103 protein-coding genes (1 of these 103 running past the window's edge) are annotated in these 112,040 nt (G+C 71.4%); 50 read left to right on the forward strand and 53 right to left on the reverse strand.

The window, feature by feature from the left end; genetic code table 11:
- The 3 genes from RGI145_RS18545 to RGI145_RS18555 form a co-directional block, all read left to right on the forward strand.
- Positions 1-415, forward strand: partial view of a thioredoxin domain-containing protein gene (locus tag RGI145_RS18545; protein ID WP_075799541.1) — the end only. 1,610 nt of this gene lie to the left of the window's left edge; only the last 415 of its 2,025 coding nucleotides appear in the window; its start codon lies beyond the left edge, outside the window; its stop codon occupies positions 413-415.
- A gap of 262 nt (positions 416-677) precedes the next feature.
- On the forward strand, positions 678-1,142 hold the full coding sequence (locus RGI145_RS18550) for a methylated-DNA--[protein]-cysteine S-methyltransferase (protein WP_075799542.1): 465 nt from the start codon (positions 678-680) through the stop codon (positions 1,140-1,142).
- A complete protein-coding gene (locus tag RGI145_RS18555) occupies positions 1,139-2,116 on the forward strand; it encodes a quinone oxidoreductase family protein (RefSeq protein WP_075799543.1) in 978 nt (325 codons plus the stop codon). The genes RGI145_RS18550 and RGI145_RS18555 overlap by 4 nt, the downstream gene beginning before the upstream one ends.
- 44 nt (positions 2,117-2,160) lie before the next feature.
- Here the strand turns inward: RGI145_RS18555 and RGI145_RS18560 are convergent, their stop codons facing one another.
- Together RGI145_RS18560 and RGI145_RS18565 are read right to left on the reverse strand one after the other, a co-directional pair.
- A complete protein-coding gene (locus RGI145_RS18560) occupies positions 2,161-2,727 on the reverse strand; it encodes a NifU family protein (RefSeq protein WP_027282142.1) in 567 nt (188 codons plus the stop codon).
- A gap of 155 nt (positions 2,728-2,882) precedes the next feature.
- Positions 2,883-4,481 carry an ABC transporter substrate-binding protein gene (locus tag RGI145_RS18565; protein ID WP_075799544.1) on the reverse strand — a complete coding sequence of 533 codons (1,599 nt, stop codon included), beginning with the start codon at positions 4,479-4,481 and terminating at the stop codon, positions 2,883-2,885.
- Between the two features lie 238 nt (positions 4,482-4,719).
- Here RGI145_RS18565 and RGI145_RS18570 point away from each other — a divergent pair, with 238 nt between their 5' ends.
- Both RGI145_RS18570 and ssuD read left to right on the forward strand, forming a co-directional pair.
- Positions 4,720-5,673: an aliphatic sulfonate ABC transporter substrate-binding protein gene (locus RGI145_RS18570; RefSeq protein WP_075799545.1), complete on the forward strand. Its 954-nt coding sequence runs from the start codon at positions 4,720-4,722 to the stop codon at positions 5,671-5,673.
- 38 nt (positions 5,674-5,711) lie between these two features.
- The gene (ssuD, locus tag RGI145_RS18575; RefSeq protein WP_075799546.1) at positions 5,712-6,869 is read left to right on the forward strand and encodes an FMNH2-dependent alkanesulfonate monooxygenase; all 1,158 of its coding nucleotides are present in this window, start codon (positions 5,712-5,714) and stop codon (positions 6,867-6,869) included.
- A 241-nt stretch (positions 6,870-7,110) separates the two neighbouring features.
- On the opposite strand, the gene RGI145_RS18580 is transcribed toward ssuD, so the two are convergent.
- Entirely contained in the window at positions 7,111-8,712 is a 1,602-nt protein-coding gene (locus RGI145_RS18580; protein WP_237183131.1) for a bifunctional metallophosphatase/5'-nucleotidase, read from the reverse strand.
- Between the two features lie 212 nt (positions 8,713-8,924).
- On the opposite strand from RGI145_RS18580, the gene RGI145_RS18585 reads away from it, so the two are divergent.
- The 6 genes from RGI145_RS18585 (at position 8,925) to RGI145_RS18610 (ending at position 15,365) form a co-directional block, all read left to right on the forward strand.
- A complete protein-coding gene (locus tag RGI145_RS18585; RefSeq protein WP_027282147.1) occupies positions 8,925-9,836 on the forward strand; it encodes a sulfite exporter TauE/SafE family protein in 912 nt (303 codons plus the stop codon).
- 70 nt (positions 9,837-9,906) lie between these two features.
- Positions 9,907-10,749, forward strand: coding sequence for a TIGR02186 family protein (locus tag RGI145_RS18590; RefSeq protein ID WP_075799547.1), 843 nt, complete (start codon positions 9,907-9,909; stop codon positions 10,747-10,749).
- A 402-nt stretch (positions 10,750-11,151) separates the two neighbouring features.
- A complete protein-coding gene (gene mnmG / locus RGI145_RS18595) occupies positions 11,152-13,026 on the forward strand; it encodes a tRNA uridine-5-carboxymethylaminomethyl(34) synthesis enzyme MnmG (protein WP_075799548.1) in 1,875 nt (624 codons plus the stop codon).
- Complete coding sequence (gene rsmG / locus RGI145_RS18600; RefSeq protein ID WP_075799549.1) at positions 13,023-13,616, forward strand: 16S rRNA (guanine(527)-N(7))-methyltransferase RsmG; 594 nt, start codon at positions 13,023-13,025, stop codon at positions 13,614-13,616. Before mnmG ends, rsmG begins: the two co-directional genes overlap by 4 nt.
- A 76-nt stretch (positions 13,617-13,692) precedes the next feature.
- A complete protein-coding gene (locus RGI145_RS18605; protein ID WP_237183132.1) occupies positions 13,693-14,487 on the forward strand; it encodes a ParA family protein in 795 nt (264 codons plus the stop codon).
- Positions 14,488-14,507: 20 nt separating this feature from the next.
- A complete protein-coding gene (locus RGI145_RS18610) occupies positions 14,508-15,365 on the forward strand; it encodes a ParB/RepB/Spo0J family partition protein (protein WP_075799551.1) in 858 nt (285 codons plus the stop codon).
- A 24-nt stretch (positions 15,366-15,389) separates the two neighbouring features.
- Here the strand turns inward: RGI145_RS18610 and RGI145_RS18615 are convergent, their stop codons facing one another.
- The 4 genes from RGI145_RS18615 to leuS all read right to left on the reverse strand — a co-directional run bounded on the left by RGI145_RS18615 (position 15,390) and on the right by leuS (position 20,100).
- Complete coding sequence (locus tag RGI145_RS18615) at positions 15,390-15,746, reverse strand: hypothetical protein (protein ID WP_075799552.1); 357 nt, start codon at positions 15,744-15,746, stop codon at positions 15,390-15,392.
- A 138-nt stretch (positions 15,747-15,884) separates the two neighbouring features.
- On the reverse strand, positions 15,885-16,919 hold the full coding sequence (holA, locus tag RGI145_RS18620) for a DNA polymerase III subunit delta (RefSeq protein ID WP_075799553.1): 1,035 nt from the start codon (positions 16,917-16,919) through the stop codon (positions 15,885-15,887).
- Positions 16,920-16,957: 38 nt separating this feature from the next.
- Positions 16,958-17,506 (reverse strand): LPS assembly lipoprotein LptE, encoded by a 549-nt coding sequence (locus tag RGI145_RS18625; RefSeq protein WP_156878600.1) that lies wholly within the window; start codon positions 17,504-17,506, stop codon positions 16,958-16,960.
- Positions 17,507-17,517: 11 nt separating this feature from the next.
- Positions 17,518-20,100: a leucine--tRNA ligase gene (leuS, locus tag RGI145_RS18630; RefSeq protein WP_075799555.1), complete on the reverse strand. Its 2,583-nt coding sequence runs from the start codon at positions 20,098-20,100 to the stop codon at positions 17,518-17,520.
- A 291-nt stretch (positions 20,101-20,391) separates the two neighbouring features.
- Between leuS and RGI145_RS18635 the strand changes: the two genes are divergently transcribed.
- The 3 genes from RGI145_RS18635 to RGI145_RS18645 all read left to right on the forward strand — a co-directional run bounded on the left by RGI145_RS18635 (position 20,392) and on the right by RGI145_RS18645 (position 25,074).
- Positions 20,392-22,200, forward strand: a complete 1,809-nt coding sequence (locus tag RGI145_RS18635; protein WP_075799556.1) for a putative bifunctional diguanylate cyclase/phosphodiesterase — start codon at positions 20,392-20,394, stop codon at positions 22,198-22,200.
- 286 nt (positions 22,201-22,486) lie between these two features.
- Positions 22,487-23,458 carry a serine hydrolase domain-containing protein gene (locus RGI145_RS18640; RefSeq protein WP_075800195.1) on the forward strand — a complete coding sequence of 324 codons (972 nt, stop codon included), beginning with the start codon at positions 22,487-22,489 and terminating at the stop codon, positions 23,456-23,458.
- An 11-nt stretch (positions 23,459-23,469) separates the two neighbouring features.
- Positions 23,470-25,074 (forward strand): serine hydrolase domain-containing protein, encoded by a 1,605-nt coding sequence (locus tag RGI145_RS18645; protein ID WP_075799557.1) that lies wholly within the window; start codon positions 23,470-23,472, stop codon positions 25,072-25,074.
- A 95-nt stretch (positions 25,075-25,169) separates the two neighbouring features.
- Here RGI145_RS18645 and phaR read toward each other — a convergent pair whose 3' ends face one another.
- Positions 25,170-25,814, reverse strand: coding sequence for a polyhydroxyalkanoate synthesis repressor PhaR (gene phaR / locus RGI145_RS18650; protein ID WP_208863898.1), 645 nt, complete (start codon positions 25,812-25,814; stop codon positions 25,170-25,172).
- 540 nt (positions 25,815-26,354) lie between these two features.
- Between phaR and RGI145_RS18655 the strand changes: the two genes are divergently transcribed.
- A complete protein-coding gene (locus tag RGI145_RS18655) occupies positions 26,355-27,518 on the forward strand; it encodes an alpha/beta fold hydrolase (RefSeq protein WP_335740088.1) in 1,164 nt (387 codons plus the stop codon).
- A 31-nt stretch (positions 27,519-27,549) separates the two neighbouring features.
- Here RGI145_RS18655 and RGI145_RS18660 read toward each other — a convergent pair whose 3' ends face one another.
- The gene (locus tag RGI145_RS18660; RefSeq protein WP_075799558.1) at positions 27,550-27,828 is read right to left on the reverse strand and encodes a CBU_0592 family membrane protein; all 279 of its coding nucleotides are present in this window, start codon (positions 27,826-27,828) and stop codon (positions 27,550-27,552) included.
- 143 nt (positions 27,829-27,971) lie between these two features.
- Between RGI145_RS18660 and RGI145_RS18665 the strand changes: the two genes are divergently transcribed.
- The 3 genes from RGI145_RS18665 (at position 27,972) to RGI145_RS18675 (ending at position 31,125) form a co-directional block, all read left to right on the forward strand.
- A complete protein-coding gene (locus RGI145_RS18665; RefSeq protein ID WP_075799559.1) occupies positions 27,972-28,961 on the forward strand; it encodes an aldo/keto reductase in 990 nt (329 codons plus the stop codon).
- Between the two features lie 106 nt (positions 28,962-29,067).
- The gene (locus tag RGI145_RS18670) at positions 29,068-29,814 is read left to right on the forward strand and encodes an SDR family oxidoreductase (RefSeq protein WP_335740089.1); all 747 of its coding nucleotides are present in this window, start codon (positions 29,068-29,070) and stop codon (positions 29,812-29,814) included.
- 135 nt (positions 29,815-29,949) lie between these two features.
- Positions 29,950-31,125 carry an acetyl-CoA C-acetyltransferase gene (locus RGI145_RS18675; RefSeq protein WP_075799561.1) on the forward strand — a complete coding sequence of 392 codons (1,176 nt, stop codon included), beginning with the start codon at positions 29,950-29,952 and terminating at the stop codon, positions 31,123-31,125.
- 216 nt (positions 31,126-31,341) lie between these two features.
- Here the strand turns inward: RGI145_RS18675 and RGI145_RS18680 are convergent, their stop codons facing one another.
- The gene (locus tag RGI145_RS18680; protein WP_237183133.1) at positions 31,342-32,166 is read right to left on the reverse strand and encodes a class I SAM-dependent methyltransferase; all 825 of its coding nucleotides are present in this window, start codon (positions 32,164-32,166) and stop codon (positions 31,342-31,344) included.
- A gap of 40 nt (positions 32,167-32,206) precedes the next feature.
- Here RGI145_RS18680 and gloB point away from each other — a divergent pair, with 40 nt between their 5' ends.
- From gloB to RGI145_RS18700, 4 genes are all read left to right on the forward strand, one after another.
- Entirely contained in the window at positions 32,207-32,962 is a 756-nt protein-coding gene (gene gloB, locus RGI145_RS18685; RefSeq protein WP_075799562.1) for a hydroxyacylglutathione hydrolase, read from the forward strand.
- 19 nt (positions 32,963-32,981) lie between these two features.
- Positions 32,982-33,449, forward strand: a complete 468-nt coding sequence (locus RGI145_RS18690) for a cupin domain-containing protein (protein WP_075799563.1) — start codon at positions 32,982-32,984, stop codon at positions 33,447-33,449.
- The gene (locus RGI145_RS18695; protein WP_075799564.1) at positions 33,446-34,054 is read left to right on the forward strand and encodes a class I SAM-dependent methyltransferase; all 609 of its coding nucleotides are present in this window, start codon (positions 33,446-33,448) and stop codon (positions 34,052-34,054) included. The genes RGI145_RS18690 and RGI145_RS18695 overlap by 4 nt, the downstream gene beginning before the upstream one ends.
- Before the next feature lie 111 nt (positions 34,055-34,165).
- Positions 34,166-34,507, forward strand: coding sequence for a phage holin family protein (locus RGI145_RS18700; protein ID WP_075799565.1), 342 nt, complete (start codon positions 34,166-34,168; stop codon positions 34,505-34,507).
- Positions 34,508-34,562: 55 nt separating this feature from the next.
- Here RGI145_RS18700 and RGI145_RS18705 read toward each other — a convergent pair whose 3' ends face one another.
- Both RGI145_RS18705 and phbB read right to left on the reverse strand, forming a co-directional pair.
- Positions 34,563-34,874: a YciI family protein gene (locus RGI145_RS18705; protein ID WP_075799566.1), complete on the reverse strand. Its 312-nt coding sequence runs from the start codon at positions 34,872-34,874 to the stop codon at positions 34,563-34,565.
- Between the two features lie 148 nt (positions 34,875-35,022).
- The gene (gene phbB, locus RGI145_RS18710) at positions 35,023-35,745 is read right to left on the reverse strand and encodes an acetoacetyl-CoA reductase (protein WP_075799567.1); all 723 of its coding nucleotides are present in this window, start codon (positions 35,743-35,745) and stop codon (positions 35,023-35,025) included.
- A 319-nt stretch (positions 35,746-36,064) separates the two neighbouring features.
- Between phbB and RGI145_RS18715 the strand changes: the two genes are divergently transcribed.
- Positions 36,065-36,253 carry a hypothetical protein gene (locus RGI145_RS18715; RefSeq protein WP_075799568.1) on the forward strand — a complete coding sequence of 63 codons (189 nt, stop codon included), beginning with the start codon at positions 36,065-36,067 and terminating at the stop codon, positions 36,251-36,253.
- A gap of 416 nt (positions 36,254-36,669) precedes the next feature.
- Here the strand turns inward: RGI145_RS18715 and RGI145_RS18720 are convergent, their stop codons facing one another.
- Together RGI145_RS18720 and metW are read right to left on the reverse strand one after the other, a co-directional pair.
- Positions 36,670-37,923, reverse strand: a complete 1,254-nt coding sequence (locus RGI145_RS18720; protein ID WP_075799569.1) for a glycoside hydrolase family 71/99 protein — start codon at positions 37,921-37,923, stop codon at positions 36,670-36,672.
- Between the two features lie 95 nt (positions 37,924-38,018).
- Positions 38,019-38,633 (reverse strand): methionine biosynthesis protein MetW, encoded by a 615-nt coding sequence (metW, locus tag RGI145_RS18725; protein ID WP_075800199.1) that lies wholly within the window; start codon positions 38,631-38,633, stop codon positions 38,019-38,021.
- 257 nt (positions 38,634-38,890) lie between these two features.
- Here metW and RGI145_RS25175 point away from each other — a divergent pair, with 257 nt between their 5' ends.
- From RGI145_RS25175 to metX, 5 genes are all read left to right on the forward strand, one after another.
- Positions 38,891-39,172 carry a hypothetical protein gene (locus RGI145_RS25175; RefSeq protein ID WP_156878601.1) on the forward strand — a complete coding sequence of 94 codons (282 nt, stop codon included), beginning with the start codon at positions 38,891-38,893 and terminating at the stop codon, positions 39,170-39,172.
- Positions 39,169-39,807 (forward strand): Maf family protein, encoded by a 639-nt coding sequence (locus RGI145_RS18735; protein ID WP_075799571.1) that lies wholly within the window; start codon positions 39,169-39,171, stop codon positions 39,805-39,807. The genes RGI145_RS25175 and RGI145_RS18735 overlap by 4 nt, the downstream gene beginning before the upstream one ends.
- 122 nt (positions 39,808-39,929) lie before the next feature.
- Entirely contained in the window at positions 39,930-41,594 is a 1,665-nt protein-coding gene (locus RGI145_RS18740) for a Na/Pi cotransporter family protein (RefSeq protein WP_075799572.1), read from the forward strand.
- Positions 41,595-41,754: 160 nt separating this feature from the next.
- A complete protein-coding gene (locus RGI145_RS18745) occupies positions 41,755-42,975 on the forward strand; it encodes a YeeE/YedE family protein (protein WP_075799573.1) in 1,221 nt (406 codons plus the stop codon).
- A gap of 432 nt (positions 42,976-43,407) precedes the next feature.
- Positions 43,408-44,562, forward strand: coding sequence for a homoserine O-acetyltransferase MetX (gene metX / locus RGI145_RS18750; protein ID WP_335740090.1), 1,155 nt, complete (start codon positions 43,408-43,410; stop codon positions 44,560-44,562).
- Between the two features lie 319 nt (positions 44,563-44,881).
- On the opposite strand, the gene RGI145_RS18755 is transcribed toward metX, so the two are convergent.
- On the reverse strand, positions 44,882-45,781 hold the full coding sequence (locus RGI145_RS18755) for a pyruvate, water dikinase regulatory protein (RefSeq protein WP_075800201.1): 900 nt from the start codon (positions 45,779-45,781) through the stop codon (positions 44,882-44,884).
- Between the two features lie 315 nt (positions 45,782-46,096).
- Here RGI145_RS18755 and hemE point away from each other — a divergent pair, with 315 nt between their 5' ends.
- Genes hemE through RGI145_RS18775 form a run of 4 tightly spaced genes read left to right on the forward strand, consistent with a single transcriptional unit; the run spans position 46,097 to position 50,918 of the window.
- Positions 46,097-47,146, forward strand: a complete 1,050-nt coding sequence (gene hemE, locus RGI145_RS18760; protein ID WP_075799574.1) for a uroporphyrinogen decarboxylase — start codon at positions 46,097-46,099, stop codon at positions 47,144-47,146.
- Positions 47,146-48,846, forward strand: coding sequence for a DUF4118 domain-containing protein (locus RGI145_RS18765; protein WP_083670950.1), 1,701 nt, complete (start codon positions 47,146-47,148; stop codon positions 48,844-48,846). The genes hemE and RGI145_RS18765 overlap by 1 nt, the downstream gene beginning before the upstream one ends.
- 13 nt (positions 48,847-48,859) lie before the next feature.
- Positions 48,860-49,918: a trypsin-like peptidase domain-containing protein gene (locus tag RGI145_RS18770; RefSeq protein WP_075799576.1), complete on the forward strand. Its 1,059-nt coding sequence runs from the start codon at positions 48,860-48,862 to the stop codon at positions 49,916-49,918.
- A 7-nt stretch (positions 49,919-49,925) separates the two neighbouring features.
- Positions 49,926-50,918 carry a hydroxyacid dehydrogenase gene (locus tag RGI145_RS18775; protein WP_075799577.1) on the forward strand — a complete coding sequence of 331 codons (993 nt, stop codon included), beginning with the start codon at positions 49,926-49,928 and terminating at the stop codon, positions 50,916-50,918.
- Positions 50,919-51,169: 251 nt separating this feature from the next.
- Here RGI145_RS18775 and efeO read toward each other — a convergent pair whose 3' ends face one another.
- The 4 genes from efeO to RGI145_RS18795 all read right to left on the reverse strand — a co-directional run bounded on the left by efeO (position 51,170) and on the right by RGI145_RS18795 (position 56,497).
- Positions 51,170-52,033 (reverse strand): iron uptake system protein EfeO, encoded by an 864-nt coding sequence (gene efeO, locus RGI145_RS18780; protein WP_075799578.1) that lies wholly within the window; start codon positions 52,031-52,033, stop codon positions 51,170-51,172.
- A 43-nt stretch (positions 52,034-52,076) separates the two neighbouring features.
- The gene (gene efeB, locus RGI145_RS18785) at positions 52,077-53,336 is read right to left on the reverse strand and encodes an iron uptake transporter deferrochelatase/peroxidase subunit (protein ID WP_075799579.1); all 1,260 of its coding nucleotides are present in this window, start codon (positions 53,334-53,336) and stop codon (positions 52,077-52,079) included.
- 34 nt (positions 53,337-53,370) lie between these two features.
- Positions 53,371-55,233, reverse strand: coding sequence for an iron uptake transporter permease EfeU (efeU, locus tag RGI145_RS18790; RefSeq protein ID WP_075799580.1), 1,863 nt, complete (start codon positions 55,231-55,233; stop codon positions 53,371-53,373).
- Positions 55,234-55,420: 187 nt separating this feature from the next.
- Positions 55,421-56,497: a phytanoyl-CoA dioxygenase family protein gene (locus RGI145_RS18795; RefSeq protein WP_156878602.1), complete on the reverse strand. Its 1,077-nt coding sequence runs from the start codon at positions 56,495-56,497 to the stop codon at positions 55,421-55,423.
- A 305-nt stretch (positions 56,498-56,802) separates the two neighbouring features.
- Between RGI145_RS18795 and RGI145_RS18800 the strand changes: the two genes are divergently transcribed.
- The 7 genes from RGI145_RS18800 to RGI145_RS18830 all read left to right on the forward strand — a co-directional run bounded on the left by RGI145_RS18800 (position 56,803) and on the right by RGI145_RS18830 (position 64,380).
- Positions 56,803-57,750, forward strand: a complete 948-nt coding sequence (locus RGI145_RS18800; RefSeq protein ID WP_075799581.1) for an MYG1 family protein — start codon at positions 56,803-56,805, stop codon at positions 57,748-57,750.
- 338 nt (positions 57,751-58,088) lie between these two features.
- The gene (locus RGI145_RS18805) at positions 58,089-59,081 is read left to right on the forward strand and encodes a DNA/RNA non-specific endonuclease (protein ID WP_075799582.1); all 993 of its coding nucleotides are present in this window, start codon (positions 58,089-58,091) and stop codon (positions 59,079-59,081) included.
- 63 nt (positions 59,082-59,144) lie between these two features.
- A complete protein-coding gene (locus tag RGI145_RS18810) occupies positions 59,145-59,402 on the forward strand; it encodes a hypothetical protein (RefSeq protein ID WP_075799583.1) in 258 nt (85 codons plus the stop codon).
- 175 nt (positions 59,403-59,577) lie between these two features.
- Positions 59,578-60,741 (forward strand): ABC transporter substrate-binding protein, encoded by a 1,164-nt coding sequence (locus RGI145_RS18815; RefSeq protein ID WP_075799584.1) that lies wholly within the window; start codon positions 59,578-59,580, stop codon positions 60,739-60,741.
- A gap of 62 nt (positions 60,742-60,803) precedes the next feature.
- Positions 60,804-61,841 (forward strand): branched-chain amino acid ABC transporter permease, encoded by a 1,038-nt coding sequence (locus RGI145_RS18820; protein ID WP_075799585.1) that lies wholly within the window; start codon positions 60,804-60,806, stop codon positions 61,839-61,841.
- Between the two features lie 2 nt (positions 61,842-61,843).
- Positions 61,844-63,631, forward strand: a complete 1,788-nt coding sequence (locus tag RGI145_RS18825; protein WP_075799586.1) for a branched-chain amino acid ABC transporter ATP-binding protein/permease — start codon at positions 61,844-61,846, stop codon at positions 63,629-63,631.
- The gene (locus RGI145_RS18830) at positions 63,628-64,380 is read left to right on the forward strand and encodes an ABC transporter ATP-binding protein (protein WP_075799587.1); all 753 of its coding nucleotides are present in this window, start codon (positions 63,628-63,630) and stop codon (positions 64,378-64,380) included. The genes RGI145_RS18825 and RGI145_RS18830 overlap by 4 nt, the downstream gene beginning before the upstream one ends.
- 346 nt (positions 64,381-64,726) lie before the next feature.
- On the opposite strand, the gene fabI is transcribed toward RGI145_RS18830, so the two are convergent.
- The 6 genes from fabI to RGI145_RS18860 form a co-directional block, all read right to left on the reverse strand.
- On the reverse strand, positions 64,727-65,506 hold the full coding sequence (fabI, locus tag RGI145_RS18835) for an enoyl-ACP reductase FabI (RefSeq protein ID WP_075799588.1): 780 nt from the start codon (positions 65,504-65,506) through the stop codon (positions 64,727-64,729).
- Complete coding sequence (locus RGI145_RS18840) at positions 65,503-66,702, reverse strand: acetate/propionate family kinase (RefSeq protein WP_075799589.1); 1,200 nt, start codon at positions 66,700-66,702, stop codon at positions 65,503-65,505. Before RGI145_RS18840 ends, fabI begins: the two co-directional genes overlap by 4 nt.
- On the reverse strand, positions 66,699-68,105 hold the full coding sequence (locus RGI145_RS18845; RefSeq protein ID WP_075799590.1) for a bifunctional enoyl-CoA hydratase/phosphate acetyltransferase: 1,407 nt from the start codon (positions 68,103-68,105) through the stop codon (positions 66,699-66,701). The genes RGI145_RS18840 and RGI145_RS18845 overlap by 4 nt, the downstream gene beginning before the upstream one ends.
- A 4-nt stretch (positions 68,106-68,109) precedes the next feature.
- Positions 68,110-70,575 carry a DUF3141 domain-containing protein gene (locus tag RGI145_RS18850; protein WP_237183134.1) on the reverse strand — a complete coding sequence of 822 codons (2,466 nt, stop codon included), beginning with the start codon at positions 70,573-70,575 and terminating at the stop codon, positions 68,110-68,112.
- Positions 70,576-70,826: 251 nt separating this feature from the next.
- Positions 70,827-71,411: a septal ring lytic transglycosylase RlpA family protein gene (locus tag RGI145_RS18855; RefSeq protein ID WP_051418071.1), complete on the reverse strand. Its 585-nt coding sequence runs from the start codon at positions 71,409-71,411 to the stop codon at positions 70,827-70,829.
- 273 nt (positions 71,412-71,684) lie between these two features.
- Positions 71,685-72,212 (reverse strand): YbaK/EbsC family protein, encoded by a 528-nt coding sequence (locus RGI145_RS18860; RefSeq protein WP_075799591.1) that lies wholly within the window; start codon positions 72,210-72,212, stop codon positions 71,685-71,687.
- Positions 72,213-72,340: 128 nt separating this feature from the next.
- Here RGI145_RS18860 and hemW point away from each other — a divergent pair, with 128 nt between their 5' ends.
- The gene (gene hemW / locus RGI145_RS18865) at positions 72,341-73,540 is read left to right on the forward strand and encodes a radical SAM family heme chaperone HemW (RefSeq protein WP_075800204.1); all 1,200 of its coding nucleotides are present in this window, start codon (positions 72,341-72,343) and stop codon (positions 73,538-73,540) included.
- Positions 73,541-73,579: 39 nt separating this feature from the next.
- On the opposite strand, the gene RGI145_RS18870 is transcribed toward hemW, so the two are convergent.
- The 8 genes from RGI145_RS18870 to RGI145_RS18900 form a co-directional block, all read right to left on the reverse strand.
- A complete protein-coding gene (locus RGI145_RS18870) occupies positions 73,580-73,972 on the reverse strand; it encodes a GFA family protein (protein WP_075799592.1) in 393 nt (130 codons plus the stop codon).
- A gap of 126 nt (positions 73,973-74,098) precedes the next feature.
- A complete protein-coding gene (ccmI, locus tag RGI145_RS18875) occupies positions 74,099-74,890 on the reverse strand; it encodes a c-type cytochrome biogenesis protein CcmI (RefSeq protein ID WP_075799593.1) in 792 nt (263 codons plus the stop codon).
- A complete protein-coding gene (locus RGI145_RS18880; protein WP_156878603.1) occupies positions 74,887-75,387 on the reverse strand; it encodes a cytochrome c-type biogenesis protein in 501 nt (166 codons plus the stop codon). Before RGI145_RS18880 ends, ccmI begins: the two co-directional genes overlap by 4 nt.
- Complete coding sequence (locus tag RGI145_RS18885; RefSeq protein WP_083670956.1) at positions 75,384-76,037, reverse strand: DsbE family thiol:disulfide interchange protein; 654 nt, start codon at positions 76,035-76,037, stop codon at positions 75,384-75,386. Before RGI145_RS18885 ends, RGI145_RS18880 begins: the two co-directional genes overlap by 4 nt.
- A complete protein-coding gene (locus RGI145_RS18890) occupies positions 76,034-78,004 on the reverse strand; it encodes a heme lyase CcmF/NrfE family subunit (protein ID WP_075799594.1) in 1,971 nt (656 codons plus the stop codon). Before RGI145_RS18890 ends, RGI145_RS18885 begins: the two co-directional genes overlap by 4 nt.
- 387 nt (positions 78,005-78,391) lie before the next feature.
- Positions 78,392-78,904: a cytochrome c maturation protein CcmE gene (gene ccmE, locus RGI145_RS18895; RefSeq protein ID WP_075800207.1), complete on the reverse strand. Its 513-nt coding sequence runs from the start codon at positions 78,902-78,904 to the stop codon at positions 78,392-78,394.
- Positions 78,905-78,906: 2 nt separating this feature from the next.
- On the reverse strand, positions 78,907-79,053 hold the full coding sequence (locus tag RGI145_RS25180; RefSeq protein ID WP_155984529.1) for a hypothetical protein: 147 nt from the start codon (positions 79,051-79,053) through the stop codon (positions 78,907-78,909).
- Positions 79,050-79,856: a heme ABC transporter permease gene (locus tag RGI145_RS18900; protein WP_075799595.1), complete on the reverse strand. Its 807-nt coding sequence runs from the start codon at positions 79,854-79,856 to the stop codon at positions 79,050-79,052. The genes RGI145_RS25180 and RGI145_RS18900 overlap by 4 nt, the downstream gene beginning before the upstream one ends.
- Before the next feature lie 91 nt (positions 79,857-79,947).
- Between RGI145_RS18900 and RGI145_RS18905 the strand changes: the two genes are divergently transcribed.
- Genes RGI145_RS18905 through RGI145_RS18915 form a run of 3 tightly spaced genes read left to right on the forward strand, consistent with a single transcriptional unit; the run spans position 79,948 to position 81,035 of the window.
- Positions 79,948-80,241, forward strand: coding sequence for a YciI family protein (locus RGI145_RS18905; RefSeq protein WP_027281808.1), 294 nt, complete (start codon positions 79,948-79,950; stop codon positions 80,239-80,241).
- A gap of 1 nt (position 80,242) precedes the next feature.
- Positions 80,243-80,674, forward strand: coding sequence for an EVE domain-containing protein (locus RGI145_RS18910; RefSeq protein WP_075799596.1), 432 nt, complete (start codon positions 80,243-80,245; stop codon positions 80,672-80,674).
- Positions 80,675-80,684: 10 nt separating this feature from the next.
- Entirely contained in the window at positions 80,685-81,035 is a 351-nt protein-coding gene (locus RGI145_RS18915; protein WP_075799597.1) for a Rieske (2Fe-2S) protein, read from the forward strand.
- A gap of 485 nt (positions 81,036-81,520) precedes the next feature.
- Here the strand turns inward: RGI145_RS18915 and RGI145_RS18920 are convergent, their stop codons facing one another.
- The 3 genes from RGI145_RS18920 to RGI145_RS18930 form a co-directional block, all read right to left on the reverse strand.
- The gene (locus RGI145_RS18920) at positions 81,521-82,444 is read right to left on the reverse strand and encodes an ABC transporter substrate-binding protein (protein ID WP_075799598.1); all 924 of its coding nucleotides are present in this window, start codon (positions 82,442-82,444) and stop codon (positions 81,521-81,523) included.
- A gap of 67 nt (positions 82,445-82,511) precedes the next feature.
- Positions 82,512-83,552 (reverse strand): ABC transporter permease subunit, encoded by a 1,041-nt coding sequence (locus RGI145_RS18925; protein ID WP_156878604.1) that lies wholly within the window; start codon positions 83,550-83,552, stop codon positions 82,512-82,514.
- A gap of 31 nt (positions 83,553-83,583) precedes the next feature.
- Positions 83,584-85,104: a sugar ABC transporter ATP-binding protein gene (locus tag RGI145_RS18930; RefSeq protein ID WP_075799599.1), complete on the reverse strand. Its 1,521-nt coding sequence runs from the start codon at positions 85,102-85,104 to the stop codon at positions 83,584-83,586.
- A gap of 476 nt (positions 85,105-85,580) precedes the next feature.
- Here RGI145_RS18930 and RGI145_RS18935 point away from each other — a divergent pair, with 476 nt between their 5' ends.
- The 6 genes from RGI145_RS18935 to RGI145_RS18960 all read left to right on the forward strand — a co-directional run bounded on the left by RGI145_RS18935 (position 85,581) and on the right by RGI145_RS18960 (position 92,285).
- A complete protein-coding gene (locus RGI145_RS18935) occupies positions 85,581-86,054 on the forward strand; it encodes a nuclear transport factor 2 family protein (RefSeq protein WP_075799600.1) in 474 nt (157 codons plus the stop codon).
- A 304-nt stretch (positions 86,055-86,358) separates the two neighbouring features.
- Positions 86,359-88,197 (forward strand): ABC transporter ATP-binding protein, encoded by a 1,839-nt coding sequence (locus RGI145_RS18940; RefSeq protein ID WP_156878686.1) that lies wholly within the window; start codon positions 86,359-86,361, stop codon positions 88,195-88,197.
- A 177-nt stretch (positions 88,198-88,374) separates the two neighbouring features.
- Entirely contained in the window at positions 88,375-89,934 is a 1,560-nt protein-coding gene (gene gsiB / locus RGI145_RS18945; protein WP_237183135.1) for a glutathione ABC transporter substrate-binding protein GsiB, read from the forward strand.
- Positions 89,934-90,854 carry a glutathione ABC transporter permease GsiC gene (gsiC, locus tag RGI145_RS18950; RefSeq protein WP_075799601.1) on the forward strand — a complete coding sequence of 307 codons (921 nt, stop codon included), beginning with the start codon at positions 89,934-89,936 and terminating at the stop codon, positions 90,852-90,854. Before gsiB ends, gsiC begins: the two co-directional genes overlap by 1 nt.
- Positions 90,851-91,747 carry an ABC transporter permease subunit gene (locus RGI145_RS18955; protein WP_051418074.1) on the forward strand — a complete coding sequence of 299 codons (897 nt, stop codon included), beginning with the start codon at positions 90,851-90,853 and terminating at the stop codon, positions 91,745-91,747. Before gsiC ends, RGI145_RS18955 begins: the two co-directional genes overlap by 4 nt.
- 250 nt (positions 91,748-91,997) lie before the next feature.
- Positions 91,998-92,285, forward strand: coding sequence for an SWIB/MDM2 domain-containing protein (locus RGI145_RS18960; RefSeq protein ID WP_019463082.1), 288 nt, complete (start codon positions 91,998-92,000; stop codon positions 92,283-92,285).
- A 340-nt stretch (positions 92,286-92,625) separates the two neighbouring features.
- Here the strand turns inward: RGI145_RS18960 and RGI145_RS18965 are convergent, their stop codons facing one another.
- Positions 92,626-96,192: an ABC transporter ATP-binding protein gene (locus RGI145_RS18965; protein ID WP_075799602.1), complete on the reverse strand. Its 3,567-nt coding sequence runs from the start codon at positions 96,190-96,192 to the stop codon at positions 92,626-92,628.
- A 115-nt stretch (positions 96,193-96,307) separates the two neighbouring features.
- On the opposite strand from RGI145_RS18965, the gene RGI145_RS25460 reads away from it, so the two are divergent.
- Complete coding sequence (locus tag RGI145_RS25460; protein ID WP_075799603.1) at positions 96,308-97,219, forward strand: LysR substrate-binding domain-containing protein; 912 nt, start codon at positions 96,308-96,310, stop codon at positions 97,217-97,219.
- A 165-nt stretch (positions 97,220-97,384) separates the two neighbouring features.
- Here RGI145_RS25460 and RGI145_RS18975 read toward each other — a convergent pair whose 3' ends face one another.
- From RGI145_RS18975 to RGI145_RS19050, 16 genes are read right to left on the reverse strand one after another with little or no spacing between them, the layout of a single operon-like run.
- Positions 97,385-97,840 carry a flavodoxin domain-containing protein gene (locus tag RGI145_RS18975; protein ID WP_075799604.1) on the reverse strand — a complete coding sequence of 152 codons (456 nt, stop codon included), beginning with the start codon at positions 97,838-97,840 and terminating at the stop codon, positions 97,385-97,387.
- A 22-nt stretch (positions 97,841-97,862) separates the two neighbouring features.
- Complete coding sequence (locus RGI145_RS18980) at positions 97,863-98,456, reverse strand: pentapeptide repeat-containing protein (RefSeq protein ID WP_075799605.1); 594 nt, start codon at positions 98,454-98,456, stop codon at positions 97,863-97,865.
- On the reverse strand, positions 98,453-99,715 hold the full coding sequence (locus RGI145_RS18985) for an FAD-dependent oxidoreductase (RefSeq protein WP_075799606.1): 1,263 nt from the start codon (positions 99,713-99,715) through the stop codon (positions 98,453-98,455). Before RGI145_RS18985 ends, RGI145_RS18980 begins: the two co-directional genes overlap by 4 nt.
- Before the next feature lies 1 nt (position 99,716).
- Complete coding sequence (locus tag RGI145_RS18990; protein WP_075799607.1) at positions 99,717-101,192, reverse strand: aldehyde dehydrogenase; 1,476 nt, start codon at positions 101,190-101,192, stop codon at positions 99,717-99,719.
- A 14-nt stretch (positions 101,193-101,206) separates the two neighbouring features.
- A complete protein-coding gene (locus tag RGI145_RS18995; RefSeq protein ID WP_075799608.1) occupies positions 101,207-102,028 on the reverse strand; it encodes an aspartate dehydrogenase in 822 nt (273 codons plus the stop codon).
- Positions 102,029-102,030: 2 nt separating this feature from the next.
- Entirely contained in the window at positions 102,031-103,743 is a 1,713-nt protein-coding gene (locus tag RGI145_RS19000; RefSeq protein WP_083670959.1) for a thiamine pyrophosphate-binding protein, read from the reverse strand.
- 11 nt (positions 103,744-103,754) lie between these two features.
- Entirely contained in the window at positions 103,755-104,540 is a 786-nt protein-coding gene (locus tag RGI145_RS19005; protein ID WP_075799609.1) for an SDR family oxidoreductase, read from the reverse strand.
- Positions 104,541-104,545: 5 nt separating this feature from the next.
- Positions 104,546-105,481: a VOC family protein gene (locus RGI145_RS19010; RefSeq protein ID WP_075799610.1), complete on the reverse strand. Its 936-nt coding sequence runs from the start codon at positions 105,479-105,481 to the stop codon at positions 104,546-104,548.
- Entirely contained in the window at positions 105,451-106,275 is an 825-nt protein-coding gene (locus tag RGI145_RS19015; protein ID WP_075799611.1) for an IclR family transcriptional regulator, read from the reverse strand. The genes RGI145_RS19010 and RGI145_RS19015 overlap by 31 nt, the downstream gene beginning before the upstream one ends.
- Positions 106,272-107,060: an alpha/beta fold hydrolase gene (locus RGI145_RS19020; RefSeq protein ID WP_075799612.1), complete on the reverse strand. Its 789-nt coding sequence runs from the start codon at positions 107,058-107,060 to the stop codon at positions 106,272-106,274. Before RGI145_RS19020 ends, RGI145_RS19015 begins: the two co-directional genes overlap by 4 nt.
- Positions 107,057-107,815, reverse strand: a complete 759-nt coding sequence (locus RGI145_RS19025) for an SDR family oxidoreductase (protein ID WP_075799613.1) — start codon at positions 107,813-107,815, stop codon at positions 107,057-107,059. Before RGI145_RS19025 ends, RGI145_RS19020 begins: the two co-directional genes overlap by 4 nt.
- A 4-nt stretch (positions 107,816-107,819) precedes the next feature.
- A complete protein-coding gene (locus tag RGI145_RS19030; RefSeq protein ID WP_075799614.1) occupies positions 107,820-108,869 on the reverse strand; it encodes an aromatic ring-hydroxylating oxygenase subunit alpha in 1,050 nt (349 codons plus the stop codon).
- A gap of 29 nt (positions 108,870-108,898) precedes the next feature.
- Positions 108,899-109,735 (reverse strand): ABC transporter permease, encoded by an 837-nt coding sequence (locus tag RGI145_RS19035; RefSeq protein WP_237183136.1) that lies wholly within the window; start codon positions 109,733-109,735, stop codon positions 108,899-108,901.
- Between the two features lie 2 nt (positions 109,736-109,737).
- Positions 109,738-110,742, reverse strand: coding sequence for an ABC transporter substrate-binding protein (locus RGI145_RS19040; RefSeq protein ID WP_075799615.1), 1,005 nt, complete (start codon positions 110,740-110,742; stop codon positions 109,738-109,740).
- Between the two features lie 23 nt (positions 110,743-110,765).
- On the reverse strand, positions 110,766-111,557 hold the full coding sequence (locus RGI145_RS19045; RefSeq protein ID WP_075799616.1) for an ABC transporter ATP-binding protein: 792 nt from the start codon (positions 111,555-111,557) through the stop codon (positions 110,766-110,768).
- Positions 111,538-111,798, reverse strand: a complete 261-nt coding sequence (locus tag RGI145_RS19050; protein WP_075799617.1) for a recombinase-like helix-turn-helix domain-containing protein — start codon at positions 111,796-111,798, stop codon at positions 111,538-111,540. The genes RGI145_RS19045 and RGI145_RS19050 overlap by 20 nt, the downstream gene beginning before the upstream one ends.
- Between the last annotated feature and the right edge of the window lie 242 nt (positions 111,799-112,040).

Here is a 112,040-nt window from a genome sequence, read left to right on the forward strand (position 1 = left end):
GAACGGCAACGGCATGCTGGCCGAGGTCCAGGCCCGGCTCTTCCACCTGACCGGGGAGGACCGCTGGGCCCGGCGGGCGGAGGCCACCGCCTCGGCCTTCACCGGGCTAGAAGGCGGCGTGACCGCCATGCCGACCCTGCTGGGCGCGGCGGACCTGCTGGTCTCCGGCCGCAGCGTGGTCGTGGCGGGGCCGCCGGGCGCAGTGCAGCCCCTGCTGCGCGCCGCGCTGCGGGCGCCGGACCCGGCCACGGTGGTGCTGCGCGCCCCGGAACCGGAAGCCCTGCCGCCCGGCCACCCCGCCGCCGGCAAGGGCATGGTGGAGGGCGAGGCCGCCGCCTATCTCTGCGCCGCCGGGCGCTGCGGCCTGCCGGTGACGGAGGTGGCGGCGCTGGTCGCGCGGCTGCACCAGGCCTGATCCCCTGCCCGCCGCGCCGGGCCGGGACGGCCCCCGCACCGTCATGCCACCCCTGGGCCGGCCTCGGCCCACCGGCAGGAAGGGCACCCGGCCGGCGCGCCAGGGCCGGGCCTGCCTCGCGGCGACGGACCCGGCAGCGGCCATCCCTGCCCGGGCCACGCGAACGAACCGGCCCGATTCCACCCGCGCGCGGCCCCGCTCCACGGCCATCCCGGCCAGGGAGCTTGACGATCGCGGGCAGGAGAGGGCCAATCCGCCCGACATGCCGCAACTCACGCTTCACTCGCCCCTCGGCGAGCTCACCGTGTCGGAAGAGGACGGCCAGATCGTCGCCCTCGATTGGGGGCGCGGCAGGGACCAGGCCGTGACACCCGTGCTGGCCGAGGCGCGGGAACAGCTCCATGACTGGTTCGACGGCAAGCGGAGCGATTTCCGCCTGCCGCTCTCCCCCTATGGCACGGATTTCCAGAAACGCGTCTGGCAGGCCATGCGGGAGATCCCGCCCGGCCGCACCGCCACCTATGGCGAGATCGCCAAGGCCCTCGGCTCCTCCGCCCGGGCGGTGGGCATGGCCTGCGGCGCCAATCCGATTCCGATCATCATCCCCTGCCACCGTGTGGTCGCCGCCAGCGGCCGGCTCGGCGGCTATTCCGGCGAGGGCGGCGCGGAGACCAAGCGCTACCTCCTCCGTCTCGAAGCCGCCTTCGTTCAGGAACTCCTCCCATGAACCATGCCATCCGCATCCATGAATATGGCGGCCCCGAGAAGATGCTCTGGGAAGAGGTCCCGCTGCCCGCGCCCAAGCCCGGCGAGGCGCTGGTGCGCCACACCGCCGTCGGGCTGAACTATATCGACGTCTATTTCCGCACCGGCCTCTACAAGGCGCCCAGCCTGCCGGCGGTGATCGGCATGGAGGCCGCGGGCGTGGTCGAGGCGGTGGGCGAAGGCGTGACCGAGGTGGCCCCCGGCGACCGCGTCGCCTATGGCACCGGCCCGATCGGCGCCTATTCCGAGGCCCGCGTGGTGCGGGCCGACCTGCTGGTGAAGCTGCCGCCGGCGATCGCGGACGAGACCGCCGCGGCGATGATGCTCCAGGGCATGACGGCGCAATACCTGCTGCACCGGACCTTCCCGGTGAAGGCCGGGCAGACCATCCTGGTCCATGCCGCGGCGGGCGGGGTCGGGCTGATCCTCTGCCAATGGGCCAAGGCCCTGGGCTGCACCGTGATCGGCACGGTCAGCACGCCGGAAAAGGCCGAGCTCGCCCGGGGGCATGGCGCGTCGCACGTGATCCTGCCGGGCGAGGACCTGCCGCAGCGGGTGAAGGAGATCACCGGCGGTGCGATGCTGCCGGTCGTCTATGACAGCGTCGGCAAGGACACCTTCATGGCCTCGCTGGACTGCCTGGCGCCGCTCGGCACCATGGTCACCTACGGCAATGCCTCCGGCCCCGTGCCGCCGGTCGATCCCGGCCTGCTGGCGGCCAAGGGTTCGCTCTTCCTGACGCGGCCGACGCTGGCGACCTACACCGCCAAGCGGGCCGATATGGTGGCCAGCGCGGAAAGCCTCTTCGGCGCGGTGGAAACCGGCAAGGTCGAGATCGTGGTGAACCAGCACTGGCCGCTGCACGACGCGGCAGAGGCGCATCGCGCGCTGGAAGCCCGCCGCACCATGGGAAGCACCGTCTTCATTCCCGGCTGAGCGCCGGACCCGGCCCCCGGGTCAAGGGCCGGGACGGGGGTGGGTCAGGCCTCGACCTGCTCCACCGCCACGACCTCCGGCACATAGTGCCGCAGCATCGTCTCGACGCCGTGCTTCAGCGTGGCGCGGGAGGATGGGCAGCCGGAGCACGCGCCCTGCATGTGCAGGCGCACGATGCCGTCGCGGAAGCCGCGGAACACGATGTCGCCGCCATCGCCGGCCACCGCCGGACGGACGCGGGTGTCCAGCAGTTCCTTGATCTGGGCCACCACCTCGGCATCGGCGGGGTCGGTGTCCTCCTCCTCGATGGCCTCGGCGGGCTCGCCGGCCAGGATCGGGCGGCCGGCCATCAGGTGCTCCATCAGCGCGCCCAGCACCTGCGGGCGCAGGCTCTGCCAGTCGGTGTCCTCGTCCTTGGTGACGGTCACGAAATCGGCGCCGAGGAAGACCCGCGCCACGCCCTCCAGCCGGAAGAGCCGCTCCGCCAGCGGGGAACGGGCCGCCTGCTCCGCATCGGGGAAGTCGGCGGTGCCCCGCGCGCCCATCACATCCTGCCCCGGCAGGAACTTCAGCGTGGCGGGATTGGGGGTGGATTCGGTCTCGATGAACATGGCGGCGGATTCCCTTCGCGCGGCATGTGGTCCCGTCCGCCGCCCGGTGCAACATGGATTCTCCGCGGATCGGATCGGCCATGCAGGGCGGGGGTTGCTTCGCGGCGGCAGGCCCCGGGGCGAGGCTTCGCCTCCCCCGGGCAGCGCCGTCCGGCCTATTTCTTCTCGACGTTCCAGAAGGTCAGCACCGGCCCCGGCACGAAGCCGCTGACATTGCTGCGCCGGGCATAGGGCTGGTCGAACTGGCCGAGCAGCCGGTAGGGCTGCACCTCCGTCAGGCGCCTGTGCAGGGCGACCACCGCCTTCTGCTGCGCCTCCGGCCCGATCGCCTCGACATAGGCGTTGCGCAGCCGCTCGGCCTCCGCGTCGCAGGGCCAGCCGGCCCAGGCGCGGTCGCAGGCCATGTTCGTGCCGATATTGGTGATCGGCGACTGCATGGTGGCGGCGGAGGCGAAGGTGACGAAGAGGTTCCAGCCGCCCTGGTCCGGCGGGTCCTTCTTCGGCTGGCGGGAGGTCACGGTGCCCCAGTCCTGGAACTGCACATCCACGTTCATGCCGCCTTCCTTGAGGTTGGCGGCGGCGACCTCGGCCATGCGGCCGATGGCGGGAATGTCGTTGGTGGTGATCAGCACCACCTTCTCGCCCTTGTAGCCGGCCTCGGCCAGGAGCTGCTTGGCCCGGGCGACGTTCGGCTTGGCATAGGCCTCGGAACCGGCCTCCGTGCCGTTCGGGCTGCCGCAGACGAAATAGCTGCCGCAGGTCTTCCACCACTTCTCGTCGCCCACCCCGGCGGCCAGCGCGTCCTCCTGGTTCACCAGATAGGCCATGGCCAGCCGCGCCCGCGGATCGTTGAAGGGCGGGAAGAGATGGTTGGGCCGCAGCATCGCCTGGTTGGTGGTGTACTTGTCCACCACGATGCCCCGTGCGCCCTGGAGCATCGGCAGCAGGTCCTGCGCCGGCTGCTCCCAGACATCGATCTCGCCTGTCTGGAGCGCCGAGGCCGCCGTGGCCGGGTCGGGCATGATGTGCCACTCGACGCGGTCCACCTTCACCACCCGGCCGCCGGCGAGGCCGTCGGGCGGCTCGGCGCGGGGGACGTAGTCCGGGTTGCGGTCATAGACGACCAGCGCGCCCGGCCGCCAGGCCTCCTTGTTGAAGCGGAAGGGGCCGGAGCCGATGGCGGTGGTGACCGGCGTGGTGGGGTCGGTCTTCGCATCCGCTTCCCGCATGATCGCGGGGATCTGCCCGACCGCCGAGCCCAGCATGAAGGGCACGCTGCCGGTCGGCTTGTTCAGCTTCAGCGTGAAGCTGCGATCGTCCACCACATCCAGCGAGGCGGTGTACTCGCGCAGCTTGGCGCCCGCCGTGTCGCGCGTCATCCAGCGGTTCAGCGAGGCCACCACGTCGCGCGAGGTCACCGGCTGCCCATCGTGGAACTTCAGCCCGTCGCGGAGATGGAAGCTCCAGGTCAGGTTGTCCGCCGAGGTCTCGAACCGGTCCACCATCTGCGGCTTCGGCTGGAGCTGCGAATCCCAGGAGAAGAGCGTCTCGTAGATCATCGTCCCGTGGATGCGGGTGATGAGGATCGAGGCCACCACCGGGTCCAGCGTGCGCAGGTCGGCATGCGGCGCCACGCGCAGCACCTTGTCGGGCGCCGGTTGGCTGCCCCCGGTCTGGGCATGAGTGGGGAATGCCAGGGAAAGGGCCAGGGGCGCTGCGGCCATCAAGGCGGCGGCGCGACGGGAAAGGGTCATCGGCGGAGTCCAGAAGGTTCTTCCAGCGGCACGAGTGCATCACCCGTCCGCCTCCCTGTCCATGACCCCGCAGCCATCCGTCACAAAGCAAGGAGATGTTTATTCTCCCCGCCATCAGAATATTGCACGAACAAACTACGTTCATAAAATTGACCAACGTTCGATCGTCGTGCTTCATCGGCAGCCAAGAAACGGGTGCGACACGATCGCCACCCTGGCCTTCCGATGGGGTTCCGCCATGCCGCCAACACGCCGCCACATGCTTCTGTCGCTGGCCGCCCTCGGCTGCGCCAGCCTGCCGCGCGGCGTCCAGGCCGCGCCGCCCGCCGAATTCCATATCGGCTACCAGAAGATCGGCCTCCTCGTCGTCGCGCGGCAACAGCGCCTGATCGAACAGCGTCTGGCCGAGCCGGCGATCCCCGTCACCTGGTCCGAATTCGCCGCCGGGCCGCCGCTGCTGGAAGCGCTGAACGCCGGCAGCATCGACTTCGGCTATACCGGCGACGCGCCGCCGATCTTCGCGCAATCCGCCGGGGCCGAGCTGGTCTACGTCGCCGCCACCCCGCCCAGCGGCACCGGCGAGGCCATCATCGTCCGGGACGCCTCGCCGATCCGCTCGCTCGCCGACCTGCGCGGCCGCCGCGTCGGCTTCACCCGCGGCTCCAGCGCGCACAACCTGACCGTCGCGGCGCTGGAGAAGGCCGGGCTCGCCTATGGCGACATCACGCCCGTGCTGCTGAGCCCGGCGGATGCCGCCGCCGCCTTCGGGCGCGGCGACATCGACGCCTGGACGATCTGGGACCCCTTCCTGGCCCTGGCACAGGCGCGCGAGACGGTGCGCGTCCTGGCCACGGCGCCGGAGATCGCACCGACCAACTCCTTCCTGCTCGCCCGCCGCGCCTTCGCCGAACGGCATCCGGAGGTGATCGTGCAGGCGTTGGCGGGGCTGCGGCAGGCGGCCGCCTGGGCAGAGGCCAACCGGGACAGGGTCGCCGCCACGCTCTCCGAGATCACGGGCGTCGAGATCGGCGCCCAGACCGTGGCCGCCGCCCGCACCGATTTCGGCATCCTGCCGCTCAGCGACGACATCGTCGCGCACCAGCAGGCCACCGCCGACCGCTTCCTGAAGCTCGGCCTGATCCGCCGCCCCGTGCGGGTGCGCGAGGCCGTCTGGACCCCGCCCCGCACCTGAACCCGTGCCTGAACCGGCCCTTTCGACGAGCATCCCGCATGACCGACACCCCGATCCGCTTCTTCTGGTTCATCCCCACTCATGGCGACGGGCGCTATCTCGGCTCCGAGGACCAGCAGCGCCCGCCCGAGTTCCGCTATTTCCGCGAGGTCGCCCAGGCCGTGGACCGGCTGGGCTACGAGGGTGTGCTGCTGCCCACCGGCCAGAACTGCGAGGACAGCTGGATCACCGCCGCCGGCCTCGCCCCGGCCACGGAGCGGCTGAAGTTCCTCGTCGCCCTGCGCCCCGGCGTCACCACCCCGGCCTTCGCCGCGCGCCAGACCGCGGCGCTGGACCGGCTGACCGACGGGCGCCTGCTGCTCAACGTCGTGGTCGGCGGCAATCCGCGCGAGCTGGCGGCGGATGGCGTCTTCCTGCCGCATGACGAACGCTATGCCCAGGCCGCCGAGTTCCTGCGCATCTGGCGCGGGCTGCTGTCCAGCGAGCGGGTGAACCATGACAGCCGGTACTTCCGCATGGAGGACGGCCATCTGGACCTGACCGCCCTGCAGGAGCCGCATCCGCCGCTCTGGTTCGGCGGCTCCTCCGAGGCCGGGCAGGACCTCGCGGCCGAGCAGGTCGAGACCTATCTCACCTGGGGCGAGCCGGTGGCCCAGGTGGCGGAGAAGGTGGAGGCCGTCCGCCGCCGCGCCGCGCTGCGCGGCCGCCGGGTCCGCTTCGGCATCCGCCTGCACTTCATCGTGCGCGAGACCGAGGAGGAGGCCTGGAAGGCGGCGGAGACGCTGATCTCCCGCGTGTCCGACAAGGCCATCGAGGTGGCGCAGCAGCGCTTCCTGAAGGAGATGGACAGCGTCGGCCAGCGCCGCATGGCCGAACTCCATGGCGGCCGCCGCGACCGCCTCGTGGTGGCGCCCAACCTCTGGGCCGGCGTCGGCCTGATCCGCGGCGGCGCCGGCACAGCCCTGGTCGGCACCCCCGCCCAGGTCGCCCAGCGCCTGCGTGAATACCAGCAGGTCGGCATCGAGACGGTGATCGGCTCCGGCTACCCCCATCTGGAAGAAGCCTACCGCGTCGCCGAACTCCTCTTCCCCGCCCTGGGCATCGAGAACCACCGCCGCCGCCGCAAGCACGCCTCCGTCAGCAGCGAATTCGCCACCGCCGAGGCCGCCGAACACGCCCGCGCCGCGGCGTCCTGAGAGGATCGGGCCTGGGAACCGGGAGGCTCTGCCTCCCGGGCCCTCCGCTCAGGGGCACAGTGTGCCCCCGAGACCCCGCCATGAGCGCTCCGCGAGGAGGGGGATTGGGAAACCGGTCGCTTCTGGTGCAACGGCGGTCGAAGCCCCCTCCTCGCGGAGCGCTCACAGGGTTCCCAGGAACCAACGTCCCTTGGCGGGGTGTCCAGAGGGGCAGCGCCCCTCTGGCCCCGGCCAGATCCTCTCAGCTCCCGCGGGCGAGGCGGCCGTCGATGCCGGGGAGGGGTTTGCCGGCGGAGAGGTAGTCGATCAGGGAATCCTCCATTGGCGCACCGTTGTCGTAGTGTTCCAGGGCCCTGTCGCGGAAGCTGTCGTAGCCGTCGCCGCCCAGGCGCATGAAGTTGTTGGTGACGATGCGATAGGCCTTCTCGGGGTCGTAGGGCTTGCCGCCGATCTCCAGGCTCACGATGCGGTCGCCGGGCGGGCGCTGGATGTTCCAGACCACGCGCATCCCGGCCACCTGCGGGAAGCGGCCGATGCTTTCCGGGGCGCGGGACAGTCCGTTCTCCAGCGCCACCTTGATGTCCGCCCCCTTCAGCGTGGCGGTGGCGAGCGTGTTGTTGAAGGGTAGCATGGCCAGGATGTCGCCCATGGTCACCGTGCCCTCCACCAGCCCGGTGCGCATGCCGCCGCCATTGGTGATGGCGGCATCGGCCTTGGGCATGGCCGCCAGCATGGCATCGGCCATCAGGTTGCCCAGGGCGCATTCGCTGGTGCGGCAGCTCTCGTTGCTCAGCGTCGCCGGCATCGTGGTCACCGGCTTGCGGCGCAGCTCCTCCAGCGGCCTGGCATAGGTGGCGACGATGGCGGCGACCTCGGGATCGGGGGCCACGTCCGTGGTCAGCTCCCGCATCAGCCCGCGATGCGACAGCACCCGGCCCTCGGGCGAAAGATCGAGGTCCAGCCGGCCGAGATAGCGGCTGTAGCAGCCCGCCTGCACGATCCGGACGAGACCCGAGGGCCCCTGCTCCATCACCGGGTCCGGCCCCTCCGCCCCTTCCAACCCATTGGCCAGCAGCGTGTGCGAATGGCCGCCCACGATCAGGTCGATGCCCGCCACGTCGCGCGCCAGCTTGCGGTCGGTTTCCAGGCCGAGATGCGACAGCACCAGCACGGTGGCGGCACCCTGGTTCCGCAATTGCGCCAGCACCCGCTCCATCGCCGCCGCCGGGTCGCCGAAGCGCACCGTCGGGCCGGCGGAGGAGGTAACCGCCGTTTCCTGTGTGGTGAGGCCGACCACCGCCACCTTGCGCCCGCCGGCCTCCAGCATCGTCCAGGGGATCACGCGGTCGCGCAGCACGGGTTCGTCAGCGAGGTCGAGATTGGCCGAGACCACCGGAAAGGGCAGCCGCTCCAGATAACGCGCGAGATTGGCCGGGCCGTTGTCGAACTCGTGGTTCCCCAGGGTCATGGCCTGGACGCCGTTGGCCACCTGCACCGCCGCCTCGGCCGCGCCGCGATGGAGGGTGTAGAACAGCGTGCCGGTGAACTCGTCCCCGGCATCGAGCGTCAGCGGCGCATAGCCATCGGCCGTGGCGGCGGCGCGCGCTTCGCGGATCGCGGTGGCCAGGCGCGCGGCGCCGCCAAAGCAGGTCTTGCCCTCGCGGCAGGCGGCGCCGCCCGCCACGATCGGGTCGTGGTGCGAGTGGAAATCGTTGAAGTGCACGATGGAGACACGCCCCGTGGGCTCCGCCTGCGCGCGCCGGATGGCCGGGAGGGCCAGGGCAGGCAGGACCAGCGAGGCGCCGAGCAGGCGGCGTCGGGACAGGGAGACGATGTCGGGCACCGGGGAAGCCTCCAGGCCGCGAGCCGACGCGGCCGATTTGCCGATCCTTAGCCGAAAACTGGCCACGATTCGAAGGTTGGATCGGCAAGCCACAGGGAACAGGATTCGATCCGGCTCCCTGTCGACGCGTGTCAACCAGACCGCGCTTCTGGGCTATGGGTTCGGGGCGAGGCCCCGGGCGGAAATGATGGTGCGGGGGTACGAGGAATCGGATGCAGGTCTATCTGCCGATCGCCGAGATGTCGGTGGATGCGCTTCTGCTGTTGGGAATCGGCGGCGGCGTCGGCTTCCTGTCGGGACTGTTCGGCGTGGGCGGCGGCTTTCTACTGACGCCGATCCTGATCCTGATCGGCATCCCCTCCTCCGTCGCCGTCGCCTCCGGCGCCAACCAGACGCTGGGCGCCTCCGTCTCCGGCCTGATCGCGCAGTGGCGGCGCGGCAATGTCGATATCCGCATGGGGCTGGTGCTGCTGGCGGGCGGCCTCACCGGCTCCACGCTCGGCACGCAGCTCTTCGTGCTGCTGCGCCGGATGGGCCAGGCCGATCTGGTCGTGTCGCTCTTCTACATCGTCGTGCTGGGCTCGGTCGGTGCGCTGATGGTGCGCGAGAGCGTGCGCGCCATCCTGCGCCGCCGCGCCGGCATCGCGCCGAAGCGGCTGCACCAGCATTCCTGGGCGCATGGCCTGCCGCTCAAGATCCGCTTCCGCAAGTCCCGCCTCTACATGTCCGCCATCCCGCCCTTCGCCGTGGGGGCAGGCATCGGCCTGCTCTCGGCCATCATGGGCGTGGGCGGCGGGTTCATGCTGGTGCCGGCGATGATCTACCTTCTCGGCATCCCGACCTCCGTCACCATCGGCACCTCGCTCTTCCAGGTCACCTTCGTCACCGCCAGCGTGACGCTGCTGCAGGCGTTGCAGACGGGCTCGGTGGATATCGTGCTGACGCTGCTGCTGCTGCTGGGCGGCGTGGCCGGGGCGCAGTTCGGGGCCGCCTGGGGCAACCGGCTGCGGGGCGAGGAAATGCGCGCCCTGCTGGGCTCCCTGGTTCTGACGGTGGCGCTCAGCCTGCTGTGGGAACTGCTGCGAACCCCCGACAGCCTCTATGCCATCGGCCCCGTGCGGTGAGAGCCGCCGGGATGAGGAAGCCAGCCCCGGCGGAAATCCCGGCGACGGACCGGCCGGCAGTGCCCGGGCCGTGAGCTTCCGCGTTCCGGAACACGGCAGGACCCGGCCCAGGCCTGCCGCACGCCGGCTGGCCAGGGCCTTCGCGCTGGCGGCTTTCCTGCTGCCGGGCACCCTCCTGGCCCAGCCGGCAACGCCCCTGCCGCCGCCTCCGCCTCCGCCCCCCTCGCTGCAAGGTTCCCCGGCACTGGTCACCCAGCTCGGCCAGCCCAGCGTGGAGGTCACCACCGCCTTCGCCGGCACCGACGTGCTGGTCTTCGGCGCCACGGAGCGTCCTATCGGTCCCTCGGGCGACAACGTCATCGTGGTGGGACAGGGCCCGGCGCAGTCGCAGGTCGTCCGCCGCCGGACCCGTGTGCTCGGAGCCTGGATCAATGGCCGCTCCGCCCGCTTCGACGACGTGCCCTCCTGGTACGCGCTGACCGGCACGCAACCGCTCCGGAGCCTGCTGGAACAGGATGAGCGCCGCGCCCTGCAACTCGGCCTGAACGCCCTGGCGCGCCGCGCCCAGGGCAGCAGCGACCCGGACTTCCGGCAGGCGCTGGTGGACCGCAAGGCAGCCGCCGATCTCTGGCAGGAGGACAAGGCCCCGGTCGAGGTGTCCGGCGGCCGGCTTTTCCACGCCCGGCTGCCGCTGCCCTCCATCGTGCCGCCCGGGAACTACTTCGTGCAGGTGCTGCTGGTGCGCGAGGGGCGGGTCGTGGCGCGTCAGGAGCTTCCCTTCGAGGTACGGCGCGTCGGCACCGCGGCCGAGATCACGACCGTCTCCCACGAGCAGCCCTTGCTCTATGGCCTGGCCTGCATCGCCCTGGCCGCCTTCGCCGGCTGGATCGGCAGCGTTCTCTTCCGGCGCTGAAACACCGTCTTCCGGTGGTGGGACCCCGGATCGGCGTCGCGCCGTCCCACCCCCCGGGGAGAAAGGCTCCGCCTTCCCCCCAGACCCCCCATCCGCCAGGACGCTGCGCGCCCTGGACCCGGTGAGTTGGCGCCTTCTCGGCCCCGGACCGCGCCGGAGAGCATGGCTCTCCGGCGACTGCCAGCGCCACCCGTGCGGACACGGTGTTCTTCTTCTCGGGAGCCCCACCGATCCACCCGCTACCGGTCATCACCAGCGCCAACTCAAGCCCGGGGTCTGGGGACCGGCTTCGGTCCCCAGCGGAGGGGTCGGGGGAGGCGGCGCCTCCCCCGGGGCCAGCCACAGGCGCAACCCCCACCAAGGAGGATGCACCGGCCCAGCCCCGGCGCTATACGGGCCCGCATGACCGAGAGCTTCTGGGATGTGGTGGTGGTGGGTGGCGGCCATGCCGGCACCGAGGCCGCCGCCGCCGCCGCACGCTGCGGGGCCCGCACGCTGCTGCTGACCCACCGACTGGACCGGCTGGGCGAGATGTCCTGCAACCCCGCGATCGGCGGGGTCGGCAAGGGGCATCTGGTGCGCGAGATCGACGCGCTGGATGGCATCATGGGCCGGGCCGCCGACGCGGCGGGGATCCATTTCAAGCTGCTGAACGCCAGCAAGGGGCCTGCGGTGCGCGGGCCCCGCGCCCAGGCCGACCGCACCCTGTACCGGGCAGCGGTGCAGGCCCTGCTGCGGGAGGTGCCGGGCCTGACCCTGCGCGAAGGCGCGGCGGAGGGGCTGGAGCGCGATGCGTCCGGCGCCGTCTCCGCCGTGCTGCTGGCCGATGGCGAAAGGCTGCGCTGCGGCGCGCTGGTGGTGACGGCCGGGACCTTCCTGCGCGGGGAGATCCATGTCGGGCGGCGGCGCGAAGCCGCCGGGCGCGTCGGCGATGCGCCCTCGGTCGGGCTGGCCCTGGCGCTGGAGGCACTGGGCCTGCCGACCGCGCGGCTGAAGACGGGCACGCCGCCGCGCCTGGACGGGCGGACGATCGACTGGGCCGCGCTGGAGATGCAGCCGGGCGATGCGGTGCCGGAACCGCTGTCCTGGATGACGGAGCGGATCGCCAACCGGCAGGTGGAATGCGGCATCACCGCCACCACGCCGGAAACCCACGCGCTGATCCGCGCCAACCTGCACGAGGCACCGATCCATTCCGGCCAGATCACCGGGCGCGGCCCGCGCTACTGCCCCTCGATCGAGGACAAGGTGGTGCGCTTCGCGGAGCGGGAACGGCACCAGATCTTCCTGGAGCCGGAAGGGCTGGAGGACCCGACCGTCTATCCCAACGGCATCTCCACCAGCCTGCCGGCGGAGATCCAGGCGGCGATGATCGCCACCATCCCCGGGCTGGAGCGGGCGGTGATCCTGCGCCCCGGCTATGCGGTGGAATACGACTTCTTCGATCCGCGCGCCCTGCGCCCGACGCTGGAGGCCAAGGCGGTACCGGGCCTCTTCCTGGCGGGGCAGGTCAACGGCACCACGGGCTATGAGGAAGCGGCCGCACAGGGCCTGCTGGCGGGGCTGAACGCCGCCGCCCGGGCCGGGGGCGGCCGGGAGGACCGCCTGCTGCTCCGCTCCGAGGCCTATCTCGGCGTGCTGGTGGACGACCTGACGACCCAGGGGGTGAGCGAGCCCTACCGCATGCTGACGGCGCGGGCCGAGCATCGCCTTTCCCTCCGGGCCGACAATGCCGGGCTGCGCCTGACGGCGCTCGGCCTGCGCTGGGGCTGCATCGGGGCGGAACGCGCCGCCCGCTTCGCCGAGTTCGGCCGGGCGGTGGAGGCAGCCCTGCAACGCGCCCGGACCGAGAGCGCGACGCCCAGCGCCCTCAACGCCACCGGCATCCCGGTGAACGAGGACGGCAAGCGGCGCACGGTGCTGGAGGTACTCTCCCTCCCCGGCACCGATGCCGGCCTCGCCTTCCCCTGGCTGCGCGATCTCGCCCCGACCGTCCTGGCACAGTTGGAGGCCGAGGCGCTCTATGCCCCCTATCTGCGGCGGCAGGAGGCCGAGATGCGGCTGCTGGAACGGGAAGAGCGCCTGCGCATTCCCGAAGGTCTGGATTTCAGCGTGGTCCCCGGCCTGTCCACCGAGATGCGGCAGCGCCTCGATGTCGCCCGCCCCGCCACGCTGGGCAGCGCCGGTCGCGTGCCGGGCATCACCCCGGCGGGCCTCGCCGCGCTGGCTGGCCATCTGCGGCGCATGGCCGACAGGCCCCGCGGGGTGGCGGCATGACCACGGTTCCACGTGAAACGCGGGAACGGCTGGATGCCTATGCCGCGATGCTGCTGCGCTGGAACGAGCGGATCAACCTGATCGCCCCGCGCGATGCCGCCGAGTTCCGCACCCGGCATATCGAGGATTCGCTCCAGCTCCTCCCCCTCCTCCCCGACAACCAGGCGCCCGGTGCCGATCTCGGCTCGGGCGGTGGGCTGCCGGGCATGGTGCTGGCCCTGGCCGAGCCGGGGCGACTCTGGAACCTCGTGGAGTCGGACAAGCGCAAATCCGCCTTCCTCCAGGCCGTGGCCGGGGAGCTGGGGGCCAGGAACATCACCGTGCATCCGCGCCGGATCGAGGACACCACCCTCCCCCCGCTGGGCGTGCTGACCGCCCGCGCCCTGGCGCCACTCCGCCTGCTGCTGCCCTACGCGGCGCATTTCCTGGCGCCGGAGGGCATTGCCTTGTTTCCGAAGGGCAAAACCGCCGAGGCCGAGTTGACCGAGGCCACCCCCTCATGGTCCATGGCGGTGGAACGGTTCCCCAGCGGGACCGACCCTTCCGCCACTCTTCTCCGCATCTCCGGGATACGACGTGCCGGCCTCTGATACCTCTCCCCGGCGGCGTGGCCCCGGTTCCTTCCGACCGGCCCACCGCCTTGCCCTCGCCAACCAGAAGGGTGGCGTGGGCAAGACCACGACGGCGGTGAACCTCGCCACCGCCCTGGCCTCCACCGAGCGCGTGCTGCTGATCGACCTCGATCCGCAAGGCAATGCCTCCACCGGCCTCGGCAGCCCGCGCGCCCAGCGCGGCGCCGGCACCTATGCGCTGCTCACCGGCCAGAAGACCCTGGCCGAGGTGATCGCCCCGACGCAGATCCCCAACCTCTCCCTCCTCCCCGCCGACGCCGATCTCGCGGCCGCGGAGGTGGAGCTGGTGAACGAGGAAAAGCGCGAGCGCCGCCTCGTCGAGGCGCTCGATGCCGGGGGCGAGGTGCTGAAGGACTACGACCGCATCATCTTCGATTGCCCGCCCTCCCTGGGCCTGGTCACGCTGAACGCGCTGGTCGCCGCGCATTCCGTGCTGGTGCCGCTGCAGGCCGAGTTCTTCGCGCTGGAAGGCGTCTCCCAGATCGCCCGCACGCTGGACCGCGTGCGGCGCGGCCTGAACCCGGGGCTGGAGCTGGAGGGCATCGTCCTGACCATGGTGGACCGGCGCAACAACCTGTCCGAGCTCGTCGGCGCCGATGTGCGCTCCTTCTTCAAGGACAAGGTCTTCGAGACCACCATCCCCCGCAATGTCCGGGTCAGCGAGGCGCCCTCCCACGGGCTGCCGGTGATCCTCTACGATTCCCGCTCGGCGGGCGCGCAGGCCTATATCCGCCTCGCCGCCGAGCTGCTGAAGCGCGAACGCGCCCGCAAGCGCACGGCAGGCCCTGCTCCCGAGGAGGAAAAAGCCGCCGAGAAGGAGACCCCGTGAAGAAGCCTGCCCGTCTCGGCATGGGCCTGTCGGCCCTGCTGGGTGATGCCCCCGTCGCCGTCGCCACCACCGCCTCCCCCAGCGACCACCAGCGCATGCTGCCGATCGAGGCGCTGGAGCCCGGCCCCTTCCAGCCGCGCGGCCCGATGGAGCCGGAGGCCCTCCAGGAACTGGCGGAATCCATCCGGGAGCACGGCATCCTCCAGCCGATCCTGGTGCGGCCGAAGCCCGGCAGCAGCGGCGTCTGGCAGATCATCGGCGGCGAGCGCCGCTGGCGCGCGGCGCAGCTCGCCAAGCAGCACGAGGTGCCGGTCGTCGTCCGCGACTTCGACGACCGCACCGCCATGGCGGCCGGCCTCGTGGAGAACCTGCAGCGCGAGGACCTGAACCCGCTGGAGGAGGCGATCGGCTACCAGCGCCTGCTCGACGATTTCGGCCTGAAGCAGGAAACGCTGGGCCAAGCGGTGGGCAAGAGCCGCAGCCATGTCGCCAACACGCTGCGCCTGCTGAACCTGCCGGACAAGGTGCGCGCCCTGCTCTCCTCCGGCTCGCTCACCGCCGGCCATGCCCGCGCCCTGCTGACCGCCGACGATCCCGTGGCGCTGGCCGAGCAGGTGGTGACCCGGGGGCTGAACGTCCGCCAGACCGAGGCCCTGGCCGCCGCCTCCCCCGCCAAGCCCAATGCCGCGCGCGCGGTGTCCGACCCGGAGACCAAGGCGCTGGAGAAGGATCTGGGCGAGCGCCTCGGCCTGGGCGTGGCCATCCGGCGCTCCGGCAAGGGCGGCAAGCTGGTACTGTCCTGGCGGGATCTCGACCAGCTCGAAACCGTCCTGCGCCTGCTGAAGCCCGGTACGGCGCCGCATCCGGGCGACGCCTGACGCCGGGCGGCTGCCCGCGCGAGATCAGATGAGCGGATGGCGGGGGCGTGGCGAGGCTCCCGCCAACCGCGTCCGGCCCCGGGGCCGGACGCCCTCCGCCTTCCGCGCCGCCAGGGGTTCCGGCAGTCGCGGGCCGCTGGAACGGGTCCGCAGGTCGCGGGCCGCCTGCTCCAGCACATCCCCGAAAAGCTCCAGCACATCGGGATGCAGCTCTTCCAGGAGACGCTGGATGCCTTCGACCACCAGCCAGTCCCGGACCAGCCGGGCCTCTGCCTCCTCGGCGGAAGGCAGGCGAGTGGTTCCCCTGTCGGCCAGGGCCGGAACCGGCCCTTCAGGCTCCAGGGAGGAGATCAGCGAGGGCTGCGGCAGGGCTTCGCGCATGTCTGGCTCCGGGCTCGATGAAGATCATCGAACGTGCGGGGCAGGATGCGGGCCTTCCCCGGGCATGGCTGTATCGGACCGCACAGAAAGGCCTTCTTCCGGCCATCTTTCGGGCCGATCTGGCGGCAGCGGGCTGCGTCAGCGCCGGGCGAGCGCCGCCGCCCTCCGGGCCAGGGCCATCACCGCCTCCCGCGCGACGGCGCGGTCAGGCACCGGCTTTCCGGTGCCGCCGGATTTCACCCGCGCCTCGGCGCGCAGCAGCATCGCGCCCATCTCGGCCAGGGCAGGCGGCCGCCAGATCCGCAGCGCGCGTTCGAAACCGGGCTTGTCGCGAAAGAAGACCGGGGGACGCAGGGCCTGCATGGCCGTGCCGGGGGGCTGCCCCGCCGCCACGGCCAGTGCCGCCAGATGCAGCCTCTGCACATGCCGCAACGCGGCGCGGATCGCCGCCACCGGGTTGAGCCCTTCGGAAAAGGCGCCATCCAGCAGGGCATCGGTGCGGGGCACGTCGCCCGCCGTGGCGTTGAGCAGCGCCTCGCCGATCTCGGCGCTGATCCCCTCGTCCAGGCAGGCGAGGACATCTTCCTCCCCCACCATGCCGCCGGGGCCGACATAGAGGGCGAGCTTCTCCAGGCTGCGCCGCATCAGGCGGCGGTCCTCGCCCAGCCGTTCGCTCAGCCAATCTAGGGCGGAGGGCTCCACCTTCACCCCTTCCTCGCGCAGGATCTCGCCGATGCTGGCGGTCAGCGCCTCGCCGCGCTCGCGCCAGCATTCCACCGCCACCGCCTCGCCCGGCCCTTCGGCCAGGGCCCGCAGGCGGGAGGATCGCGGCAACTCGCCCGCCTCCAGCACCACCAGCGCCTCGCCGCGCCCGGCCAGCACCTCCCGCGCCGCCGGGGCCAGGGCATCCGTGGCATCGCGCACGCGCACGAAGCGCCGCCCGCCGGTCATGGCCAGCGCCGCCGCCTCGCCCGCCAGGGCGCCGCCCCGCTGCGCCTGGTCGCGTGCCAGCTCCGCCACGCGGAAGGGATCGTCACCGCCCACCACGGCCTTCAGCAGCGCATCGGAACGCTCCCGCACTAGGCCAGGATCGTCACCATAGAGCAACACGAGCCGCGCGGCGCCGGGATCGCGCAGGAAAGCGGCGACGCGGCGGGCCTCGATCTTGGGCATGGCGCCGCTCCTTCAGCTCCGCCGACGGAAGGACCGGATCAGGCCTTCCGGCTCGCCGCCTGCGACGACAGGGCGATGGCGACCTTCTCCACGATGTCGCTGGAAATCAGGTCGATCAGCCGGCGCTGCGCCGCCTCGGAGGCGACATCGGCCGCGAAGAACTGGTTGTCCGGCAGGTTCCAGGCATCAGCGCTCGTCTCGGCGCCGCTGGCCACCAGCACCGGCGGCACCGCGGCCGTATAGAGCTGCCAGGGAGCCGTGACGACATAGCGGGAGCGGGTGGCCGCGCCATCCCGGCGGAAGCCCTCCTGCTCCACGCCGATCTGCAGCGCGGCCCTCAGGTCATAGCGCGGCGTCACACCATAGCCGGAGCCCAGCCGGTGCTGCAGCGTCCGGCGCAGGAGCTGCCCGCTGCGCTCGGGGATCAGGGCGACCTGCACGGAGGCCAGTTCCTCCCGCGTGGCACCGGCGGCGGCCGACTGGCCGCCCGGCGCATAGAGCGGACGGAAGCCGCAGCCGCCGAGCAGCCCCGCCACGCCGCCCATCGTCACACCCAGAAGGGCCCGCCTGCTCCAGCGCTCGCGCAAGTCTTTCCCCCTCAAACGACGAAGTTGACGATACGGCCGGGCACGTAGATGCGCTTGCGCACCGGCTTGCCGGCGATGGCGCGCTGCACGTTCTCCTCGGCCTCCGCCGCCGCGACCACCGCGGCTTCCCCGGCCCCCGCCGGCACCTGGATCGTGGCGCGCAGCTTGCCCAGCACCTGCACGGCGATGGTCATGCTCTCCGCCACCAGCAGCGCCGGATCGGCCTCGGGCCAGCCCAGCTCCGCCACCAGCTCCGCCCCACCGGGGCGCAGCATCGACCACAGCTCCTCCGCCAGATGCGGCATGGCCGGGGCGATCAGCCGGGCCAGTGCCTCCAGCCCCTCGCGCCGCGCGGCACCGTCGGCATCCTTCGCCGCTTCCAGCGTGTTGGCGAATTCGTGGATGCGGGCCACGCCGACATTGAAGGCGAAGCTCTGCCAGGAATCGCTCACTGCCGCGATGGTGCGGTGGGTTGCCTGGCGCAGCGTCCGGCCGGCTTCACCCGGCTCGACGCCCGGCGCAGGCAGCTCGCCCACCGCATTGCTCACCAGCCGCCACAGGCGCTGCACGAAGCGGTGCGCGCCGGTGACGCCGCCTTCCGACCATTCCATGTCGCGGTCCGGCGGGTTGTCGGACAGGATGAACCACCGCGCCGTGTCGGCGCCGAAGCGGTCGATGATCGCGCCCGGATCAACCGTGTTGTTCTTCGACTTCGACATCTTCTCGCCGCGGCCGATCGTGACGGCCTCGCCCGTCGCCTTCGCCGCGGCGGTCCCATCGGGGGCGATCTCCACCTCCTCCGGATAGAGCCAGCGCCCGTCTGCGGCGCGGTAGGAAGCGTGCGTCACCATGCCCTGGGTGAACAGCCCGGCGAAGGGCTCGGGCGTGGCCACCTTGCCCATGCCGTGCAGCGCGCGGGTGAAGAAGCGCGAATAGAGCAGGTGCAGGATCGCGTGCTCGATGCCGCCGATATACTGGTCCACCGGCATCCAGTGGTTCACCGCCTCCGCCACCAGCGGCGTCGCCGCGCGCGGCGCGGTGAAGCGGGCGAAGTACCAGGAGCTGTCCACGAAGGTGTCGAAGGTGTCCGTCTCGCGCCGCGCCTTCGCGCCGCATTGCGGACAGCTCACATGCTTCCAGGTCGGATGGTGGTCCAGCGGGTTGCCGGGCTTCGAGAAGTCCACATCCTCCGGCAGCCGCACCGGAAGCTGCTCCGCCGGCACGGGCACGACGCCGCAGGCCTCGCAATGGATCGCCGGGATCGGGCAGCCCCAGTAGCGCTGGCGGGAGACACCCCAGTCGCGCAGGCGCCAGTTCACCACGCCACGGCCGGCGCCCTTCTCCTCCAGCGCATCGATCGCGGCGCGCTTGGCGGCGGTGGTGTCCAGGCCGTCCAGGAAGCCGGAATGGATCATCACGCCATCCTCGGTGAAGGCGGTATCGCCCACCGTGAAGGAAGCGGCGTCCGCGCCCTTCGGCAGCACCACCGGCGTGACGCCCAGCCCGTATTTCCGCGCGAAGTCGAGGTCGCGCTGGTCATGCGCCGGGCAGCCGAAGAGCGAGCCCGTGCCGTATTCCATCAGCACGAAATTCGCGATCCAGACAGGGAAGCTCACACCCTCGATGAAGGGGTGCCGCACCCGGAAGCCCGTGTCGAAGCCGCGCTTCTCCGCCTGCTCGATCGCCGCCTCGGAGGTGCCGGCGGAGCGGCATTCGGCGATGAAGGCGGCAGCCCCCGGATCGCGCGCCGCGGCCGCGGCGGCCAGCGGATGCTCGGCGGCGACCGCCAGGAAGCTCATGCCGAAGAGCGTGTCCGGCCGGGTGGTGAAGACCTCCACCTCCGGAATGCCGTCCACCGGCTCCTCCAGCGCGAAGCGCACGCGCGCCCCCTCGCTGCGGCCGATCCAGTTCGCCTGCATCGTCCGCACGCGCTCGGGCCAGCGCTCCAGCCCGTCCAGCGCCTGCAACAGCTCCGGCGCGAAGCGGGTGATGGACAGGAACCACTGGCTCAGCGACTTCTTCTCGACCGGCGCGCCGGAACGCCAGCCGCGCCCGTCGATCACCTGCTCGTTGGCCAGGACGGTGCCGTCCACCGGGTCCCAGTTGACCCAGCTCTCCTTGCGCTCGACCAGCCCGGCCTTCCAGAAGTCCAGGAACAGCGCCTGCTGCTGGCCATAGTATTCCGGGTCGCAGGTGGCGAACTCGCGGCTCCAGTCCAGGCTCAGCCCCATGCGCTTCAGCTCGGCGCGCATCGCGTCGATATTGGCATAGGTCCACTTCGCCGGATGCACGCCGCGGTCGCGCGCCGCGTTCTCCGCCGGCAGGCCGAAGGCGTCCCAGCCCATCGGGTGCAGCACGGCATGGCCGGTGGCGCGCTTGTGCCGCGCGATCACGTCGCCCAGCGTGTAGTTCCGCACATGCCCCATATGGATCTTGCCCGAGGGGTAGGGGAACATCTCCAGCACATAGGCCTTGGGCTTCGTGCCGTCGGGCACGTCGGGAACGGCGAAGCAGCCGCGTGCCTCCCATTCCGCCTGCCAGCGCGGTTCGGCAGCGGCGAAGTCATAGCGGGCGGGCGTGGAGGCGTCAGTCATCTCGTTCCGGCTGTCTCAGCAGAGGCGCGGCCGGGGTCGCCCGGCCTTTCCGGAAGCCGCCGCCGGGCCGCGAAGCCCCGTGGGAAAGCCTGGAAGAGCCCGGCATCCGGCCGGAAGTGCCGCCAGGATTAAGCCGCCTGGAAGACGGTGGGAAGGGCGAGGATCGGGAAGCAGAGTTAACCTTTCGGATTGCATCCTCTAGGATAGGAAGCGAAAATCGAAACACGTCTCAGTTGTGGAACCTGAATGACCTCTGTCACCGCGTGCCGGACGCAACCGGCATGCACCGGCATGGCGGAAGACGCGGCCGGCCGCCCCGAGGACTCCCAGGTGGCCGGAAGCATCCCGCATGGCACGACGGGGGCCACGGCATCGCCATCGTCCGCCGCCCCATCCTCTGCCCCATCCTCTGGGCCCTCCAACGAGGACCGCGCGGCGGCCCATCGCTTCCGGGCGGTGGTGGACAATGTCGCCGAGGGGATCGTGGTGGCGGATGCGGCCGGCCGGATCACCTACGCCAACCGCAAGATGTTCGACATCCTGGGCTGGACGCCGGAGGATCTGCTGGGCCGCAACGTCGCCATCCTGGTGAACTCCCAGGAGGCGGGCCAGCACCACGGCTACATGACGCGCTACCGCGAAAGCAGGGCGCCGCGCGTCATCGGCATCGGGCGGGAAACCATCGCCCGGCATCGCGACGGGCGGCCGGTGCCGATTCATCTGAGCCTGTCCGACGTGGAGATGGACGGCGGGCAGCACTTCGTCGCGGTGATCCGCGACAACACGGCCCTGCACGCCGCCGCCGCCCGCATCGAGCGCCTCGCCTATGTGGACGAGCTGACGGGGCTGCCCAATCACGGCCGGCTGCGGGAGATGCTGGCCGCGCATCTCGGACGGCCTGGCGCCACCGCCACGCTGCTGCGGCTGCGGATGGAAGGGCTGGACAAGATCGTCGCCGCCACCGGCCGGCAGACCGGGCAGGAGGCCGTGCGCGCCGTAGCCGGGCGGATCACGCCGCTGCTGCCCGGCGATGCCCTGCTGGCGCGGTCGGGGGAGGAAGGCTTCGACATCCTGCTGACCGATCCCGTCGCCCAGTCCCAGGCCGAGGCCCTGGCGTCGCGGATCGGGGAGGCGATGGAAGGCATGGCCCTGGCGCCGGGCGGCACGCCGCTGCCCGCCCTGGCCATCGGCCTGGCCCGGGCGCCGGAGGACGGCCCCTCGGCCGAGGCGCTGCTGGAGGCCGCCACGGTGGCGCTGCTGGAGGCCCGGCCCCAGACGCCGCGGGGAGCCTCCGGCCAGGTCCGGCGCTTCGTCGCGCCGATGCGCGCGGCGACCCGGCACCGCTTCGCCCTGTTCCAGGACCTCCACCGGATGCTCGATGCCGGGCCGGAGGCCGGCCTCTTCGTCGAGATCCAGCCCCGCTACACCGCCGCCGGCAAGGCGCTGACCGGCGGCGAGGCCCTGATGCGCTGGCGACGGGCGGATGGCCGCCTCGTCCCGCCCGGGGAGTTCATCCCGGTGGCCGAGGAGACCGGGATGATCCGCGGCCTGACCGACCGGCTGCTGGAACGGGTCGCCCCGCTGCTGCCGGTGCTTCCGCCCGGGCAGCGGATCGGCATCAACCTGCCGCCCATCTGCCTCGCCAACGGCCATTTCGCGGCGCGGCTGGAGGAAAGGCTGGCGCATTGCCGCAGTTCCGGCGACCGGCTGGTGATCGAGGTGACCGAGGGTGCGCTGGCCGGGGAGCCCGCGCCGCTGGAACGCAACCTGACGGCGCTGCGCCGGATCGGCTGCCGCATCGCCATCGACGATTTCGGCACGGGCTATTCCTCCCTGTCGCGGCTGCGCGACCTGCCGATCGACGAGCTGAAGATCGACCGCTCCTTTGTCCAGGCCGCCGCCACCGGCCCGCGCGGGGCCGATTTCCTGCAGGCCATCGCCGCCATGGGCCTGGCGCTCGGCCTGCATCTGGTGGCCGAAGGGGTGGAGACGGAAGCCGAGCTCGCCATGGTGCGGCAGGTCGGCTGCCACGAGGTCCAGGGTTGGCTCTGGGGCCGTGCCATGCCGGTGGAACGCTTCCTGGCCCTGCCCACGGCATGATCCTGGCGTCGTGCCCGGCGGCTGCCCCCGGAGGCAAGGCTCCGCCTCGCCCCCGGAACCCCCACTCCGCCGGGGACCGGAGCCGGTTGCCGGAGAGCCATGCTCTCCGGCGCGATCCGGCCGCGGCAAGCGCCAACCCACCGGGTCAAGGGCGCGCAGCGTCCTGGCGGATAAGGGGGGCGGGGGGAAAAGGCGGAGCCTTGTCCCCCGGGACAGAGCGACGCCGAACGCAAGGACCCGCCGGCAGGGGCTCGCCTTTCCGCCGATCCGGGGCACCATGGCGGTCATGAACCAGCCCGCTTTCGGTACGCCCTGGCCCAGCCCCGCCGCCGCCGGCTTCGACCCCACCCGCTTCGCCCGCGTGCTGAACCGCGCGCAATCCCTGGGCAGCGAGGGGCTGCTGGTGCTGCGGGAGGGCCGCACCGTCGGCAGCATGGGCAACCCGGCCTGGAAGGCGAATACCCGCTCGATCCGGAAATCCATCCTCTGCGCCCTGATCGGCATGGCGGTGGCGGAAGGACGGATGGACCTGTCGGCGACGCTGGAATCCCTGGGCATCGACGACCGGGAGGGGCTCTCGCCGGTGGAACGCGGCGCCACGGTGTACGACCTGCTCACCGCGCGCTCCGGGGTCATGCATCCGGCCGGCTACGAGAGCGACTGGATGAAGCAGATCAAGCCGCCGCGCCACGCCCATCCGCCCGGCACGCGCTGGACCTACAACAACTGGGACTTCAACGCCCTCGGCACGATCTACGAGCGCACGACCGGCCAGGGCATCCCGGAGGCCTTCGCCGACCGGCTCGCCGGGCCACTGGGGATGCAGGATTTCGCGGCCGGCGACGCCTTCCATGTGCCATCGGCCGAAAGCCTCCACCCGGCCTATCCGATCCGCCTTTCCGCCCGCGACCTCGCCCGCTTCGGCCAGCTTTGGCTGCAGGAAGGGCAATGGGGGGAGGAACAGCTCGTGCCGGCCGACTGGGTGCGGGCCTCCGTGCGGCCCATCTCCAATGCGGGCGATGACGGCGCCTATGGCTGCATGTGGTGGCTCTGCCGCGACGGCATCCACCTGCCCGGCGTGATCCTGCCACGCGATGCCTATTCGGCGCGCGGCTGGGGCGGGCATTTCCTGCTGGTGCTGCCAAGCCTCGCCCTGGTCGTGGTCCATCGCGCGCAGACGGAAACCGAACCCTTCCGCACCGTGAGCAAGCCGGCGATGGGGCTTCTCACCGCCGCGCTGCTCGACTCCCTGGTCTGAGGAAACGCCCCATGGAACTCGATTCGCTGTTGCTGGAACGCCGGGTGGACGCGCTGCTGGCCCCCTGGCGGGATCGTGTGGGGCCCGGCGTGGCGCTGGGCGTGGTCCGCAAGGGGGAGCTGGTGCTGCACCGGGGCGCCGGGCTCGCCAGCATCGAGCACGGCGTGCCGATCGGACCGGGCACCCGCTTCCGCATCGCCTCGGTCAGCAAGCAGTTCACCTGCGCCGCGATCCTGATGCTGCGGGAGGAAGGGAAGCTCTCGCTGGACGACCTGGCGCGGCGGCACCTGCCGGACCTGCCCGATCTCGACCCCGGCATCACCGTCGCGCACCTGATGCACAACACTTCCGGCATCCGCGACATGCTGGAGATCCAGCGCCAGGGCGGCGCCGATCTCGGCACGGCGGTGGACCAGGCCACGCTGCTGGAGGGCATCCGCCGCCAGCGCCGGCTGAACTTCGCGCCCGGGTCGCGCTTCCTCTACAGCAACAGCAACTTCCTGCTGCTCGGCCGCATCGTCGAGCATCTGTCCGGCGAGCCCCTGCCCGCCTTCCTGGAACGGCGGATCCTCGCGCCGCTGGGCATGAGCGACACGCGGATGGTGGAGGACCCCTACGAAGCGGTGCCGCATCTGGCCACCGGCTATCGCCCCGGGGAGGGCGGCGGCTGGGCGCGCGCGCCGCACGGCTTCCGCATCGGCGGGGAGGGCGGGCTGGTGTCCAGCGTCGAGGACCTGGCGCTCTGGGACCGCAACTTCACCACCCGGCGCCTGGGCGCGGACTGGCTGGACGCGCTTTCGGAGCAGACGCCCTTCAACAACGGGCACGAGAACTTCTACGCACGCGGCCTGATCGTGCGCGGCTATCGCGGGGTGCGGACGGTCGGGCATTCCGGCCTCTGGCCCGGCTACCGCACCGAGTTCCTGCGCGTGCCCGGCCACGAGGTGACGGTGATCGCTATCACCAACGACAGCACCGCCGATCCCGGCGCCCTGGCGAAGCGGGTGCTGGACGTGATCCTGGAGGAACGGCCGGGCATCCGCCCGGCGCGGGCCCTGCCCCCGCGCGGCGAGCTGGTGGCGCTGACCGGCCGCTACCTGGACCCGGACAGCACCACCACGCTCGACATCGCGGCAACCGGGGATGGCGGGGCCACGCTGTCGCTGAACGGCCTCGCCGTGAAGGCCGTGGCGGCGCCGGACGGGCGGCTGATGTCGCCCGCCAGCAGCACCGCGCTCTTCATCCGACCGCTGGGGCCGGAGCTGATCGAGGTGGAGCAGGATGCCGGGCATGTCGCGCGCTGGCACCGCGTGGCCCCCGGTGGCGCCCTGCCACCCGGCCTCGCCGGCACCTGGCGCAGCGAGGAGATGGACGCGGTCTGGACCATCGCGCCGGAGGGCGACGGCTTGGCGGTGCGGGTGCGCGGCCCAGTGGTCTCGGCCGGCCCCTGGCGGGTCGAGGCGGTCGAGGGCGATGTGGTGCGCGTGCATGTGCCGGGCACGCTCATGGATGGCTGGCTGGACGTGCGGCTGCTGCGCGACGCGGCCGGGGCGCCCATGGGGCTGGAGGTCCATGGCGGCCGGGCAAAGCGGGTGGCCTATCAGCGACTCGGCTGAAAGCCGGTGCGGGAAGCACGGCGCCGGATGTGGAACGGGGGGAAAGGCCGCGACTTTCCCCCCGGATCAGGGAGCGGTTCCGGCAGGCGGGCGCCTCAGCCCTTCCCCGCCTTGGCCTTGGCCAGTTCCTCCTTCACCGCGGCCAGTTCCTCGCGCAGCAGCTCGACCTCGCTCGGCGGGGCGGAGCCTTCGCGGCGCGTGCCGCTGAAGGGGCTGAAGAGGGTCATGGCGCGTTCCATCATCGCCATGTTCTGCTTGCCCAGCTCCTCGAAGCCGGCGAAGGGCGTGGGGAACGGGGTCAGGCCGCCCATCGCCTCCACGGAACGGCGGATCTGCTCCTGCTGCTGAGCGAAGCCGGTCATCACCGTTTCCAGGTAGCGCGGCACCACGGTCTGCATGTTGCCGCCATAGAGGCCGATCAACTGGCGCAGGAAGGAGGTCGGCAGCATGGCGCTGCCCTTCGATTCCTCCTCGACGATGATCTGCGTCAGCACCGAGCGGGTGATGTCGTCGCCCGACTTGGCATCATAGACGACGAAGTCGCGCCCGGCCCGGACCATCTGGGCGAGGTCCTCCAGGGTGACGTAGGAGCTGCTCTCGGTGTTATAGAGGCGGCGGTTGGCGTATTTCTTCACCACCACCGGCGGCTTGGCCGGCTGGGAAGGCCCCTGGCCCGGCGCCTGACTGGACCCGGTGGCGTCGTCATCCGGCATTTCGCGGAGCCTCGTTGGTTCGACCATGTGGGCACCCTCCCTGTTCTTTGGCCTTCATGCTAGCCCCACTATGCGGCGGCGCGAAAGGGTTGTGCGCAGGAGGATGGATGTCGCACCCCGATGAGGGGGATCGGGAGCATGAGACGCGGACGCTGGAACAGCTGGCCGAGGACTGGATCACCCTGTGGCAGACGGAAATCGCCGGATGGATGACCGACCCGGAGCTGGCGCGGATGCTGGCCGCCTGGATGTCGCAGGGCGCGGCAGGCTGGGCCGGCGTGGCTCCAGGCGGGAATTCCGGCGGGACATCCAACGGCCCTCCCAATGGGCCGATGGGCATGCCCGGCGCGGGATGGCCCACGGGATGGCCCGCAGGGGGCTGGCCCACGGGAGGTTGGCCCATGGGCTGGCCCGCCGCCGGGGCGATGCCGCCTCATGAGCTCGGCCCCTTCGCAGCCTTCTTCCGCGCCCAGCCCCCAGCCGGACCCTCCGGCTTTCCGCCGGGGGCCGCGTCCCCTGCCCCTCCACCTCCTGCTGGCGGGGTGGCGGGCGCAGCTGGCGCTGGCGATGGTTCCGCCGCACTCGTCGAGATCCTCCTGCGACGCGTGGCAGAGCTGGAGCGGCGCCTGGCCGGTCTCGGCCCGGACCCGGCGGGAGGCGCTGCGCCTGCTGGGCGACCTCGACGCGTCCGGGTCAAGCGCCGATGAGCTGCGGGCCGCGGTGGCGCGCCGCATCCTCGACCTCGACTCGGGGCTGATCGGCGGCCTCGCGGCCTATCGCCGGCAGCCGCCGTCCCCGGACCGCCCGGGGCATCCCGTCCTCTGGCAGGAAGGCGCCAGCCGGCTGCTGGACCATGGGTCGCCCGGGGCCACCGGCCCCACCCTGCTCTTCGTGCCCTCCCTGGTGAACCGGGCCTGGGTGCTGGACCTGATGCCCGGGCATTCGATCCTGGCCTGGCTGGCGGAACAGGGCGCGCGCCCCCTGCTGCTGGACTGGGGCTATCCCGGCGATGTGGAGCGGGGGATGGACCTGACCGGCTTCGTCGCCGGGCGGCTGGAACGCGCCCTGGCGGCGGCGCCCGGGCCGGTGGTGCTGGCGGGCTATTGCATGGGCGGGCTGCTGGCCCTGGCGGCGGCGATGCGGCGGCCGGACCGGGTGCGCGCCCTCGCCCTGCTCGCCACGCCCTGGGACTTCCATGCGGGGGATCAGGCGCCCCGCGCGCGCAGCCTCGCCGGCCTGCTGCCGCTGCTGGAGCCGATGCTCGCCACCACGGGCACCCTGCCGGTCGAGGTGATCCAGGCCCTCTTCGCCCAGCTCGATCCGTTCGGCGTGGCGCGCAAGTTCCGCGCCTTCGCCCGGCTGAAGCCGGGTTCCGAGCGGGCGGCGCATTTCGTGGCGCTGGAGGACTGGCTGAACGACGGCGTCCCCCTGCCCGCCCCGGTGGCGCGGGAATGCCTGGGCGGCTGGTACGGGCAGAACACCTCCGCCCGCCTGCAATGGCGCGTGGCGGGCGAGGCCGTCGATCCGGCGCGCTGGCAGGGCCCGGCCTTCGTGGCCATCCCGCACCGCGACCGCATCGTGCCGCCCGACAATGCCCGCGCCCTGGCCGAGGCCCTGCCCGGCGCGGTGCGGCACGACGCGGCGGCGGGGCATATCGGCATGGTCGCCGGGCGCACGGCCGAAACGGCACTGTGGCGGCCGCTGCTGGACTGGGTGCGCGGGCTGGGATGACCGGGCGGCCGCGCGCTGCCTTCGTGCGGGCTCAGGGCCCGATGCGCCGGCTCCGTTCCCGCAACGCCTGGACGATGCCGAGCAGGCTGATCCCGACCCAGAAGAACTCCATCAGCGCCGAGGCGAGGTTGAAGTTCCGCGACAGGGACAGGGCGATCAGCCCCGAACCGCAGAGGTTGATGAGCGGGAAGGCCAGGCCGGTCGCGGCCAGGAGACGGGCCTGGGTCAGGAAGTAGGCCGCCACCACCATCAGCGTCCCGATGGAGCCCACGAGATCCACCAGGGTCAGCCGTTCCAGCAGTTCCGTCATCCCGCCCCGTCATCCACTTCGCAGCCGGCGCGCTCTACAACGGAGCACGGATCGCCGTACAGGCCAGGAGGAAAACCCAGGGGGCAACCCCATCTCCGCTGCGGCGTCCTGCCCCTGGTGCAACCCGTCGAAGGAGGTCTCCCATGCCCGCCCGCCAGCACTATGCCCCGCCCGGCCCCCTCGGCTTCGGCGGCGCGCCCCTGGGCAACATGTTCGAGCGTGTCTCCGATGCCGATGCCACAGCCACGCTCCAGGCCGCCTGGGACTGCGGCATCCGCTACTTCGACACCGCACCGGAATATGGGCCCGGCATTTCCGAGCACCGCTTCGGCGAGTTCCTGCGCAACCACCCGCGCGACGGGTTCGTGCTCTCCACCAAGGTCGGGCGGCTGCTGCGGGCCGATGCCAGCAAGGGCGGGCGGCACGGGCCCTTCGTCGCCGGCCTGCCCTTCCGGGTGGACTACGACTACACCGCCGACGGCACCCGCCGCTCGATCGAGGACAGCCTGCAGCGCCTGGGCCTGGCCCGCATCGATGTGGCCTATATCCATGACTGCGCCGAGGACGCGCATGGCCCCCGCTGGCGCGAGGTCTTCGACACCGCGATGAAGGGCGCCGCCATGGCGCTGACGAAGCTGCGGGAGGAAGGCGTGATCCGCGCCTGGGGCCTGGGGGTGAACCGGGTCGAGCCCTGCGTCCTGGCGCTGGAACAGGCCGATCCGGATGTCTTCCTGCTGGCCGGCCGCTACAGCCTGCTGAACCAGCCGGCACTGGAGGAGCTTTTCCCCCGCTGTGCCGAGCGGGGCGCGCATGTGGTGGTGGGCGGCCCGTACAATTCCGGCCTGATCGCCGGCGGCCGGAACTTCGAGTACCAGGAAGCCTCCGCCGAGAAGGTCGCCGCGCGCGACCGCCTCGCCGCCATCGCGAAGGAGCATGGCGTGGACCTGCGCGCCGCCGCCCTGCAGTTCTGCGCCGCGCCGGAGGTGGTCTGCTCCGTGATCCCCGGCACCAAGAACCCGCAACGGGTGCGGGAGAACGTGGAACTGATGCGCCAGCCCATCCCGGCCGGTTTCTGGCAGGCGCTGAAGCAGGACGGGATCCTGCCCGAGGCGGCGCCCGTGCCGGGGGGATAGGGGACGGGTTTTCCCGCGCCTGCGATCACGCGCTAACCTCTCCTCCCTGAACAGGATCGAAGGCGGGGCTGGCGTGGATCTCGGGCTCAAGGACAAACGGGCGATCGTGTGCGGCGCAAGCCGCGGCATGGGCCGGGCCATCGCCCTGGCCCTGGCGCGGGAGGGCATGGTGCTGACCATCGCCGCCCGCACCCCGGACACCATCCAGGCGGCCGCCGCCGCCATCGCGGCGGAAACCGGTGCCCGCGTCACCCCCGTCGCGGCGGACCTGACCACCGAGGCCGGGCGGGCCGCCGTGCTGGCGGCCTGCCCGGAGCCGGATGTGCTGGTGAACAACGGCGACGGCATGCCGCCCGGCGACTTCCGCGACTGGGACCGCGACACCTGGATGCGGGCGCTGGACATGATGATGCTCTCGCCGATCCAGATGATCCGCGGCGTGGTGGACGGCATGATGGCGCGCGGCTTCGGGCGGATCGTGAACCTCGCCTCCCGCAGTGTGAAGTCGCCGCATGCGGAGCTGGGCCTGTCCAACGGCGCGCGGGCCGGACTGGTGAATTTCTGCGCCGGGCTGTCGCGGCAGACCGTGGCCCGGGGCGTCACCATCAACAACGTCCTGCCCGGCATCGTGGCGACGGAGGCGCAGGAGGCCCATGTGCGCGGCCTCGTCGCCATGACCGGCCGCCCCTACGAGGCGATCTGGGCCGAGCGCGCCGCCGCCAACCCGGCGAAGCGCTACGGCACGGCAGAGGAGATCGCGGCCGCCGTGGCCTTCCTCTGCTCCGCCCAGGCGGGCTTCATCACCGGGCAGAGCCTGCTCGCCGATGGCGGCCAGTTCCCAGGCTGCTTCTGAGCCTTACGCTGAACGGAACCGGGGGATTTCCTCTCGGCTTCCGAACAAATCTCCCCGCTGTCACGGCGGGGTGCCTTGCCGCCCTCCCAGGGGCGGACCAAGATCAGCCCTAAACCTTGGGGAAGGACCGCTACCATGGACGATATCGTCATCGCCTCCGCCATGCGCACGCCCGTCGGGGCGTTCAACGGCGCCTTCGCCAGCCTCCCGGCCCATGCGCTGGGCGCCATCGCCATCAAGGCGGCGCTGGAGCGGGCCGGCATCCGCCCGGAGGAAGTGGACGAGGTGATCCTGGGCCAGGTGCTCACCGCCGGCGCCGGGCAGAACCCCCCGCGCCAGGCGGCGGTGCATGCCGGCATCCCGGTGGAGCGCACCGCCTTCGGAATCAATCAGGTCTGCGGCTCGGGCCTGCGCAGCGTGGCGCTGGCGGCGCAGCAGATCGCCACGGGCGATGCCGGCATCGTCATCGCCGGCGGCCAGGAGAGCATGACCCAGTCGCCGCACTGCGCGAACCTCCGCGCCGGCCAGAAGATGGGCGACCTGTCGCTGGTGGACACGATGATCCGCGACGGGCTCTGGGAGGCCTTCAACGGCTATCACATGGGCAACACGGCGGAGAACGTGGCCCAGAAGTTCCAGATCACGCGCGAGCAGCAGGACGAGCTCGCCTACAACAGCCAGCGCAAGGCGGGCGAGGCGCAGAAGGCCGGCCGCTTCACCGACGAGATCACGCCCGTCACCATCAAGGGCCGCAAGGGCGACACGGTGGTGGAGAAGGACGAGTATCCCAAGCCCGAGACGACGATGGAGATCCTGGCCAAGCTGCGCCCGGCCTTCTCCAAGGACGGCACGGTCACGGCGGGCAATGCCTCCGGCATCAACGACGGCGCGGCCGCCATCGTGGTGATGAAGGGCTCCGAGGTGGCGAAGCGCGGGCTGACGCCGCTGGCCCGCATCGCCTCCTGGGCCACGGCGGGGGTGGACCCGACCATCATGGGCACCGGGCCGATCCCGTCCTCCCGCCGCGCGCTGGAGAAGGCGGGCTGGAACATCCAGGACCTCGACCTGATCGAGGCGAACGAGGCCTTCGCCGCCCAGGCCTGCGCCGTGAACAAGGATATGGGCTGGGACCCGGACAAGGTGAACGTCAATGGCGGCGCCATCGCCATCGGCCATCCGATCGGCGCCTCGGGCGCCCGCGTGCTGACCACCCTGCTGCACGAGATGAAGCGGCGCGGGGCGAAGAAGGGCCTCGCCACCCTCTGCATCGGCGGCGGCATGGGTGTCGCCATGTGCGTCGAGGCCCCCTGAGGAGGCCATCTGAGAAGGTTCCGGCACGGCCGGCGGTCCGTTTGACCGCCGGTCCGGTGCCTTGTCTGCCGTGGGACGGAACCCTGCCGCCGATGCGGCACTCCGCCCCCTGGCACCCCTGACCCGTCAGAACCTTCCAGGACCATCCGGCGCTAGCGGGACGCCTCCCGCGCTCTGCCGGAAGTCCCGCCTTCCTACTCCGAAGACATGGCCGCCTCAGCGAGGCGTCTCGGTCCCCAGATCTCCCTCGCGCGCCAGAACCTCATCCGCTGGCAGGGCATGGCCCTGATCCCGCGCCGCGGGCGCCAATCCGCGGCCGACCCAGGCCGGCACCGCTACCCGCCGTCCGCTCGGCTGGCTCCTCAGCGGCAGCGCCCCGAAGACCTCCTTGCGGGCCTCCATGATCGTCACGCCCGAAAGCTTCGGCGAAAGGGCGTGGCCGGCACTCTCCCAGAGCCGCGCGGTCCGCAGCAGCAGCCGGGAGCGGAAGGGAGGCACGAACAACGCACCGTCACGACGTTCCACGTGGAACATGCCGCGTTCCAGCAGCCGCGCGAGTTGGGCGGGGGTATAGGGTTGCCCATGGCCCAGCGGCGTATGGTCCAGATGCGCCCAGATGCTGCGCCGGTTCGGCACCACGATCAGAAGCCGCCCCTCATCCCGCAGCACGCGCCAGACCTCCCGCAACATGCGCCGCGTATGGTCGGCATGTTCCAGCCCATGGACCATCAGCACGTTGTCGAAGCTGAGATCCGGGAAGGGCAGGCTCTCTTCCTCGGCCAAAGCCAGGGCACAGGGACCATCCGCCGGCCAGCGGGACAGCCGTCCCGGTGGCTGCCCCTGCACGGGCATGACCGAGATCAGCCGCGCGGCACGGCGGCGCCAGAGCCGCAGATAGGGGCCGGCATAGCCGACACCCAGCACGTCGCTCCCCGCGAGTTCGGGCCAGACGGCCCGCAGCCTGGCCCGCAGCAATCGCTTGGCAACGATCCCCGTGGGCGATGCGTAGAATTGGTCGAGTCCATGGACCTCGGCGCTCATGGGACGAATATAGGGCGCTCATCGAAAGGAGACACTGCCAATGGCACTGACGGTTCGGGCGATTCCCTGCCTGTCGGACAATTATGCTTGGGCGGTGACCGATACGGCGACCGGCACCGTCGCCATCTGCGACCCCGGCGAGGCGCGGCCCGTGCTGGCCGACCTGCCCGACGGGCGGTGCGACTTCATCCTCCTCACCCACCACCACCAGGACCATATCGGTGGCGTGGCGGAGCTCGTCGCCGCCACCGGCGCCAAGGTGGTCGGCGCCAAGGCCGATGCCTATCGCTTGCCACCGCTCGACCATGCCCTCTCCCCCGGGGACGGGATGGCGATCGGATCGGCGCGGGCCGTGGTGATCGACACGCCCGGCCACACGCGGGGGCATATCGCCTTCCACCTCCAGGCCCCCCGCTCCCAGGACAAGGAGCGGAGCCGCAGCCCGGATATCCTTCTCTGCGGCGACACCCTCTTCTCGCTCGGCTGCGGGCGGCTGCTGGAAGGCACGGCGGAGGAGATGTTCGCCTCGCTGCAAAGGCTCCGCACCCTGCCGCCGGACAGCCTGGTCTGCTGCGGGCACGAGTACACGCTCTCCAACGCCCGCTTCGCCCTCACCGTGGAGCCCGACAACAAGGCGCTCCAGGCCCGGGCACAGCAGGCGCGCGAGCAGCGCGGACGGGGCGAGGCGACCGTGCCCACCCGGCTGGAGGAAGAGATGGCGACCAACCCCTTCCTGCGCGCGCCCGACGTGGCGGCACTGGCGAAGATGCGAAAGGCCAAGGACGAGTTCCGGTGATCCGGCGGGGAGATCCTCCATGAACATCGACCTGCGCGACACGCGGCTTTCCGCCGACGCGGTGGCGGAGGCACTGGAGCTGAAGCCGCATCCCGAAGGCGGCCGCTACCGCGAAACCTGGCGCGACGAGCCCGGCGACGGCACGCGCGGGGCCGGGACCTCGATCCTCTTCCTGCTTTCGGCGAAGGAACGGAGCCACTGGCACAGGGTGGACGCGGCCGAGGGCTGGCACTGGCATGCCGGGGCACCGCTCCAGCTCAGCCTTTGCTGGGAGGGATCGGACCCCCTGGAGGTCGTGCTCGGCCCCCATCTTTCCGCCGGGCAGCGCCTGTCCGCCGTGGTGCCCCGGCGCTGGTGGCAGGCGGCCGCCCCCCTGCCCCCAGCGGCCGGCCAGGGATGGAGCCTCGTGACCTGCACCGTCTGCCCCGCCTTTACCTTCGCGGGCTTCGAACTGGCCCCCACCGGCTGGACGCCGCACCGGTCATGAGCGACGCCCCCGCCTGGGACGCGCGCTATGACGCGGAGGGCTTCACCTTCGGCGAGCAGCCGAACCGCTACCTGGAAAGCATGCTGCCGCGCCTGCGCCCTGGACAGCGCGCCCTGGCCCTGGGCGATGGCGAAGGCCGCAACGGCGTCTGGCTTGCCCGCCAGGGCCTGGACGTCACCAGCCTGGACTGGTCGGCCAGGGGTCTCGCCAAGGCGCGGGCATTCGCCAGCCGGCACGGCGTCGCACTGGAAACGGTAGCCGCCGACCTGACGCGCTGGGACTGGCCCCAGGGACGCTTCGATCTCGTGGCCTGGATCTTCGTCCATCTGCCGCCCGATGACCGCGTCCTGGTGGCGCAACGGGCCATGGCCGCCCTGGCCCCTGGTGGCCTGCTGGTGTTGGAAGGCTTCTCGCCCGCCCAGGAAGGCCGCCGCTCCGGCGGGCCGCGCGACCCGGCCCTGCTCTGGACGGCCGATGAGGCCCGGCACCTCTTCGCCGGCCTGCGCCTGCTCGAATGCCTCGGCGGCACCGTCCTGCTCGACGAAGGCCCACGCCATCAGGGCGAGGCCGAGATCATCCGTGGGCTGTGGCAGCGAGTGGGGTGATCGGCCCCGGGGCCAGGGGGCACGGCGCGGAATGCAGCTCGCAAGGACGGCAATGCCGCCGGCCGGAACTGCTCTACACTGTGCCGGCCACAGGACAAGGAATCGGGCAGCATGGGTTTCCTGCTCCGGACCGTCATCACCGCCATCGCCTTCTGGGTCGCCTCGCAGGTGGTGTCGGGCATCCACCTGCCGGGCCTGGTGGGCACGCTCATCGCCGCGGTGGTCTTCGGCCTGATCAATGCCGTGATCCGGCCGGTGGTCGCGTTGCTGTCCCTGCCGCTGACCATCCTCACGCTCGGCCTGTTCTCGCTGGTGATCAACGCGGCGATGTTCGGCCTGACCAGCCTCCTCTCGCCGCTCAGCATCGAGGGCTTCTGGTCGGCCTTCTGGGGCGCCATCATCGTGGCACTCGTGTCCTGGTTCGCCAGCAGCCTCGTCCGCGATCGGATCTGATGCGGACGGCGCACCGCGCCGCCGCGATGCGCCAGTGGGGTCCCGCCAACAGACCTCAGCCGGTGGACAGGGGCCGGTACTTCAGGGGCGCGACCTGGAAGGGCAGGATGCTGATGTCCTTCCAGACCTCCTGCCGCACATAAGGATCGTCCGCCAGCCAGGCATGCACGGCCGCCTCGTCCGGCAGGTCCAGCACCATCATGGAGCCGATCATCCGGCCATCCGCATCGGTCAGCGGGCCGCCGATCAACAGGCGGCCGGATTCGGCCTCCGGCGCCACGCGGGCGAAATGGGCCGGACGCGCACCCTGCCGCCGGACGGGGGCCTCCGCGTCCTTGCCGTCATAGGCGAGCACCATGAAGGGCATGGGTTCCTCCTTCCTTCCACTGTTCCAGCAGCCTGGGACCGGGAAGGAGGAACGAGGCGGCCCGGGCCGTCAACCGCCCGGGCAGCGAGCCATCAGAACACCACGAGGCGCCAGCCCGGCCGAACCGGGCCGGCACCCGGCAGGCGTGTCAGTACATGTGCTGGCCGCCGTTGATGGACATGGTCGAGCCCGTGATGAACTCGGCATCGTCGGCGGTCAGGAAGCAGACGCCGCGCGCGATGTCGTCCGCCCGGCCCAGACGGCCGACGGGGATGCGCGCGATGATCTTCTCCAGCACGTCGGGCGGCACCGCGCGCACCATCTCCGTGTCCACATAGCCCGGGGCGATCGCGTTCACCGTGATGTTGAACCGCGCCCCTTCCTGCGCCAGCGCCTTGGTGAAGCCGTGGATGCCCGACTTGGCGGCGGCATAGTTCACCTGCCCGTACTGGCCGGCCTGGCCGTTGATCGAGCCGATATTGACGATGCGGCCGAACTTCTTGGCCGACATGTCCTCCCAGACCAACTTGCAGAGGTTGAAGCAGGAGCCGAGATTCGTGTCGATCACGTCGTCCCACATCTTGCGGTCCATGCGCTTCATGGTGCCGTCCCGCGTGATGCCGGCATTGTTCACGAGGATCTCGATCGGGCCGTACTTCTCCTTGATCTCGGCGACGGCGGCCTTGCACTGCTCGAAATCGCCGACATCGAAGCGGATGCACGGAATGCCGGTGCGCTCCGTGAAAGCCCGGGCGGCCTCCTCGTTCCCGGCATAGGAGGCCACAACCGTGCGGCCCTGGTCCTTCAGTCTTTCGCTGATGGTTGCCCCGATGCCGCGCTGACCACCGGTGACAAGTGCGACGCGTGCCATGCTCTGGCGCTCCTCCTGGCAGAACGGACCCTTGCGATCTTTGTCGCTCCGGCCGGTCTTAACAAGCGTAGGCAAGAAACGAAGTTACGCAAAGCCAAGGATTGCCATTCGTTTTGATACCGGGAGCGAAAGTCGAGGACGGCGGCCGGAGAGGAAGGCAAGGCCCCTCCCCGCCCCGGTTGCGTCAGCCCGGCTCCCGCCCCGCGAAACGGGCGTGTGCGAAACGGGGGCGAGCCACGCGAGAAGAGCGTGGCATGGCGCCGGACGCGGATGCTAAGCGCCGCGCCGCAGACCGCCTTATCCTGGAGCTCTTTCGATCATGAACATGCCCGTCGTCGCCCTCCTCTGGCCCGACCACGCGAAGCGCGAGCCCGACACCGTGCTGCGTATGCTGGAGGTGCTGGAGCGCCGCTGCCTCGAAATGGGCGCCGAGGACGCGGCCGGGCATCTCGCCGAGGCGATGGAAGCCCTGCGCCGCGAAACCACCGAGCGCCGCCTCGCCGCCTGATACGGGCGGCCGCCCTTCCTGTCCGGCGCGGCGTTGCGCTGCCCCCGGGGGAAAGGCTCAGCCTTTCGCCCCGGACCCCCTATCCGCCAGGACCCTGAGGGTCCTGGACCTCCCATTCGCTGGCGCCTGCTGCGGCCGGATCACGCCGGAGAGCATGGCTCTCCGGCGGACTGTCGGCGCCACGAGCGCGGACAAGGTATCTTTCCTTTTCCGGGCGCCCCGCCTTTCCACCTGCTCCCCCGGGATCGGACGGCAGGCTGACGGCTGCCACGGGAACCAACGAAGGCCCGGGGTCCGGGGACCGGCTTCGGCCCCCGGCGGAGAGGGGGTCCGGCGGGAGAGGCAGCGCCTCTCCCCCGGGGCCAGCCACAAGGCGCAAGGCCCCACAGGGGGAAAGCTTCTGCTCCGCGTCGCTCTCAGGGCGCCGGCGGCAGCGTGCCCGCCTGCAGCCCCCGCGCCACCTGCCCCGCCAGCCGCAGATACCCATCCGCCGGCATTTCGCAGCCATCGGCGGCGCGCGACAGGAAGCCCGCAGCCTCCGGCGGACGCGGCACCTCCCGCAGATAGGGCAGGATGGCCGTGCCCTCGTCGAACTCGTCGAGATTGGCCGTCTGCATCATCCGCACGCCCGCGCCGATCAGGTTCCGCGCCTGGTGCCAGTAGAACCCGCCACAGCGGCGCGGGATCTGGTTCAGCGGGCCGGAACGCCCGTCATGCCGCTTCAGGTTGGTGGCGGAAAACCCCGGCCAGGCGACGGGCAGGTAGCCGATGCCCAGGCGCCGCGTTTCCGCCAGGTCGGGCAGGACATGGCTTCGCAGGAACTCGTCCGCCCCCGCCTCGTCCGCATAGGCGCCGATGGGCCAGGGGCTGATGATGTCGAGGCTGCGGTAGATCGCCGCCCATTCCGGCTCCCGCCGGGAGGCGCCGGTCAGCGTCCGCCAGTCCGCCGCCACGCCGCCCATCAGCGTCAGCGGCCCCGTGGCCCGCAGCCCGTCCAGCAGGGCCTTCGCATGTGCCGCGTCGAAGCCGATCCCCACCGTGCCCAGGCCGAAGAGGCTGACCACGGGCCAGCCGCGATGGTGCTGCCAGGACGGCCGGTCCAGCATCCCGGCAGCACGCATCCGGCGCAGGTCCTCCACCACTTCCGGGTAGCGCTCCTGCGGGAAGCCGGTGAGGTCATAGACGATGAAGACCTGCCCCTCCTGCGCGGCGGCGGCCTCCAGCGCCAGTTCCAGCGTGCGGTCGGCCATTCCCTGCAAAGGCGTGCCCAGCGCGTTGGCGAAGCGGGCGAGCAGCATGCTGTGCAGCCCGTGCTGCCGCATCCAGCGGACATGCGTCTCCAGCGTCGCGCGCCGCTGCGCCGAATAGACCCGCATCGGCTTTCCCGCGGCATCGCGCATGGGCGTGTCGCAGAGCGCCTCGGCCGGCATGCCGGAAACATCGGGCCAGAGGTCGAAGGTCGGCTCCAGCCCGCCGCCGTGGCGGGGCGCGAACCAGTGGAACCAGCCTCCCCCCGGCGCCTCCCCCGGGCAGGCGAACCAGCCCTGGTAGCCGACGATCATGCGGCCATCGAGGCCCTCGCCCCGCGCCAGGACAGGGGCGAAGGTCAGCAGCCCCAGCCAGCAGGCGAGCGACAGGCCACGCCGGAGCCGCGTCATGGCGATCCTCATGGCATCCCTTCCTTCGTTCCCGCCAGAGAGGAGCGGAGTGGCCAGGGAAGATCAACCTGTGGTGGAACCTCCGTTCCCGGCCTCCGGGAGCGGTGCTACCGTGCCGGCGTGTCCGCCCGGCGCAGCACGAAGAGCGCCTGCTCCCCGAACAGGTTCGCCAGGCGCAGGCTGCGCCGCCACGGTGCGCGGAGCCCGTGCTCGTCCACCGCCAGCCATTGCTCCACGATATAGCCCTCCATCCCGCAGAGGGTGATGAAGTCCAGCATGGTACAGGGATGGATGTTCGGCGTCTCGTACCAGGGCCGGTTCCAGGTCTCGGTATCCGGCATCCGGCCATTGACCAGCAGCTTCCAGCGCAGCAGCCAGTGCCCGAAATTGGGGAAGGAGACCACGGCGCGGCTGCCGATGCGCAGCATCTGCGCCAGCACCTCGCGCGGCTTCTCCACCGCCTGGAAGGTGCGGGACAGCACCACATAGTCGAAGGCCCGGTCGGGATAGAAGGCGAGGTCGTTGTCGGCATCGCCATGGATCACGGCGAGGCCCTGCCCCACCGCGCGCGCCACCTCGGCCATGTCGATCTCGATGCCGCGCGCATCGGCCCGCTTCTCGCGCGTCAGGTGGTCGAGCAGCGCGCCGTCACCGCAACCGATGTCGAGAACCCGGGCGCCCTCCGGGATCATCTCCGCGATCAGGCGCAGGTCGAGGCGCATGTTCTTGGCGACGAAGCGGACCGGCGGCACGTTATCGGGCAAGGCGTCCCATCCCAAAACCAGATCGCGGAAGACGGATCGTGCCCGGATGTAGGGCAGATCGGGACCGAAGTCACATGCCGCGCCGCATCCCGGGCCAGCCATGCCCCGGCATGGGGAAAGCCGGCCCGCCTGGATCCTTTGCCCATCCGCGCCGTTCTTCCTGCAGCGCGCCACGCCGAGGCGGGCGCGGACCCGACAGGAGAAGGAAACGGCCCATGTCCGACCCGATCACGCCGAGCCAGCCGACGCAGCCGACCCCGACCATCCCGAACGACCCGGCCACCCCGCCCGCCACGCCGGAGGTGCCGCAGCCCCCTGCCACGCCGCCCTCGGCGCCGCCCGCCCCGACGCCCCAGGTGCCTTCCACCCCGGGGCCGGGCGTCCCGGAGATCACGCCGGACAGCACGCCCGAGATCACCCCGTCCTCGCCGCCGGAGGTGACGCCGCCATCGCCATCGCCTATCCCTCCCAGCGTCAACCCAACGGCACGCCTTTGATCCAGTCCGAGAACCCCGCGATCGTCCTGGCCAGCGCCTCGGCCTCCCGCACCGCCCTGCTGCGGGCGGCCGGGCTGCGCTTCGAGGCGGTGGCCGCCGCCGTGGACGAGGAAAGCATCAAGCTGAGCTGCCAGGCCGAGGGCATCCCGCCCGGCGAAGCGGCGATGATGCTGGCCGAGGCCAAGGCCCGCCGCGTCGCCGACAGGCTGGCGCGGCAGGGCGCGCCGGACGTCCTGGTGATCGGCGGCGACCAGCTCCTCACCTGCCACACAGAGGAAGGGGAGCGCTGGTTCGACAAGCCGCGCGACCTGGGCGAGGTCCGCAGCCATCTGGAAACGCTGCGGAACCGCGAGCACCGGCTGCACACGGCGGTACTGTGCTGGCGCAACGGCGTGCGGATCTGGCAGCATCTCGCCGTATCGCGCCTGACCATGCGGGACTTCTCGGACACCTTCCTCGACGCCTATCTGGCGGAGGAAGGGACGCAGGCCATGGCCTCGGTCGGCGCCTACCGCCTGGAAGGGCCGGGCATCCAGCTCTTCCGCAAGGTGGAGGGCGAGCACAGCGCCATCCTCGGCCTGCCCCTGCTCCCGCTGCTCGATTTCCTGCGCCAGCACGGCGTCCTCGGGCGCTGAACCTGGGCCGGTTCGCCGGCCCGGCTTGGAAACCCCCACCCCACCTGTCATCGTTCTGTCATCTTGCGCCGTGAGACAATGCCTCTCCCGGCCCCGGAGGACATGGAGGTGGGAGACAGGGATTGTATGGACTGAGCCTGCTGATTCAGCTCGCCGGCGAGGCGGCCCTCCTGCTCTATGGGCTGAGCCTCGTGCAGCGGGGGATTGATCGCGCCTATGGTGCCCAGCTCCGCGAGGGCCTGGGCCGCGCCCTCGGAGACCGCTGGCGAGCCTTCGTCGCCGGGCTGCTGGCCACCACCGCGCTGCAATCCTCCACCGCCGCCGGGCTGATGGTGGGCGGACTGCACGCTGCCGGGGCGCTGGGGCTGGTGCCGGCGCTGGGCGCGATGCTGGGGGCCAATGTCGGCACGGCGCTGATCGCCCAGGTCCTGTCCTTCGATCTCCGTCCCGTCTTCCCGCTGGTCATCCTGCTCGGATGGATCGGCTTCAAGCGCGGGAAGAAGGCACGCACCCGCGATCTCGGCCGGGCCGCGATCGGGCTAGGCCTGATGCTCTGCGCCCTGTTCCTGCTGCTTTCCTCCATGCAGCCGGTGGAACATTCGGAGGGTCTCCGCCAGCTCCTGCATCTTCTGGAGGGCTCTCCGGCCGCCGCCGCCCTGCTGGCCGCGCTCCTGGCCTGGGCGACGCATTCCTCGCTGGCCGCCGTGTTGCTGGTGGGCTCGCTCGCCTCCACCGGCGTCGTCGGCCCCGGGACGGCGGTGGCCATGGTCGCCGGCGCCAACCTGGGCGGGGCGGTTCCGCCGCTCCTGGCCGCCCGGCACGGCGCGCGGGGCGGCGGGACGGACCCGGCCAGCCTGCGCCTGCCCGTGGGCAACCTGCTGAACCGCCTCGTCGGCATGGCCCTGGTGCTGGCGCTGCTGCCGCAGGCCACCGCCCTGCTTTCCGCCGCGCCGGGCCGGTTGGTGGCGGATGCGCATCTGGGCTTCAACCTCGTGATGGCGGTGCTGTTCCTGCCGCTGCTGGACCCGCTGTCGAAGCTGTTGCGCCGCCTGCTCCCGGACCTGCCGCCGGAGCGCAATCCGAGCGCGCCGCGCTATCTCGACGAAGGGGCGATCGCCACGCCCTCCGTCGCCCTGGCCAATGCCGCGCGGGAGGTGCTGCGCATGGCCGACACGCTGGAAACCATGCTGCGCGATTCCGGCGAGGCGCTGCGCCGCGCCGACCGGGACGAGGCCCGGGCGGTGGGCCGCCTGGACGATGTGCTGGACCGGCTGCATGGCGCCGTCCACGCCTATCTGAGCCGCCTGCCGCAGGAGGACCTGCCGGAGACCGAGGCACGCCGCCTCGCCGAGGTCCGCGCCTTCGCCATCGCGCTGGAACATGCGGGCGACGCCGTTTCGCGCAACCTGTCCAAGCACGCCGCCCGCCGGGCCCGCCGGGGCATCCCGCTCTCGCCGGAGGATCTGCGGGTGCTGGAAGAGCAGAACGACCGCCTGCTGGCCCAGCTCCGCCTCGCCGTCGCGGTCTTCATGCACGAGGATGCGGAGGCAGCGCGGCAACTGGTGCGGGAGAAGGAGGCCTGGCGTTCGGCGGAGCGGGAGGCGACGGACCGCCTCGTGGAAACCAGCCCCACGGGTTCCGCCGCGGCGAGCCTCGTGCTGGACGTGACGCGGGACCTCAAGCGGATCGGCGCGCATCTGGCCAGCATCGCCTATCCCCTGCTGGAACGTCAGGGCGAGCTGCGCTCCACCCGGCTCCGCGCCCCGCCGGTGACGGCAGGGGAATAGCACCGGGCCGCGATCCGTCTCCCGCCCACCGCGCGCCTCTCATGCTCCCCTGTAAGGGGAAGGCCGTGGAACCACGCTTTTCATTCGCTTATATGGAAGAAGCACCGGCAGGACGCGTTCTTGCACGGAATGGCATCCTCCCTCTCGCGGAAACCCCCCGATGTCCGCCACGACCCTGGCATCCTCCGCCGGCCTCGGCATCCAGCGCCCGGCGGCCCTGCTGGCCGGCGTCGCCCTCCTCGTCGGTGCGCTGCTGATCGGACAGGCCGTCAGCCCGCACCAGGCCCTGCTCTATCTGCTCGGCGCCGCGCTGGGTCTGGTGCTCTACCATGCCGCCTTCGGCTTCACCTCCGCCTGGCGCGTCTTCATCGCCGACCGGCGTGGCGAGGGCCTGCGCGCCCAGATGGTCATGCTGGCCCTGGCGACGGTCCTCTTCTTCCCCGTCCTGGCCGCCGGCAGCCTGTTCGGCCAGCCCGTCTCCGGCCTGGTCTCCCCGGCCGGGACCTCGGTGGTGGTGGGCGCCTTCCTCTTCGGCATCGGCATGCAGATGGGGGGCGGCTGCGCCTCCGGCACGCTCTACACCGTGGGCGGCGGCTCCACGCGCATGGTGATCACCCTCGCCGCCTTCATCGCCGGTTCCGCCATCGGCGCGGCGCATCTCCACTGGTGGGCGGCGCTGCCCAGCCTGCCGCGCCTCTCCATCGTCCAGCTCTGGGGCCCCTGGGCCGCCATGGCGGTGCAGCTCGCGGCCTTCGCCGCCATCGCCGCCGTGACGGTGGTGCTGGAGCGGCGGCGCCACGGCATCCTGGCCACCCGTCCCGCCGCGCCGCGCCAGGGGCTGGCGCGCTTCACCCGCGGTCCCTGGCCGCTGCTGGCCGGGGCGGTGGCGCTGGCCCTGCTGAACTTCGCCACGCTGGCCCTGGCCGGGCGGCCCTGGGGCATCACTTCCGCCTTCGCGCTCTGGGGCTCCAAGGCGGCGCTCGCCCTGGGCTTCGATGTCGATGCCTGGCCCTTCTGGTCCACGCCCGCGGCCCAGGCGCAGCTGCATGGCAGCGTGCTGGCGGACGTCACCTCGGTGATGGACTTTGGCATCATCCTGGGTGCCCTGCTCGCCGCCGCCCTGGCCGGGCGCTTCGCCCCCACTTGGCGCGTGCCGCTGCGCTCCGCCATCGCGGCGGTGGCGGGCGGGCTGCTGCTCGGCTACGGCGCGCGCCTCGCCTATGGCTGCAACATCGGTGCCTATTTCTCCGGCATCGCTTCCGGCAGCCTGCATGGCTGGGTCTGGCTCGTCGCCGCCTTCGCCGGCAACGTCCTCGGCACCCGCCTGCGGCCCCTCTTCGGGCTGGAGGTCGAACGGACACCGCGCCTCACCGGGTGCTGATCCGCGCCTCGCTTCGGGCGTTGCGCGTCCCGGGGGGACAAGGCTCCGCCTTTTCCCCCGGACCCCCTTATCCGCCAGGACGCTGCGCGCCCTGGACCCCATTCGTTGGCCCTCGCTGACGCTGGATCACGCCGGAGAGCATCGCTCTCCGGCGACTTCGGGCGCCACGAGCGTGGGCAGGGTGTTTTTCTTGTTCGGGAGACCCACTGATCCGCCAGCTCTCAGGGATCAGGCGTTGAACTGACGGCGACCACCAGCACCAACGAAAGCCCGGGGTCCGGGGACCGGCTTCGGTCCCCGGCGGTGAGGGGGTCCGGGGCGAGAGGCAGCGCCTCTCCCCCGACGGGCGGCCACGAGGCGCCACCCCGGTCATGGCAGCGATGGGTGCGGGCCTCATTCCGCGATCCCGCGATCTGGTCTAATCCATCGGCCGTGAGCGACACCCTGGCCCCCCTCCCGAGCGTGGAACACCAGCGCGCCGTCTTCGCGGACGGGCTGGCCCTGGATTGCGGCATGACCATCGCGCCCATGGCGGTGGCCTATCGCACCTACGGGCGGCTGAACGCCGATGCCTCCAACGCGATCCTAATCTGCCATGCCCTGACCGGCGACCAGTACGTGGCCGAGCCGCATCCGGTCACCGGCCGCGACGGCTGGTGGAAGGGTGTGGTCGGGCCGGGCGACGCGATCGACACGGACCGCTTCTTCGTCATCTGCGCCAATGTGCTGGGCGGCTGCATGGGCTCCACCGGCCCGCGGGAGGAGATGACGGATGCCGAGGGGCGCGGGCTCGGCCGGCCCTGGGGCACGGATTTCCCCGTCATCACCATCCGCGACATGGTGCGGGCGCAGGCCAGGCTGGTCGAACACCTGGGAATCACCCGCCTCCTCGCCGTGGTCGGCGGCTCCATGGGCGGGATGCAGGCGCTGGAATGGGCGGCGACCTTCCCGGACCGCGTCTTCGCCTGCGTGGCCATCGCCACCGCCGCGCACCATTCGGCGCAGAACATCGCCTTCGACGAGGTGGGCCGCGCCGCCATCCATTCCGACCCGGACTGGAAGGGCGGCCGCTACTGGGAGGATGGCCGGATTCCGGCGCGTGGCCTGAGCGTGGCGCGCATGGTCGCCCACATCACCTATCTGTCCGAGGCCGCCCTCGCCCGGAAGTTCGGCCGCCGCCTCCAGGGCGCCAAGGCGCTGACCTTCCTGGAGGACGTGTTCCAGGTGGAAAGCTACCTGCGGCACCAGGGCTCGACCTTCGTGCGCCGCTTCGACGCCAACTCCTACCTGACCATCACCCGGGCGATGGATTACTTCGACCTCTCGGCCGAACATGGCGGGGACCTGTGGCTGGCCTTCCAGGGCACGCGGACACGCTTCCTGCTCACCTCCTTCACCTCCGACTGGCTCTTCCCGACCGAGGAAGCCCGCGAGATCGTGCGCGCGCTGAACAAGGCGGCGGCCAATGTCTCCTTCCTGGAGATCGCCTCCGACAAGGGCCACGACGCCTTCCTGCTGGACGAGCCGGAGTTCCGCCACACCCTGCGCGGCTTCCTGCGCGGCGCGGCGGAGCGGATCGGCGTCTGATTCACGGAGGCTTCGGCGTCGTTTTCGTGGCCGGTCCCGGGTGGAGGCTCCGCCTCCCCCAGACCCCGCCTTGAGCTGACGCGGGTGACATAGGTCGGTCTGACGCCTGATCCCTGGGCGCAGGTGGATCTGTCCGCGCTGACGACGCCCATGGTCACCGGAGAGCGAAGCTCTCCAGCGCGATCCGGCATCAGGAAAAGCCAGCGAATGGGGTCCAGGGCGCGCAGCGTCCTGGCGGAGTGGGGGGTTTGGGGGCGAGGCGGAGCCTTGCCCCCAAGGCCAGACAAACCCAGGACCGGAAAGGACAGTTCTCCGGTTTTCAGCCAGCCGGCCGGCCCATGACCTCCGCCGCCGGGTCCTGCGGCTTGTAGGGCGCCGCAGCGGCACGGGCACGGCGGGTGTGCCAGGCTTCCATGAGCTGCATCACCGTGGCGGCGGTCTCCTCGATGGAGCGGCGGGTGACGTCGATCACCGGCCAGCCGCGCGAGGTGCAGAGGCGCCGGGCCGCCAGGATCTCGGCCTTCACCGCTTCCTGGTCCACATAGTCCGTGCTGTCCTGCCGCACCCCGGCGCCGCCGATCAGCTTGAGGCGATGGCGGCGGATCTCGATCAGCGAGTTCACGTCGATGGTCAGACCGATCACCGGACAGGGCGGATCGCCCAGCTCCTCCGGCAAGGGCGCGCCGGGAACGATGGGGACATTGGCGGCCTTGATGCCCCGGTTGGCGAGATAGAAGCAGGTCGGTGTCTTGGAGGAGCGGGAAACGCCCACCAGGCAGACATCGGCCTCGTGGATGCCGGCCGTGCCCTGCCCGTCGTCATGCGCCAGCACATAGTGCATCGCGTCGATGCGGCGGAAATAGTCCGCGTCCAGCACGTGCTGGGCGGCCCGCTTCTCCCGCGCATGCTCGCCGATCTCCGTCTGCAGAAGCTCCAGCGTCTGGTCCAGCACGGACAGGCTGCGCACCCCCAGCCGGCCGCAGAACTCCTCCAGGCTGTGCCGGATGGAACGGTCGGCGATGGTGAAAAGCACAGGGCCGGGCTCGGCCTGAATGCCTTCCAGCACCTGTTCGAGCTGGAAGCGCGACCGGACCAGGAACCAGCGGTGCTGAAGGCAATGGGGGTCCTCGAAGCGCGCCAGGGTGGCGCGGGCCATGGAGGCCAGCGTCTCGCCGGTGCTGTCGGAAACCAGATGGAGGTTGATGGCGCGGGTGGACATGGACCCCACTGTGAAACGGTGGAGGGAAGCGGGGAAGATGGTGCATCCGGTGGAAAACTCCCCGCCCCGACTCATGCCCTGGGAGAGTCGGGGATGGCGAGTCACATCTCATGCCGGCCGGGATGGATGAGTCATAGGCCCGGTGTGACTCAGGGACTGAGTCAGCGACTCGCCCTGACTCGCCGAGTCACCCTGACTCAGCGCCTGTGGAAAACTCTGGCGTGAGTCTGTGGACGCCCTGCATCCCCTTTATCCACAGGCCCTACAGACCACCTCATCTCTTCTCTGACTCTTATTTTCGAGTGAGAAGGGAGCATGGACATGCCGGACAAGCCCTTCCTCCGAGCCCTGGCCGGCGACGCCGTCTGGCCGCCGCCGCTCTGGCTGATGCGCCAGGCCGGCCGCTACCTGCCCGAGTACCGGGAGGTCCGGGCCATCGCCGGGGATTTCGTGAGTCTCTGTACCCATCCGGAGCTGGCGACGGAGGTGACTCTCCAGCCGCTCCGGCGCTACGGCTTCGACGCCGCCATCCTGTTCAGCGACATCCTGATGGTGCCCTGGGCGCTGGGGCAGCCCCTGCGCTTCGCCGAGGGCGAAGGACCCCTGCTGGAGCCTCTGCGCGACGCCGAGGCGATCGCCGGGCTGCGGCTGGATGGGTTCCTGGACCGGGCGAGGCCGATCTTCGAGACGGTCTCCCTGCTCAGCGCCACCCTGGCGGTGCAGCACCAGCGCACCGCCCTGATCGGCTTCGCCGGGGCGCCCTGGACGGTGGCCTGCTACATGGTGGAAGGCCGCGGCGGCGGCGAGTTCGCCCATGCCCGCCGCATGGCCTTCGGCGACCCGCTGCTGTTCGGCCGACTCATCCGCACCCTGACCGAGGCGACGGCGGAATACCTCCTGGCCCAGGTCCAGGCCGGGGCCGAGGTGCTCATGCTCTTCGACAGCTGGGCCGGCCTGCTGCCGCCCTCCCAGTTCCGCCGTTGGGTGATCGAGCCGACAGGAGAGCTGGTGCGGCGCCTGCGCAAGCAGCTTCCGCCCGGCTTCCCGATCATCGGCTTCCCCCGCATGGCCGGGCCGATGCTGGTGGAATATGCCGCGCGAACCGGGGTGCAGGCGGTCGGGATGGACACCGCCATGGACCCACGCTGGGCGGCGGCGAACCTGCCGCCGGGCCTGGCGCTGCAGGGCAACCTCGACCCGCAGGCCCTGGTCGCGGGCGGCGCGGCGCTGGAGGCGGAGGCGCGTTCCCTGATGGCGGCGATGCGCGGGCGTCCCTTCGTCTTCAACCTGGGGCACGGGATCGTGCCGCAGACACCGCCGGAGAACGTGGCCGCCCTGGTGCGCATGGTGCGCGCCGCCGTCTGATGCCTGAACGGCACCTCGTCCTGGAACGCTGGGTGCTGGAGCGCTGGCGCCGCCGGCCCCTGCTCATCTGGAGCACCAGCCTGCTGCTCGTCGCGGCCGGGCTTGGGCTGCGGCTGGCGCTGGACGGCGTCATGACGCCGGGCAGCTATCCGCTCGTCACCTTCCTGCCGGCGGTGCTGATCGCCGCCATGATGGGTGGCTTCTGGCCCGGCATGGTGGCAACGGTGCTGTCTTCCCTGGCATCCTGGTTCTTCCTTCTGGAACCGGCGGGCCGTTTCAGCACCCTGGATGCCGAGCATCTGCTGGGACTGGTGCTCTTCTTCACCATCTCCCTGCTGAACAGCGTCCTCGCGGAGCTGCTGCACCAGAGCCTGAGAACCGCGCAGGCGGCACGCCGGAAGGCCGAGATGCTGGCGGCGGAGATGGAGCGCCGCGTGGCCGAGCGCACGCTGGCCCTGGAGGCGGAGCAGCAGGACAGGCGACGCGCCGAGGAGGCGCTCGCCCAGGTGCGGCACATGGAATCCCTGGGCCGGCTGACCGGGGGGATCGCGCACGACTTCAACAACCTGCTGACCGTGGTGATCGGCCAGGCGGACCGGATCATCGCCGCGACGCCCGACGAACGGCTGCGCGGCATGGCGAGGCTGGCCCGCCGGGCGGCCGAGCGCGGGGCGGATCTGACGCGCCAGCTCCTGGCCTTCTCGCGCCGGCAGGTGCTGCGGCCACGTGCCCTCGACATGGCGCATGTCCTGCCGCCGCTGCGGGAACTGATCGCCCGCACCATCGGCGAGACCATCACGGTGACGGCGGAAGCGGCGCCGGGCCTGTGGATGGTGCGGGCCGACCCGGCGCAGTTCGAGAGCGCGATCCTGAACCTCGCCATCAATGCACGCGATGCCATGCCGGCGGGCGGCTCGCTGCGGCTGCGGGCCGCCAATCTGCCGCTCTCCGCGTCCCAGGCGCGGGAGCTCCGGCTGGAGGCTGGCAACTACGTGGCGCTGCAGGTGACGGATACGGGGCAGGGCATGGACGCGACGACCCTCGCCCATGCCTTCGAGCCCTTCTTCACCACCAAGCCGGTCGGAAGCGGCAGCGGCCTCGGCCTGGCGCAGACCTATGGCTTCGTGCGCCAGTCCGGCGGCTCGATCACCGTGGAAAGCCTGCCCGGACGCGGCACCAGCCTGACCCTCTACCTGCCGCGCGCGGACGGGACGGAAGCGGCGGAACCGGCGGCCGGCCCGGAGGAGAACGGCCCCTCCCCTTCCGCCGGGACCGATGCCTCCCCCCACCCCCCGCGCGGCGGGCGCACCGTGCTGCTGGTCGAGGACCAGCCGGACCTGCGCCGGATGATGGAGGAAACCCTGCGCGAGGCCGGGTGGCGGGTGCAGGCGGCCGCCGATGGCGCCGGGGCGCTGGAAGCCCTGCGGACCTTCCTCCCCGACCTGCTGCTGACCGATGTGGCCCTGCCCGGCGGCGTCAGCGGGACCGAGCTGGGGCGCTATCTCTGCGGCCGCCATCCGGGCGCGCGGGTGCTGCTGATGTCGGGCCTGCAGGACCGTGACGTGGAAGGCACGGGCTTCCCCTTCCTCGGGAAGCCTTTCGGCCGGGAGGAACTACTCAGGGTTGTTTCTATTGTCTTGAATGACGCATTGCGGGAAACTCCGGCCAATGGGGATTTCTCTGCCACGAGAGCCGATTGACCGTCCTGGCGGCGTGGATGACATCCTCGTCGCCATGCGCAACGCCCTGCTCCTTTCCCTGGCGGGAATGGCCCTCCTGCTGGCTCCCGCCGCCGCCCAGACGGGCCCCCAGTCCGCCGCTCAGCCGGCCGAAACCGGCTCCCCCTTCCGCATCCTCAACCGGACCGGAACGGAGGCCACGCAGCTCTTCGCCGTACGCTCCGGCCGCTCCGACTGGGGCGGAAACCTGCTGAAAGGCCCCCTGGCGCCCGAGGCCGCCTATACGCTGCGCCCCGCCGCCGCCGCGGGTTGCCGCTTCGACATCCGGCTCGTGGCAGCCGATGGCCGGGAGGCGGTCCAGCGTGGCCAGGACATCTGCGGCGGCGACCGCACCGTCACCCTGTCCGGCCTCGCCAGACCCGCCGCCCCGACCCCGCCCGAGGCACAGCCGAAGCCCGGCGCGCGGGCTTCCTCCGGCACCGGCTTCCTGGTGGCGCGGGAGCGGGTGATGACCAACCGCCATGTCATCAACGGCTGCGACCGCGTGCTGGTCCGTGCACCCGATGGCCGCAACTTCGCCGCGGTGCCGCCGGCCAAGGTGGATGCGAAGCTCGACCTCGCGCTGGTCGCCGTGCCGGGGCTGGACGGCCCCCCCATCCGCTTCCGCACGGAGCCGGTGCGGCGGGGGGATGGCGTCGTCGCCTATGGCTTCCCCCTGACCGGCCTGCTGTCTTCCGACCCCAAGCTGACGCGCGGCGAGGTCAACGGGCTGAACGGCCTGGGCAACGACCCGAACCAGTTCCAGATCAGCGCGCCGGTGCAGCCGGGCAATTCCGGCGGGCCCCTGCTGGACATGCGGGGCGAGCTGCTGGGCGTCGTCGTCTCCAAGCTGAATGCCGAGGCCGTGGCCAAGCGCACCGGCGACATCGCGCAGAACATCAACTTCGCCGTGAAGGGAGAGCGGGCCGCCGCCTTCCTCCAGGCCTCCGGCATCGAGCCCCTGCGTGGCGAGGGCGGCCCCGACCGCGGCGTCGCGGATGTGGGCGAGATCGCCAACCGTTCCACCGTCTTCATCCGCTGCGAGAAAGGCTAGAGGCAAGATGCCCCACGTGCTGATCATGCGTCCCATCCACGACGACGCCATCGCGCTGCTGGAAGCGGCGCCAGGCGTCACCGTGGAGGTCGTCCACAAGCTGACGAAGGAGGCCATGGACGCGGCGCTGCCGCGGGCCAACGGCATCATCGTCCGGACCAACGTGGTGGACAGGGCCATGGCGGCACAGGCGCCGGGCCTGCGGATCGTGGCGCGCCACGGCGTTGGCTACGACCTGATCGACATCCCCGGCATGACCGAGCGCGGCGTCGTCGTGACCATCACGCCCGAGGCCAATGCCGGCAGCGTGGCCGAGCACACGATGATGCTGATGCTCGCCTGCGCCCGCCGCACGGTGCAGTACGACGCCCGGGTGCGCGACCTGAACTGGGGCGTGGTGCCGGAACTACCGACGCATGACATCGCCGGGCGCACCGTGCTGATCCTGGGCTTCGGCCGCATCGGCACCCGCGTGGCGCGGCTCTGCGCCGCCTTCGGCCTGAACGTCCTGGTCTACGATCCCTTCATCCCCGTCGGCACCATCCGGGGTTCCGGCTACGAGGCGGTGGTGGATCTCCGCGACGGGCTGGCCGCGGCGGATATCGTCACGCTGCACTGTCCTTCCTCTGCCGAGACGCAGGGCCTGGTGAACGCGGACTTCCTCGGCGCCATGAAGCGCGGCGCCTTCTTCATCAACGCCGCGCGCGGCAAGCTGGTGGAGGAAGCGGCCCTGGCCGAAGCCCTGCGCAGCGGCCAGGTCGCCATGGCCGGCATCGACGTGCTCCATGACGAGCCCGTCTCGGCCACCAACCCGCTGCTGGACGCGCCGAACTGCATCTTCTCTCCCCACACCGCCGCCAGCAGCCAGGAAGGCACCCGCCGCATGGCCATGTCGGCGGCCCAGAGCGTCCTCGACTGCTTCAACAACCGCCTGCCCGCCGACGTCATCGTCAACCCCGAGGCCCGGCACCGTCGCCCGGCCCTGGCGGTCGCGGGCTGAGTGATCGGGCCATTGGACCGGGAGGCTCTGCCTCCCGGACCCTTTGCTGAAGAAGGGGCCGCTCAGGGGGATAGTATCCCCCCGAGACCCCGCCATGAGCGCTCCGCGAGGAGGGGGTGATGGCTGCCGGCGTGCCAATGGCGACCGCTGTCCCAATCCCCCTCCTCGCGGAGCGCTCATAGGGTTCCCAGGGACCAACGTCCCTGGGCGGGGTGTCCAGAGGGGCAGAGCCCCTCTGGCCCGCAGCCCGATCACCCCAGACCGAGCGTCCCGCGCAGGCGGGAGAGGTCCTCGGCCAGGGTGGTGATGGGGGCCTGGAGGGCGTTGCGGTCGGCGGGGGTGAGCTTCTCGTAGTTCTCGAAGCCGCCATCCTTGGTGCGGTACTTGGCCAGGATGGCTTCCACCCGCTTGAAGTTGGCATCGACCTTGGACAGCAGGGCGGGGTCGGCCTTCTTCAGTTGCGGCGTCAGCAGCTCCACGATCTTGCGGGCGCCTTCGACATTGGCGTTGAAGTCCCACAGGTCGGTGCCGCTGTAGCGATCCTCCTCGCCGGAGATCTTGGTCGCGGCCACTTCCTCGATCAGCGCCGCGGCGCCACCCACCACCTTCTCCGGCGGGGTGGTCAGGCCGCGGATGCGGGTCTCCAGCTCCTGCACATCGGCGACCAGCTTGTCGGCGAAGGGCACGAGACCCTCGGTCGAGTTCTTCGCGAAGAGCCCGTATTCCAGGCGGTGGAAGCCGGTGAAGCCCGCATCCTTCTCGCCCTCGTCATGGTCGTCGGCGCGGGAATCGATGCTCTTGTCGAGATCGTCGAAAAGCTCCGCGATCGGCTCGATGCGCTCGTAATGCACCCGCGTCGGCGCGTAGAGGCTGCGGGCCTTGGCGAGATCGCCAGCCTTGATCGCGTCGGCGAAGCTGCGCGTCTGCCGCACGAGCTGCCGCACCTCGCCCAGCACATAGATCTTGTACTGCGCGATCGGCTCGGCGAGGTCGAGCGGCGAGGCCGGTGCCGCCGCCTGGGCGAAGCGCGCCAGGCCGGGCACGGCCAGGGGCAGCACCAGCGCCGTGGCGGTGGCGAGAAGGCGGCGCCGGGTGAGATCGGCGATGGGGGGCATGGGTCTGGCTTCCTCGTGCTGGATGAAGGTGGGTTTGGGGGCGTCAGGCGGCCTCGATCAGCCCTTGGCCGAGATACCGGCCGGGGGCCGGCACGCCGGGCAGGGCGAAGAAGTACCCGCCGCCGGTGGGCTTGATGTACTCCTCCAGCGGTTCGCCGTTCAGGCGCTCTTGCACGGCGATGAAGCCGCGCCGGAGGTTGCGCTGGAAGCAGATGAAGAGCAGCCCCATGTCGAGCTGCCCGGCCCGCGTGACCCCCCGGTCATAGTTGAAGGGCCGTCGCAGGATCAGGCTGTCGGCGGTCTCGGGAGTGCGCGGATTGGCCAGCCGGATATGGGCGTCGAGGGGGATGCGCTTCCCCTCGGGATCGGCGACATAGTCCGGGATGTCGTGCTCCCGCTCCAGGCCGAGCGGCGCGCCCTCCCGCTTGTCGCGTCCGAAGATCTGTTGCTGTTCCTGCAACGGGGTGCGGTCCCAGCGCTCCACGAAGTTCCGGATGATCCGCACCACCTGATAGCTGCCGCCCCGGGCCCAGGCGGGCTCCCCATCCTCCGGCCCTACCCAGACATGGCGCTCCATCTGGGCCGCATCGGCGGGGGCGAGGTTGCTGGTGCCGTCCTTGAAGCCCAGCAGGTTGCGGGGCGTCTGGCGGGCGGCATGGCCACCGGCGGCGGGAGGCAGCGTGCCGTCGAGCCTCCAGCGCAGGCGCAGCAGATCCGGCGTCACCTTGATGATGTCGCGCAGGGCATGGATCGTGCTCTGGGGCGTATTGGCGCAGAACTGCAGCAGCAGGTCGCCATGGCACCAGTCGCGTTCCAGCGCATCGTTGGGGAAGCGGCGCATGGTTTCCAGATGCGCGGGCTTCCACGTCGCGAGGCCATAGCGCCCATCGAAGAGCGAAGCGCCCAGCGCCACGGTAACGGTCAGCCCGTCCGGAACGATTTCCGGCCCGAGGATACCGGAATCCGCTGGCGGGAAGCGCGGATCGGCCTCTGGCGGCGTGCCCCCGGCCATCAGGAAGGCGATCCTCTCGGTCAGCAGGCGAAAGAGACGGTCCAGCCCGGCACGGTCAGGTGCCAGCACGTCGAAGGCGGCGACCATGCCGGCGGCGGGCGGCGGGTTGAGGATGCCCGGCTGGTGCGGCCCGTGAAAGGCGATGGCCTGCCGTGCCTCGGCCGCGTCGCGCCCGGGCGGCTCCTGCATCAGCGGGGCTGCGACCACGGCGGAGGCAACCCCGGCACCGCCCGCCAGGCCCAACAGCAATCCGCGCCGCCCGGCGGCGAAGGGGCAGGAATTCCGTGTCATGTCGGTCCCATCCGGTTTGCCTGGGAGAGGCATCTCAATGGGCCTCCAACTGCCGGCCCAGCCTGTCGAGATCCGTGGCCAGGGTGGCCAGGGCATTCCTGTCCCCTTTCTCCGACGCGGCGAGCGAGCGGTCGAGGCTGGACTGGAGGGCCGGGTCCAGACGGGTGGCGAGCGGCCGCAACAGGGAAACGACGCGCCCCACACCATCCAGCGCGTCAGGCGTGATGGCGTCCGAACCTCGCAGCAGTTGCGTTGCGCCCTCCGCCATGGCCGCGGGGGTGATGCGGGCCTTGCCGATCCGGGCGGTCAGGCTCTCGCTGTCCGAGCGCAGCCGCGCCAGTGTTTCACGTGAGACATCGGAGCCGTCCGATCCGGCCTCGGGCAGAAAGGCCGACAACCGGGTCAGGCTATCGGTCACCGAGGTCAGGGTCTCCCGAGTTTCGGGCAGAAGCCGGAGCGCCGGCAGGAGCTGGTCGCGGGCCCGGCCCGCCTCGGCAATGAGCCGCTCAGCCCGCGCCGTGTCGCCCCGGTCCAGCGCCTCGTCCAGATCCTCCACGGCTTCCGTCAGAGCCATGGCCTGCAGGGTGACATGGACCTTGTACTCGGCCATGGGGGCGAGCAGGTCACGAGGCTCCGGACGCCAGGGCGCTCCGGCGGCGGCAGGCAGAACGGTCAGCCTGCCGCGCGGATTGCCGATGCGGCCACAGGTGATGGCATAGGTGCCGGGCTCCAGCCGCGCCGTCAGGCTTTGGGAAAGCCCGGGTGCGATGTTCTCCCGTTCCTCCAGCACCATCACGCCATCCAGGATCTCCCATTCCAGGGCGCGGTCGCTGCGGTTGACGATGCGGAAGGCGGTCCGTCCGGCGGGCACGGTGAGTTCGCCCGGCTCGCAACCCCGGTCAGTGATGGCCACGGTGACGCTGCTCGCCTCCCCTGTCCCGGCCTCGCGGCGTTCCAGCCGCAGCGAAGCGGCACCCAGGCCCAGCACCGCCAGGACCAACAGGGCCATGAGGCCAAGCGCGGGCCTGAGCCGGGGCGGCGCCGGAGCCTCGCCGGCCGGCACGTCCTGACGCGCCGGCGAGGGAACGGCGGGGGCGCTAGCCACGGGCCGCAGGAAGAGCGGCAGCGTGACAGCAAGGAAGACCAGATAGACCAGCACCTCGCCCAGGGCCGGGCGGTCGCTGTAGCCGAAGATCCCCGCCAGCACGGAGCCCGCAACGCCATCGGCGGGCAGGACGTCGCTCAGGTCGAAGACCGTGGCCTGGAGCCCGTTCCACAGCCCTGCCTCATGCAGCGCGCGCAGCGACCCCGCCAGAAGCCCGGCCGCCACCAGCAGGATCAGCACGCCGCTCCAGCGGAAAAAGCGCCGCAGGTCCAGCCGCAGCCCGCCCCAGGTGATGGCGGCGCCCACCGCGACGGCGAGCAGCAGGCCGGCCACCGCACCGATGGGCGCCGCCGGGCCGGGGCTCTGCCGCATGACGGCGAGCAGGAAAACCGCCGCCTCCAGCCCTTCCCGCGCCACGGCGAGGAAGACCATGGCCAGCAAAGCAAGGCCGCGCCTTTCCCCCATCAGCGCGGCATCGATGCGGTCCTGCATCTCCGCCTTCACCGACCGGGCAGCCCGCCTCATCCAGAAGACCATGGCGGTCAGCATGCCGACGGCCACCAGCCCCACCACGGCCTCGAAGATCTCCTGCCCGCGCTGCGGGAACTCGGCGCTCAACACCTCCAGAGCGAGACCCGCCCCCAGGCTGACCAGCACCCCCGCCCCGATGCCGAGCCAGACCAGGGGCAGCCATTCCCGGCGCCCGGTACGGCCGAGATAGCCCGCGACCAGGCCGATGATCAGGGCGGCTTCCAGCCCTTCCCGGAACATGATGAGGAACGGAACAAGCATGATGGTGCAGTCGGGCCTGGCAGGATGAGATCGGTTGTCCGGCAAGGCAGGTGCCCCGCAAGCGCAGGCAGAAGCAAGGGGGGTTCAGGACCTGCCAAGCCCGGCAACGCCCAATTATGCCATCATAAGAATGCAATTCATTATCATGTATGGATTTTAATTTCGGCTTCCTCGGCAGATGCCGTCTTCACACCCGGATGCGGTTGGTCGGGACGATCCGTTTCCAGGCGGGCAGGAAACGGCGCCAGAGCAGAGCATCGTGCTGGCGCTCCGGCAGGCCGGTGGCGATCCGGGCGATCTGCGCGCGGCTGAGCGGCGAACGCTCGCAGAAGAAGGGCGTCGGCGTGAATCGCGAGAAGTAGCCGTAATAGAGGGCCGAGCGGTCGCTGCGCACCGGGGGCCGGCCGCGATGGTAGTTCTCCGCCGTTTCCGCGATCACCACCGTGCCACGGCGGCCGGTGCAGGTGCGGATGGCCTTCTCCATGTTTCCCGGACCGATCCGCCGCTCCAGCTCCGCCTGGGGCAGGATGGCGCCCCGCCCTGGCCCGCCCAGGGATTCACGGAAAGCAGGGTGGACGATCTCGAAAGGGCCGTCCTGGGGGCCTACATCGGTGATGTAGACGGCGATCTTCAGCATGCGCCGGTCCTCGCGGTCGCGGTGCCAGATGCGCGGCCCCGCCTCGCGCCCATCGGCGGGGCTGTAGAAGTGGTCCGGCCCGTCATAGGCCACCGGAAGGCCCAGGTAGTTCTCCACCAGGTCCAGCAGCCGCGTGCCGAGCCCCCATTCCAGGATCGCCGGAAAATCCAGCAGGTCCTGCGCCGTGGCGGTAACGGTGTGGCGATGCGCGTGGTCCGGATGGTGGCGCCGCGCCGCGAGCCGCTCGGTCAGGGATGTGGCACTGGCCAGCATCGCCGCCGTGCCCGGCAGCCCCAGCTCCTCCAGCGAGGTGACGCATACGCCGTCCCGCAACAGGCTCCCGAGAAGGGCCGCATCCCGCGCGGACAGGGCAGGAAGGTGGGGGAGATGGGCGGCGCATGCCCCGGCCCGCGCATCCTCCACGAGCCGATCGGGCCAGGGAAGGCGCAGCGTGCGGGCGGCGAGTTCGGAGGGTAGGCTGAGGCCATGTTGCCAGACCTTGTCCAGCCAGCGACGCGGACGGCCGCGGCCCCAGGGATGGAGAAGGCCGGCCTGTCCGGCCGCGGCGGAAGCGGGGCTGAACCCGGCGCTTGGGAAGGCGTGGCTAGGGCTCCGGGCGAGACCCATGATGGCAACCCCTGGTAGAATTTTTGGGTCGGGAATAAGCCAAACTCTATAAGTCGTCCAAAATTTACAGCAATATCCATATTAAGTAACGAATTTCATGCAGAAGCGAAAGGATCCAGGGAAACAGCCGAAAAACGGCACGCATGCCGTTTGGCGTCTGTGTCACTTTCCCGCGATTGTACCGTGAGATGGGATTCCGGGGCTGCCGTGACCTGCCGCACCAGCGGGAACAGGCGTCCCTTCGTCATGGCCGCAGAGACGGATCGCCCCTGCCGCCCGCGGCCCATGGCGGCTACAGAACCGGCATGTCCGAACCCCGCCTCCCCCTCCTCGTCACCCATAACGGCAGCTTCCATTGCGACGAGGCCTTCGCCTATGTCGCGCTGCGCCTCGCCCTGGGCCTGCATGCCCCGGGCCGTGACCATGTCCTGCTGCGCACCCGCGACGCCAACCGCATTGCCGAGGGCGACGTGGTCTGGGATGTGGGCCTCCTCTACGACACGGCGACGCAGCGCTTCGACCACCACCAGCGCGGCGCTCCGATGCGGCCGGATGGCACGCCCTTCAGCTCCGCCGGCCTCGTCTGGCAAACCCATGGCGAGGCGGCGGTACGCGCCCTGCTGCGGCCTGAGGACTCGGGCTTCGCCCCCACCATCGCGGCGGATCTCGACGCCTCCATGGTCCGCTTCATCGACGAGGTGGACAATGGCGTCGCCACCTCGCGCGGCAGCATGGACCTCGCCAGCCTGGTGGGCGACTGCAACCCCGCCTGGGACGCGCCGGGCGCGGAAGATCAGGGCGCTGAGGACGCCGCCTTCCTGGAGGCCGTCGCCCTGGTCGAGGCGGTGCTGCGCCGCCGGGTGGAGGCCCAGCGTGCCCGCCTCGCCGCCGACGCGCAGGTGGTGGCGGCACACGCCGCCTCGGCCGACCGGCGCATCCTGGAGCTCGACCGCCGCATGCCCTGGAAGAGTGCCGTCTTCCAGCACGACCTGCCGGTGCTCTACGGCATCTATCCGGTGAACAACGGCAACTGGATGGTGGACACCATGCCGCCGGAGCCGAAATCCTTCGCCCAGCGGCTACCTCTCCCCGAAGCCTGGGCCGGGCTGCAGGACAAGGATCTCGCCGAAGCCTCCGGCGTGCCCGATGCCGTCTTCGTCCACCTCCGCCGCTTCATCGGCGCCGCCCGCTCCCGCGCCGGCGCCCTCGCCATGGCCCGCCGCGCCGTGACCCTCGGGATGCCGGATGTCTGAATGGATCTGGCCTGGGAACCGGGAGGCGCTGCCTCCCGGACCCTCTGCTCAGGGGGATGGTATCCCCCCGAGACCCCGCCATGAGCGCTCCGCGAGGAGGGGGAGCAGGACACCGGTCGCCAAATGGTGCAACGGCGGTCGAAGCCCCCTCCTCGCGGAGCGCTCATAGGGTTCCCAGGGACCAACGTCCCTGGGCGGGGTGTCCAGAGGGGCAGAGCCCCTCTGGCCTCGGCCCGATCACCCCAGACCCAGCGTGCGGCACAGGTGGGCTGGTTTCACGGGAAACGGAGTGGGTGCTGCCTGTTCAGGGCGTGGCGAACGTGGGAAGGGGATGCACCATGTCTCGCTCCGTGATCCGCCGCTGGCGCCTCCTGGTCCTGCTCCTCCTGCCGGTGCTGCCGCTCTGCGCGCCGCCGGCCCGAGCCGCGGAGGACTGCACGCAGCATCACCCGGATGGCGTCGCGCCGTCTATCACACGTCCGGCGCTGGAGCGTGACACCAGCCGCCTCTGCTTCGAAGGGTTCGCCGTCCTCTACAGCGGCGTCTCGCGCACGCCGCTGGCGGTGTCCGAGCACCTGACCCGCGACCGCATCCAACAGGCCCGCCGGGTCCCGCGCGACGATGCCTTCCATGCGGAGGACCAGTTGCCGGCCGACCAGCGGGCGCGCCTGTCGGATTACGCACGCTCCGGCTTCGACCGGGGGCACATGGCGCCCTCTGGCGACATGGCCACGCCCACCTCGCAGCAGGAGAGCTTCTCGCTCGCCAATATCGTCCCACAGGCGCCGGAATCGAACCGTTGCCTCTGGGAAGGGATCGAGAGCACGGTGCGCGACCTGGCCACCGGGGATGGCGAGGTCTGGGTGGTGACCGGCCCCGCCTTCGAGGGCGAGAACCTGCGCCGCCTGAACCGGCGCGTGCTGGTGCCGACTTCGCTCTACAAGGCCATCTACCTTCCTGACCGTGGCGAGGCCGGGGCCTATCTGGCCCCGAACGGGCCGGGCCTGTCCTGGCGTGCGGTATCCCTCGACGAGCTGCGCGACATCGCCGGGATCGATGTCTTCCCCTCCCTCGCCCCCGCGATCCGCGCCCGGGCCATGGTCCTGCCGCAGCCGAAGCCGAACAACATCCGCGGCAGTTGCGAGGGACAGACCGGTGGACAGGTGGCAAACAGCGGCACGGCCTCCAACCGCAGCGTCGCCCGTCGCGACGCGCCCGTGGCGACCCCCGCCGGCCCGGGCATCATGGGCAGCCGCCTGACGCTGATCATCGCGGCGGTGGTGGCCGTGGTGGTTATCCTGTTGCTGGTCCGCGTGCTGGGGCGCCGCTGATGGCCTGTCGCACCGGCAAGCCACCGGGGAACGCCCGCTCGTGTCGTTGAGAGGAGTTGCCGCATGACGAAGCTCAAGCCCTTCGCCGACGACGCCGCCGCCACCGAGATCGGCGGCCTGAAGATCGAGAACGGCCAGGACCGCATCGCCCTCTATGGCAGCCTGGACCTGACCCGGGACAAGGAGGGCCTGGCCCTGGCGAAGGAGCTGCACGCGCTGCTCTCCGCTGCCTTGGCGGTGCTGGAAGGCGAGGCGGAGAAGCTCCCGGACAAGGTCACCACCGGCGAGAATGTGGACGAAACGAAGAACCCCTTCGCCTAATCGCCGGACGCACCACGCGGGGCCACGGAAAAGGTTGATTTGACCGGCTGGTTGGTCAATTCTTTCCGCAATCGCCGTCCCCCACGCCCGCCTTCCGTCCAGGACGGGTCCGGCGTAGGGATCGGGAATGACGCGGCACGGGACCAGAGAATCCCGGCCACAGGGAGCGTAAACGATGTGGAAATATGCCGCCGGCCTCGCGCTGGTGCTCGGAGCTTCCTTCCCGGCGGCCACGCCCGCCTCGGCGGCCGATCCCGTCCGGGTCGGCGTCACCCTGTCGGAAACGGGGCCGGGCGCCTCGCTCGGCATCCCCGAGGGCAAGTCGGTGCGCCTGCTGCCCAAGGAGTTCGGCGGCCAGCCGGTCGAGTGGATCATCCTCGACGACGGCTCCGACACCACCCGCGCGGTCGCCAACATGCGCAAGCTGATCGCCGAGAACCGGGTGGACGCGGTGGTGGGCTCCAGCGTCACCCCCGCCTCCATCGCCATGGTGGAGGTCGCGGCGGAACAGAAGGTGCCGATGATCTCGCTGGCCGGCTCCTCCGCCATCGTCTCCCCGGTGGATGAGCGGCGGCGCTGGGTCTTCAAGACCGCGCAGAACGACGCTCTGATGGCGACGGCCGTGGCCGACCACATGGCCAAGGCGGGCGTGAAGACGCTGGGCGTGATCGCCTTCAGCGATTCCTACGGCGACGGCTGGATGGGCGTGATGAAGCCGCTGCTGGAGGAACGGAAGATCCGCCTCGTGGCGGACGAGCGCTATGCCCGCTCCGACACCAGCGTCACCGGACAGGTGCTGAAGGTGGTCTCCGCCAAGCCGGACGCCGTCTTCATCATCGCCGCGGGCACGCCGGCCGCATTGCCGGCGCGCGGGCTCAAGGAGCGCGGCTTCCGCGGCGCGGTGTACCAGACGCATGGCGTGGCCAATGCCGACTTCCTGCGCGTGGGCGGCAAGGACGTAGAGGGCGAGATCCTCCCCGTCGGCCCGGTGGTGGTGGTGGACCAGCTCCCCGACAGCCACCCCTCGCGCGAAACGGCACGCAAGTATCGCGACGCCTACGAGGCGGAGAACGGCAAGGGCAGCGTCTCCACCTTCGGCGCGCATGCCTATGATGCCGGCATCCTGCTGAGCCACGCCATCCCCGTCGCCGCCGACAAGGCGAAGCCCGGCACGCCCGAGTTCCGCGCTGCGCTGCGCGACGCGCTGGAGGGGCTGAAGGGCGTCGTCTACGTGAACGGCACCGCGACCATGTCGCCCACCGACCATGTGGGACAGGGCGAGCCCTCGCGCGTGATGGTCACCATCCAGAACGGCACCTGGAAGCTCCTGCCGCAGTAACGGCACGCCGCCCTTCCCCGCTCGCCGGGGAAGGGCCGCTCCCCTCCTGACGGAAGACGATCGTGGATCTCTCCATCCTCCTGGTGCTGGTGCAGGACGGGGTCGTAAGCGGCGCCATCTACGCGCTGCTCGCCCTGTCCCTGGTGATCGTCTTCACCGTGACGCGCATCGTCTTCGTGCCGATCGGCGAATTCGTGAGCTTCGGGGCGCTGACGCTCGCGGTGCTGGAGGCCGGGCAGATGCCGGGCACGGTCTGGCTGCTGATGCTCCTGGGCCTCGCCACCGCCTTGCTGCGGCTCTGGACCGGGCGGAACCTGCCCCCGGCGCAGCAGGCGCGGCGCCTCGCCATGCCGGTGCTGCTCCCCCTGCTCGCCTGGGGCCTCGCGCGGCTGGCGCTGGCGCTGGGCGCGCCGCCGCTGGCGATGGTGGCGCTGACGCTGCTGATCGTCGTACCGATGGGCGTCTTCCTCTATGACATCGTCTATCGCCCGATGATCCAGGCCAGCGTGCTGGTGCTGCTGATCGTCTCCGTCGCGCTGCACCTGGCGCTGACCGGGCTGGGCCTCGTCTTCTTCGGCGCGGAGGGCTTCCGCACCGAGGCGCTGTCCGACGCGATGATCGAGATCGGCCCGCTCCTGGTCTCCGGCCAGTCCATCGCCGTGGTGCTGATGACGCTGCTGCTGATCGCGGCGCTGTTCCTGTTCTTCGAGCAGAGCCTGCTGGGCAAGGCGCTGCGCGCCACGGCGGTGAACCCGCTCGGCGCCCGGCTGGTGGCGATCTCCCCCGACCTCTGCGGCCGCACCGCCCTCGGCCTCGCCGCGGCGATCGGCACGGTGAGCGGCATCCTGGTCTCGGCGCTGACCACGATCTACTACGACACCGGCTTCCTGATCGGGCTGAAGGGCTTCGTCGCCGCCATCGTGGGCGGGCTGGCCAGCTATCCCCTCGCCGCCGCCGGCGCACTGCTGATCGGGCTGGTGGAAAGCTTCGCCAGCTTCCAGGCCAGCGCCTTCAAGGAGGTGCTGGTCTTCATGATCATCATCCCCGTGCTGCTCTGGCGCTCCTGGCGCATGCCGCAGAGCCTGGACGAGGAGCACTGAGCATGGCCGCCCGCCTCCTTCCCCTCGCCGCCCTGGCGCTCGCCGCCGCCCTGTTGCTCTGGCCTGGGCTGCCCGGCTTCTGGGCGGTGCTGGCAGGCTATATCGGCATCGCCTCGCTCACCGTGCTGGGCCTCGTCGTGCTGTCCGGCATCGGCGGGCTGATCTCCTTCGGCCAGGCGATGTTCGTCGGCATCGGTGCCTACACCACCGCGATCCTGACCACGGAATACGGTGTCTCGCCCTGGCTCACCCTGCCGCTCTCGGTGCTGGCGGCGGGGCTGCTGGCCTGGGGAGTCGGGGCCATCACGCTGCGGCTGCGCGGGCACTACCTCGCCGTCGCGACCATCGCCTGGAACGTCTCCTTCTTCTACCTGATCGGCAATCTCGATCTCTTCCACCGCTATGACGGCATCAGCGGCATCCCGCCGGTCCCGCTCCCCGGCTTTCCGCTGATCGAGGCGCGGCACTTCGCGCTGCTGGTGCTGCTCTTCCTGGCGGCGGCCATGCTGCTGACCCGCAACCTGCTGCGCTCGCGCGCCGGGCGCACCATCCGGGCGCTGCGCGGCGGCGCCATGGCGGCGGAATCCTGCGGCGTGAACACGCTGAACGCCCGCATCCTGGCCTTCGTCTATGCCGGGCTGCTGGCCGGGCTGGCGGGCTGGCTCTACGCGCATTTCCAGCGCACGGTGAACCCCTCCCCCTTCGGGCTGAACACCAGCATCGACTACCTGCTGATGGCCGTGGCGGGCGGCGTGCAGCATATCGGCGGCGCGGTGCTGGGCGCCGCCATCGTCACCCTGCTGCGCGACCAGCTCCAGACGCTGCTGCCCGCCCTCATCGGCGCCCAGGGGAGCTTCGAGACCATCGTCTTCGGCGCGCTGCTGATCCTGCTGCTGCAATTCGCGCCGGACGGTCTCTGGCCCCGCTTCGCGCGCCTCTTCCGCCTCGCCCCGCGCAAGGCCCCCGCCCCCGTTCCCACACTGGCCACGACGGAGGCCGGGCCCCTGCCCGTGCGGCAGCAGCCGCGCCGGGGCGAGGAGGTGCTGCGCGCCGAGGGGCTGCGCAAGGTCTTCGGCGGGCTGGTGGCGGTGAACGATGTCGGCTTCGCCCTGCGCGCCGGGGAGATCACCGGGCTGATCGGCCCGAACGGCGCCGGCAAGAGCACCACCTTCAACCTGCTGACCGGCGTGCTGGCCGCGACGGGCGGGCGCGTCGCCTTCCTGGGCCGCGAGATCGGCGGCCTGCCGGCGCGGGGCGTCGCGCGGCTCGGCATCGCGCGCACCTTCCAGCACGTGAAGCTGGTGCACGGCATGACCGTGCTGGACAATGTGGCGCTCGGCGTCCACCTGCGCGGTTCCGCCGGGGCGCTGCGCGGCGCGCTGGCGCTGGACGGGGCGGAGGAGGCGCGGATCTTCGCCGAGGCACGCCGGCAGATCGAGCGTGTCGGCCTCGGCGCCGTGGCGCATCTGGTGGCGAACGAGCTCTCCCTCGGCCAGCAGCGGCTGGTGGAGATCGCCCGCGCCCTCTGCCTCGACCCTGTGGTCCTCCTCCTCGACGAGCCCGCCGCCGGGCTGCGCCACATGGAGAAGGACGCCCTGGCGCGACTGCTGGACGGGCTGCGCGACGAGGGCATGACCATCCTGCTGGTGGAGCACGACATGGATTTCGTGATGAACCTCACCGACCGGCTGGTGGTGATGAGCTTCGGCGCCGAGCTGGCGCAGGGGCGCCCGCGGGAGATCCAGGACAACCCGGCGGTGATCGACGCCTATCTGGGCAGCGCGGCATGAGCGGCGCCGAGACCACGCCCATCCTTGCGGTGCGGGACCTGCACGTCGCCTATGACGGCGTGCCCGCAGTCTCCGGCGTGTCGCTGCGCGTGCCGCGCGCCAGCATCGTCACCATCCTGGGCCCCAACGGCGCGGGCAAGAGCACGCTTCTGAACGCCATCATGGGCGTGCTGGCCTCGCGCGGCGACGTCGCCTTCGCCGGGCGCAGCCTGGCCCGCCAGGGCATCGAGGAGCGCGTGCGCGACGGCATCAGCCTGGTGCCGGAAAAGCGCGAGCTCTTCACCAGCATGACGGTGGAGGACAACCTCCGCCTCGGCCGCTTCCGCCTGCGCCGTTCCGGCAGCGCCGAGCCCATGCTGGAAGAGGTCTTCCGCCTCTTCCCGCGCCTGAAGGAGCGGCGGCGGCAGGAGGCCGGCACGCTGTCGGGCGGCGAACGCCAGATGCTGGCCATGGGCCGCGCCCTGATGGGCGAACCGCGCCTGCTGATGCTCGACGAGCCCAGCCTCGGCCTCGCCCCCCTGGTGGTGCGGGAGATCCTGCAGAGCGTCGCCGACCTGCGCGGCAACGGCGTCTCCATCCTGCTGGTGGAGCAGAACGCCCGCGCCGCGCTGCGCATCGCCGATTACGGCTATGTGCTGGAAAACGGCTCCGTCGTGCTGGAAGGCGACCCGGATGCGCTCCAGGCCGACCGGCGCATCGTCGAGGCCTATCTCGGCATCCGCTCGGCCTCCGCCGCCGCGGCGGCCTGATCCGTACCCCGACCGGCGCACCCAGGGTGAGGCTCTGCCTCCCCCTGACCCCCTCCGCTCAGGGAGGCAGGGGCCTCCCCGAGACCCCGCCTTTCGCTGGCACCGTGTGGCAAGGCCAGCCCGCGGCCCGATCCCGGAGGGCAGGTGGACCGGCGGGCTCCCGAACAGGAAAAACACCCTGCCCGCGCGGGTGGCGCCCATGGTCGCCGGAGAGCCATGCTCTCCGGCGCGATCCGGCCACAGCGAGCGCCAACTCACCGGGTCCAGGGCGCGCAGCGTCCTGGCGGATAGGGGGTATCGTGGGAAAGGCAGGGCCTTTCCCACGGGCCACGGAGAGCGACGCCCCTCAGCCCATGATGTTGTACCCGCCGTCGATATAGAGCGTCTGCCCGGTGATGAGCTTCGCGGCATCGGTGGCGAGATAGGCGGTGGCGAGGCCGACATCCTCGATGGAAACGAGGCTGCGGGCGGGGGCGGTGCTCTGGGCGCGTTCCAGCATCTCGTCGAACTCGTTGATGCCGGAGGCGGCGCGGGTCTTGAGCGGGCCGGGTGAGACGGCGTGGACGCGGATGCCCTGGGGACCGAGTTCGGCGGCGAGGTAGCGCGTGGCGCTTTCCAGCGCGGCCTTCACCGGCCCCATCATGTTGTAGTGCTCCACCACCCGCTGCGAGCCGTAGTAGCTCATGCAGAAGAGCGTCCCGCCGCGCGTCATCAGCGGCTCCGCCAGCTTGGCCATGCGCAGGAAGGACCAGCAGGAGATGTCCATGGCGCGCAGGAAGCCGTCGCGCGAACAGTCCACCACGCGCCCATGCAGGTCCTTGCGCGGGGCGAAGGCGATGGAATGCAGCAGGAAGTCGAGCTGCCCCCAGTCCTGTTCGATGCGCTCGAAGACGGCTTCGAGCTGGCCCGGCCGCTCCAGGTCCAGCGGCATGAGGATGGACGCTTCCAACTCCCGCGCCAGCGGCTCCACATGCGGCCTCGCCTTGTCGTTCAGGTAGGTGACGGCGAGTTCCGCCCCCAGGCCGCGGAAGGCGCGGGCGCAGCCCCAGGCGATGGAGCTGTCATTGGCGATGCCGGTAACGAGGCCGCGCCGGCCCTCCAGCGTGACGCGCTCGCGCGGGATCATGTGGCGCCGCCTTCGCGGCCGCGCAGCACGTCCAGCGTGTGGCGGGCGATCATGCGTTCCTCGTTGGTCGGGATGACATAGGCGCGCAGCCGGCTGGCCTCCGTGGAGATCAGCGGCCCGTGCGCGGCGTTGCGGGCGGGGTCGGCCTCCACCCCCATCCAGGCGCAGCGGCGCAGGATCGCCTCGCGCACCGGGGCCGCGTTCTCGCCCACCCCGGCGGTGAAGACGATGCCGTCGATCCCGCCCATGGCGGTGGCCAGCGCGGCGATCGCCTTGGCGGCGTGGTAGCAGAAATAGTCGATGGCCAGCCGGGCCGAGGGCACCTCGCTCGCCAGCAGCTCCCGCATGTCGCTGGTAAGGCCGGACAGCCCCTTCAGCCCGCAGTCATGATAGAGGAAGTCCTGCAAGGCCCCGGCATCCATGCCCTGCGCGGCGAGGTGGACGACCACCCCGGCATCCAGGCTGCCGGGCCGCGTGCCCATGGGCAGCCCATCCAGCGCCGTGAAGCCCATGGTGCTGTCCAGGCTGCGCCCGTCCCGGATGGCACAGGCGGAGGCGCCATTGCCCAGATGCGCCACCACGACGCGCCCGCCCGCGAGCTCCGGCGCCACCACGGGGATCTGCCGGGCGATGAACTCATAGGACAGGCCGTGGAAGCCGTAGCGCCGCACGCCCTGCCGGTAGAGGCTTTCCGGAATGGCGAAGCGTTCCGCCACCTCCGGATGCCCCCGGTGGAAGGCGGTGTCGAAACAGGCCACCTGCGGCAGGTCGGGCCGGCGCGCGCGGATGGAGCGAATGGGCGCGAGGTTGAAGGGCTGGTGCAGCGGTGCCAGCGGCACCAGCGCCTCCAGCGCCTCCAGCACGCCGTCATCCACCAGGACGGGCGCGGCGAAATCCGGGCCGCCATGCACGACGCGGTGGCCGACGGCGATGGGCGGGCCGCCCAGATGCTCCACCAGCCAGCCGCCCAGCACGGCCTGGCCTTCCTCCATCGTGTCGGCGGCCTCGGCCTCCAGCACCTCGTCCACCAGCACGCGGTCTTCCGCGTCCACGGCATGGAGGCGCGGCGCCGCGCTGCCGATGCCGCCCATCTGCCCCTTGAAGCGGCGGTGCAGGCCCTCGTCCTCGCCCAGCTCATAGAGCTGGAACTTGATCGAGGAACTGCCGGCGTTCAGGACGAGGATGGTCTCGCTCATGCGGAGGCTCCTCCCGCCGTGGCGGGTTTCGCGGCCAGGGCCCGGGCATAGAGCGCCGCCACGGCGCAGGAGGCCAGCCGCGCCCGCACGCTGTCGGCCCGGCTGGTCAGGATGACCGGCACCCGGGCACCCAGCACGATCCCGGCGGCCTCCGCCCCGGCCAGGAAGGTCAGGTTCTTGGCCAGCATGTTCCCCGCCTCCAAATCCGGCACCACCAGCACCTGGGCCCGGCCCGCGACCTCGGAGCGGATGCCCTTGATGCGCGCGGCCTCCACGCTGATGGCGTTGTCCATGGCCAGCGGCCCGTCCAGCAGCGCGCCGGTGATCTGGCCGCGATCGGCCATCTTGCACAGCGCCGCGGCATCCAGCGTGCCGGGGATGGCCGGGTTCACCGTCTCCACCGCCGAGAGGATGGCCACGCGCGGCGCGCCTAGGCCCAGGCCGCGATGCAGGTCAGCCACGTTCTGCACGATATCCGCCTTGGTCTTCAGGTCCGGCACGATGTTGATCGCGGCGTCGGTGATGAAGAGCGGCTCCGGATAGGTCGGCACGTCCATGATGAAGACATGGCTGAGCCGGCGCGCGGTGCGCAGCCCGGCCTCCTTGTCCAGCACGGCGTGCAGCAGCTCGTCCGTGTGCAGGCTGCCCTTCATCAGCAGCGAGGCCTGGCCGCCGCGCACCAGCGCCACGGCCCGGGCGGCGGCGGCATGGCTGTGCGGCGCGTCCTGGATCTCCACGCCAGCGAGGTCGAGCCCCGCCTCCTCCGCCACGGCGCGGATCTTCGCCACCGGCCCGACCAGGATCGGGCGGATGATGCCCTCCCGCCCCGCATCCAGCGGCCCCTCCAGCGCCGTGCGCTCGCAGGGATGGGCCACGGCGCAGGGGATCGGCTTGTCGTGATGCGCGGTGCGGCGGATCAGCGCCTCGTAGTGCCGCGCGCGCTTCAGGATCAGCGCCGGCGCCTCGCTCACGCCCGGGCTGCTGGCGCGCTCGGCGGGGGCGGAGACGGTGGCCGTGCCGGTCAGCACCACCTCCCCATCGCCGCGCCGGCATTCGCAATCGAGCAGCACCAGCCGGTGGGCGGGCTGCTTGTCCTTCACCGTCACCCGCAGCACCAGCGTGTCGCCGGCCAGGATGGGCGCGCCGAAGCGCATCTCCTGGCCCAGATAGACGGTGCCCGCGCCGGGAAGCTCGTTGCCCAGCAGGTTGGCGATCAGCGCCCCCGCCAGCATGCCATGCGCCGCCGGCTTGCCCCCCTGCCTCGGCGCGCCGGAGGCCGCGGCGTAGAGCGCCACGACCTCCGGCGAGACCGTGCGCGTCAGGCTGGCGCTGTCGCCGACGGCGATCTCGTCGAAGAGCCGGTTCTGGATCGGACCGCCCCCGGCCCCGGATTCCGCCGACACCGGCTCAGCCCGCCCTGGGGCGGCGGCGCCGCGCGGGAGCCGCCTTGTGCTCCCCGGGATGTTCCTTCGCCAGGCCTTCCCCCATCGGGCCTTCCCCCATCGGGCCTTCCCCCATCGGGCCTTCCTCCGCTGGCTCGGCCGCGACGGTGTCCTTGTCGGGGGCCTGTTCCGCGATCGCGGCGCTGTCCTCGATCGCCCGCGCGGTCTCGCTGGCGGAAGGCAGGGCATGGCGCCCCTCCCCCGCCACCGTGCGGAAGATCCGCTCGATGGTCTCCAGCCGGCCCTCCGCGCGGCCCGACAGCGGCTCGCCCGCGGTCAGCACCGCGCGCAGCCGCTCCATCGCCTGCTCCACCACGTCGCCCGGCGTGCCGGCGAGCATCTGCGGCAGGGTGGCCAGGGCCTTCTCGGGGTCCAGCAGCAGCATGAAGAACTGCATCCGCACCACCGCCTTGAAGGTCGGCAGGTCCATGCCGGAGCCGTTCTCCCGGTGCATCTGCCGCAGCAGTTCGAAGCTGCGCTGGTCCGCGGCGCGCTCGGCCAGGCCGACATAGAGCATGGAGCGGATCAGCGCCTCCGGCAGCCCGCCCTCGGCGATGCGCTCATGCAGTTCCGACGCGCGCTGGCGCACCAGTTGCCGGCGCTCCGGCTCCAGCCCCGGACGGCGGCGCGGCGGCCGGTTGTCGGCCCGCATGCCCAGCGCCGCCTGCACGGCGGCGGAGCCGTAGAACCCCTCGAAGAAGCGCTCGCAGGCCGTGTCGCGCATCTCCCGGTAGAGGTCGAGCGAGCGCACGATCTCGTCGGAGAAGCGCTGCTGCATCGCCAGGAAGGGATTGTCCGGCGCGGCGGGCCGGCGGTTCTCCCGCACCTGCTCCGCCAGCGGCTCCAGCATCCGCAGGAAGGGGTTGTGGTCGGAGAACATCTCGTAGCCGAGCCGCAGCGGATGCGTCCGGCGCAGCCAGTCCGCCGTGGCCTCGTTGCTCGCGGCCCGCACGGCGGGCTGCACATAGGTGCGGTAGAGGCCGAGATTGATGCGCGAAAGCTGCGCCACCGCGGCGAAGCGCCGGTCCTCCTCCTCGCCGCCGCCGACGATCACGCGGATGTCGTCCAGGTCGCGGCCGGCGAAGCGCGAGATGTAGTCCGTCTGCACCAGCTCCGCCCCCGGCTCGTCCGGCAGCCGCCGCTCCAGCTCTGCCTCGTAAAGCCCGGGCGGCAGCACGTCGATCAGGTCGATGTTGGTGGCGAACTGCTGGTGCTCCTTGCGCGCCACCGAGCCGGACACGAAGATCCCCAGATGGCCGACGCTTTCGTGCACGGCATAGACGATGGTCTGCCCGTTGGCGCGGATCTCCTCCAGGCTGCCATAGAGATCGGTGATCCAGCCCAGCGCCTGCTGCGGCGGGGTGATGTTGTCGCCCTTGGAGCAGAAGACGATGACCGGCGAGCGGATGTTGCGCAGGTCGAGCACCGTGCCGTCGCCCGTGGTGATCTCGGCCGTGGAAAGCCTGTTGCCGACGAAGAGGTCATCGACGATCGTCTGCATCTCCCCCGCGTTCATCAGCACGTGGCTGCCCCACCACCGCTCGAACTCCAGGTAGCGCGGCGGTTCCGTGTCGATGTTGGCGTAGACGTGGTACTGCTTGGTCCAGATCGTGTTGGCGGGGTTCAGCGCCTCGAAGTTCTGCACCAGATAGGCGCCGTCGAAGATGCCGTTGCCGAGATCGCCGGCCAGCGCCGTCATCCAGCTTCCGCCCAGCACTCCGCCCAGATAGCGCATCGGACTGCCGCCCGGCGTGCCGGCCCAGTAGGAGAGCGGCGTGCCGGCGATGATGATCGGCCCGAACAGCTCGGGCCGCATCGCCGCCGCCATCATCACCTGCCAGCCCGCCTGGCAGTTGCCGATCACCACCGGCTTGCCGTCGCTCTCGCTGTGCAGCTCGCCCACCCGCTCCACGAAGAGCGTCTCGGCGATCACCACGTCCTCCACCGTCTGCCCCGGCAACGGCCAGGGCAGGAAGCCGACGAAGTAGCAGGGATGGCCCGCCCGCATCGCCACGCCCAGCTCGCTGTCCGCCTTGAATCCGCCGATGCCGGGCGCGTTGCCGGCACGCGGGTCGAAGACGATGAAGGGACGCTTGAGCGGATCGATCTCGACGCCTTCCGGCGGCAGGACGCGCACCAGCCCGTAATTCACCGGGCGTTCCAGCTTGCGCCCATCCATCACCAGTTCGGCGTCATAGCGGAGCACGTTCGGCGCCCGCTGCGCCATGTGCTCATGATACTGGTTGCCGCGCTGCCGCAGCACATCCAGGAAGAGGATCCCGCGCTGCCAGGCATCGACCGCGTAGGACACGCCCTGCGCCCAGGGATTGACCGATGGGTCGAACAGTGGGGCCATCAGGGGAGCGGGACCGGCCGCGGGCGATCCGGAGGCGAGGCGCGCTTCGCCGTCCTTCGTGTCATGCGGTGCCATGACAGGGTCCTCCAAGCTTTTCTGCGCCGCAGCATTACGCTTCGGCCAGTCCGCGTGAAGCCGTAAACCACCCGCCGCGCAGCAAGAACAGGCGAGGATGGCGGGCGCAGCCAGGGCCGGCCCAACGCCCGAAGGCGTCAGGTCATTGTTCCGGAAGCCGTTTCCGCCATGGGAATGCCGCCGCCCCACGACCCCGCGTCACGCCGGAGCCGCGTCCCCCGAAGGCCGGGCGGAGGTCCCTTTCCCCCCGTTCAGCCGGGCTCGCGCGGCCTGTCGCTGAGGGCCGGCGCCGCCCGCTGCCCGGCCAGCCCCGTGCCGGCGCCCAGGCGGATGCTGCCATCGGCCTGCGGCACGGCGAGGGGCGCGATCTGGACGGCCGCCCCGGCGGTGGTCAGGCCGATGGCGCGGGCGCCCTGGTTGCTGAGGTCGATCAGCCGGTCGCTGCCCTGCGGCGCCACGTCGCGCACCTGCACCATGGTGATGCGGCCGTTCTCCAGGTTCTTGACCCGCAGTGTGGAGCCGAGGGGCAGGACGCTGCTGGCGGCGATATAGTCCGAAGGGTCATAGGGCATGCCGTTGGCCATCGGCTCCCCGGCGATGCGGAAGGTGATCAGCCCGGCGGTGCCCTGGCGCAACTCGCCGGAACGATCCTCGCCCGGATGGCCCATGGGCGGCCGGACGGTGGGGCGCGTGAGCTCCACCACCGAGCCGTCGTTCGCCGCCACGGCGACGGGCGAGGCCGCGAAAACCCCGGGCGGGGCCGGCAGGACCAGGGTCCCGAGCGCCAGCGTTCCGAGACACAGACCCAGAAACGCCCGATTCCACGTCGCCAGCATGGGGTTCGACCTCCAACTCGCCGATTATAGCGGATGACGCGGCCAATCGGGTGATTCGTTGCGCGAAGTTTTCGCTTCAAGCCTTTGGGAGCACAGTGATAGTGGCGCCCCCGCAACGCTTTGGCCGTGGCGGCGGCACAATCCCGGGGGGCGGGTCCGCGCAAGGGGAATGGCACCCCGCGATGCCATCGCGGACGGTCCGAGTCGGCTTGGCCATGGCCCGGCCGCAAACGGCGGGCGTGCCCCCCGGGGCCAGCCCTTTCGCCCCGCCCGTCAGCCGGGCGTTTCCTCCCGGATCAGGGCCCGCTGCCCGCCACTCAGCCGCAACAGCGCCTCGGCACCCGTCTCGAAGACATGGCTGGGGCTGCCGGCGGCGGCCCAGAGGCGCGGCAGGCGGAACAGGTCCTCGTCCAGCAGCACCAGCGGCGGGGTCAGATGCCCGACCGGGGAAACGCCGCCGATGGCGAAGCCCGTCACCTCCCGCACCCAACGCCCCTTGGCCGGCTCGACGCGCAGCCCGATCGCGGCCTCGACCTTCACGGGATCGACGCGGTTGGCGCCGGAGGCGATCACCAGCACCGGCCGCTCCCCGGCGCGGAAGACGATAGACTTGGCGATCTGCGCCACGTCGCAGCCCACCGCCGCCGCGGCCTCGGTGGCGCTGCGCGTGCCCTCGGGAAAGCCGCGGATCGTGTCCGGATGCCCGGCGGCGAGCAGGGCCTGCCGCACCCGTTCCACCGAGCCGCCCGCCTCCGCCGCCTGCGCACCCTGGTTGTCCCGCTGGCTGTCCCGCTGGCTCATGCCTGCCATCTTTCCCGTCATCGCCTGTCGCAGCGCGGGGCTGGATAGACCATCTTGCGCGGGTACGGGACACCCCCCGGCCCCGACCCCCGCCTGCCTGACCTCCGGACCCGCCCCGCTTGCCCGAAATCCTCGCCGCCGCCCGTCCCGCCGTCCCACCCGGTTCCGCCCCGGATGCCGAGCCGCTGGCCCTCTATGTCCACTGGCCCTTCTGCCTGGCCAAGTGCCCCTATTGCGACTTCAACTCCCATGTGCGGGACCGGGTGGACGCGGCGCGCTTCGGCCGTGCCCTGCGCGCGGAGCTGGCGGGCGAGGCGGCGCGCAGCGGGCGGCGGCGGCTGCTCTCGGTCTTCTTCGGCGGCGGCACGCCCTCGCTGATGCCGCCGGATCTGGTGGCCGGCATCCTGGAGGATGCCCGCCGCCTCTTCGATGCCCCGCCGGAGCTGGAGGTGACGCTGGAGGCCAACCCGACCTCGGTGGAGGCCGCGAAGCTCCGCGCCTTCCGCGAGGCCGGGGTGAACCGCCTGTCCCTCGGCGTGCAGTCGCTGGAGGAGGAATCCCTCCGCTTCCTGGGCCGCCAGCATTCGGCCGGCGAGGCGGTGGCGGCGCTGGAACAGGCCCGCGCCACCTTCCCGCGCCTCTCCTTCGACCTGATCTATGCCCGCCCCGGCCAGTCCGAGGCCTCCTGGCGCGCCGAGCTGCGGCGCGCCCTGGCGCTGGCCGCCGACCATCTCTCGCTCTACCAGCTCACCATCGAGCCGGGCACGCGCTTCGCCACGGAACATGCCCGCGGCGCCTTCGCCCTGCCGGCGGATGACGACGCGGCCGCGATGTACACCGCCACGGCGGAGGAGGCCGCGCGCTTCGGCCTTCTGCCCTACGAGGTCTCGAACTACGCGAAGCCGGGGGCGGAAAGCCGGCACAACCTCGCCTACTGGCGCTATGGCGACTATCTCGGCATCGGCGCCGGGGCGCACCAGCGGCTGGAACTCGGCGGCGTCCTCCTCGCCGCCCGCCGCCACCGCGCCCCGGAATCCTGGCTCTCCCTGGTGGAGCGCGAGGGCCATGCCCGGGTGGAGGAAACAGCCCTGGCGCCGGAGGAACGGGGGCGGGAGGCGCTGCTGATGGGCCTGCGCCTCGCCGAAGGCATCGACCCCGCCCGCGTCGAACGCCGCAGCGGCCGGCCCTTCGCCGATCTGGTGGAGCCGGCGGTGCTGGAAGCCTGCCTGGAGGAAGACTACCTCCGCTGGTCGCCCGAGGGCCGGCTGATCGCCACCACCGAGGGTCGCCTGCGCCTCGACGCCATGCTGCCCGCCCTGCTGCGCTGAGGGGCCCGCGTCCCGACCCAGCCCCGCCCGCCGCGCAGCCTACCCCTCGAAGCGGCTCCCGGCATCGCGGTCGCGCTCGTACCGCCGCGCGAGCGGAAACGGCGGCAGCCAGGATTCGCGCCGGATGATCCAGCTCTCATAGGTCGGGGTGAACCGATCGGGCGCATCCAGGCTCCCCAGATTCAACTCCACCTCATCTCCGCTGCGCCCGAAGACGGTCGAGCCGCAGCGCGGACAGAAGAACCGCCCGGCATAGTCGCGCGTCTCGCCCTCCACCGTCACCGCATCCCCGGGGAAGATCGCGGAGGCGTGGAACAGCGCCCCATGATGCTTGCGGCAATCGAGACAGTGGCAGAGGCCGACCCGGTAGGGCGCCCCCGATGCCACGATCCGCACCCTGCCGCACAGGCAACCGCCCGTGACGCGATCCATGCTGCGTCTCCCCCCGACATCAGGCGGCTGGAATGCTGGCAGCGAACCTCGTCCACTGTCCATGAGAACGGCGGCGGTTCCCACCGGCCGCCCCGCCCCCGCAGCGGTCCGGACGCTCCCCGGGGATCAGGGCAGGCGCCGGAGCTGTTCCGCCAGGGGCGCGCGCCAGGGCGCATCGGGCGGGGCGGAATCGAGCAGCGCCTGCCAGATGGCCTTGCCCTGCGCCACCTCCCCTTGCCGGATGGCGATGGCGCCGAGGAGATAGCGCAGCCGCACATCGGCCGGCCGTTCCGCCAGGGCGCGCTGCAACAGGGCCGTGGCCTCGGCGGGGCGGTCGAGCTCGGCCAGCAGCTCCGCCGTGTCGCCGGCGAGGTCGGGGTCGAAACGCGCCGCCAGGGCCTTCTGCCAGGCCTGCGCGGCTTCGGGCAGATGACCGCGGGACCGTTCGGCATTGCCGAGCAGCAGCCAGCCCTGCCGGGTCGCGGGATTGGCCGGGTCCAGCGATTCCACGCGGGCGCGGAGCTGGCCAAGCAGCGCCTCCTCCCGCGCATTGCTCTCGGTGCGCTCGGTCAGGGTGGCCGATGGCAGGCCCGGCTGGCCATGCCAGAGATAGAGCCCGAGCCCGAGGGCCGGGATCAGGAACAGCGCTGCCCAGAGCACGGGCTGGCCGGACCCCTGCCGCAGCACCGCCTCCGCCGGGGCGGCGAGGATGCGGCGCTGCAACTCCAGCAGGGCGGTGGCGTGGCTGCCCTGGTCGAGCCGCCCCTCCGCGAGCTGCCCGTCGAGTTCGGCGCGCTGGGCCTGGTAGAGCGCCAAGTCGGCCTCGCGCCGGCCGCGCGGCGCAGCGGGGCGCCAGAGGGTAAAGAGGAAGGGCGACAGGCAAAGCAGCGCGGCGATGCCGAACAGGGCCCAGCTCATGCGGCGCCTCCCTTCCCGGCGGCCGGACGTGCCTCGCCCTCGATCTCGGCGAGGCGCCGCCGTTCCGCCTCCGTCAGCGCCGTGGCGGGGGCCGGGCGCCGCCGGCGCAGCAGCAGCACCGTGCCCGCCCCCAGTATCAGGGCCAGGGCGGGCGTGGCCCAGAGCAGGAGGGTGGCGGCATTCACGGGCGGCCGCAGCAGCACGAAATCGCCGTAGCGGTCGTGCAGGAAGCGCACGATCTCCTCGTCGCTGCGCCCGGCGGCGACCTGCTCGCGCACGATGCGGCGAAGCTGGTGGGCGAGGTCGGCGTCGCTGTCCTCGATGGACTGGTTCTGGCAGACCATGCAGCGCAGCTCGCGCCCGATCTCGCGCGCCCGCTCCTCCTGCGCCGGGTCGGGCAGCAGATCCTCCGGCCGGTCGATCGCCCAAGCGGGAGACAAGGCCAGGGAAAGCAGCGCCGCCAGCAGCGGCAGCACGGGAAGAAGCCGCCGCATCATGCGTAGCGCCGCAGCAGGGGGCGGAGATCCTGCTCCACCACCTCCGGCGTCACCGGCCCGGCCCAGCGCCAGCGGATGATGCCCTGCCGGTCCACGAAATAGGTCTCGGGCACGCCATAGACGCCCCATTCGATCCCCACCCGCCCCGTGGCATCGGCGCCGAGCCGCGCGAAGGGATTGCCGCGCCGCTCCAGGAAGGCGCGGGCCTCCGGCGCCTTGTCCTTGTAGCTGACGCCATAGACCGGCACCCCCTCGCGGGCGAGCTGCATGAGCTGCGGATGCTCGATGGTGCAGGGCACGCACCAGGAGGCCCAGAAATTCACCAGCACCGGCCGCTCCATGCCGCGCAGCGCGGCCACGTCCAGCGGCGGGATCTCGCCCATCCCCTCCACCGGGCCGAGCGGCATGGCGGGCACCGGCCTGCCGATCAGGGCGGAGGGCACGCCGGTCGGGTCATAGGAACCGTCTCGCAGCCCCCGCAGCATCCCCCAGAAGCCCAGCCCCGCCGCGGCGGTGAGGCCCAGCGGCACGGCCAGCAGGGCACGGCGGTGCCAGTCAGGGCGCTTCGGGTCCGGCTGCTCCGCCACCTCGCTGCGCGTGCTTCCCGTGAAACGCGCCCCCTCCGCGCCGGGTCCGGTCTGCCCGCTCACGCGATGGCCTCCTTGTCCGCCGCGACGGGCTTCCGGGCAGGCGCGGCAACACGTGCCCGCCGGTCGGAGAGCGACAGCGCCCCGCCCAGCGCCATCACCACGGCCCCGAACCAGATCCAGGGCGCCAGCGTGTTGTGGTGCAGACGCAGCACCACGCGGCCCATGCCTTCCTCGCCCATCACGGCATAGAGGTCGGTCACCGCATTGGTGCGGATTGCCGCCTCCCCCGTCGTGGTCTGGGCCAGTGGGAAGAAGCGGCGCTGCGGCGTCAGGATGGTGACCGTCCTGCCGTCGCGCAGCACCTCCAGCCGCGCCTCCCGCGCCGTCCAGTTCGGCCCCGTGACGTCGCGCAGCGCATCGAGCCGCCATTCATAGCCCGCGAAATCCGTGGAGCCGCCGGGCTTCAGCGCCACCAGCCTGTCGGTGGCGAGCCCCATCCCCGCCAGCCCGGCCAGGGTCACGCCCAGCCCGGCATGGGCCAGCGCGGCGCCCCAGGCGGCGCGCGGCAGGCGCGCGGCCCGGGCCAGCGCGCCGCCGGGGCGGGAGAAGAGCGCGACGCGCCCGGCGAGATCGGCACAGGCCCCCAGGACCAGCCAGGCGGCCCCGGCGAAGCCGATGGCGGGGCCGATCCGCTCCCCCGCGACCCAGAGCGTCACCAGGAAGGCCCCCAGGGCGCAGAGCGCCGCCCACCAGAGGCGCTCCACCACCGGCCAGGCCCGCGCCCGCTTCCAGGCCAGCACCGGCCCGGCGGCGGTGGCCGCCACCAGCGGCACCACCAGCGGCAGCAGGGCGGTGTTGAAGAAGGGCGGCCCGACCGAGATCTTCGCGTGCAGCACGAGGTCGGCGAACATCGGATAGAGCGTGCCGACCAGCACCACCGCGGTGATCGAGCAGAGCAGCAGGTTGTTCAGCACCAGCGCCCCCTCCCGCGACAGCGGCGCGAAGCGCCCGGCGGGCGCCATGGCCGGCGCGCGGAAGGCGAAGAGCGCCAGCGCCCCGCCGAGATAGAGCGCCAGCAGCACCAGGATGAAGACGCCGCGCTGCGGGTCGCTGGCGAAGGCATGCACGCTGTTCAGCACGCCCGACCGCACCAGGAAGGTGCCCAGCAGCGACATGCCGAAGCCCAGGATCGCCAGCAGCACGGCCCAGATCTTCAGCGCCTCGCGCTTCTCCACCACCACGGCGGTGTGCAGCAGCGCGGTGCCGGCCAGCCAGGGCAGCAGCGAGGCGTTCTCCACCGGGTCCCAGAACCAGAACCCGCCCCAGCCCAGCGTGTAGTAGGCCCACCAGGAACCCAGCGCGATGCCGAGCGTCAGGAAGCTCCAGGCCGCGAGCGCCCAGGGCCGCACCCAGCGCCCCCAGGCGGCATCCACCCGCCCCTCGATCAGCGCCGCCACGGCGAAGGCGAAGGTGACGGCGAAGCCGACATAGCCCGCGTAGAGGATCGGCGGATGGAAGGCGAGGCCCGGGTCCTGCAGCACCGGGTTCAGCCCCTGCCCGTCCATCGGCGCCGGCCAGACCCGGGTGAAGGGGTTGGAGGTGGCCAGGATGAAAAGCAGGAAGCCCGCGCTGATCATGCCCAGCACCGCCAGCACCCGCGCCCGCAGCGCCCCCGGCAGGTCGCCACCGAAGACCGCCACCGCCCCGGAACAGAGGCCCAGGATCAGCACCCAGAGCACCATGGAACCCTCGTGGTTCCCCCAGGCACCGGAGAGCTTGTAGAGCATCGGCTTGGCCGAATGGCTGTTCTGCACCACCGCCAGCACCGAGGTGTCGTTGCTGGCGAAGCACCACAGCAGCGCGCCGAAGGCGGCCGCCACCGCCAGCAGCCCCGACAGCGCCAGGCCCGGCGCGGCGGCGATCAGCCGTGCCTCCCCCCTCTGCGCCCCCCAGAGCGGCAGCACCGACTGGGCGAGGGCGATCGCACAGGCCAGGGCCAGGGCGAAGTGTCCGAGTTCGGCGGTCATGGCATTCCCTGGCCGGGGCTTTGGCGTGGCGCGGCGTGGCGGCCCCCGGGGGAGAGGCGCCGCCTCTCCCGCCGGACCCCCACTCCGCCGGGGACCGAGGCCGGTCCCCGGACCCCGGGCTTTCGTTGGTGCTGGTGGTCGCCGTCAGCCCGACGCCCGATCCCTGAGATCTGGCGGATCAGTGGGGCTCCCGAACAAGAAAAACGCCCTGCCCACGCTCGTGGCGCCCGAAGTCGCCGGAGAGCGATGCTCTCCGGCGCGACCCGGCCGACAGCAAGGACCAGCGAACCGGGTCCAGGGCCCGCAGGGTCCTGGCGGATAAGGGGGCGCGGGGGAAAAGGCGGGGCCTTGTCCCCCGGGGACAGCGGCCCGATGACCACCATGCGCCTACCCGCCACGCTTCACGGGGCTGGCGGACAGCGTGTTCCAGGACGCCGCCGGGGGTGGGTCGCCCTTCTTCGGGTCCCAGTGGCCGGAGCGTTTCAGCGCATCCGCCACCTCGGGCGGCATGTAGCTCTCATCGTGCTTGGCCAGGACCTCGCTGGCCAGGAAGCTGCCATCGGGCTGCAACCTGCCCAGGGTGACGACCCCCTGCCCTTCGCGGAACAGGTCCGGCAGCACCCCGGCAAAGCGGACGGCCACCGTGTGCTGCCCATCGGTCACGCGGAAGCTGACATGGGGAACGTTGTCCGCGCCGGTGTCGCGGTGGAGGCTGCCGGCCTCGACCAGCCCGCCCAGGCGGAAGGCGCGGCCGGGCTCGGGGTGCTGCGCCGCCACGTCGCTGGGCGAGCGGAAGAAGACGATGTTGTCCTGGAAGGCCGAGAGGGCCAGCGCCGAGGCGGTGCCGATGCCCAGCGCGCAAAGGGCCAGCACCCAGAGTCGGCGCGACTTGCGGGACAGGCTCAAGGCTGGCCCCCCCTCGCCCCGTCCAGCGCCGCCAGCCGCCGCCGCGCCTGCCCCTGCCGCCACAGCGCGCCGAGGGACAGCCCGCCCAGCAGGAGCGCGGCCGCCAGCCAGGCCAGCGTCACATGCCACCAGTGAAGGCTCACACCGTCTCTCCATCGAGGCGCCGCGCCCGCGCCAGGGACAGGGCCCGCACCCGCCGCTCCAGGATCGCGGCGCGGCTGCGCGTCAGCACGATCGCGGCGAAAAGCAGGGTGAAGCCCAGCGCATTCACCAGCAGCGGATAGAGCAGGTCCACATGCAGGCCGGGGGCGCCGAGCCGGGCCACCGAGGCGGGCTGGTGCAGCGTGTTCCACCAGTCCACCGAGAATTTCACGATCGGCAGGTTCACCGCCCCGACCAGGGCCAGGATGGCACCCATCCGCGCCCCGCGCTCCTCCTCCTCGAAGGCGCGCACCAGCGCGGCATGGCCGACCCAGAAGAAGAACAGCACCAGCACCGAGGTCAGCCGCGCGTCCCAGACCCACCAGGTGCCCCACATCGGCTTGCCCCAGAGGCTGCCGGTGACGAGGCACAGGCCGGTGACGGCGGCGCCGACCGGCGAAATCTCCCGCGCCACGATATCGGCCAGCGGATGCCGCCAGACCAGGCCGGAGAGCGAGGCCAGGGCCAGGGTGGCGTAGCCGCTCATCGCCAGCCAGGCCATCGGCACATGCACGTACATGATCCGCACCGTCTCCCCCTGCTGCCAGTCCGGCGGGGAGAAGACCAGCGCCCAGGGCACGCCGATGGCGAGCACGAGCACCGCCAGCCCCCAGAGGATGGGGTTCAGGCGCTCCGTCAGGCGCAGGAAGCGGCCCGGCTGGGCGAAGCGGTGCCAGCCGGCGGCCCGCTTTGCCGCGCCGGGGGCGGGAACGGGGGCCGGGGTGGGGGCGGAAGAGGCGCTCACCCTGCCTCTCTACGCCCTCGGGCCAATGGATTGAAGCGCCCGATGATCCGGGCTTGAGTGCGCGCTCGAAAAGCTGAACAGGGATTCCGCCATGCTGTTTGCCATTCGTTGCGAGGACAAGCCGGACGCGCTGGAGAAGCGCATGGAAACACGGCCGGCCCATCTGAACTGGCTGGAAAGCCACCAGAAGGACCTCCTCCTGGTCGGGCCGCTGCTGGACGGCGAGGGCAAGCCCAAGGGTAGCCTGCTGGTGGTGGAGATGCCCGACCGCGCCGCCGCCGAGGCCTTCGCCGCCGCCGACCCCTATGCCTTCGCCGGCGTCTTCGCCTCCACCACGGTCGAGCCCTTCCGCCTCGTCTTCAAGGACGGCGCGAAGGTCGGCTGAAATGCGCCACTGGCTGGTCAAGAGCGAGCCCGACGCCTTCTCCTGGGACCAGCAGGTCGCGAACGGCGTCGAGCCCTGGACCGGGGTGCGCAACGCGGTCGCGGCGCGCAACCTGCGAGAGATGGCGCTGGGCGACCGGGCCTTCTTCTACCATTCCAACATCGGCAAGGAGATCGTCGGCGTGGTCGAGGTGGTGCGCACCGCCTACCAGGACCCGACGGACGACACGGGCCGCTGGGTCTGCGTGGACGTGAAGGCACGGGGCCCGGTGCCGCGCAGGGTCACGCTGGCGGAGATCAAGGCCGACCCCCGCCTCGCCGAGCTGGCGCTGGTGCGGCAGTCGCGCCTCTCCGTCATGCCGGTGGGCGCGGAGCACTGGGCCATCCTCTGCGACATGGCGGGCTGGAAGGACGAAGCCAGCCGCGCTGCGTGACGCAGACGGCATGGCGGAGGGCGAGCGCCTGCTCTGCCATCTGGAGGACATCCCGGATGGCGGCGCGCGGGGCTTCCCGGCCTCGCCCGGCGGCTTCATCGGCCTGGTGGCGGTGCGGCGCGGCGGGCGGGTCTTCGTCTACCTGAATTCCTGCCCGCATATCGGCGTGCCGCTGGAGGTGCTGCCCGACCGCTTCCTGGACGGGCGGCGGGAACACGTCGTCTGCGCCCTGCACGGCGCCCGCTTCCGGATCGAGGACGGCTTCTGCGTCTCCGGCCCCTGCGCCGGGGATAGCCTGGAGGCCGTCCCGGCGGAAATCCGCGACGGCGCGGTGATCGTTCCGGCGGAAGCCGGCATCTGATCCGGACGGCGGAACGCATCCTTGGCCACCCCCGGGGGAGAGGCCCCGCCTCTCCACCCGGACCCCCTCACCGCCAGGACGCTGCGCGCCCTGGACCCGATAAGCTAGCACTGGCGGCAACCGTCAGCCTGAAACGCCGATCCTTCGGCACGGACGGATCTGGCGTCAGCAAAAGCCAACGAACCGGGGCCAGGGCTCGAAGAGTCCTGGCGGATGGGGGGTTACGGGGGCGAAGGCAGAGCCTCCCCCCCGGCCACGTATCCTGCCGCCGCGCGGATCGGAACACGGCTCCAATATCCTTGCTTCCCAAACTCCGCGTGGGCTACAGGAATAAAGTCAACGCCCATAGCAGCGTCTCTGGCTCCGGGACGAAGCCCCGCACCCGCCCAGGCGGATAAAGGGCTAAAACATTAAAATGCTAAAACCCTAAAACACTGTAACGGCACACATGGCGGACGGCCCCAATCCCGTGAAAGCGGGAACCGTCAGCGCGTCCAGCCCGGATACTCGCCGACATTGTCGCGGGTGACGAGCCTGGGCTGCATCAGGATCATCGGGTTCTCGGGCTTCTTGCCGGCCATGATGTCCCGCCCCGTTTCCACCGCCAGCTTGCCCATGGTGTAGGGGTCCTGGCTGGCCGAGGCCTGGATCTGCGTCTTGCCTTTCAGCGCACTGACGATATCCGGCGCACCGTCCACCGAGGTGATGACGATGCCGGTGCGGTTGAGCTGCCGCGCCGCGAGGTCGGAGCCGATCGCCTGCGGGTCGTTGATGGCGAAGACGCCCTGCACGTCGCTGAAGCGCGTCAGCAGCGCCTGCATCACGTTCAGCCCGCCGTCGCGGGAGCCCTTCGCATCCTGGTCGGAGGACAGCAGCTTCACCTCCGGATGCTTGGCCAGCTCCTCCTTGCAGCCTTTCACCCGGTCGATCACCGCCGAGACCTGCGGCCCGTTCTGGATGATCACGTTCCCCTTGCCGCCGATCTTGCCGATCATGTAGTCGCAGGCGATCGCGCCGGCCTCGACGTTGTCCGTCTGCACCGTGGCGTCGGCCCCGGCGGCGGTGACATCCACCGCCACGACGGTGATGCCGGCGGCCTTGGCGCGGCGGATGGCGGGCATCAGCGCGTTGGGGTCCACCGCGTTCACCAGGATCAGGTCCACGCCGGAGGCGATGAAGTTGTCGATCTGGCTCGCCTGCTTGTTCAGGTCGTAATCGGCCGAGGTGGTCGTCACCTTCACGTTCGGGCCGATGGCATGGGCGGCATCGGCGACGCCCTTGCCCACCGCCACGAAATAGGGATTGCCCAGCGAGCCGACGCTCAGGCCGACGGATGTCACATCCTTGGCCATGCCCAGCCCGGTGGAGAGCAGCATCGCCGCGCCGGCGAGCAGGATGGTCTTCAGCATTCCGACGTTTTCCTTTTTCTCGGTTCTCGTTGTCGCGCGGCGGAGCGTGCGGCCCCGCCGCGATCGGTCAGGTCCGCGCGCTGCCCTGCAGCCGGAACCGGTCGAGCGCCACCGCTCCGATGATCACCAGCCCCTTGATGATGAACTGCCAGATGTCGGAGACGCCGGTGAGGATCAGCCCGTTGGTCAGCACGGCGATGATCAGCGCGCCGACCAGCGTGCCCCAGATCGAGCCGATGCCGCCGACGAAGCTGGTGCCGCCCAGGATCACCGCCGCGATGGCGTCCAGCTCATAGGACTGGCCGAGCTGCAGCCCGTTGGCGGCGAAGAGCCGCGCCGCCGCCATGGCGCCGCCCAGCCCGGCGAGCAGGCCGGAGGCCGCATAGACGAAGAGCAGCACCGCCCAGACCTTGATGCCCGACAGGCGCGCCGCGGCGGCATTGCCGCCCACGGCATAGATCCGCACGCCCAGCACGGTGCGGCGGAGCACGTACCAGGAGAGGACGATCACCGCGAGCGCGATCACCGCCAGCACGGGAATGCCGATGCCGGGTGCCACGGGGATGCTCGCCTCGCCGATGAAGGCAAAGGGCAGGTCCGGATTGAAGATGGTGGTGTCGCCGCCCATCAGCCGCGCCAGGCCCCGCACCGCGGTAAGCGAGCCCAGCGTGACGATGAAGGCCGGCAGCTTGCCGAAGGCGATCAGCGCGCCGTTGATCACCCCGAAGCCGAGCCCGGTGAGCAGCGCCGCGGGCAGGCCGAGCCAGCCCATCTCCGGCAGCAGCGAGACGATCAGCGCCGACATGGCCGAAGCCGCCAGCACCGAGCCCACCGAAAGGTCGATGCCGCCGGTCAGGATCACGAAGGTCATGCCGGCGCCCAGCACGCTGTTGATCGAGGCCTGCTGCGCCACGATCGACAGGTTCTGCACGCTGAAGAAGCGCCCCTCGCTCAGCACATGGAACAGGATGCAGAGCAGGATCAGCACCGGCAGCATGCCGATGGCCTGCAGCATGCTCCAGAGCTGCGCCCGGCGTGCCGAAAGCCCGGCGCCGCCCGGCATGACGGGGGCACCGGATGGCAGGGGCGCCTTCCCGGTCTCGCTCATCCGCGTTCCTCCCTGGCCTCATGCCCCGGCCTCAATGCGCGCCGGTCGCATGGGCGATGATGGCTTCCTGGGTGATCTCGGAGCCGCGCACCTCGCCGGCGATGCGCCCTTCGCGCATCACCAGGACGCGGTCGCAGATGCCGATGATCTCCGGCAACTCGCTGGAGATGACGATGACGCCCATGTCGCGCTGCGCCAGCTCGTCGATGATGCGGTACATCTCCGACTTGGCGCCGATATCGACGCCGCGCGTCGGCTCGTCGAGGATCAGCACCTGCGGCGCGGTTTCCAGCCAGCGCGACAACAGCACCTTCTGCTGGTTGCCGCCGGAAAGCCCGCCGACCGTGACCTGCGGGCTGGCGGCGCGCACGCGCAGCGCGCCGAAGGCATGGGCGGCGCGGCGGCGCCCGGCGGCGAGGTTGAGCACGCCGCCGGGCAGCGCGTCGCGGGCGATGACGCCGAGATTGATGTTGCCGCCGCAGGACATGTCGAGGAACAGGCCGAGCCCCTTCCTGTCCTCGGTCAGATAGGCGATGCCCGCTTCCAGCGCCTCGCCGGGCGAGCGGATCTCGGCGCGCTTCCCGTTCAGCCGCACCTCGCCGCCCGCGCGCGGATCGGCGCCGTAGATCAGCCGCGCCAGTTCCGTCCGCCCCGAGCCGACGAGGCCGGCGATGCCCAGCACCTCGCCGCGATACAGGGTCAGGTCGCAGGGATGCACGCGTCGGCCGCCGTCGGTGAGGCCGCGCACCTCCAGCACCACCGGCCCCTTGCCGCCATGCGGGTTGTGCGCCTTCTTGTAGAAGCTCGACAGGTCGCGCCCGACCATCATCCGCACCAGCCGGGGCGCGTCGATCTCCCCGCGCTCCAGCGTGCCGACATAGCTACCGTCGCGCAGCACGGTGACGCGGTCGGCGAGCTCGTAGATCTCGGCCATGCGGTGGCTGGTGTAGATCAGCGCGATCCCTTCCGCCCGGAGCTGCCGCACCAGGGCGAAGAGCCGCTCCGTCTCGCGCGAGGAGAGCGCCGTGGTGGGCTCGTCCAGCACCAGGATCTTGGATTCCGCCTGCAGGGCGCGCGCGATCTCGACAAGCTGCTGCTCGGCGATGGAAAGCGTGCCCACCAGCGTATCGGGCGTGAAGGGCGCCCCCAGCCGCTCCAGCACGGCGCGGCAGCCCTCGCGCATCGCGCGGCGGTCGATGCGCCCGGCGCGGGAAGGCTCGCGGCCGAGATGGATGTTCTCCGCCACCGTCAGGTTGGGCGCGAGGGCCAGCTCCTGGTAGATGATCGCGATGCCCAGCCGCCGCGCGGCAATCGGGTCGGCGATCGAGACGGGCTGTCCGTCGATCAGGATCTGCCCGCCCGGATCGGCCTGGTAGGCGCCGGACAGGATCTTCATGAGCGTGGACTTGCCGGCGCCGTTCTCGCCCATCAGCGCCAGGATCTCGCCGCCCCAGGCCTTCAGCCGGACCTTGTCCAGCGCCTTGACGCCGGGAAAGCTCTTGGACACGTCGCGCATCTCGAGACGCGGCGTGGCTTCACTCGACTGCTCCATCCACCTTCCATCCGTGTGTCGCGCTGCATGAGGGAGAAGGCATCCGCGGCCCCGGCGGGCGGGCCGTGCCTCAGGAAGTCCGGGACTGCGGCAACGGTCCGGCGAAATCCCGCCCTCTCCACCGGCCACGGCCGATGGATGCGGGACAGGGCCGCGCGAGGAGCGGAAGGCCGGGATGACGGAACAGGGACCGATGCATGACCGATCCTCCCTTTGTATTCTTTGTTGTGCGAAGATCATGAACGGTTTCGCACCGTCTTCGCCAGCCTCATCTTGGTCACGCTTTGTCCATCCATGACGGCGCCGTGAAGCGCATCGGCCCGGACGGCGGGAAGCCGCGTGCCGGATGCCGCGCGAAGATGACACGCCCGCAAGGAAAACTGTCTTGAGCGTCACGATCCGCCGCCTGTAAGCCTTCCTCCGGCCCGGCTGTCATCCCTGTCGGCTGCGCCGCAACAAGACAAGGAGGAGACACCATGCCCGGGACCATCCTGGAATCCCGCCGTGGCCTGGTCGCGATGGCCGGCGCCGCTGCCCTGGTGGCCGCGGCCGGCCCGGCCTTTGCCGCCGAGGACGACGCGAAATCCGTGACCGCCGCGCTGGAGGCGCTGCGGGTCGCCATCCAGAACGGCGACGCGGCAAAGCTCGCCGCGCTGCTGCACGACAAGGTCAGCTATGGCCATTCGAGTGGCCGCAAGAACCAGACCAAGAGCGAATTCATCGCCGAGTTCGGCGGCGGGAAGCCGAACTACCGGAGCCTGGAATTCACCGAGGTCTGGACCGAGATCGTGGGCGACAACGCGATCCTGCGCCATGTCTGGGATGGCGCGGATATCCTGCCGGATGGTGGCACCGGCCGCTCCTATATCGCGGTGATGCAGGTCTGGAAGAAGGATGCCGGCCAGTGGCGCCTGCTGGCGCGCCAGAGCTGTCCGCTGAAGGCGGCCTGACGGGCGCGGCGCCGGATCGCGTGCCCGGAACCCTGGCGGGTGGCGGAGGCCTCCCGTCCGGAAGGGAGAACGGGCCGCCATCCGCATAGGGCCGCCGGCCTCTGGCCGAACCGGCCCGGCGGGGCTAGAAGGCGGCGCACAGGGGACAGGGTGGCCGGAAGCTGAACGTCCGGCCACCTTCGCTCTTCCACCCCCATGCCGGGCAGGGCCGGATGTCCCGCGTCCCGCCACCCTGGCGGCGATGCCGGGCCAGACCCGGCGATGCCCGTTCTTTTCGCCCCTCCGCATGAAGGGACCCGAGCTTTTGCCCTCCGTACCCGCCTCCTCCCCTGACGTGTCGCTGCTCCGCATCTCCGGGCTGAGCGTGGGCTTCGGCGGCTTCACCGCCGTGAAGGGGCTGGACCTGTCCGTGGCCCCCGGAGAGACCGTGGCGCTGGTGGGCGAGAGCGGCTCCGGCAAGTCCGTCACCTCCCTGGCCGTGACCCGGCTGATCGACCATGCGGGCGGGCGGATCACCGGCGGCCGCATCGAGTTCCGCGACCGCGAGGGCCGGCTGCGCGACCTGGCGACGGAGACGCCGGAGGCCATGCGGCGCCTGCGCGGCCCGGAGATCGCGATGATCTTCCAGGAGCCGATGACCAGCCTGAACCCGGTGCTGAAGGTCGGCGACCAGATCGCCGAGGCGATCGAGCTGCACCAGGGCCTGGACGGCGCTGCGGCCATGGCCGAGGCGAAGCGGATGCTGGAGCGCGTCCGCATCCCCGAGGCGGCGCGGCAGCTCGGACGCTATCCCTTCCAGATGTCGGGCGGCATGCGCCAGCGCGTGATGATCGCCATGGCGCTTTCCTGCCGCCCGCGCCTGCTGATCGCGGACGAGCCGACCACGGCGCTGGACGTCACGGTGCAGGCCCAGGTGCTGCGGCTGATCCGCGCCCTGCAGAAGGAGACGGATCTCGGCATGGTCTTCATCACCCACGACATGGGGGTGGTGGCCGAGATCGCCGACCGCGTGGTGGTGATGCGGCGGGGCGAGCAGGTCGAGGAAGGCGAGGTCGGGCGCATCTTCGCCGCGCCGCGGCACCCCTACACGCAGCGCCTGCTGGCCGCGGTGCCGGTTCTGGGCAGCCTGGCGGCGAAGCCCCTGCCCGAGCCCTTCGCCATGCCGGACGCCCCGCCGCCCGAGCCGCAGGACACGGTGCGCCCCGGCGCCGAGCCGGTGCTGGAGGTGCGCGACCTGACCACCCGCTTCGACGTGAAGCGCGGCTTCTTCGGCCGCCTGGCGGGGCGTATCCACGCGGCGGAGAAGGTGAGCTTCGCGCTCCGCCCCGGCGAGACCCTGGCGGTGGTGGGCGAGTCCGGATGCGGCAAGTCCACCACGGGGCGCTCCATCATCCGGCTGGAGCAGCCGGTCGGCGGCGAGATCCGCTTCGCCGGCGAGGACATGACCACGCTCGACGATGCCAGGGAGGCGCGGCTGCGGCGCGGCGTGCAGTTCGTCTTCCAGGACCCCTTCGCCTCGCTGGACCCGCGCCTGACCGTGGGCTTTTCCGTGGCCGAGCCGATCCTGACCCACAGGCTGCTGAGCGGCCGCGCGGTGCAGGACCGGGTGGCGCAGCTCCTCACCCAGGTCGGCCTGGGCCCCGAGCACGCGCGCCGCTATCCGCACGAGCTGTCCGGCGGCCAGCGCCAGCGCGTCTGCATCGCCCGCGCCCTGGCCTCCGAGCCCCAGGTCATCATCGCCGACGAATCCGTGGCGGCGCTGGACGTGTCGATCCGCGCCCAGGTGGTGAACCTGATGATGCGGCTGCAGCGCGAGATGGGGATCGCCTATCTCTTCATCAGCCACGACATGGCGGTGGTGGAGCGGATCAGCCACCGCGTGGCGGTGATGTATCTCGGCCAGGTGGTGGAGATCGGCCCCCGGCAGGCGGTGATGAACAACCCGCAGCACCCCTACACGCGGCGCCTGCTGGCCGCCGTGCCCGTTCCCGATCCGGCGCGGCGCGGCCATGACCGCGGCCTCGACGACAGCGAGGTGCCGAGCCCGCTGCGCCGCCCGGACGACCCGCCCGAGGTGGCGCCGCTGGTGCCGGTCGGGCCTGACCATTTCGTCGCCCGGCACCATGTCGGCGGCCTGTACTGATCGCGTGAACCGGGTCTCCGGCCCTTCCGGCCCCCTGTCACCACGCCTGACGTTCATTCGCGTGATCCAGGCTTCCGGCCGTTCCGGCCTCCAGCCATCACGCTCGGTGTTAGCTCGCGTGATTCAGGCCTTCGGCCGTTCCGGCCTACAGCCATCACGCTCGAAGAGGAGGATTTCGTGACCGACTTCCCCGCCATCCGCCGCCGCGCCCTGATGGGCGCGCTGGGCGTGACCGCCACCCTGCCCTGGCTGGGCCAGGTGACGCCGGCCCAGGCCGCCGCCAACGACCTCGTGGTCGGCGTGCCCGACAACCTGACCGGCCTGGACCCGGCCGATGTCAACGACACGCTGTCGCAGTCGGCCTGCCGGATGATGCTGCAAGGGCTCTACGGCTTCGACCCGGAGATGAAGCTCATCCCCGTGCTGGCCGAGAGCTACGCCGCCGATGACAGCGCGAAGGTCTTCACCTTCAAGCTGCGCCAGGGCATCTCCTTCCACGACGGCACGCCTTTCGACGCCCAGGCGGTGAAGGTGAACTTCGAGCGCGTCGCCAACCCCGACAACCGGCTGAAGCGGCAGAGCCTGCTCGCCATGCTCGACCGGGTCGAGGTGGTGGACCCGATGACCGCGCGCGTGATCCTGAAGGAGCCCTTCGGCGCCTTCGTGAACACCATCGCGCACCCGGCCGGCATGATGCTGAGCCCCAAGGCGATCGCACAGTTCGGCAAGGAGATCGGGCGCAACCCGGTCGGCACCGGCCCCTTCGCCTTCGTGTCCTGGAACGCCGATACGCTGAAGGTGAAGAAGAACACCGGCTACTGGAAGCCCGGCCTGCCGAAGGTGGAGACGGTGACCTTCCGCTCCGTGCCGGAGAACGGCGCGCGCATCGCCATGCTGCAGACCGGCGAGGCGCAGTTCATCTACCCCCTGCCGCCGGAGATGGCCGCGGTGGTGCAGCGCAGCCCGAATGTCGAGATCGTGGACAGCCCGTCGATCATCGCGCGCTACGTCTCGCTGAACTGCATGAAGAAGCCGTTCAGCGACGTGCGGGTGCGGCAGGCGCTGAACCACGCGGTGAACAAGGAGGCCTATACCAAGGTCGTCTACAACGGCTTCGCGCAGCCGCTCGACGCCCCGATCCCGCCGAAGCTGGGCTTCTACAGCCAGCAGCAGCCCTATGCCTACGATGTCGCCAAGGCGAAGCAGCTCCTGGCCGAGGCAGGCTATCCCAACGGCTTCGAGACGGAGATGTGGGCGCAGAACAACACGCTGGCGCAGCGCGGCGTGCAGTTCATGCAGCAGCAGCTCGCCGCGGTCGGCGTGAAGGTGAACGTCATGCCGATGGAGACCGGTGTGCTGCAGAACCGCATATGGTCGGTGCAGACGCCGGAGGAGGCGCAGATCCAGACCTATTACGGCGGCTGGTCCTCCTCGACCGGCGATGCCGACTGGGGCCTGCGTCCGCTGCTCTGGGGCCAGGGCTTCCCGCCGAAGCTCTACAACACGGCCTATTACAGCAACCCCGATGTCGACAAGGCGCTGGAGGCCGCCATCGCCACCGCTGATCCGGCGAAGCGCGAGGCGCTGTACAAGGATGCCCAGGCGCGGATCTGGAAGGACGCGCCCTGGATCTTCCTCGGCGTCGAGAACGTGCTTTCGGCCAAGAGCAAGAAGCTGACCGGGATGTATCGCATCCCTGATGGCGGCCTGCTCATCGAGGAAGCGGCGCTCTCCTGATGCTCGGCTACGCCCTGCGCCGCCTGCTCGGCGCCGTGCCCGTCCTGGTCGCGGTGTCGATCTTCGTCTTCGCCTTCGTCCGCCTGCTGCCGGGCGATCCGGCGCGGCTGGTGGCCGGACCGGATGCGACGGCGCAGGACGTGGCCCTGGTGCGCGAGGAGATGGGCCTCGACCGGCCCATCTGGGACCAGTACCTGCGCTACATGGGGAACACGCTGCGGGGCGACCTCGGCCGTTCCACCAAGACCAAGCGCCCGGTGCTGGAGGAGATCGGCGAGCGCTTCATGCCGACCTTCTGGCTGACGGTGGTGGCCATGGTCTGGGCCACCGTCGTCGGCGTGCTGATCGGCGTCCTCTCCGGCGTGAAGCGCAACCAGTGGCAGGACCGGCTGGGGATGATCTTCGCCGTTTCCGGCATCTCCTTCCCCTCCTTCTGGCTCGGCCTGCTGCTGATCAATATCTTCTCGGTGCGGCTCGGCTGGCTGCCGACCGGCGGCTACGAGGGCTGGACCAGCTTCATCATGCCGGGCTTCACCCTGGGCACCACGGTGGCGGCGATCCTGGCGCGCTTCTCGCGCTCCGCCTATGTCGAGGTGGCGTCGGAGGACTATGTTCGCACCGCGCGCATGAAGGGCGTGCCGGAGCGGCGCGTGGTCTGGCACCACACCCTGCGCAACGCGCTGATCCCGGTGATCACCATGACCGGGCTGGAATTCGGCACGCTGCTCGGCGGTGCCATCGTGATCGAGACGGTCTTCGCCTGGCCCGGGCTGGGGCGGCTGCTGATCGACAGCGTCTCCTACCGCGACTATCCCGTGATCCAGGCGCTGATCCTGCTTTTCGCCCTGGAATTCGTCCTCATCAACCTCGTCGTGGACCAGCTCTACGCCGTGGTGAACCCGGAGATTCGCCTGAAATGAGCGACGCTCCCCTCGACGACATCGCCGGCACGGGCACGACCGCGCCGCTGGAGATCCAGTCCCCCTGGGGCGAGTTCTGGCGCCGTTTCCTGCACCAGCGCGTGGCGCTGGTGGCGGGGGCCCTGATCCTGCTGGTGGTTCTGGCGGCCATCGCCGCGCCCTGGATCGCGCCCTACGACCCGGCCGAGCCCGACTACAACAACATCCTGGCCGGCCCCTCCGCCCTGCACTGGGCGGGCACGGATGCCTATGGGCGCGACATCTTCAGCCGCATCCTCTGGGGCGCGCAGATCTCGCTCTCGGTCGGCTTCCTTTCGGTCATGCTGGGCGGCGTGCTCGGCGTGGCGCTGGGCCTCGTCAGCGGCTTCTTCGGCGGCTGGGTGGACAGCCTGGTCATGCGGCTCTGCGACGTGATGCTGGCCTTCCCCGGCATCCTGCTCGCCATCGCCGTGGTGGCGCTGTTGGGGCCGGGCGTGGCGAACGTCATCTATGCCGTGGCGGTGTTCAGCATCCCGATCTATGCCCGGGTGGTGCGCGGCAGCACCCTGGCACTGAAGCAGACGCTCTATGTCCAGGCGGCGCGCTCCATCGGCGTGAAGCGCTGGGCGCTGGTGATGCGGCATATCCTGCCCGGCACGCTGCCGGGGGTGATCGTCACCACCTCGCTGCGCATCGGCACCGCCATCCTGGTGGCGGCGGGGCTGAGCTTCCTGGGCCTGGGGGCGCAGCCACCTTCGCCGGAATGGGGGGCCATGCTGGCGGACGGGCGCTCCTATCTCGGCGTGGCGGACCACCTGACCTTCTTTCCCGGGCTTGCCATCTTCCTGACGGTGCTGGCCTTCAATCTTTTGGGAGACGGGCTGCGCGACGCGCTGGACCAGAAGCTGCGCTGACCGGAACGGCAACAGGGCTTGTCCGCTGAAATTCCAGGCCCATCGCCAAGCCGCGGCGATGTGGCTTGCCAGCGGCTGCGGGTTTCGCCAGCATCCCTTGCATCGCCGCTATCAGTTGCGGGGGCTCGCCCCATCCGCCACAGACGGGTCAACGGCCCTGGCCTGGGGGCGGGTGCAACCCTCGCCTCCTTCAACTGCTTGTGCAACAAGCCGTCGCGTATCTCGGACGGAACGGATTCGGAGTGACTTGATGAGCACCAAGACCACGGAAAAGAAGCCGGCGGCCAAGAGCGACAAGCCGAACGCGCTGCAGCAACCGCTCCAGCCCTCCCCCGAGCTGGCCGCCGTCGTTGGCGAGGGCAAGCTGGCCCGTGGCGAGGTCGTCAGCAAGGTCTGGGAATACATCAAGGCCCATGACCTGCAGAACCCGAAGGACAAGCGCGAGATCCTGGCCGACGACAAGCTGAGCAAGGTCTTCGGCAAGGACAAGGTCACCATGTTCGAGATGAACAAGTACCTCGCCCAGCACCTGAAGTAAGGCCGGGCGGCCGGTTCCTGGCCCTGGGGGCAAGGCTCTGCCTCGCCCCCAGACCCCCACTCCGCCAGGACTCTTCGAGCCCTGGACCCGGTTTGTCGGCGTTTGCTGACAATCGGATCGCTTCCCGGCGACTGCTTGTGCCCCCAGCGTGGGCAGCGTGATTTTCCTCTTTGGAAGCTTGCCGGTCCACCTGCTGCCCAGGGGATCGGATCGCAGGCTGACCTTGCCGCACCGGGCCAACGTCAGGCTGGGCCTGGGGGGATACGATCCTCCCAGCGGTGGGGGTTCCGGGAGCAGGCGGAGCCTCCCCCGGGGGTAACCACTGGTACTCCCCGCGGGATCACCCCGCCACGGCATCCATCTGCCACGACACCAGCCGCGCATAGGCACCCTGGCGCGCCAGCAGCGCCGCGTGGCTTCCGGCCTCCACCACCCGGCCGCCCTGCATCACCAGGATGGTGTCGGCGTTGCGGATGGTGGACAGACGGTGGGCGATCACCAGCACCGTCCGGTCCCGCATCAGCGCCTCCAGCGCCGCCCGCACCTGGGCCTCGCTGATGGCGTCGAGATGCGAGGTCGCCTCGTCCAGCACCAGCACCGGCGCATCCTTCAGGAAGGCGCGGGCGATGGCGATGCGCTGGCGCTGCCCGCCGGAGAGCTGCACGCCGCGCTCCCCGACCGGCGTGGCCAGGCCCTGGGGCAGGCCCGCCACGAACTCCGCCAGCGCCGCCTGCTCTACGGCACGCCGCAGCTCCGCCTCGCCCGCCTCGGGCCGGGCGAGGCGGATATTCGCCTCCAGCGTGTCGTTGAACAGGTAGGTGTCCTGCGCCACCAGGGCGACATGGCGGCGCAACCCGTCCAGCGTCAGGTCGCGCAGGTCGGTGCCGTCCAGCAGGATGCGTCCCGCCTGCGGGTCCCAGAAGCGCAGCAGCAGGCTGGCCACGGTGGACTTGCCGGCGCCGGAAGGGCCGACCAGTGCCGCGGTGCGCCCGGCGGGCAGGATGAGGTCCAGCCCGGTCAGGGCCGGACGGCTGCGGCCGGGATAGGTGAAGTCGACCGCCTCGAAGGCCACCTCCGACCCGCCCTTGGGCGAGGCGGGTTCCACCGTGCCGCCCACGACCGCCGGCACCTCGCGCTCCACCACGCGCAGCCGGCGGGTGGAGGCGATGGTGTCGGCGAGCTGGCGCCCGACCTGGGCGATCTCGGAGACCGGCAGGAAGGCGGCGATGGCGAGCAGGATCAGCATCGGCAGCAGCGCGGCATCGAGCCGCCCGCTGGCGGACAGGGCCGCGCCCACGGCGCCGACCGTGAGCCCGCCCAGGCCGGTCGCGACATCCAGCGCCGCCGCGGCGCGGGACTGGTCCTGCATCAGGGCGAGGCGCCGATCCTGATAGGCGGCCACGCGGGCCAGGAAGCCCGCCCGCCGCGCCTCCACGGCCCGGAAGGCCAGCAAGTCGCCCAGGCCCTGGATGGTCTCGGTCACATGCGCGCCCAGCTCGCCCAGCGCGGCACGGGATTCCGCGCCCAGCACATCGATGCGCCGCCGCGCCAGGGTGGGGGCCAGCCCGGCGTAGAGCAGGAAAGGCAGCAGCGCGAGGGCCAGCGGCCAAGCGGCCCACGCCAGCACGCCGAGCACGGTCAGCGGCACCAGCAGGGCCACCACCGCCGGGGCGACGGTATGGGCGTAGAAATACTCCACCGTCTCCACATCCGTGGTGGCGAGGGAAACAAGGTCGCCCGTCCGCCGCCGTAGTAGATAGGCGGGACCGAGGGAGTCCAGGCGGTCGAACAGTGCGATCCGCATCTCGGCCAGGAGACGGTAGGCGATGTCATGTGCCAGCCAGGATTCCAGCCAGTGCAGCCCGCCCGCCACCGGCGCGGCCACCAGCAGGGCGATGGCGAGGCCCGTCACCGATCCGCCGTCCCGCAGCGCCGCGATCAGCAGCGCACCCAGCACGCCGACGCCGATGAAGGCGGCCACGCGGCCGATGCCGAAGAGCACGGTGAGCGCCATCTTCCCACGCCAGGGGCGGATGTAGCGGATCAGGCTGGACAGGGTCTCGCCCCAGCCGACCGAGGCGGCGGCGGCATTGAGGTTCTCCGGCTCCGGCGCGGCCTCGCTCTCCGCCGGCCTATGGCTCTCCGAGGCGGGGCGCAGCGCATCGGCCAGCGTCCCCTGCCCCCTCTCCTCCGCCTGGGCGCCCATGAGCTGCCGGTAGATGCCGCCCTGGCGCATCAGCGCGGCATGGGTGCCGCTTTCCGCCACCCTGCCGCCGGACAGCACCAGGATGCGGTCCGCGCCGATCACGCTGGACAGGCGGTGCGCCAGGATCAGCACGGTGCGGCCCTGCATCAGCCGGTCCAGCGCCTGCTGGATCACCGCCTCGTTCTCCGCATCCACGGCGGAAAGCGCCTCGTCCAGGATCAGGATCGGTGCGTCGCGCAGCAGGGCGCGGGCGATGGCCAGACGCTGCCGCTGCCCGCCCGACAGCCGCGCGCCGCGCTCGCCGATCAGGGCGTCGTAGCCGCCGGGCAGGGACTGCACGAAGTCATGGGCGTTGGCGGCGCGGCAGGCGGCCTCCAACTCGGCCTGGCTCGCCTCCGGGCGGCCCAGGCGAAGATTCTCGGCGACCGTGCCGTGGAACAGCGTGGCATCCTGCGCCACGATCGCCACATGCGCGGCGATGCCGGCGGGGTCCAGCGTCGCAACGTCCTGGCCGCCGATCAGGATGCGCCCCGCCTGCGGATCGAACTGCCGCAGCAGCAGCCGGATCACCGAGGACTTGCCGGCACCGCTGGGGCCGACGAGGCCGACGCGCTCGCCGCCACGGATGGCGAAGTCCAGCCCGTCATGCGCCGGCTGCCGCCCGCCGGGATAGGCGAAGCGCACGCCCTCGAAGCGGATCTCGGGCGCCGTTTCGCCCAGCCGGAGCATGGCGCCGCCCGGCCGGATGGCGGGCTCGGCCTCCAGCAGCGCGTGCAGCCCGGCGGCGGCGGACTGTCCGATCATGCCCTGGTGCAGCACGGAGCGCAGGTCGCGCAGCGGGCGGAAGATCTCCGTGCCGGCCATCAGCACGACCAGCAGCGCCTCCAGGCTCATCTCGCCGCTGGCGACCCGGTGCGCGCCGAGGATGAGCGCGATGGCGGAGCCCAGCGCCATGCCCGTGTCGGTGATGCCGCGCGTCATCACCGACAGGCCGAGGACGCGGAAGGTGGTGCGGTAGAGCGCGCGCGCCTTCACGGCGAGCTGGCGCCCGTAGGCGGCGCTCTGCCCGAAGGCCTGCAGGGTCGGCAGGCCCTGCACCGCGTCGAGGAACTCCCCGCCGAAGGCCTTGAAGGCCTTCTGCCGCTCCAGCGCCGCCCGCTTGTCCCAGCCATGCACCAGAGCCGGCAGCACCAGGGTCAGCAGCGCCGCCGCCAGCAGCACCAGTGCCACCGGCACGTCCCACCAGGCGATGAACAGGAAGATCGCCACCGGGGCGCAGGCGGCGATGGCAAGCTGCGGCAGGTACTGGCCGAAGAAGGTCTGGAGCTGTTCCACCCCGTCGATCATCGAGAGCATGACGCCGCCGGTGCGCTCCCCCGCGAACCAGGCGGGCCCCAGGGCGGCGATGCGGTCGAAGAGCGCGCCGCGCAGCTTCGTCTGCACCGCGGCGGCGGTGCGGTGCGCCAAAGCGGTGCGGGCATGGTCGAACACCCCGCGCAGCAACACCGCCAGCACCGCCCCGGCCAGTGGCCAAGCGGCCCCCACGAGCCCTTGCCCGTCGAAGACCCGGGCCAGGGCCACGCCCAGGAAGGCGAAGCGCGCGATGCCCGCCGCCAGCGCCAGCAGGCCCAGCATCACGCCGAGCAGCATTCCGGGCCGCAGGCCCCTGGTCAGGCGCCACAGGCGCACATCAAAATACATGCCGAATCCTCGAAGCCCGCAGCCGCGCGATGCGACCCTGCCCCGATGCTGGGCCGGCGCCGACGCCCCGGCAAACGCAAGCTATTCATCCGCAGTTGAGCTATTTCGAACGGCCATGACCGCCCATCTGCCCTCCCTTCCCGCCCTGAAGGCCTTCGCCGCCGTGGCGCGGGAGGGCAGCTTCGTCCGCGCTGCCGAGATGCTGCACGTCAGCACCAGCGCCATCAGCCACCAGATCCGGCAACTGGAGGACCAGCTCGGTACGCCGCTGCTCAGCCGCGCGCGCAACGGCAGCGGCCATAGCCGCACTGCGACCACACTCGCCGGGCAGGAACTGCTGCTGGTGGTGGAGGACACGCTGGAGCGGCTGGCCAGCGCCTGCGGCGCCATCCGCGACAGGGCGCGGAACCCGCGCCAGAACCTCGCGGTCTCGGCCAACGGCTCCTTCGCCTCGCTCTGGCTGGCGCCGCGCCTCGCCCGCTTCGCGGCGCTGCATCCCAGCGTCGCCTGGCATATGCGCGCGGTGGAGACGAACGTGCCCGACATGGCGGCGGAGGGGCTGGATCTCGCCATCCTGCGCGCCCGGCCCGGACGCGTCGTGCCGCCGGACCGGCTGCTCTTCGCCGAGACGGTCTTCCCCGTCTGCAGCCCCGCCCTGGCCGCCATTGCCACCCCGGAGGAACTGCTGCGCCGCAGCCTGCTGGAGGAGGACGGCGACAGCCCGGAGAAGAACTGGTCCACCTGGATGCCCATCCTGGGTCAGGCGCCCGGCACCGGCCATGTGCTGCGCTTCAGCGGCTACAACCAGGTGATCGGCGCCGCTTTGGCCGGGGCCGGGGTGGCGCTGGGGCGCTCGCCGCTGCTGGATGCGGAACTGGCCACCGGGCGGCTGGTGCGCCTCTTCGCGCCGCTCTCCCTGCCCGGCACCTGGGCCTTCGTCCTGCGCGCGCGCCCGGACGCCGCCCGCGACCCGCATGTGGTGCAGCTCTGCGACTTCCTGCTGCGGGAAGCCGGCTCGATCCTGTGAGGCGCGGCGCCTTCCGGCCAGCCCCGGGGCGGAGGCTCCGCCTCCCCCGGCCCCCCTCCGCCGGGGACCGAAGCCGGTCCCCGGACCCCTGGCTTGAGTGGGTGCCCGTGGTGGCCGTCAGCCTTCCCCTCGGGATGCGCAACGCCGGACGGTGGGAGCGGCAGGTCAGGCGGTGGCGCCGGCCTCGGCGGCCAGGGCGTCCCGCCACCCTTCCAGCCATTCCCGGGCCTTTTCTTCCGGCATATCGCCCGAGCTGGCATCGCAGCACAGGATCTCCCCGACGCGCCGGGCGCCGCGCACGGCGAGGGCCTTGTCGAACAGCCTGCCACCCTCGCAGAAGGTCTCGTAGCTGCTGTCGCCGAGTGCGATCACGCCGTAGCGCAGGCCGGACAGGTCGAGCGCGGAGGCGCAGAGCGTGTCGTAGAAAGGCCTGGCGCCATCCGGCACCTCGCCGTCGCCATAGGTGGAGGTGCAGAGGATGCAGGCCTCCGCACCATCCAGCACGGCGGGGTCGCCGCCATCCATGGCGACGATCTCGGCGCCGTCCAGGGCGGCGGCCAGCTCGTCCGCCACCATCTCCGCCGTGCCGGTCATGGTGCCGACCAGGATCAGGAGCCTCATCGCGTGTTCTCCTCTGGGAAAGTCAGGTCCAGGAAAAGCCGTAGGCGGTGATCTCGCGCAGCAGGGCCTCGGGGCCCTTCTCGCCCGAGGCACCACGCAGCCAGATGCGGCCGTGCACCTCCAGCCCGCGCAAATCCACGCGGCCGTCGAAGCGCGCGGCATTGCACCAGAATCCGCCCAGGCATTCGGTGTCCTGCAGCGTCACGGAATCCGCGAAGCGGGCGCTGTCGCAGGACAGGTTGCCGAAGGCCACGGCGTGGTCGAGTTCCGCCAGGGCGGCGAAACGGGCGCCGTCGAAGCTGGCGGTGCCGCGGAACTCGGCGCCGGAGAAGCGCGCCTGCCGCTCGAAGACCGCGCCGTCGAAGCGGGCATCGCGGTCGAAGCGCGCGCCGGAGGCGTCGATGCCGCCCTCGAAGCGGCAGTCCTGGAACCAGGCGAGCCCCTCGAAGACCGTGCCCGCGAGGCGCAGCGGCGCGGCGAAGACGGTGCCGCGCAGGTCGAGATGGCCGAGCGCGCGGCCGGACAGGTCCAGCGGCACCTCGATGCGGCGGCCGCGCAGCTCCACCACCTCGCCGGGGCGAAGCGGGGCGGCGATGGCGAGCGGGATGTCGCTCATGCCTCGGCCAGCTCGCGGCACAGAGCCAGCAGGGCGGCGCGGGAGGTGCCCTTGCGGCGCACCCGCCCGGCGCTGGCCGCCTCCTCCTCTGCGGCGCGGATGCGCAGCCAGTCGGCGAAGCCGACCGGCGCCACGCCCCGCTCCCGCAGCAGGGCGGCCAGCCCTTCCCGGCCCGGCTTCGCGCCCGTGGCGGCGGAGAGCGCCGCGCGCGCCGCATCGGCGACCAGCCGCGCCTCGGCCCGGGCCTCCGGGATGGTGCCGCGCGGGCCACGGCGGAACCAGCCGGCGGCGTAGAGGTCCGGAGCGAGTTCCGGCGGCAGGACCTCGCCCGGCGGCAGGCCGCAGGCCGCTCGGTGCAATGCCTCGCTGGGGCCGGGCTCGAAGCCGATGGCGGTCAGCACCGTGTCGGCGGGGATCTCCTCCACCGCGCCGCTGCGGTGGTCGCGGAAGCGCACCGCCTCCACGCGGCCGGTGCCAAGCACCGCCTCGGGCACGAGGCCGAAGCGGAAGGCGAGGCGGCGATCGCCGCCGCCCGCGCCGTCCAGCGCCCGCAGCGCGGCAAGGCGTGCCGCGGCGGCGGCATCCTCCGGGACTGCGTCATCGTCCAGCGGCACGCTGATGCGCGTGCCGGCGAGCTTCCCGAACTCCTTGATCATGGCCACGTCGAAGCGTGCCGCTTCCGGCGCGCCACGGCCCACCACCGTGACCTCCCGCACCGAGGCCAGCACGGTGGCATGGTCCGGATCGAGGTCGCTGCCCGCCAGCTCCGCCTCGTCCTTGCTCAGCAGGCGCGCGAGGTCGAGCGCCACGTTGCCGTTGCCGATCACCACCACCCGCGCACCGAGGGCGAGCACGCGCCCTGCCTCGTCCGGATGGCTGTTCAGCCAGCGCGTCACCCAGCCCGAGCCGTGCACGCCCGGCAGATCGTCGCCAGGGATGCCGAGGCGCCGGTCGCCCGAAAGCCCCAGGGCCAGGAAGACCACATCGTAGAGCCCGCGCAGCACCTCCAGCGTCACGTCGCGGCCGATCCCGACATCGCCCCAGAAGCGCACGCCCTCGCGCTCGAAGAGCCGGTCGAACTGGCGCGACACCGCCTTGGTGCCCTGGTGGTCGGCGGCCACGCCATGGCGCAGCAGCCCATAGGGCACCGGCAGGCGCTCGATGATGTCGATCTCCGCCTGCGGCCAGTCCCGGCGCAGGGCCTGGGCCAGGAAGCAGCCGCTGGGGCCGGAACCGATGATGGCGATGCGCTGGGTCATGTCAGGATGCCCAAGGATGCGGTCGGCCGGGCAGGTCCACGTAGAAGGACTTCTGCGCCATCCAGGCGCGGATGCCCTCGCGCCCCTTCTCGCGGCCCAGCCCGCTGTCCTTCACGCCGCCGAAGGGGGTGGAGATGGAGAACTGCTTGTAGGTGTTCACCCAGACCGTCCCCGCCTCGATGGCCCGCCCGACGCGCCAGGCCCGGGGGAAATCGCGCGTGTAGATGCCGCAGGCGAGGCCGTAGTCGTTGTCATTGCCCATCGCCACGACCTCCTCCTCGCTGTCGAAGGGCAGCACCACCAGCACGGGGCCGAAGACCTCCTCCCGGCAGATGCGGGCGGTGTTGTCCAGACCCGCCAGGATGGTGGGGCGCAGATAGACGCCTTCCTCCATCCCTTCGGGCCGCCGGCCGCCGGCCAGGATCTCGGCCCCCTCGGACACGGCGTCGCGGATCATCGCCTCCACCGAATCCCGGTGGTCGTCATGGATCAGCGGCGCGACCTGGGTGCGCGGCTCGAAGGAATGGCCGACGCGCAGCGCCTCCGTGGCCGCCACGAGGCGAGAGACGAATTCGTCATACACCGCGCGCTGCACGAAGAGGCGCGAGCCGGCGATGCAGGACTGGCCGGTGGAGGAGAAGATGCCGAACAGCACCCCCGCCAGCGCCACGTCCAGATCCGCGTCGGCGAAGACGATGGTGGGGGACTTGCCGCCCAGTTCCAGCGAGACGGGCATCAGCTTCGCCGCCGCCTTCTGCGCCAGGGCGCGGCCGACCTCGGTGCCGCCGGTGAAGGAGACCTTGCGGATGGCGGGATGCGTCACCAGCCGCTCCCCCACCACGCCGCCCGCGCCGGGCAGGACGGAGAAGAGCCCCGGCGGCAGGCCCGCCGCCTCGACGATGCGGGCGAGCTCCAGGCAGACCAGCGGGCTCCAGGAGGCGGGCTTGAGCAGCACGGCATTGCCGGCGGCGAGCGCGGGCGCGACCTTCTGCGCGTCCGAGGCGATGGGCGAGTTCCAGGGCGTGATCCCCGCCACCACGCCCAGCGGCTCGTGCACCGAAAGGGTCAGCGCATCGCCCCGCTGCGGCGTCAGCGCCTCCTCCGAGGTTTCCAGCAGCGCCGCCATGTAGCGGAAGGTGCCGGCGGCGCTCATCGCCAGGGCGCGCGTCTCGGCCAGGGTCTTGCCCGTGTCGCGCGACTGCACGTAGCTGATGCGGTCGACCTCGCGCGCGATGCCTTCGGCGATGCGGTAGAGGTGAGTCGCGCGCTCATGCGGGCGCAGGTTGCGCCAGGACGGGTCGCGCTGCGCCTTCTGCGCCGCCTCGATGGCGAGGTCCACATCCTCCGCCGAGGCGCCGCGCAGCACGCGGTTCAGCGAGCGGTCGGCGGGGAAGGTCGAGGTGATCTCGGCACCCCGCCCCTCACGCCATTCGCCGGCGAAATAGAGCTTTCCCTCGGGCAGGTCGAATGGCCGCATGAGACTGGCCTCCCTCAGATGACGGTGGCGGAGGCGCGGTTCAGCAGCTCGCGCGCCACGCTGTACCCCGCAGTCAGCGAGGTCTTGGGATTGGCCGGCGAGGGGCGCCCCTCCAGCCGGATGGTGAAATCGGCGCAGCCGGAGCGCACCGCGACCTCGTGGACGTTGCGGGTGATGCCGGGATCGGCGATCAGCCTGACCCGCACCGTGTCGAACCCGCCCGCAGCCAGCGCCACGGTGGCGGCGACATTGGCATTCTGTGGATAGTCCCGCGCCGCCTCGCGCGCCGTGCCCTCGTAGAAGACCGTGGGCTCCGTCAGCGCGTCGAGATCCAGCCGGGTCTCGGCCGGCGTGCCCTTCCAGGCGCGCGGCGGCTTGCGGCCGAGATAGGTCACTTCCTCCAGCCCCGAGAGCCGCGCGGCGCCCAGCGCGTCGATGCCGCCCACGGCGCCGGGGGGCAGGACGAGCTTCGCGCCGCCCGCCTGCGCCGCAGCCTCCAGCCGCACATGCAGATCGGCATCCGCCAGGGCCCCGATGGCGATCACCACGAGGTCGCACCCGCCGCGCAGCACGGCCTCGCCATGGTCGCGCACCGCGCCATGGCCCGCGCATTCCGCCACCACATCCGGCGCATCGGCCAGGAAGCCCGCGATGTCGCCGCGCACGGTGCTGGCCTCCGCCACGCGGTGCGCGGCGAGCAGCGCCTCGGCCTTCGCCTCGCTGCCGGGGCGGACCAGGATGGTGACATGCTCCAGCGGCGCGGGGAGATGCGCGGCGAGGGCCTCCAGCACCGTCGCCGCCATGCCGCCCGCGCCGATCAGGCCGAGGCGCCGCATGCTCAGCGCGCCCCGCCCGCGGCGCCCGCCGGCGGGCCGGCGAAGGCATTGGCGAAGGGGCCGATCGCCGTCATGTCGATCTCCAGCACCCGCGGCCCCTCCTCGGCCAGCGCCGCGTCCAGGGCGGGGGCGAAATCCTCGACATCGGCGATGCGGGTATGCGGCATGCCGATGGCGGCGCAGAGCAGGGCGAAATCCGGCGTGCGCAGGGCGGAATAGTGGTGCCGCCCGCCATACTGCGCGTCCTGGATGTTCTTGATCACGCCATAGGCCTTGTCGTTCATCAGCACGAAGGCGATCGGCGCCTTCTCTTCCACGGCGCTGATCAGCTCCGCGATACCGAGCTGCGCGCCGCCGTCGCCCATCAGCGCCACGGTCTTCTCCGCCGCCGCGAGGGAGGCGCCGATGGCCATGGCGATACCCTGGCCGATGCCACCGCCCAGCGCGTGCACGCCGAGATTGGGCGCGGCGATCTGGACGTAGCGGTTGCCGAAGGTGCTGTTGGAGATGGTGACGTCGCGCACCCAGGGGTGGCGGCCCGCCGGCACGCGTTCCAGCAGCGCATCCGCCACGACCTGGTAGGGGCCGAGATTGGCGCGCAGCGCACCCTCCGCCTGGGCGCGGGCGATGGTGACGTCGTGCAGGAAGACCCGGTCGGTGTCGAGCTGCTCCGGCAGGCGCTCCAGCAGCCCGCGCAGCGCCGCGCCCGCATCGGCATGCAGCAGCAGGTCGGTGGCGTAGTTGCGGCCGCCCTGCGCGGCATCGGCATCGATCTGCACCAGCGGGCGCGGCAGGCGCATGGCGTTGTTGCGCGTCTCGTTGCCGCGCAGGCGGGAGCCGATGACGATCATCAGGTCGCTGCGGTCGTAGATCGCCTGCGCCTCCGGCCCCATGTTGAAGGCGCCCAGGCTGTGCGGGCTGCTTTCCGGCACCACGGCGCGCCCGTTGGTGCTGGTGACCACGGCGATGCCGCGCGCGGCGAGCGCGGTGGCCTCGGCCTCCGCCCCGCGCGCCCCGCCGCCGAGCCAGAGCATCGGGCGTTTCGCCCCGCGCAGCAGGTCGGCCACGCGGTCCAGCAGCACCGGGTCGGGCTGCGGCCGGTTGATCATCGGCGCGCGGAAGGCCTGGGCCGGGGCGCCGCCCGCCCGCTGCCGCTGCACGTCCACCGGGATCTCCAGCGAGACCGGGCCGGTCGGCGGCGTCAGCGCGGCGCCGGCGGCGGCCTGCAGCACGCCCAGCGCGGCATGGCCGTCCCAGATGCGGAAATAGGCCTTGCTCACCGCCTTCAGCATGTCCGGCTGGCGCGGCACGTCATGGATCGGCGCGCGGTCGCGGTCGGCGAAGGGCAGGTCGATCTGCGTGGTGATGTGCAACACGCGCGAGCCCGCGGTCAGTGCCTCGGCCTGCGCCCCCGCGGCGTTGCCGGCGGCGGTGCCGGTGCTGGTGATGGCGACGCCCAGCCCGCCGGAGACGCGGGCATAGGCATCGGCCATGTTCATCGCGCCAGCCTCCCCCCGCGCCGGCACGAAGCGGATGCGGCCCTGGGTGGCGAGCGCGTCCAGGATCGGCATGTTGTGGATGGAGATAACGCCGAAGACGGTCTCCACGCCGATATCGGCGAGGTAGCGCGCCACCAGCTCGCCCACCGTCTCCCCGGTCGGGGTGGAGGCGGGGGACGTGCCGGCCGTCTGGGGCGAGAGGGCGGTCTGTGACATGGAAGGCGTCCTTAGAGGAAGCGCGACACGCCGCCCGAGACTTCGAGCTGAGCGCCGGTGACGTAGGAGGCGGCTGGGGAGCCGAGGAAGAGGATGGCGCGGGCGGGCTCCTCCGGCTGGCCGAGGCGGCCGGCGGGGATGCCCTTCTTCGCGGCGAGGCTGGCGAACCAGGCGTCGCGGGCGATGCCCGTCTCGGCATGGGCGGCCTGCCAGCGGCGCTGCCACTGGCCGGAATCCACGAGACCCAGCAGGACGGAGTTCACCCGGATCGCGGGCGCCAGCTCGGTGGCCAGCGACTTCAGCAGGTTCTGCACGCCCGCTCGCGCGGCGGAGGTGCAGACCATGTGCGGCTCGGGCTGCAGGGCGAGCAGCGAGTTCACGCCGACGATGGCGGCGGCGTCGCTTTCCCGCAGCAGCGGCAGGAAGGCGCGCAGCGGGCGGATCTGGCTGAAGAACTTCAGCTCCAGCTCCTCCCGCCAAGCCTCGTCCGTGGTCTCGGCGAAGGTGGAGACGCGGCCCTGGCCGGCATTGTTCACCAGCAGGTCGCAGCGCCCGCGCCAGCCGCGCACCGCCTCCGCGAAGCCCTCCACCTGCGCCCCGTCCAGCACGTCGCACCGATGCGCGAGGAGGTTCTCCCCGCCGCCCAGTGCCTCGCGCGCCGAGGCCAGGCGCGCCTCGTCCCGCCCGCAGATGGCGACCGAGGCCCCCTCCGCCAGCAGCAGCCGCGCGCAGGCGAGGCCGATGCCGGAGGTGCCGCCCGTCACGACCGCGACGCGGCCCGCATAGCCCAGGTCCATGGCGCTCAGCCCGCCTTCGCGAGCGGCGCCGGGGCGGCGAGCGCCGTCTCGGCGAAGCCCGGATCGGGGCGGCCCTGCATCACCGCGCGCATGGCGGGCGTCGGCGGGCCGGCGGTCATCCACTGGTCCATCGCGTCGGGGCGGTCGCGCGGCCAGACCTGCGGCTGGTGCGTCGCCTCGTCGATCTGCTGCACCTCGGAGGTGAACTCGATCACGAAGCCGGAGGGCGAGACGAAATAGGCGAAGGGGTTGTTGCCCGGCCCGTGCCGCCCCGGCCCCCAGGCCGCCGCCTGCCCCGCCACGCGCATCCGGCCGATGCCGCGCATGAAGCTGTCGATGCTCGGCATCTCGAAGGCGACGTGGTTCGCGCTGGCATAGGGCGCGCGGTTCAGCGCAATGGAATGGTGGTCGCTGGCGCAGCGCAGGAAGACCATCTGGTTGGCCGAGTAGTCGGAGACCTTGAAGCCCAGCATGGTCTCGAAGAAGGCCTGCGCGCGCTCCATGTCCGGCGTGTTCAGCACGACATGCGAGGCCTTACGCGGCTTGCCGACCGCATCCTCGGTGTCCGGGTTGCGCGCCACCTCCGCGCTGATGCGCAGGCGGCGGCCATCCGGGTCCAGCAGCTCGAAGCCCATGCCGCCGCCGGGTGTCGCCAGCGGCACGATCGCCGTCAGGCCCGGCGCGCCCCGTTCCCGCAGCGAGGCGTGCAGCGCCTCCAGCCCGGCGCGGTCGCGCATGCCGAAATGCACGAAGTCCACGCCGAAGACGTTGTCGTCGCGCAGCCCGTAGATGAAGGGCTCCGGCCCGGTGCCGCGGAGATAGACGGTGCCATCCGCCTCCGCCGAGACGGTGAGGCCCCAGTTCTTCTCGTAGAACTCCCGGGTCGCGGTGATCCCGGGGGCGCGCATCACTATGCCGCGGAGGAAATCGACGCCGACCATGGTGCGTTCCTGTCCTTGTTGTTGAAGCCGAGACGCGAGGAGATGTCGGCCGCCGCCCGGGCCAGCGCATGGCCGATCACCGCGTGCCGCCCCTGGTCGTCGCCGAACCAGTCCGCATGGCCCGTGACGTTGATCGCGCCGGCACAGGCGCCGGTGGCGTCGAAGACCGGTGCGGCGACGGAGCTGACGCCGGTCTCGAAATAGCCCGCGCTCCAGGCCAGCCCGGCCTCGCGATCCTGGGCGAGCTGGGTCAGCAGCGCCTCCACCGTGGTGGGGGTCTGCGCCGTCACCTTCTCCAGCGCCACGCCCGCGAAGAGCGCGCGCACCCTCGCCTCCGGCAGTTGCGCCAGGATGGCGCGGCCCATGTTCGTCGCATGGGCCGGCAGGCGGCTGCCGACCCGGACATTGCTGACCAGCGGCATGTCCGGCGTCAGCCGCAGCAGGTAGACGATGGAAAGCTCGTCCAGCACCGCCAGATGCGCGGAAAGGCCGATCTCCTTCACCAGCGCCTGCAGCACCTCGGTGCTGACGCGCACGATGTCCTGCTGCGCCAGCGCCTCCGCCGCCACGGTGAAGGCGCCGAGGCCGAGCCGCCAGCCCACGCCATCGGGGCGCCGCTCGATGAAGCGCTCGGCCTCCAGCGTGTGCAGCAGGCGGATCAGCGTGGTGCGGTTGATGCCCAGCGCGGCGGCGCTGCGGCTGACATTGATCACCGGGTCGCCGGCGCCGATATGGCGCAGCAGCTTCAGCGCCCGTTCGACCGGCGGCACGGCATAGGTGGTGCTCTCGCTCACGACAGCGCCTCCCGCAGCAGGGCAGCGACCGTCTCCGGCTTCTCCTGCGGCAGGGCATGGCCCGCGCCGGGCACGAGATGGGCCTCGATGCCCAGGGCCGCAGCCAGCCGCTCCGCATTGGCGGGCGGCGTCACCACGTCCTCGGCGCCCGAGGCCACCAGCGAGGGCACGCGGATCGCGGCGGCATCGGACAGCACGTCGGCCCCGGCCAGGAGCAGGCTGGCGCGGCGATAGCCCGGCGGCCGGACCCGGCCCATGGCGCCACGCACCGCACCCAGCACGGCAGGGCGCTTCTCCGGCTCGAAGACCAGGCGTTCCGCCCGCAGCGCGGCCATGCCCTCGGGGCCCAGGCGGTCCAGATCGTCCAGCCGCGCCTGGATGCCCTGCGGCAGCGCGCCGCCGCGCGGCACGCCATAGCCGAGCGCAGGGGAGAGAGCGGCGAAGAGCGCCACGCGCTCCGGATAGAGGCGGGCGAAACGCGCCGCCGTCACCACGCCAAGGGAATGGCCCAGCAGCACGCAGCGGGCGATGCCGGCCTCATCCAGCAGTGCGGCGAGGGCGACGGCATAGTCCCCGGCATCGGGCCATTCCGGCGCGAGATCCGCGGAACCGCCATAGCCCGGCATGTCCCAGGCCAGGACCGGAGCGTTCCCGCCCAGGGCCCCGGCCAGCGGCAGGAAGCTTTCCGGCGCGCTGCCGATCCCGTGCAGCAGGACGAAGGGCGTGCCCTCCCCGCCGCGCCGCAGGGCGCCGATGCCGCCGAAGCTCACGCGATCGAGGCTCATGTGAAGACGAAGCCCCGGTTCACCGGCAGGACCTGCCCGGTGAGCGCCAGCGCACCCGGCGTCAGCAGGAAGGCCACGGTGGGGGCGATGTCGGCGGCCTCCTGCACCCCCGGCACGGCGCGGCCTTCCTCGTAGAGGCGGTGGCGCGCTGGCGGCACGTATTCCGTGGATTCCGTGCGCAGGATGCCGGGTGCCACGGCGGCGATGCCGATGCCGTCCGGCCCCAGCTCCCGCGCCAGGGAGCGGGTCATGGAGATCACCGCCCCCTTGCTGGCGGTGTAGGACAGCAGGCGAGGCGCGCCCCAGAGCGCGGTGTCGGAGGCGACGTTGACGATGCGCCCGTCCTGCCCCCGCCGCAGCAGCGGCGCCAGGGCGCGGATCACCAGCCAGGTGCCGCGGACATTCACCGCCATCACCCGGTCCCAGCTCTCCTGCTCGATCTCCTCGAAGGTGACGCCGCCGATGCCGGTGGCGATGGCGGCGTTGTTCACCAGCCCGTCCAGCGCGCCCTCCTGCGCCGCGACATCCGCCGCCATGGCATGGATGGAGGCGGGGTCTGCGAGGTCCACCGGCACGAAGCGCGCGCCCAGCCGCTCCGCCGCTGCCGTGCCGGCTTCCGCGTCGCGGTCGGCCAGCACCAGCCGCGCGCCGCAGTCCCGCAGCGCCGTGGCCAGCACCAGGCCCAGCCCGCGCGCCGCGCCGGTGACGAGGATGGTGCGGCCGGAGAGCAGGCCCGGGAGCGTCACGTCGGACATGCGCTCAGCCCGCCGCCCGCGTCAGCGCCGCGTCCTCGGCCGCGATCTGCGCCTTGGCCTGCCGGTTCAGGAGCTGACGGATACGGGCCACGCCGATATCGTGCTGGTAGAGCATCTCCCGCTTGCGGGCATCGTCCGGCATGCCTTCCAGCATCACGCGGTCCTGTTCCAGCACCGCCCAGTGCCGGGGCTCCAGCGTCGTGCGGTACATGAAGCGGAAGACCTCCCGCGCCAGGCCCTGCACCTTCCGCAGCCGCCAGAAGAAGACCATGCAGTGCGTGTCGTCCACCGGGGTGGTGAAGCCGATGATGCGGAACACGCCGCCCGGCCCGGCCGCCTTGGGATAGGGGATGTCGAGGCGGCAGTAGCTGCCGTCCTGCGTCACCACCATGTCCGTCCAGTCGAAGTTCTCGCCGGCCTGCTCGACGCGGGAAACGAGGAAGCCGTCCTCCCGCTGCTCCAGCTTCATGTGGTCCTGCTTCGCGCCGAAGGCCAGGGTGAAGCTGTTGGCGTGCAGGTAGCAGCCGTGCATCGGGTCGGCGAGGTTGTCGAGCGCGTAACGGTAGTTGCAGGCCCAGTGGGAGTAGCAGAGGAAGCCCGTCCATTCCGGGTCCGCCAGCTCCGGCGGGGTCGGCAGCTCGGGCGCCTCCGGCTTCTCCACCGAGGCGAAGTAGACGAAGACGCAGTCCGCGAGCTCGCGCACCGGATAGCTGGCGAGCGCTTTCTTGCCCTCCAGCGAGCATTTCGGCATGGCCGGCACGCGCAGGATCCGTCCGTCGCCGTCCAGCACCACACCATGATAGCCACAGGCGATGTTGCCCTCGTGCACCACGCCATAGGACAGGCGCGCTCCACGATGCGGGCAGTAGTCCTCGATGCAACGGATGGCGCCGGCATTGTCGCGCCACAGCACGAGGTTGCGGCCCAGCGCCTTCACGCCATGCGGCTTGCCGGGCTGAACGTGGCTGGATTTCGCCACGGCGTACCACTGGCCGAGGATGCCGCTGTTGACGCGGTCCTCGATGCGCTCCTTCAGGGTGATGGCCTCGCTCATCGTCGGGGATTCCCTCGTCTTGTGGCGCGTCAGGAACGGGCGCGGGGGATGTAGTGGAGGACACGCTTCTCGACCGCGGCGACGGCGGCGTAGAGCGCGATGCCGATCGCGGTCAGCAGCAGGATGGCGTTGAACACCATGGCCGCGTTGGCCTGGCCCTCGCCATAGGAGATCAGATAGCCGAGGCCGGTATTGCCGCCGACCAGCTCGCCCACCGTGACGCCGATCACCGCCAGCGTGGCGCCGATGCGCAGGCCCGCCATCAGCGAGGGCATCGAGGCCGGCAGCTCGATCTTGAGGAAGATCTGGAAGCGGTTCAGGGAATAGGCACGGGCGAGGTTGATCAGGTCCCGGTCCACCGTCTTCATCGATTGCAGCACGTTCACCAGGATCGGGAAGAAGACGACCAGGATGGTGACCAGCAGCTTCGGCCAGGCGGTGTAGCCGAACCACATGATGAAGAGCGGCGCGAAGGCCACCTTCGGCGCGATCTGCAATGCCAGCAGGAAGGGCGAGAGCGCCTGTTCCCAGAAGCGTGACATGCCGAGCAGGTAGCCGCCTGCCGCGCCGCAGAAGCCGCCCACCAGGAAGCCCAGGATGGTCATGCTGAGGGTGGAGAGGAAGTTCGCGAGCAGATCCTCCTGCGCCCACATCCGCGCCATCTCCGCCATCGTGTCGGAGAGCGGCGGCAGGATGTAGGGGGGGATCGCCAGGATCGCGGGCAGCCACTGCCAGGCGGCGAGGAAGGCGGCGAAAAGGCCACCCATGGCGATCCAGCGCAGCAGATCCGCCGGCGGCGGCGCGCGGCGCGCCACGGGCGTGGGGACGAGGGCCGGGGACACCGCGAGCCGTTCGGTCGCCGACATCGTCACTTCGCCACGAAATCGTTGGTGTAGGTGTCCTCGACCGGCACGGCCTTCTGCACGATGCCGTGGTCGAGATAGAACCTGCCCACCGCCGCGATGCGCGCCGGGTCGAAGCTGCCGAAATTCGGCCGCTCGTTCACCGCGTAGATCAGCGTGGCGTAGCGCTTCAGGATCTCCTCGTTCGCGGCGAGGTTCTCCGCCTGGCTCGGCACGGCCTCGACATAGGTGCGCGCGGCGGCGGCCGGGTCGGCCGCGATCTCCTGCACCGCGCGCAGCGTCGCCTGCACGAAGCCGCGCACCATGGCCGGCCGCTCGGCAATGATCTTGTCGGAGGCCAGGATCGCTTGCGCCATGGCGGGGAAGATCCGGTCGATGGTCATGACGTTCACCGGCACGCCGGCACGCTCCACCGTCACCGCCCATTCCGGCACGCCCGACATGGCGACGATGCCGCCCGAGCCCATCAGCTGCACCAGCCCCGCCGGGCCCAGCGCCTGGATGTTCGCGTCGGTGCGCCGCATCCCGGCCGAGGCCATCACGGCGAGGAGGTTGTAGTAGGTCGTGTCCTGGAAGGCGATGACGCCGATGTTCTTGCCGCGCAGCCCCTGGATGTCGGTGATGCCGCTGTCCTGCCGCACGATGATCTGGCTCAGTGGCCGGTTGCCCAGCAGCGCCACGCCGCGCACCGCCAGCCCGTTGGGGCGCACCACCAGCGGCGTGTCGCCGATGCCGCCGCCCAAGTCGGCATTGCCCACCGCGACCTGCTTCGCCACGTCGGCGCCGCCGCGCCCGGTCTGGAAGACCGGCTCCAGCCCGGCCTCGCGGTAGTAGCCCTTGTGCCGCGCGATCTGGAAGGGCGCGAAGGCCGGCAGCGTGTCGGGCGCCGGGAAGAGATAGGTCATCTTCTCCAGGCCTTTCCCCCCCTGGGCCCGCACCGCCGGCGCGGCGAGCAGGCCGGCCAGCAGCGGGGCGGTGCGGATCACGGTACGGCGGGTCACGGGGGGCATGGGCGGGGGCCTTCTCGCGGGTCTCAGGCGGCCTGGTCGGCCAGGTGGAGCTTGTCGAAGAGATAGGCGGCGTATTCGCCGCTGCGCGGATGGGCGCGGCGCGCGGCGGGCTCATCGCGGGACGGGAGGTCGAGCACGATCTCCTCCACGATGCGGCCCGGCCGCTCGCTCATCACCAGGATGCGGTCGGACATGGCCACCGCTTCGGCGAGGTCATGCGTGATCAGCACGGTGGTGATGCCGGAAGCCGCGATGGTCTGCGCGAAGCTCGCCTGCAGCACCAGCTTGGTCTGCGCGTCGAGGGCGGAGAAAGGCTCGTCCAGCAGCACGATGTCCGGCTCGATGGCCAGGGTGCGCGCCAGCGCCGCGCGCTGCCGCATGCCGCCGGAAAGCTGGTGCGGATAGCGGTCCGCGAAATCCTTCAACTTGCAGCGCGCGAGTTCGCGCAGCGCCCGCTCGCGCCGTTCGGCACGGGAAACGTTGCGGGATTCCAGGCCGAACTCGACATTGCGCAGGATGCTGCGCCAGGGCAGCAGCAGGTCCTTCTGCAGCATGAAGCCGACATGCTCGTTCGGCCCCGTCACCGGCACGCCGCTGACCGCGACGGAGCCTTCGCTCGGCTGGTCCAGTCCCGCGGTCATGTTCAGGATCGTGCTTTTGCCGCAGCCGGAAGGGCCGATCACCGACACGAACTCGCCCGGCCGCACGGCGAAGGTGACGTCCTGCACGGCGGTGAAGCTGCCGCCGCCCGAGGCGAAGCGCCGCGTGACGTGCCGGAATTCCAGCGCGGGCGCGTCAGGCGTCGCGGTGGGCATAGGCATCGTCCAGTGAGGCGTTGATGGCGGAAAGCTCGGCCCCGAGCTTCTCCACCGTCCAGGGCGAGGCCTCACCCGAAGGTGCCGGCACGCCGTCCCGCTGCAGCCAGTCCGCCAGGGCCGCGAAATCGTGGATGCCGTCGGCGAAGGCCCGTTCCAGCGCAGCCGCCAGCGTCACTTCCGCCTCGGTCAGCGGTCGGGCGAGGCTCTGGCGGGCCAGGGTGTCGTGCGAAGGGTTCACGTCGGATGTCCACGCTGTTCGGGGTGGATGTTCAAATAAGAACTTTATGTTCAAAACACTCGCGCATTACGCCCTGGGCATCAACAGGAATCTGCGATCTTTGGGAATTCTACTGTGCAACCGCGAAGAGATCGCCTTTGCGATGGGCGAATTGCCTATTTCATATGCCGGTGAATCTGGGGGCTGTGCGGGAAAGCAGCCAGGTGGCTTGGTTATGCGCGTTGACACCTGCTGACACCATT

The organism is Roseomonas gilardii, assembly GCF_001941945.1.
Taxonomy (GTDB): domain Bacteria; phylum Pseudomonadota; class Alphaproteobacteria; order Acetobacterales; family Acetobacteraceae; genus Roseomonas.

What these genes read in the sequence shown, in the direction of transcription:
- RGI145_RS18550 (WP_075799542.1), top strand. Translation starts at nt 678, where the DNA reads ATGCCGCAACTCACGCTTCACTCGCCCCTCGGCGAGCTCACCGTGTCG.
- RGI145_RS18555 (WP_075799543.1), top strand. Translation starts at nt 1,139, where the DNA reads ATGAACCATGCCATCCGCATCCATGAATATGGCGGCCCCGAGAAGATG.
- RGI145_RS18560 (WP_027282142.1), bottom strand. Translation starts at nt 2,727, where the DNA reads ATGTTCATCGAGACCGAATCCACCCCCAATCCCGCCACGCTGAAGTTC.
- RGI145_RS18565 (WP_075799544.1), bottom strand. Translation starts at nt 4,481, where the DNA reads ATGACCCTTTCCCGTCGCGCCGCCGCCTTGATGGCCGCAGCGCCCCTG.
- RGI145_RS18570 (WP_075799545.1), top strand. Translation starts at nt 4,720, where the DNA reads ATGCCGCCAACACGCCGCCACATGCTTCTGTCGCTGGCCGCCCTCGGC.
- ssuD (WP_075799546.1), top strand. Translation starts at nt 5,712, where the DNA reads ATGACCGACACCCCGATCCGCTTCTTCTGGTTCATCCCCACTCATGGC.
- RGI145_RS18585 (WP_027282147.1), top strand. Translation starts at nt 8,925, where the DNA reads ATGCAGGTCTATCTGCCGATCGCCGAGATGTCGGTGGATGCGCTTCTG.
- mnmG (WP_075799548.1), top strand. Translation starts at nt 11,152, where the DNA reads ATGACCGAGAGCTTCTGGGATGTGGTGGTGGTGGGTGGCGGCCATGCC.
- rsmG (WP_075799549.1), top strand. Translation starts at nt 13,023, where the DNA reads ATGACCACGGTTCCACGTGAAACGCGGGAACGGCTGGATGCCTATGCC.
- RGI145_RS18610 (WP_075799551.1), top strand. Translation starts at nt 14,508, where the DNA reads ATGGGCCTGTCGGCCCTGCTGGGTGATGCCCCCGTCGCCGTCGCCACC.
- RGI145_RS18615 (WP_075799552.1), bottom strand. Translation starts at nt 15,746, where the DNA reads ATGCGCGAAGCCCTGCCGCAGCCCTCGCTGATCTCCTCCCTGGAGCCT.
- holA (WP_075799553.1), bottom strand. Translation starts at nt 16,919, where the DNA reads ATGCCCAAGATCGAGGCCCGCCGCGTCGCCGCTTTCCTGCGCGATCCC.
- leuS (WP_075799555.1), bottom strand. Translation starts at nt 20,100, where the DNA reads ATGACTGACGCCTCCACGCCCGCCCGCTATGACTTCGCCGCTGCCGAA.
- RGI145_RS18635 (WP_075799556.1), top strand. Translation starts at nt 20,392, where the DNA reads ATGGCGGAAGACGCGGCCGGCCGCCCCGAGGACTCCCAGGTGGCCGGA.
- RGI145_RS18640 (WP_075800195.1), top strand. Translation starts at nt 22,487, where the DNA reads ATGAACCAGCCCGCTTTCGGTACGCCCTGGCCCAGCCCCGCCGCCGCC.
- RGI145_RS18645 (WP_075799557.1), top strand. Translation starts at nt 23,470, where the DNA reads ATGGAACTCGATTCGCTGTTGCTGGAACGCCGGGTGGACGCGCTGCTG.
- phaR (WP_208863898.1), bottom strand. Translation starts at nt 25,814, where the DNA reads ATGGTCGAACCAACGAGGCTCCGCGAAATGCCGGATGACGACGCCACC.
- RGI145_RS18655 (WP_335740088.1), top strand. Translation starts at nt 26,355, where the DNA reads ATGGTTCCGCCGCACTCGTCGAGATCCTCCTGCGACGCGTGGCAGAGC.
- RGI145_RS18660 (WP_075799558.1), bottom strand. Translation starts at nt 27,828, where the DNA reads ATGACGGAACTGCTGGAACGGCTGACCCTGGTGGATCTCGTGGGCTCC.
- RGI145_RS18665 (WP_075799559.1), top strand. Translation starts at nt 27,972, where the DNA reads ATGCCCGCCCGCCAGCACTATGCCCCGCCCGGCCCCCTCGGCTTCGGC.
- RGI145_RS18675 (WP_075799561.1), top strand. Translation starts at nt 29,950, where the DNA reads ATGGACGATATCGTCATCGCCTCCGCCATGCGCACGCCCGTCGGGGCG.
- RGI145_RS18680 (WP_237183133.1), bottom strand. Translation starts at nt 32,166, where the DNA reads ATGAGCGCCGAGGTCCATGGACTCGACCAATTCTACGCATCGCCCACG.
- gloB (WP_075799562.1), top strand. Translation starts at nt 32,207, where the DNA reads ATGGCACTGACGGTTCGGGCGATTCCCTGCCTGTCGGACAATTATGCT.
- RGI145_RS18690 (WP_075799563.1), top strand. Translation starts at nt 32,982, where the DNA reads ATGAACATCGACCTGCGCGACACGCGGCTTTCCGCCGACGCGGTGGCG.
- RGI145_RS18695 (WP_075799564.1), top strand. Translation starts at nt 33,446, where the DNA reads ATGAGCGACGCCCCCGCCTGGGACGCGCGCTATGACGCGGAGGGCTTC.
- RGI145_RS18700 (WP_075799565.1), top strand. Translation starts at nt 34,166, where the DNA reads ATGGGTTTCCTGCTCCGGACCGTCATCACCGCCATCGCCTTCTGGGTC.
- RGI145_RS18705 (WP_075799566.1), bottom strand. Translation starts at nt 34,874, where the DNA reads ATGCCCTTCATGGTGCTCGCCTATGACGGCAAGGACGCGGAGGCCCCC.
- phbB (WP_075799567.1), bottom strand. Translation starts at nt 35,745, where the DNA reads ATGGCACGCGTCGCACTTGTCACCGGTGGTCAGCGCGGCATCGGGGCA.
- RGI145_RS18715 (WP_075799568.1), top strand. Translation starts at nt 36,065, where the DNA reads ATGAACATGCCCGTCGTCGCCCTCCTCTGGCCCGACCACGCGAAGCGC.
- RGI145_RS18720 (WP_075799569.1), bottom strand. Translation starts at nt 37,923, where the DNA reads ATGAGGATCGCCATGACGCGGCTCCGGCGTGGCCTGTCGCTCGCCTGC.
- metW (WP_075800199.1), bottom strand. Translation starts at nt 38,633, where the DNA reads ATGCGCCTCGACCTGCGCCTGATCGCGGAGATGATCCCGGAGGGCGCC.
- RGI145_RS25175 (WP_156878601.1), top strand. Translation starts at nt 38,891, where the DNA reads ATGTCCGACCCGATCACGCCGAGCCAGCCGACGCAGCCGACCCCGACC.
- RGI145_RS18745 (WP_075799573.1), top strand. Translation starts at nt 41,755, where the DNA reads ATGTCCGCCACGACCCTGGCATCCTCCGCCGGCCTCGGCATCCAGCGC.
- RGI145_RS18755 (WP_075800201.1), bottom strand. Translation starts at nt 45,781, where the DNA reads ATGTCCACCCGCGCCATCAACCTCCATCTGGTTTCCGACAGCACCGGC.
- hemE (WP_075799574.1), top strand. Translation starts at nt 46,097, where the DNA reads ATGGACATGCCGGACAAGCCCTTCCTCCGAGCCCTGGCCGGCGACGCC.
- RGI145_RS18765 (WP_083670950.1), top strand. Translation starts at nt 47,146, where the DNA reads ATGCCTGAACGGCACCTCGTCCTGGAACGCTGGGTGCTGGAGCGCTGG.
- RGI145_RS18775 (WP_075799577.1), top strand. Translation starts at nt 49,926, where the DNA reads ATGCCCCACGTGCTGATCATGCGTCCCATCCACGACGACGCCATCGCG.
- efeO (WP_075799578.1), bottom strand. Translation starts at nt 52,033, where the DNA reads ATGCCCCCCATCGCCGATCTCACCCGGCGCCGCCTTCTCGCCACCGCC.
- efeB (WP_075799579.1), bottom strand. Translation starts at nt 53,336, where the DNA reads ATGACACGGAATTCCTGCCCCTTCGCCGCCGGGCGGCGCGGATTGCTG.
- efeU (WP_075799580.1), bottom strand. Translation starts at nt 55,233, where the DNA reads ATGCTTGTTCCGTTCCTCATCATGTTCCGGGAAGGGCTGGAAGCCGCC.
- RGI145_RS18795 (WP_156878602.1), bottom strand. Translation starts at nt 56,497, where the DNA reads ATGGGTCTCGCCCGGAGCCCTAGCCACGCCTTCCCAAGCGCCGGGTTC.
- RGI145_RS18800 (WP_075799581.1), top strand. Translation starts at nt 56,803, where the DNA reads ATGTCCGAACCCCGCCTCCCCCTCCTCGTCACCCATAACGGCAGCTTC.
- RGI145_RS18805 (WP_075799582.1), top strand. Translation starts at nt 58,089, where the DNA reads ATGTCTCGCTCCGTGATCCGCCGCTGGCGCCTCCTGGTCCTGCTCCTC.
- RGI145_RS18810 (WP_075799583.1), top strand. Translation starts at nt 59,145, where the DNA reads ATGACGAAGCTCAAGCCCTTCGCCGACGACGCCGCCGCCACCGAGATC.
- RGI145_RS18815 (WP_075799584.1), top strand. Translation starts at nt 59,578, where the DNA reads ATGTGGAAATATGCCGCCGGCCTCGCGCTGGTGCTCGGAGCTTCCTTC.
- RGI145_RS18825 (WP_075799586.1), top strand. Translation starts at nt 61,844, where the DNA reads ATGGCCGCCCGCCTCCTTCCCCTCGCCGCCCTGGCGCTCGCCGCCGCC.
- RGI145_RS18830 (WP_075799587.1), top strand. Translation starts at nt 63,628, where the DNA reads ATGAGCGGCGCCGAGACCACGCCCATCCTTGCGGTGCGGGACCTGCAC.
- fabI (WP_075799588.1), bottom strand. Translation starts at nt 65,506, where the DNA reads ATGATCCCGCGCGAGCGCGTCACGCTGGAGGGCCGGCGCGGCCTCGTT.
- RGI145_RS18840 (WP_075799589.1), bottom strand. Translation starts at nt 66,702, where the DNA reads ATGAGCGAGACCATCCTCGTCCTGAACGCCGGCAGTTCCTCGATCAAG.
- RGI145_RS18850 (WP_237183134.1), bottom strand. Translation starts at nt 70,575, where the DNA reads ATGGCACCGCATGACACGAAGGACGGCGAAGCGCGCCTCGCCTCCGGA.
- RGI145_RS18855 (WP_051418071.1), bottom strand. Translation starts at nt 71,411, where the DNA reads ATGCTGGCGACGTGGAATCGGGCGTTTCTGGGTCTGTGTCTCGGAACG.
- RGI145_RS18860 (WP_075799591.1), bottom strand. Translation starts at nt 72,212, where the DNA reads ATGAGCCAGCGGGACAGCCAGCGGGACAACCAGGGTGCGCAGGCGGCG.
- RGI145_RS18870 (WP_075799592.1), bottom strand. Translation starts at nt 73,972, where the DNA reads ATGGATCGCGTCACGGGCGGTTGCCTGTGCGGCAGGGTGCGGATCGTG.
- ccmI (WP_075799593.1), bottom strand. Translation starts at nt 74,890, where the DNA reads ATGAGCTGGGCCCTGTTCGGCATCGCCGCGCTGCTTTGCCTGTCGCCC.
- RGI145_RS18880 (WP_156878603.1), bottom strand. Translation starts at nt 75,387, where the DNA reads ATGATGCGGCGGCTTCTTCCCGTGCTGCCGCTGCTGGCGGCGCTGCTT.
- RGI145_RS18890 (WP_075799594.1), bottom strand. Translation starts at nt 78,004, where the DNA reads ATGACCGCCGAACTCGGACACTTCGCCCTGGCCCTGGCCTGTGCGATC.
- RGI145_RS18905 (WP_027281808.1), top strand. Translation starts at nt 79,948, where the DNA reads ATGCTGTTTGCCATTCGTTGCGAGGACAAGCCGGACGCGCTGGAGAAG.
- RGI145_RS18910 (WP_075799596.1), top strand. Translation starts at nt 80,243, where the DNA reads ATGCGCCACTGGCTGGTCAAGAGCGAGCCCGACGCCTTCTCCTGGGAC.
- RGI145_RS18915 (WP_075799597.1), top strand. Translation starts at nt 80,685, where the DNA reads ATGGCGGAGGGCGAGCGCCTGCTCTGCCATCTGGAGGACATCCCGGAT.
- RGI145_RS18920 (WP_075799598.1), bottom strand. Translation starts at nt 82,444, where the DNA reads ATGCTGAAGACCATCCTGCTCGCCGGCGCGGCGATGCTGCTCTCCACC.
- RGI145_RS18925 (WP_156878604.1), bottom strand. Translation starts at nt 83,552, where the DNA reads ATGAGCGAGACCGGGAAGGCGCCCCTGCCATCCGGTGCCCCCGTCATG.
- RGI145_RS18930 (WP_075799599.1), bottom strand. Translation starts at nt 85,104, where the DNA reads ATGGAGCAGTCGAGTGAAGCCACGCCGCGTCTCGAGATGCGCGACGTG.
- RGI145_RS18935 (WP_075799600.1), top strand. Translation starts at nt 85,581, where the DNA reads ATGCCCGGGACCATCCTGGAATCCCGCCGTGGCCTGGTCGCGATGGCC.
- gsiC (WP_075799601.1), top strand. Translation starts at nt 89,934, where the DNA reads ATGCTCGGCTACGCCCTGCGCCGCCTGCTCGGCGCCGTGCCCGTCCTG.
- RGI145_RS18955 (WP_051418074.1), top strand. Translation starts at nt 90,851, where the DNA reads ATGAGCGACGCTCCCCTCGACGACATCGCCGGCACGGGCACGACCGCG.
- RGI145_RS18960 (WP_019463082.1), top strand. Translation starts at nt 91,998, where the DNA reads ATGAGCACCAAGACCACGGAAAAGAAGCCGGCGGCCAAGAGCGACAAG.
- RGI145_RS18965 (WP_075799602.1), bottom strand. Translation starts at nt 96,192, where the DNA reads ATGTATTTTGATGTGCGCCTGTGGCGCCTGACCAGGGGCCTGCGGCCC.
- RGI145_RS25460 (WP_075799603.1), top strand. Translation starts at nt 96,308, where the DNA reads ATGACCGCCCATCTGCCCTCCCTTCCCGCCCTGAAGGCCTTCGCCGCC.
- RGI145_RS18975 (WP_075799604.1), bottom strand. Translation starts at nt 97,840, where the DNA reads ATGAGGCTCCTGATCCTGGTCGGCACCATGACCGGCACGGCGGAGATG.
- RGI145_RS18980 (WP_075799605.1), bottom strand. Translation starts at nt 98,456, where the DNA reads ATGAGCGACATCCCGCTCGCCATCGCCGCCCCGCTTCGCCCCGGCGAG.
- RGI145_RS18985 (WP_075799606.1), bottom strand. Translation starts at nt 99,715, where the DNA reads ATGACCCAGCGCATCGCCATCATCGGTTCCGGCCCCAGCGGCTGCTTC.
- RGI145_RS18990 (WP_075799607.1), bottom strand. Translation starts at nt 101,192, where the DNA reads ATGCGGCCATTCGACCTGCCCGAGGGAAAGCTCTATTTCGCCGGCGAA.
- RGI145_RS18995 (WP_075799608.1), bottom strand. Translation starts at nt 102,028, where the DNA reads ATGCGGCGCCTCGGCCTGATCGGCGCGGGCGGCATGGCGGCGACGGTG.
- RGI145_RS19000 (WP_083670959.1), bottom strand. Translation starts at nt 103,743, where the DNA reads ATGTCACAGACCGCCCTCTCGCCCCAGACGGCCGGCACGTCCCCCGCC.
- RGI145_RS19005 (WP_075799609.1), bottom strand. Translation starts at nt 104,540, where the DNA reads ATGGACCTGGGCTATGCGGGCCGCGTCGCGGTCGTGACGGGCGGCACC.
- RGI145_RS19010 (WP_075799610.1), bottom strand. Translation starts at nt 105,481, where the DNA reads ATGGTCGGCGTCGATTTCCTCCGCGGCATAGTGATGCGCGCCCCCGGG.
- RGI145_RS19020 (WP_075799612.1), bottom strand. Translation starts at nt 107,060, where the DNA reads ATGAGCCTCGATCGCGTGAGCTTCGGCGGCATCGGCGCCCTGCGGCGC.
- RGI145_RS19025 (WP_075799613.1), bottom strand. Translation starts at nt 107,815, where the DNA reads ATGTCCGACGTGACGCTCCCGGGCCTGCTCTCCGGCCGCACCATCCTC.
- RGI145_RS19030 (WP_075799614.1), bottom strand. Translation starts at nt 108,869, where the DNA reads ATGAGCGAGGCCATCACCCTGAAGGAGCGCATCGAGGACCGCGTCAAC.
- RGI145_RS19035 (WP_237183136.1), bottom strand. Translation starts at nt 109,735, where the DNA reads ATGTCGGCGACCGAACGGCTCGCGGTGTCCCCGGCCCTCGTCCCCACG.
- RGI145_RS19040 (WP_075799615.1), bottom strand. Translation starts at nt 110,742, where the DNA reads ATGCCCCCCGTGACCCGCCGTACCGTGATCCGCACCGCCCCGCTGCTG.
- RGI145_RS19045 (WP_075799616.1), bottom strand. Translation starts at nt 111,557, where the DNA reads ATGCCCACCGCGACGCCTGACGCGCCCGCGCTGGAATTCCGGCACGTC.